The following is an 88,989-nucleotide window of genomic DNA, read 5'->3' as shown; positions in this document are numbered from 1 at the left end:
CCCGCCGCTGCTGCTCCAGCTCGTCCGCGTCCACCACGTCGGTGCGCACGCCCTGGTAGAGCGGGGAGAAGGAGACCGCGAGGGTGGCTTCGGCCATCCCGAACGCGCACACCATGCAGTCCTCCCGCAGCCCGAAGCGGGCACCGGCGCGCACGAACTGCTCCGCCGCCTCGGCGTCGATGGGTTCCGCCCCGTTGAGGGTGAAGCGGACGCTGGAGAGGTCGAAGGCACCGTCCTCGGCGCGGGCCATCCGGCGCCCGACCACCGCGTACGCGAAGTTCGGGGCGGCGGTGACCGTTCCCCGGTAGCGGCTCATCAGCTCCGGCCACAGCAGCGGGCGGGCCAGGAAGTCCGCCGGGGTCACCTTGACGGCCTCGATGCCGGCCATCATCGGAACGGTCAGGCAGCCCACCATCCCCATGTCGTGGAACAGCGGCAGCCAGGAGACCACCACGTCCCGCTCGGGGCGCAGTTCCGCTGCCGAAACCATCGCCTGGGCGTTGGCGTAGAGGTTGGCGTGCGAGATCCGCACCGCCTTGGGCTCGGCGGTGGATCCACTGGTCAACTGCAGCAGTGCCGTGGTGTCCTCGTCCACCGGCACCGGTTCGGCCAGCGGCTGGGCGTCCGCCGCGTCCAACCCGGCCAGCATCCGGTACCGCACCCCGTTCTCGGCGAGCACGTCGGCCAGCTGTTCGAACGGGGAGCCGAGCAGGACCAGGCGGGCGTCGATCATCCGCAGCACCCGCACGGTGTCCTCGGCCCACCGGCCCAGGTCGGTGCGCGGCGTGGGCTGGTGCAGCATGGTGACGCTGCCGCCGCCGAGCCACACCGCTTGCACGGCGGGGGCGATCAGCCCGGGATCGGCGGCGAGGATCGCCACGGCGGTCCCCGGGGTGAGGTCGTCCCCGAGCGCGCCGGCCATCCGCAACGCTTGGTCGTGCAGTTCTCCCCAAGTCCGCCGGAGCGGCTCGTCCGGTTCCCCGGTGACCAGCCCGCGGGCCCGCTCACCGGTGTTCCGCCGGGCGGACTCGACCAGTGTTTCCACGAAACGGCTCATGCCAGGCAGCTTATGGGCTTCCAGTCCTCGACCGCTGGCGACCGCCGGTCAGCCGAGCTGCTCGGCCAGTTCCAGCCAGCGCGCTTCCAGCTGTTCCTTCTCCCGCTCCAGCTCCCGCAGTTCGGCGTTGAGCTCCTGCAGCCGCTCCGGATCGGTGGCGGCTTCGGCCAGCTTCTCGTGCAGCTGCTCCTCCTTGCCGGCGAGCTTGTCCAGCTGCCGTTCGCAGCGGGACATCTCCTTGCGGGCGGCGTGCGCTTCCGCCCCGGACAGTCCCCCGCCCGATTCGGCGGCGGGCGCGGCCTGCTTGGTGCCACCGCCGGACTGCTCCGCCGCTAGCAGGGACTTCCGGCGCTCCAAGTACTCGTCGATGCCACCGGGCAGGTGGGTGAGCTTGCCGTCCCCGAACAGCGCGTAGACGCTGTCGCACACCCGCTCGATCAGGTACCGGTCGTGGCTGACCACGACGAGCGTGCCCGGCCAGTCGTCCAGCAGGTCCTCCAACTGCTGGAGGGTGTCGATGTCCAGGTCGTTGGTGGGCTCGTCGAGCAGCAGCACGTTCGGCTCCCCCATCAACAACCGGGCCAGCTGCAACCGGCGCCGCTCGCCGCCGGAGAGGTCGTCCACCACCGTCCACTGCCGACCTTTGCCGAACCCGAACCGCTCGGCCAGCTGGGAGGCCGACAGCTCGTGCTTGCCCAGCGTCATCCGCTTGGCGACGTTCTCCACGGCTTCCAGCACCCGCCAGTGGCCCGGCAGGTCGTGCAGCTCCTGGGTGAGGTGGGCCATCCGGACGGTCTTGCCCTCGATCCGCTTGCCGCCGTCGGGCTCGCGCTCCCCGGCCAGCAGGTTGAGCAGGGTGGTCTTGCCGGAGCCGTTGACCCCGACGAGCCCGATCCGATCCCCCGGGCCGATCCGCCAGGTGAGGTCGCTGAGCAGCTCCCGGCCGTCGACCCGCAGGTCGACGTCCTCCAGCTCCAGCACGGTCTTGCCCAGCCGGCGCTTGGCGAAGGTCACCAGCTCCACGGTGTCCCGCGGCGGCGGGACATCGGCGATCAGCGCTTCGGCCGCTTCCACGCGGAACCGCGGCTTGGAGGTGCGCGCCTTGGCGCCGCGCTGCAACCAGGCCAGCTCCTTGCGGGCCAGGTTCTGCCGCTTCTCCTCGGCCTGCTGGGCGAGCCTGGCCCGTTCCGCGCGGGCGTAGACCCAGTCGGCGTAGCCGCCCTCGTACTGCTCGACGCGGCCGTCCACCACTTCCCAGGTGCGGTTGCACACGGTGTCCAGGAACCAGCGGTCGTGCGTGACCACCACCAGCGCGCACTTGCGCTCCAGCAGGTGGTCGGCCAACCAGCGGACCCCCTCGACGTCGAGGTGGTTGGTCGGCTCGTCGAGCACCAGCAGGTCCAGGTCGCGCACCAGGGCCGCCGCCAGCGCCACCCGGCGCCGCTCCCCACCGGAGAAGTCCGCCACCGGGGTGTCCAGACCGAGCCGGGTCATGCCGAGCCCGTTGAGCACCGACCGGATCTTCGGGTTGGAGGCCCACTCGTGCTCGGCGCTGAACCCGTGCGGGTCGAGCACCGCGCTGCGCACCGTGGCGTCCTCGGGCAGCTCGGTGCGCTGCGTCACCACCGCCATCCGCAAGTCGCGGGCGTGGCTGACCCGACCGCTGTCGGGCGGCTCGATGCCGGAGAGCACCTCCAGGAGGGTGGTCTTGCCGCCGCCGTTGAGGCCGACCACCCCGATGCGGTCACCCGCGCCGACGCCCAGCGACACGCTGTCCAGCAGCGGGCGGACGCCGTAGTTCTTGTTCACCGCTTCCAGATTGACGAGATTGCTCATGAAGTGCTGTTCTCTGCTCCCGTACTGCGTGCCAGCTCCGATGACGCCTTCAGGCGTGCACCTGCGGCGGAGATGGCCGGGGAGAACTGTCCTCGGTGACGAACCGCGCCCCGGGCACCGGACCGTGGGCCACCCGCACCGAGCGGCACACCCCGGCACCGGACAGCTCCGCGGCCACCCGCACCGCGGAATCCGCGTCGGTGCACAGGAACGCGCAGGTGGGTCCGGATCCGGAGACGATCCCGGCGAGAGCGCCCGCCTGCACCCCGGCCCGCAGCGTGCGCCGCAACCCGGGCCGCAGGGACACCGCCGCGGCCTGCAGGTCGTTGCCCAGCAGCAGCGCGAGCTGGCGGGGATCGCCGGTGGCCAGCGCCTCCAGCAGTGGTTCCGCGTCCCCGACCCGGTTGGGCTGGGTTTCCCGGCGCAGCCGATCCAGTTCGGCGTACACGCCCGGGGTCTCCAGACCGCGCCGGTCCAGCGCGATCACCCAGTGGAAGGTGTGCCGGGACAGCACCGGGACGAGGCTCTCACCGCGCCCGGTCCCCAGAGCGGTGCCGCCCTGCAAGGCGAACGGGACGTCACTGCCGAGCTTGGCGGCCATCTCGCTCAGCTCGTTGCGGCCCAGCTCCAGCCGCCACAAGCTGTTGAGCGCCAGCAGCGTGCCGGCCGCGTCAGCGCTGCCGCCGGCCATGCCACCGGCCACCGGAATGCCTTTCTGGATGGACAGCCGCACCCCTGGTTCCTCGGGGTCCCGTCCGCTGTACTCGGCCAACAGCTGCACGGCCTTCCAGGCCAGGTTGCTGGGGCCGGTCGGCACCCAGTCAGCCCCTTCGCCGCGCACTTCGATGCCGGGCTCGTCCGAAGTGACCACCGTGACCTCGTCGACCAGGGACAGCGCTTGGAACACGGTGACCAGCTCGTGATAGCCGTCCGGGCGAACGTCACCTACCGACAGGTGCAAGTTGACTTTGGCCGGAACCCGGACAGTGATGGGCGTCGGAACCACGGAGAGCACTCTTAGAGCGTACGTGTCCTCGCCGCCCCCATGCTCCCTTCCCCGAAGATCGGCCCACGAACGCGTTCCGCAAGGTGAAAAGAAGGAGCGTCCGCACCACGTGGCGCGGACGCTCCGGGAACGCGTGATCCGCTCATGCGGCCGGAATCACAGCCACCCCGCCGTACTTCTGGTTGATGAAGTCCTTGACCTCCTGGGAGCGCAACAGCTCGCCCAGCTTCTGGACCCGCGGGTCGTCGGCCATCTGCGGGCTGCTCACCAGACCGTTGGTGTACGGGTTGTCGTCCGCGCTCTCCAGCACGAGCGGGTTGGTCAGCCCGGACTTGATCGCGTAGTTGCCGTTGACCACGGCGAGGTCGGCTTCCTGAACGGTCCTGGGCAGCTGGTCCGCGGCCAGCGTCTGGATCTTCAGGTCCTTCGGGTTCTCCGCGATGTCCCGGACGGTGGCGTTCTCCCCGACCCCCGGCTTGAGCTCGATCAGGCCGTTGCTCTCCAGCAGCTTCAACGAACGGGCCAGGTTGGAGGGGTCGTTGGGCACCGTGATCTTGGCCCCGTCGGGGAGCGAGTCCAGGTCCTGGTGCTTGTTCGAGTACACGCCGAGCGGCTCGAGGTGCACGTCGGCGACCCAGACGAACTCACCGCCGCGCTCGTTCTTGTACTTCTCCAAGAACGGCTTGTGCTGGAAGTAGTTGGCGTCCAGCTCCCCGTTGCGCAGCGCGTCGTTCGGCCGGTTGTAGTCGCTGAACTGCTCGATCTCGATGTCGATCCCGGCCTTCGGCGCGAGCTCCCTGTCCACGAACTCCAGGATCTCCGCGTGCGGAGTCGGGGACGCGCCGACCTTGATCGGGGCTTCCGGATCCTCGGCGGCCTCCGTGCCGCCCCCGCCGCAGGCGGTCAGCGCCAAACCCACGGCAGCGAACAAGCCAGCTATACGTAACCGCATCGAATTGGTCCTCACTTGGGGTAGGAGATGGCTTCGGCAGGCCCGGTCAGGGCGCAGCGAGCTAGGCCGCCGTGGTGCGGCGCCGGTCCACCAGCTTGGCGATCAGGTCGGTGATCACCTGCATGGCGAAGGCCAGCACACCGAGCACGACCACCGACCCGTACAGGATCCGGTCGTCGTAGCCCTGGTAGCCGTCCTGGATGGCCGTGGTGCCCAGGCCACCGCCGCCGATCGCGCCGGCCATCGCGGCATAGCCGATCAAGGCGACGGCGGTCACACCGACCGCGCCGACCAGCGCCGCCCGCGCTTCCCCGAGCAGCACTGTCCACACGATCCGCAACCGGCTGGCCCCTGTGGTGATGGCCGCTTCCACCACGGTGTAGCTCACCTCGCGCAGCGCGTTCTGGGTGAGCCGGGCGAAGAACGGCACCGCACCGATGGTGAGCGGCACGATCACCGCGGTGCTGCCGATGGACGTGCCGACCAGGAAACGGGTGAACGAGGCCAGCACCACCAGCAGCACCACGAACGGCACCGACCGCACCACGTCGACCACGACCCCGAGCACCCGGTACAGCACCGGCCTCGGGTTCAGGCCGACCGGTGAGGAGAGGTGCAGCAGGACGCCGAGCGGCAGCCCGCCGAGCACGGCGAGCAACGTCGACACGGCGACCATGTAGACGGTTTCCACCGTCGCCTCACCGAGCAGTTCGAAGACCTCCGGCCAGGGGGTCACGTCGTTCACGCAGCAGCTCCGTCAACACACACCGGAGCGCGACGCACGTGGGCGTCCCGCTCGATCATCCACTTCAAGGCGGCTTCGGAACGCTCGCCGGTCAGGCCGATCTTGAACTTGGCGACCGGCGTGTCCCCGAGCCTGGTCAGCCCGCCGCCCAGGATCGACAGCTCGACGCCGAACCGGCTGGAAGCTTCCGGCAGCAGCGCGCCGACCGCGGCGAAGCCGACCAGCACGACCTCGGCCACCACGTCGTGCTTGCCGCCGGTCGACTTGTACAGGTCGGCCTGGTCGGTCTCCGGCAGCAGCGCGGAGCTCACCCGGCTGCCCGGCTCGGCGACCAGGTCCAGCACCTTGCCGTTCTCCACGATCTGCCCGTCTTCCAGGACCGCGACGTCGTCGGCGATCCGGCGCACCACGGCCATGTCGTGCGTGACGATGAGCACCGTCACGCCGAGCTCGGACCGGGCGCGGTCGAGCACGGCCAGCACCGAGTCGGTGGTGGCCGGGTCCAACGCGGAAGTCGGCTCATCGGCCAGCAGCACCGACGGCTTGGCCGCCAGGGCTCGGGCGATGGCGATCCGCTGCCGCTGTCCGCCGGACAACTGGTCGGGGTACACCGAGGCCTTGCTGGTCAACCCGACCAGGTCGAGCAGCTCCGCGACCCGGCTGCGCCGTTGCGCGCCAGGAACTCCGGCCGCCTCCAGGGGCAGCGCGATGTTGCCCGCCGCGGTGCGCTGGCGCAGCAGCGAATCCCCCTGCGGCACAACGCCGATCTGCCTGCGCGCGGCGCGCAGGGCCTTCCCGCTCAGCGAGACGAGATCCACGCCATCAACCCGGATCGCGCCGCTGTCCGGCTTCTCCAGCAACGCGACGCAACGGGCCAAAGTGGACTTACCGGCTCCGCTGGGGCCGACCACGCCGCAAACGGCTCCGGCCGGCACCTCCATCGAAACCCCGTCCAGCGCCCGGACAGTCCCGTTGCCGGTCTGAAAACTCTTGACCAGATTCTCGACAGTGATCACGTTCGGCTCCACATCAGCTCGCGATGGCCTGTCGCAGCCGGCGCAGGCCAAAAAGGGCAGGACGGACAGAGATTCGAGTCACATCCGGCCACAACAAGCGGTGGTGGTGCGCCGCCCGTGATCAATCACTCGACGCTGTGTCAACAACAGGAGGCGGAATACCTGTTCAAACTCCGCAGAACGACTCAGCTCGACACGCGGGCTAGCGGACAGCGTTCGCAACACCACAACTCCATCGCTCCTGGCGTTAGCACCTGCCTGTTCCAGGTGGTTGCTGCGGCGTCATAGAGCCAGGTCTCTCGGCCGCTCGGGATGGATTTCCCGGATAGTAGACCCCACTGGCGGATTCCGGCGCAAGTTGATACTAGTCACTTTTCGGCAATGAAGCCGAAATCAATGCTCCTGGCCGAACCGCCTTGCAACAATCGGCCAATCGACGCAACGACTTTGCGCACCAGCAAGGGGAACGGGAAGCACGAGGACCGAGCGAGGGATTGAAGTGTGCTTTTCGCCTCACTCCTGAGCGGCTTGCGCGATCCGTGCGAAATCGTGCACCGTGAGTTGCTCCCCGCGGGTCGACGGAGCGATACCCGCCCGCTTCAGCAATTCCTCGGCGCGGGCCGCCGAACCCGCCCACCCCGACAACGCCGCCCGCAGCGTCTTGCGGCGCTGCGCGAAAGCCGCGTCGACGACGCGGAAAACCGCTTCCCGCGGCACCCGGGCCGGCGGATCGGTGCGGGTGAACGCCACGAGCCCCGAATCCACGTTGGGAACCGGCCAGAACACGCTGCGGGGCACCGGACCGGCCCGGCGGACATCGGCGAACCAAGCGGTCTTCACGCTGGGCACCCCGTAAACCCGGTTGCCGGGCTTGGCCGCCAACCGCTCCGCCACCTCCGACTGCACCATGACCAGCCCCCGCTGCAGCGACGGCAGCTCCGCCAGCAGGTGCAGCACCACCGGGACCGCCACGTTGTACGGCAAGTTGGCCACCAGCGCGGTAGGCGGCTGCGGGAAGTCCTCGGCACGCACCCGCAACGCGTCCTGCTCCAGCACCTGGAGCCGATCGGCGAGTCCGCCGGCGTGCTCCGAGACGGTCTTGGGCAACCGGCCGGCCAGCAACGGGTCGATCTCCACCGCGACGACCGACCGCACCTGCGGCAGCAGCCCGAGGGTCAACGAGCCGAGCCCCGGACCGACCTCCACGACCACGTCATCCGGCCCGACCTCGGCGGCCGCCACGATCCGCCGCACCGTGTTCGGGTCGTGCACGAAGTTCTGGCCGAGCTTCTTGGTCGGCCGCAGTCCGAGTTCCTCGGCCAGCCGACGCACATCGGCCGGACCGAGCAGCGTTGCCTGCTGGTCCACAGCCAAAAAAGTACCTGCGCTGCGGAAGCAGCAGGGCAGCCCCCCGTCGCTCCGGGGAGCTGCCCTCGCGATCTGCGCTGATCAGCTCAAGCCGAGCTGGGACGAGCAGGACGGCCAAGCCCCGTAGCCGCCGCGGTCGGCCCGGACCTTCTCGGCCACCGCGATCTGCTGCTCCCGGGTGGCCTGGTGCGGGTAGGCAGCGTACTGCGAGCCGCCGTAGGCGTCCCAGGTGGACTTGTCGAACTGCAGGCCACCGTAGTAGCCGTTGCCGGTGTTCGTCGCCCAGTTGCCGCCGGACTCGCAGGAAGCCAGCTTGTCCCACACCGCGCTGTTCGGCGGTTCCTTGCCACCGACGATGACGATCTTCGGCTCGGCCTCGCGGACGATCCGCTCGTCGATCACCTCGCGGCCGACCTCTTCGCCGTTGCGCTTGATGACGCGGGTGAACACGATCTTCTCGCCGGGCTTGCCCGGGTCCTTGACCCGTTCCTCGCCCTTGAACATCGTCTCGTCGACGATCTCCTTGACCGGCGGGTCGACCGACACGGTCACGTTGACGACCGTGGTGCTGTTGCGGGTGATCCGCACCTCGGTGCCGTCGGTGATCTTCTGGTCGCTGCCGGAGATCTCGTCGTCCGGCCCGAGGTGGAGCTCCTGCTCCTTGGCCAGCTCGTCGAGGGTGACCGCGGTGGTGGTCAGTTCCCGGGGAGGCTGATCGCCGTCGATGAGGGTGATGGTCTTGGCGGTCTTGACCGACAGCTCCATGCCCTCGACCGGCACGGTCATGTTGCGGTCGGCCGAGATCCAAGCGCCCTGGGCGTCCACGCCGAGCTGGCGCAGCGCCTGCTCGACGGTGACCGCGCGGACCCACTCCTCCCGCTGCTCGCCGTCCACGGTGAGCTTGAGCAGCCGGCCGCGTTCGAGGGTGATGGTGTCGCCGTGCCCGACCTTGGCGTCCAGCGACGGGCTGAGCGCGTCGTGCTTGCCGACCTGGATGCCCTCGTCCTCGAGCACCTCGCCGACGGTGGACTCGTAGGTGCTGACCGTGCGCTCGGTGCCGTCGATCTCGACGGTGACCGACTTGTCCATCGCCGCGGCAGCCCCGCCCGCACCGGTCATGGTGACCAGCACGCTGGCCACCGCGCCCTTGATGAACCGGCGCTTCCAGGAAGCGATCGCTTCGACGACTTCCGGGGGCGGGGTGTCCGAGCCGTCGGTCTCCGGCAGGCCCTCCGGAAGTTCCAGCGGCGGGAGAACGGTCGTTTCGGCGTTCAGCAGCCGGATGACCTCGTCGATGTCGATCTCGGCCGTGGCCAGCATGTCCTCGGCTTCAGCACCGAGGGCCTCGTAGACGTCTTCCGGCGTGATCTTCAGCGCGCCGGGGGGAAAGCTGGGGTGGTCGCTGGCCGGGTAGCCCTGCGTCTCCGGGCGGTCCAGCAGACCGACCGAGGTGCGGGCCTCCGTCTTCACCGGGGCGAACCAGTCCGTTGCCGCATCAAAGGAATCCGCCCAGTAGTCGTCGTTGCCGTAGGTACTGCCACTGGGCTCGCCGCGTCCGTTCACAGGGTCGTTACCTCCCGAAGGCGGAAGTCGCACCCGCGCGTGTGCGCGTCGAGGAAGCCGCGGAACTCCTCCATGTTTCGCAAACTCCCTCTCCGCACGCGGTTGCGTGACCTTCGTGCTTCGCTTGTGTATCCGACTCCCGTAGCCAAGCGCCGTCCAAACGGACCCGGAGCTGCCCGAGCCCGCTTCCCCGACGTACACCGGCGGCGACTAGCGGGTGTTACCCATGACTGGTTGTCATCGGTTACGGAGCCGAGACTTTAGCGTGATCTACCGATGCCAGCCAAGGACCCCCTCGACGGGGCCACGAGACCCCTTACCCACCTCCGAGGGAGGAATCGGGCACGCAGAGCGATCAACACCTCGGCAAATTAGTCCGTTCGGCGGTATCAACCCGGCAGCGTTACTTTTCCACGGCAGGAATTTTGGTGAGATATTGCACCGGGAAAATCGAATTCAGCGCACAACCGAAATGATGCGCATCACGAAAAACGGCGGCCGTGCACGTTGACACCCGGCGAATTCTCGCCGCCCGAACCCGTGCTCCTTCCGGGAAATCCGGAAATCCCCGCCGGGAAGAACGGCCCCGCGCGCCGAGCGGATTTCATGATCGGCAACCAGTTGATCACTTTACGTCACCGCGCCCGAGCGCGCGCAACCACCCCCGGCAGGGTGAAGGACGGAGCCCGGCCAGCACCGCCGGGCGATCGAGGGACTACTGCCCCAGCCCGTACACCCGCTCCGCGGTGGCGGTGGTGGCGGCGGCCAGCTCCGCCGGCTCCACGCCCCGCAACTCGGCCAGGTCCCGGATCGTGTAGTTGACGCAGTAGGGCTCGTTCGGACGCCCGCGGTACGGGTGGGGCGTCAGGAACGGCGCGTCCGTCTCCACCAGCATCTGCTCCACCGGGCAGATCCGGGCCGCCTCCCGCACCCCCTTGGCGTTGCGGAAGGTCGCGGTGCCGGAGAACGACAGGACGTAGCCGGCGTCCAGGCAGGCCCGGGCGAACTCGGCGTCACCGGAGAAGCAGTGGAAGATCACCGTCCCCGGGGCGCCCTCCTCCTCCAGGATGCGCAGCACGTCCTCGTGCGCGTCCCGGTCGTGGATCATCAGCGGCTTGCCGCACCGCTTCGCCAGGTCGATGTGCCAGCGGAACGCCTCCTGCTGCGGCTCCGGCGGTGAGAAGTCCCAGTAGTAGTCGAGCCCGGTCTCCCCGACCGCCACCACCCGGGGCTGGTCGGCCAGCTTCTCCAGCACGGCCCGCTCCGCGTCGCCGAAGTCCTTGGCGCGGGTGGGGTGCAGGGCGACCGCGGCGAACACCCGCTCGTCCCAGCTGGCCGCCTCCACCGCCCACTGCGCGGAAGCGATGTCGTCGGCAACGGTCACCAGCCGGCCGATCCCGGCGGCCTCGGCCCGGTCCGCCATCGCCCGCACGTCCTCCGCCGTGCGAGCACCGCACGCGTCCATGTGGGTGTGCGCGTCCACCGCGGAGGCGGTCAGCGCCTCCGGAACCGGCGGTAATTCCTTCTTCTTGTCGCCCTTGCCCATTCGCTCCCACCACGGTGCCGCGGCACGGCCCGGCCGGCCGCCCCCGGCGGGAACGGCCGGCCGAACAGCGCACTGCTCACGAGTTCTGGATCGGCGCCCACTCCGGGCCGGTCTCGGCCAGCTCGGGGTCGACCTTGGCGAACAGCGGCTTGGGCTTGTTCAGCGGTCGCCCCACCTCGATCTCGACCGATTCCCACTTGGCCTGCTCGGCCTCGTAGTCCCCCATCAGCACCGGGTACTGCACCGACTCGTCGTCCAGGTCGGTGACGTCCCGCAGCTCCGGCTGCGCGGCCCACACGCCGGTGCCGCCCAGCAGTTCGTGCACCTTCTGCGCGGAGTGCGGCAGGAACGGCGTGAGCAGCGTGTTGGCGTCGGAAACGACTTGCAGCGCGGTGTGCAGGACGGTGTCCCGGCGATCGGGGTCGTCCTTGAGCTTCCACGGCTGCTGGTCGGACAGGTACTTGTTGGCGGCGTCCACCACGCGCATGGCCTCCTGCACCGCCGCCTTGAAGCGGGACCGCTGCAGGTGCCCGCCCACCACGTCGAAGGCGTTGCGGGCCATCGCCTTGAGCTCTTCGTCGGCCTGCTGGACCGCCCGGGGGGCCGGGATCGCCCCGTTGTTCTTGGCCGCCATCGAGATGGAGCGGTTGACCAGGTTGCCCCACTCGTTGGCCAGCTCGAAGTTGATCCGCCGGACGAACTCCTCCCAGGTGAAGTCGGTGTCCTGGTTCTCCGGGCCGGCCACCGAGATGTAGTAGCGCAGGGTGTCCGGGCCGAACTCGCGCAGGAAGTCCCGCACGTAGATGACGGTGCCGCGGGAGGTGGAGAACTTCGAGCCGCTCATGGTGAGGAACTCGCTGGAGACGATCTCCCCCGGCAGGTTCAGCTCGCCGTACGGGCCGGGCTCACCGCCCTTGTCGCCCTGGCCGTTGTGCCCCATCAGCAGGGCCGGCCAGATCTGGGCGTGGAAGGTGATGTTGTCCTTGCCCATGAAGTAGTAGCCCTTGGCGTCCGGGTCGGTCCACCACTGCCGCCAGGCGTCCGGGTCGCCGCTCCGGCGGGCCCACTCGACGCTGGCGGAGAAGTACCCGATGACCGCGTCGAACCAGACGTAGAAGCGCTTCATCGGCTGGTCCCGCCAGCCCTCCAGCGGGATCGGCACGCCCCAGTCGAGGTCGCGGCTGATCGGCCGGGGCCGCATGTCGCTCACCAGGTTCTGGGCGAACTTCAGCACGTTCGGCCGCCAGTCGGTGCGGGTCGACAGCCACTTGCCCAGCGAGTCGGTGAACGCCGGCAGGTCCAGGAAGAGGTGCTCGGTCTCCACGAACTCGGGCTTCTCCCCGTTGATCCGGGAAACCGGGTTGATCAGCTCGGCCGGGTCCAGCTGGTTGCCGCAGTTGTCGCACTGGTCCCCGCGAGCACCGTCGTAGTCGCAGATCGGGCAGGTGCCCTCGATGTAGCGGTCCGGCAGCGTGCGCCCGGTGGACGGGCTGATCGCGCCGGTGGTGGTCTGCGGCAGGATGTAGCCGTTGCGGTGCAGCGCCAGGAACAGCTCCTGCACCACCTTGTAGTGGTTGCCGGTGGTGGTGCGGGTGAACAGGTCGTAGGACAGGCCGAGGCCGTGCAGGTCCTCGGCGATCATCCGGTTGTACTTGTCGGCGGTCTGCCGGGGGGTCTTCCCCTCCTTCTCCGCCTGCACCAGGATCGGGGTGCCGTGTTCGTCCGTACCGGACACCATGAGCACCTTGTTGCCCGCCATTCGCTGGTAACGCGAGAACACGTCCGACGGCACACCGAAACCGGACACGTGCCCGATGTGTCGCGGACCGTTGGCATAAGGCCAGGCCACAGCGGTCAACACAGAGGTACTCATGGTGTCCAGCCTACGGATTGCGCAGGCGCGACTTCGAGCGGGTCGCGCCCGACCGGCCGAGGCCCGGCGGAGTTCCCCGGACCGGGTGCCGGCTGCGGCCGGAGCACCTCCCGAGCGGCCCTAGTGTTGGAGAGGTGCAGCCGTTCACCCGCCCAGTCGAATGCGATGCGTCGCCGGCCGAGGTGCTGCGCCGGTTGGTGCGGCACACCCGTTCCCGCGGCCTCCCACCACCGGCCGCGCTGACCGGGGACTGGTTCGGCGGCGGCGCGGTGATCGCCCCCTCGGTCGAGATCACCGCCACCGCACCGCACCGGGCGCTGTCCCAGCTGGACGTCGGCGCCGGAACGGGCGCTCCCGGCCCGGTCGGCGGCGGTTGGATCGGCTTCCTCGGCTACGAGCTGACCGGCCCGGCGGCCGCTGCGCGGCGGGGCCGGATGCCGGCGGCGGCGTGGGGCTGGACCGACCGGGTGCTGCGCCAGGACCCGACCGGGCGGTGGTGGCTGGAATCGCTGCACCCGATCTCGCCGCGCTCCGCGGCCGAGCTGGCCGAGGCGATCAGCACCCCGGCCCCGCCGCCGGAGCCGCACCGGGCCGGCGGCATCCAGCGGCCCTCGGCCGACCGGCACCGCAAAGCGGTGCGGGCCTGCGTGGAAGCCATCGCGGCCGGGGAGATCTTCCAGGCCAACATCTGCACCCGGTTCGCCGTGCCGTTCCACGGCGAACCGGCCGACGTCTTCGCCGCCGGTGTCCAGCGGTTCACCCCGGCTCGCGCGGCTTTCCTCACCGGCGACTGGGGTGCGCTCGTCTCGCTGTCCCCGGAGCTCTTCCTGGCCCGGCACGGGGACGTGGTGACCTCCAGCCCGATCAAGGGCACCCTGCCGCGGCGCGGCCCGGCCGACGACGGCAACGCCGCCCGCCTGCGCTCCTCGGCGAAGGACGTCGCGGAGAACGTGATGATCGTGGACATGGCCCGCAACGACCTCGGCCGGGTGGCCCGCACCGGAACGGTCACCACGCCCGCGCTGCTCGACGTGCAGCCGCATCCGGGCGTGTGGCACCTGGTCTCCGACGTGCGCGCCGAGCTCCCGCCGGAGTTGCCCAACTCCGCTCTGCTGGAAGCCGCCTTCCCGCCGGCCTCGGTCACCGGGGCGCCCAAGCCCAGGGCCCTGGAGATCATCGCCGAGCTGGAAGAAGCACCGCGCGACGTCTACTGCGGAGCGATCGGGATGGTCTCCCCGATCGCCGGTCTCGAGCTGAACGTGGCCATCCGCACCCTCGAGCTCGCCGACGGGCAGATGCAGCTCGGGGTGGGCGGCGGCGTCACCGCCGATTCCGATCCGGAGCAGGAGTGGCAGGAGTGCCTGACCAAAGCCGCCCCCGTCCTCTCCCTGCTCGAGTAGCCCTACTCGCGGGCGGCCAGCACCGCCTCGTACAGCTCCTTCTTGCGGACCCCGAACATCCCGGCCACCTCGGCGACCGCGTCCTTGAGCCGCAGCCCCGCCGCCGTCCGCTGCTCCACCTGGTCCACCAGCTGGGCCGGGTCGTTGCGGACCGGTTCCGCGCCGGCCAGCACCACGGTCAGCTCACCGCGCACCCCGTCCGCGGCCCACTCCGCCAGCTCCCCCAGCGCGCCCCGGCGGATCTCCTCGTAGGTCTTGGTCAGCTCCCGGCACACCACCGCGCGCCGATCGGCGCCCAGCACCTGCACCGCATCGGCCAAGGTGTCCGCCAGCCGGTGCGGGGCCTCGAAGAACACGCAGGTGCGCTCCTCGGCGACCAGCCGTTCCAGCCAGCGCCGCCGCTCCCCGCTCTTGCGGGGCGGGAACCCCTCGAAGCAGAACCGGTCGGACGGCAGCCCGGACACCGCCAGCGCGGTGGTCACCGCCGAGGGCCCCGGCAAGCAGGTGACCGGCAGGCCCTCCGCCACGCACTCGGTGACCAACCGGTACCCCGGGTCGGAGACGCTGGGCATCCCCGCATCGGTCACCAGCAGCACGTCCTCCCCGGAGCGCAGCGCCTCCAGCAGCACCGGCGCTCGCGCCGCTTCCACCGCCTCGTAGTAGCTGACCACCCGTCCGCGCGGGGTGACCCCGAGCGCGGTGGCCAGCGCGCGCACCCGACGGGTGTCCTCGGCAGCGACCACGTCGGCGGACGCCAGCGCGTCGATCAACCGCTGTGAAGCGTCCCGCGCATCGCCGAGCGGAGTGGCGGCGAGCAGCAGCGTGCCCGATGAGTCCATAACCCCACAGCGTATTTGCGCCACGCGTCGGGGCGCGGCCCGCCCACCGGCCCCCGCACCTACGATCGTGGACTGTGAGCGTCCTGGTCCCCAACCGCGGCGGCAGCAACGGCCAGCTCGTCCCGTTCGGCAGCACTCCGCCGGTGACTCCGCCGGGCGAGAGCGATCCGCGCCCGCTGCTGGACGTCAACATGCCGGACGACCGCACCCGCGGCTGGTTGGTCACCATCGTGCTCACCCTGGTGGCCGGGGTGGTCCGCTTCTGGAACCTGGGGCACGCCACCGACGAGGGCACCCCGATCTTCGACGAGAAGCACTACGTGCCGCAGGCCTGGCAGATCCTGCGCAACGGCGGCTACGAGGACAACCCCGGCTACGAGCTGGTCGCCCACCCGCCCCTGGGCAAGCACCTGATCGCCATCGGCGAATGGCTGCTCGGCTACACCCCGTGGGGTTGGCGGCTGACCGCCGCGCTGGCCGGCACGCTGATGGTGCTGCTGATCATCCGGATCGCCCGGCGCATGACCCGCTCCACCTTGCTGGGCGCGCTGGCCGGGGTGCTGCTGATCTGCGACGGGCTCAGCCACGTGCAGGCCCGGGTCGGGATGCTCGACGTCTTCCAGGCGCTGTTCCTCCTCGCCGCGTTCGCCTGCCTGCTGGTGGACCGCGACCAGGTGCGGTCCCGGATGTGGCTGGTGTGCACCGAGGGACGGCTCTCCGACAGCAAGTGGGGGCCGCGGCTGGGGTTCCGCTGGTGGCGGTTCTCCGCCGGGGTGCTGCTGGGGCTGGCCTGTTCGGTGAAGTGGAACGGCATCTACTACGTGATGGCCTTCGGGCTGCTCAGCGTCATCTGGGACGCGCTGGCCCGGCGGGCCGCCGGGGTCCAGCAGCCGTGGCGGGCGTCCCTGGTGCGGGACACCGGGCCCGCCCTGTGGTCCCTGGTGGCGATTCCGCTGCTGGTGTACTTCGGCAGCTGGGCGGGCTGGTACGCCAGCGAGACCGCGACCGACCGGCACGCCGTGCTGGTGTCCGATGACGTGCCGTTCCCGTTCCTGCCGGACGGGCTGCGCTCGCTGCTCTTCTACCAGCTGAACGTGCTGGACTTCCACACCCACCTGGTGACGCCGGCGAACCCGCACCCGTGGGAGTCCAAGCCGTGGTCCTGGCCCATGGGCTTGCGGCCGATGCTCTACTACTACGAGACCGGCATGTTCGGCTGCGGTCGGGAGAACTGCGTGCAGGCGATCATGCTGATCGGCACCCCGGCCATGTGGTGGCTGGCCCTCCCGGTCACCGCCTGGGCGGTGTGGCGGGCCACCAGCCGGCTCGACTGGCGCTACGCGGCGGTGCTGGTCGGTTACGGCGCCGGGTACCTGCCGTGGTTCATCAACCTGGACCGGCAGATGTACTACTTCTACGCCACCCCGCTGGCACCGTTCCTGGTGCTCGGGCTGGTGCTGGTGCTCGGTGAAGTGCTGGGCGGCGCCCGAGCTCACCTCGAGCGCCGCCAAACCGGGTTGCTGGTGGTGTCGCTGTACGTGGGCCTGGTGGTGGCCAACTTCGCCTGGTTGTGGCCGATCCTCAACGGCGAACCGATCACCCAGGAGCACTGGCAGGCCGAGCTGTGGCTGCCGTCGTGGCGGTGAACCGGTCACGACCGCGGTTCCCAGCGGAACTTCCGGGCGGCCAGCACCGCCAGCACCGCGGTCCAACCGAGGAGGACCAGCAGCGCCGGCACGCCGCCCAGCCCCGGCTCGCCGCTCATCGACCGCTGCGCCAGGTCGCTGAACGCCGCACCGGGCAGCAGGAGCAGCCCCGGGAAGGACTGGCCGGTGAACTGCCACACGCCGCTGCCGAACAGCACCACGAACCCGGGCAGCGTGGTGATCTGGGCCTGCTCCCCGGTGGCGGTGAACACGCTGGTCACCGCCCCGGCCGCCACGCACAGCGCGCTGCCGGCCAGCATCGCCGCCAACAGCGGGAGCGGATCGCTCGGCAGCGGCGCGCCCAGCCAGAACGCGATCGCCAGCAGCGCCGCGGCCTGCGCCACCCCCAGCAGCACCACGGGCAGCAGCAGTCCGGTGAGGACCGTCGGGGCGGTCATCTCCCCGCTGCGCAGCCGCTTGAGGTAGCGGTCTTCCCGCCTGCTGGTCAACGTGGCCGTGGCGGTGAAGTAGATGGTGAACCCGAACACCGTCATCAGCTGCAGGCTGATGATGAGCGCCCAGAGCTGGGGGCTGCTCCCGTCCGGGAGCGCGAAGGCGTAGTAGGCCCCGAAGCCCACCGGGAAAGCCGTGCAGCACAGGGCGATGGTCTTGTTGCGCATCAGCAGTTTCCACTCGGCGCGGCTGAGCGCCAGGACCGCGGACGTCATCGGATGGCCTCCGGTTGCTTGACGGAATGGAAGACGTCTTCCAGCGAGGCGTGGTGGGCTCTCAGCTGGCGCAGCTGCACCTGGTTCTCCCGGGCCCACGCCAGCAGCAGCTCCAAGTCCCGCTGCAGTTGCGCGGTGCGCACCGTCACCTGCCGACCGGACACCGACACCGTCCCGCTCAGCGGCGGCAGCTGCGGTTCGGCGTCCGCGGTGAAGGAGATCTTGGCCCGTTCGCTGAGCAGCACGTCGCTCAGCGTTCCGGAAACGGCGATCCGTCCTTCGTGCATGATCGCCAACCGGTGCGCCAGGCTTTCCGCTTCTTCCAGGTAGTGCGTGGTCAGCAGGACCGTGGTGCCGCCGCGGAGCAGTTCCCGCACGACTTCCCACGTGGCTCGGCGGGATTCGGGGTCCAGGCCGGTGGTGGGCTCGTCGAGGAACAGCAGTTCCGGCTGCCCGAGGACGGCCAGGGCGAACTCCAGCCGCCGTCGTTCCCCACCGGACAGCTGGCGCACCCGCCGGTCCGCGCGGTCCTCCAGCCGGGTCGCCGCCAGCACGGCCGCGACGTCCCCTTTGCGGGTCTGCACCGACCTCCACAGGCGCAGGGTTTCCAGCACGGTGAGGTCGGCGGCGAAACCGCTGTCCTGGAGCATGATCCCGGTCCGCCGGCGCACCTCCGCGCGGTCGTGGAACGGGTCCAGCCCGAACACCCGGACCCGTCCTGCGCTGGGCTTCCGGTGCCCTTCGACGGTTTCCAGCGTGGTGGTCTTGCCAGCCCCGTTGGTGCCGAGCAGGGCGAACAGCTCCCCGCGGTGGACTTCGAAGTCGATTCCGCGCACGGCCTCGTAGGAGGCGTACTTGCAGCGCAACTCCGAAACGCTGATCACTGGTTCAGTCACGCCACCCAGCTTCGTCGCGGCGGGGCCGCCGCCGGTAGAGCTGCCTGTCAGCGATCTTCTCGCCATCTGTCAGCGCATTCGATGACAGATGTCATCTGTCCCCGGCGGGGCTGGGGATTTCCGCCGGCGCATCGGCGATGCTGGGGTGGTGAGTTCCGCTGAGGTCAGCTTCGACGCCCGCCGGATCGCCCGACTGCGCCGGTACACCTGGTGGTCCGTGGTTCCGACCATCCCGGTGTACTCGATCTTCCCGCTGTTCGACTTGGCGACCGCCGGCAGGCACTACAGCACGGCGGCGGTCGTGGTGCTGGGCGTGCTGCTGGCGGTCATCGTGGTCGAGGGCACCCGGTTCTGCACCGCTCTGATGCGCGGCCTCGGGCAGGCCCGGCACCACCCGTTGGAGCAGGCCGCCGTGTTCGCACTCTCGCTGGTGGCGCTCGGCATCGCGATCGGCCACCGCGCGGGTGGGGTGTTGTGGGCGGTGCTGCCGGGCGGCTTGGCGGGTGCGTACGTGAGCACCGCGCCGGACGAGCAGCGCTGGCCGGTGTCGATCGCGACCACCCTGGTGACCGCGCTGACCGCGGGGCTGCTGGTGCAGCCCGAGCACCCGGGGATGCGGGTGGTGGTCGGCTGCTACGCGGGCGGGTTCGTCGCCTTCACCGTCTTCCTGCTGGTGGTGGGTGCTTGGTTCTGGGACGTGGTGCTGGAGCTGGATCGGGCGCGCACCGTCAGCGCGGAGCTGGCCATCGCTCGCGAGCGGTTGCGGTTCGCCGCCGACCTGCACGACATCCAGGGGCACAACCTGCAGGCGATCGCGTTGAAAGCGGAACTGGCCGAGCGGCTCGCCGAGGTGGACGCCGCGGCGGCCAAAGCGCAAGCCGGTGAGGTGGCCGAGCTGGCCCGTGCCGCGTTGAAGGACACCCGCAACCTGGTGCAGGGCTATCGCCGCAGCAAGCTGACCGACGAATTGGCCAACGCGCGGGAGATCTTCGAATCGGCCGGCATATACACCACTGTGGACGGTGATGCGAGCCGGGTGCCACCGCCGCTGCAGAGCCTCTTCGGTTCGCTGCTGCGGGAGGGGACCACCAACATCCTCCGGCACAGCCGGGCGGACCGGGTCGAGGTGCGGGTCAACACCGCGGGCCCGCAGGTCAGCGTGACCTTGCGGAACAACGGGTCCGCCGGGGCGAGCGCCGGCGGCGGCTCCGGGCTGGCCGGTCTTCGGGAGCGCTTCGAAGCGATGGGAGGGTCCGTCCGCGCCGAACGCACCGGGGAGTGGTTCGAGCTGCACGGCCAGGTGGAAGTTGCGGAGGGAGCGGTGTGATCCGACTAGTGCTCGCCGACGACGAGGACCTCATCCGCGGCGCGCTCGCCACACTGCTGGACCTGGAGGAGGACCTCCAGGTCGTGGCCCAGTGCAGCAACGGGCGGGACGCGGTCCGGCAGGTCGAGCAGCAGCGCCCGGACATCGCGCTGTTCGACCTGGAAATGCCCGAGCTGGACGGCATCGAGGCGGCCCGCGAGGTCGGCGCCGGAACACCGGTCGTGCTGGTCACCCGGCACGCCCGCCCGGGGGTGCTGAAGCGCGCGCTGGCCGCCGGGGTGCGCGGCTTCGTCCCGAAGACCACTCCGGCGGCCAAGCTGGCGGTGATCCTGCGGGACATCCACACCGGCGGGCGCTACGTCGACCCGGAGATCGCCGCGGCCGCCCTGACCGGTGACGCCTGTCCGCTCACCGACCGGGAGCTGGAGCTGCTGCGGCACACCCTGCACGGGGGCACGATCGCCGCGATCGCCGCCGAGGTGCACCTGGCGCCGGGCACGGTCCGCAACTACCTCTCCTCCGCGATGGCCAAGTTGGGGGTCAGCACCCGCTACGAAGCTGCCCGCCGGGCCTGGGAGGAGGGCTGGATCTGACGCCGACCACATCCGGAGCGGACGCGGAATCGCGCGTTCCGCGGAACCCGGACGACCCAATGTCCTGTTAGGACTGACTGGCGCGAGGAACGGCTTCGCGCCGAGGTTCTCGCCGCTGGAGCACCGGCCCGGGAGCTCGGAGCGGCGCCGGGGATCACTCGGCGCCCAACGGCAGGTTCGCCTCGCCCAAGCGGGTTCCCGTGCGGGTGATCCAGTAGCGGCGCAGCACGTCCAGGACGACCGACACCTCCACCGCCCGGATGCCGGACAGGGCGGCCAGATCACCGCACAGGAAGTCGGCGAGGTGCTCCTCGTTGCGGAACACGCCCTGGTGGATCACCGTCGCGTTGCCGGCGACCATCGAGACGTAGCGGGCCGACGGATGCCGCCCGAGCGCACGCCCGACCGCCTCGGTCGAGCCGGGCTCGGTGGCCAGCGACAGCGTCGCCTCCAGGTGGAAGCCCAGCAGCGCGGGCTCCACCTCCACCCGCGGGCGGACGACCCGCCGCTCCAGGAGCCCGGTGATCAGCCGGTGCGCGGTGGACTGGCTGACGCCCAACGCCCGGGAGAGCTCGCTCGACGTCAGTCGTGCATCGGCGTGCAGCAGCCGGGCCGCTTCCTGCTCCTGCTCGGAAAGCGGTTGCGGGTCGTCGGATTCCTGGTATTCGATGCGGTGCGGCGCGAGGACCGAGCGCTGGTCGTCGTCGAGCCGGTCCAAGCGCCAGGCCTCCGCGCGGCCGAAGGGCTTGAGCACCAGGTCGGACTGCGTCGACACCACCCCCGGCACCGAGGGGATGCGGCGCGTCAGCAGGTCCTTGATCGCCTCGCGGCGCAGCGGCCGGACGGTGCAGTACACGTCCGCGCGGCCGGTGGTCATCGCGACGTACTGGGCTTCGGGGAACTCGGCCAGCCTGCGGGCGACGTCCTGCAACTGCCCGGGCTCGGTGGTGATCCAGACGTGCCGGGGGTGGTGCTCGGAGATCAACGACCAGTCCAGCGCCCCGATCACCCGCAGCACCCGCTCGGCGTGCAGCCGCTGCAGCCTGCGGCCCACCGTGCTGGGCGAGCTGCCCACCGCCTCGGCCAGCGTGTTGATCGGCGCGCGCGGCGCCTCCTGCAACGCGGCCACCAGATCCAGGTCCAGGTCGTCCAGCTCGATGCCACCATCCACGGGCAGTGATACTACACCCACGAAAAGCGTGGATATCGAATAGATACATCACATTAACGCCCAGTATTGACAAATCACGTCACGACCGTTTTGAATGCTCGCCAATCGGTCCAGGGCCGACCGATCCGACCCCGAGGAGCTCGGTTGACCAACACGGAGAACGCGCCGCCCACCCGGTCGATGGCACTGCTGCTGGGCTTCCTGCGCGGCGTCGAACGCTTCGGCAACAAACTGCCCCACCCGTTCTGGTTGTTCACGATCATGGCGGCGCTGGTGGTGGCGCTCAGCGCGGTGCTCAACGCGCTCGGCGTCTCCGCGGTGTCCCCAGTGGACGGCGAGACGATCCGGGTCAAGAGCCTGCTCACCTCCGAGGGCGTGTCCACCGTCGTCGGCGACGCGGTGGACAACTTCGCGCAGTTCCCGCCGCTGGCGCTGATCATCGTGGTGATGCTGGGCGTCTCGGTGGCCGAGCAGAGCGGTCTGCTCAACGCCATGCTGCGCGGCAGCGTCACCCGCGTGCCGGCGAAGTACCTGACGTTCGTCGTCGCGTTGACCGGCATCAGCGGCAGCGTCGCCTCCGACGCCGCCTACGTGGTGCTGATCCCGCTGGGCGCGCTGGTGTTCAAAGCGGTCGGCCGCAGCCCGATCCTGGGCCTGGTGGTCGCCTTCGGTTCGATCTCGGCCGGGTACAACGCCTCCCTGCTGCTCACCCCGACCGACGCGATCCTGGCCGGGCTGACCACCTCGGCGGCGCACTTCATCGACCCGAACTACGTGGTCACGCCGCTGGCCAACTACTTCTTCTCGATCTGCTCGGCGGTCGTCCTGGCCGTGGTGATCACGCTGGTCACCGAGTTCGTGCTCACCAAGCGCACCGAAGGCATGGCCGCCGACAGCGACGGCCCGGACGAGCAGCTGGGCGAGATGCGGTTGAGCCCGGCCGAGCAGCGCGGCCTGCGCAACGCCGGTCTCGCCCTGCTGGCCGTGGTGGCGCTGCTGGTGATCGCGCTCGTCCCGGCCGGTTCGCCGTTCCGCGGCGAAGACGGCGGCATCCTCGACTCACCGATCATCACCGGGATCGCGTACCTGCTCGGCGTGGTGTTCGCGCTGACCGGCGCGGTGTTCGGCCGCGCCACCGGCAGCCTGTCCCGCGCCCGCGAGATCCCCGGTGCGATGACCAAGGGCGTCGTCGACCTGGCGCCGGTGGTGGTGCTGTTCTTCGCCGCCTCCCAATTCCTGGCCTTCTTCAAGTGGACCCACATCGGGGAGATCCTGGCCATCCGCGGCGCGGCGCTGCTGCAGTCGGCGAACGTGCACCCGCTGGTGCTGTTCCTCGGCCTGATCGCGCTGGTCACCTGCATCAACCTGGTGATCACCAGTGGTTCGGCGCAGTGGGCGCTGGTCGGTCCGGTCGTGGTGCCGATGCTGATGCTGCTCGACGTGTCCCCCGAGACGACCCAGGCGGTCTACCGGATCGGGGACTCGGCGACCAACCTGATCAGCCCGATGAGCCCGTACTTCGCGATGGCGCTCGGAATGCTGCAACGCTACCGCAAGGACGCCGGCATCGGCACCCTGATGTCGCTGACCCTGCCGATCTCCTTCGCGGTGCTGATCAGCTGGACGTTGCTGTTCATGGCCTGGTGGGGGCTCGGCATCCCGCTCGGCCCCGGCGCTCCGGTGCGCTGACCGGCACCCCCACGACGCGCGCCTCGTGCGCGGAAGCAGTTCTGTGAATACCTGAGAGGTGACTCGTGACGACGAAGCTGGTGGCGCGGGCGGAGCAGGAGCTCCCCGAAGTGCTCGCGGACCTGCGCAGGTTGGTGGAGCACGAAACGCCCAGCAGCGACAAGCAAGCGCTGGACGCCGGATTGGACGACATCGAGCGGTGGCTCACCGAACGCCTCGGCCAACCGGCCGCCCGGCAGCGCCACGACAACGGCGAGCACGGCGACGTCCTCGACGTCACCTACTCCGGCACCGCCGGGGGAACGGTCCTGCTGCTGTGCCACTACGACACGGTGTGGCCGGTGGGCACGCTCGCGGAATGGCCCTTCACCGTCGAAGGCGACCGCATCACCGCTCCCGGCTGCCTGGACATGAAGCTCGGCATCGTGCACGGCGTGTGGGCGCTGCGCCTGCTGCGCGAGCTCGGCCTCCCGCACCCGTCGGTGCGGTTCCTGCTCAACGGGGACGAGGAGATCGGCAGCCTCGCATCCCGCCCGCACATCGAGCGGGCGTGCGCGGAGGCGACCGCCACGCTCGTGCTGGAGCCCAGCCGCGAGGGCAAGGTCAAGGTCCGCCGCAAGGGCCTGGGCCTGTTCGACCTGGCGGTGCACGGCGTCGAATCGCACGCGGGGCTCGACCCCGCGGCAGGCGCCAGCGCCATCCACGCCATCGCCGAGCTGATCCCGGCGATCACCGCGCTGGCAGCGCCGGAACGCGGCACCACGATCAACGTCGGGCGGATCACCGGCGGCACCGGCCGCAACGTGGTGGCCGGCCACGCGACCTGCGAGATCGACGTCCGCATCCAGGACCCGGCGGAGATGGACCGCATCGACGCCGGTTTCCGCGAGCTGTCGGTCGCCGACGAGCGCATCCGGGTGGAGCTCACCGGCAGCTGGAACCGACCGCCCATGAACCCCAACGAGCTGTCGGAGAAGCTGTTCGAGCACGCCAAGGCCGCCGCGCAGGAACACGGCCGGACCCTGGAAGGCACCTCGGTGGGCGGGGTGAGCGACGCGAACTTCGTGTCCGCGCTGGGCAAGCCGGTGCTCGACGGCCTCGGCGCGGTCGGGGCCGGGCCGCACTCCCGCGACGAGCACGTGGTCCCGAGCGAGTCGCCCGGCCAGATCGCCACCCTGGCCACGCTGATCAGCAACCTGCGCGACTTCTGAGCGCGCGGCGGCAGCGCCTGCCCGGCACCACCCGGGAAGGCGCTGCCGGCGCCGCTTCACCCCTTGATCGCGCCGCTGAGCTGGGCTCGGACGAGGTGGCGTTGGCTGATCAGGAAGACCACGGCCACCGGCAGGGTCGTCACCAGGGCGATGGTGAGCTTCAACGGCAGCTGCTGCCCCTCCCCCAGCGCGCCGCCGACGAGGCGCGCCAGGCCGACCGTCAGCGTTTCGTACCCGGGGCTGGAGGTGGCGACCAGGAAGTGCGTGAACTCGTTCCACGACGCCTGGAACGCGAGGATGCCCAGGGTGGTCATGGACGGGCGCACCATCGGCAGCACCACGCTCCACCAACGGCGCACGATGCCGGCACCGTCCACCTTGGCCGATTCCTCGACCTCCACGGGGACCTGCTCGAAGGCCTGCTTCATCAGGAAGATCCCCATGGCGTCGGCGAGCAGCGGGAGGATCATCCCGGCGTAGGAGTCGAACAGCGACAGCTCGCGCAGCACCAAGAACTTCGGGATCAGCAGCACCACCGGCGGCACCGCCATCACCATCAGCAGCCCGGTGAACACCACGCCGCGACCGCGCCAGCGCAAGCGGGCCAGCGCGTAGCCGGCCATCGAGTCGACCAGCAACCGCCCGGCCGTGACGCAGAGCGTCACCAGCAGCGAGTTTCCCAGCCACAGCGGCACGTTCACCGCGGGATCGGTGGCGATCCGCTCGTAGCTGCTGGTGTCGATCTGCTCCGGGACCAACGACAGCGGATGGGCCACCGCGTCGGCGTTGCTCTTGAACGACGTGGCGACCTGGATGAGGAACGGTCCCAAGTAGAGCACCGCACCCACGACCAGCACCAGGTACCCCAGCGCGGCGCCGACCAGCCGCGCGCGATTCGTGGTCACGAGTTCCTCCCATCCCGCAGCAGGATCCGCTGCAGCGTGGTGACTCCGACGATCAGCAGGAACAGCAGGAACGCGATCGCCGCGCCGACGCCGAAGGCCCCTTCGGCGAAGGACTGCTGGTAGGACAGGAACGCCGGGGTCAGCGTCGTCTTGGCCGGATCACCTTGGCTCATCACGTAGACCTGGTCGAACACCTGCCAGGTGCCGATCAACCCCAGGGTCGCCACCAGGAAGATCGTCGGCCGCAGCTGCGGCACCGTGACCTTCCAGAACCGCTGCCACCAGTTGGCGCCGTCGACCAGCGCGGCCTCGTGCACGTTGTCCGGCAGGTTCTGCAGCGCGGCCAGGAAGATGAGCATGTAGGTGCCCGACGTCGTCCACACGACCAGCGCGATGATCGTCATCATCGCCACCGACGGCCCGGACAGCCAGTCCCACAACGGCAATCCGCCGACGGTCGTCTCCTCGAGGAACCTCGGTGGACCGTCCACACCGAACAGCACCAGCGCCTCGTGCAGCACCCCGCGGGAGTCGGTGAACCAGTTCGGGCCCTGGATCCCGACGAACTCCAGCAGCGCGTTGACCGCTCCCGAACCGGAGAACAGGAACAGGAAGATCACCGAGATGGCCACCGAGCTGGTGATCGACGGGAAGTAGAACACCGATCGGAAGAACGCCCGCCCGCGGAGCGCGCGGTTGTTCACCACCACGGCCAGCAGCAGTGCCACCAGCGTCTGGCTGGGGACCACGAGCAGCACGAAGTACATCGTGTTGCGGACGCTGATCATGAAGTCGTGCCGGATCAGCCCGTCCTCGAACAGCAGCTCCCGGTAGTTGTCCAGGCCCACGAACGGGGCTCGACCGGTCAACGGGCTGTAGGTGCCGTTCCAGTCCAGCAGGCTGACGTACAGCGCGAGCCCCGCAGGCACGACCAGGAACAGCGCGATCAGCACGAGGGCCGGTGCGACGAACAACCAGCCCGCTCGGTTCTCCCGGCGCGCTTCGACGTTCACCGGGCGCCGCGGGGGTTTCGGATCGGCGGTGGGCGGCGCGGGCCGCAGGGTGGTGTCGACCATGGCCTTCAGCCCTTCAGCGTCTGTTCGGCGTTCCGCTGCACTTCCCGCAGGATCTTCGCGGGGTCGTCACCACTCGCCAGACCCAGCAGGCGGGAGTCGAAGTCCTTCTCCACCGAGTCCCAGCCCTTGGTGGTGACCTCGCCCTGGGCGTAGGCCGCTCCTGCGGCGAAGCCCTCCATCTCGGGCCTGCCCTCGGTCAACGCCGGGAGCGCCTCCTGGTTGGCGGGAATGACACCCACCTCGCGCGCCACCTGCTCCTGCTGCTCCCGCGCCATCAGGAAGTCGACCAGGTCCTGGGCCTGCTGCCGGTACGGGGTGCGCATCGGGATGCCCCAGCAGTTGGTGAACGACAGCGTCGCCTTGCCCGCCGGGCCCGCCGGCAGTTCCACCGCGCGCCAGCGCCGGTCCGGGTAGTCGGAGGCCAGCGCACCGCTGACCCAGGTGCCCTCGATCACCATCGCCGCGGTGCCCTCGCCCAGCGCCTCGCCGGCCCAACCTGCGTCCACTGCGGAGGAGAAGGCGGTGCTGCCGGACTGCAGCAGCGACTGGAGGTAGCGCAGCGCTCGGAGGTTCTGCGGGCTGTCGATGGTCGGCATGCCCTTCTCGTCGACGTGCCAGCCGCCCGCCTGCTTCATGAAGGCCCCGACGCGGTCGGCGCTGTCGTCCAGCACCAGGCCCTTGCGCTCGGGGGTGGTGAGCCGCTGGGCGACCTGGGCGAGCTGGTCCCAGTCCCGCGGGATGTCGGCGTCGGTGAGCCCAGCTTCCCGCCAGGCGTCGGTGTCGATCAGCAGCGCGAGGGTGGAGAAGTCCTTGGGCGCGCAGTACAGCTGGCCGTCCCGGGTGAAGATCTCCTCGAGGTTCGGGTAGAGCGCCGCGGCGTTGCGTAGCCCGTCACCGTAGGGGTGCAGCGAACCGTTCCCGGCGAAGCGCGCGAACGCTCCCGGTGCGAGGTAGAACAGGTCCGGTGGGGTGCCGCCGGCGAAGGCCTGGCCGAGCTGCTGGTCGAGTTCGGCGGCGCGCACGATCTCGACCTCGTTGCCGGTCCGCTCGGCCCACTCCCGCGTCTGCTCGTGCAGCACCCGGGCTTCGGCCGTGGTGCCGGACCCGACCAACAACCGCAGGGTGGCCGGCCCGGGCAACTGCTCGATTTCGCTGTCGTAGCCGCGTCCGCAGCCGGCGACGACCAGCGCGATGGCGAGCACCACCGCCCCGAGCCGCATCCGATGCTTCCTCATCCGTTCCGTCCTCCGTCGTCGTTGACGCTGCTGGCGCGCACCACCAGCTCCGGGCGGAGCAGTTCACCCCGGTCGTCCTCCGGGTTGTCGAGCAGCCGCACCACGCGCGCGGCGATCTCCTCGATCGGCTGGCGCAGGCTGGTCAGGCCGGGGCGGACCACCGCGGCGGTGGGGCTGTCGTCGAAACCGGTGAGCGCCACGTCGACTCCCGGCCGCAGGCCGCGTTCCTCGAGCGCCGCGTAGGCGCCCAGCGCGATCGCGTCGTTGGCGGCGACCAGCGCGGTGGGCGGGTCGTCGGAGTCGAGCAGGGCGGCGGCTGCCTCGCCCCGGTCGCGGTGCTCGTCGGTGGCCCGGGCGATCAGCCGGTCGTCGACGTGCGCGCCGTGCTCGGCGCAGGCCCGGCGCCAGCCCCGCTCGCGGTCGTCGCCGACCGGGTTGCCCTTCTGCAACCCGAGGAAGCCGATCCTGGTGTGCCCCTGCGCGACCAGGTGCTCGACGGCCTGCGCGGTTCCGCTGGCGCCGTCGACGTCGACCCACGGGCCGGGCTGCGGCTCCCCGGTCCAGATCCGACCGAAGGAGGCGAAGGGAACCCCCCTGTCGCGCAACCACGCGTGCCGGGGGTCGCCGACCGCGGTGTTGCTGAGCACGAACCCGTCCACCGCGCTGCGCGCCAGCAGGTCCTCGTAGACGGCGAGGCCTTCCTCCCCGTCGGGAGCGGTGAACAGCAGCAGGTGCCGGCCGGTGCGCTCCACCTCGGCGGTCAACGCGCGCAGGTAGCGGTCCATGAAGACGTTGATCGACCCGTCCTGGCGTTCGGCGACGCAGTAGCCGATGAGACCGCTGGAGCGGGTGCGCAGGGCGCGGGCCTTGCTGTCCGGCCGGTAGCCGAGTTCGTCGATCACCCGCTTGACCCGGCGCAACGTGTCGGGGTGCAGCTTCTCCGGCGCGTTGATCGCGTTCGAGACGGTCTGCCTCGACACACCAGCGCGTTCAGCGACCTGTTCCAGCGTCGTTGCCCGGGCCACCTGACTGCTCCTCCGCTGTGGACTGGATCCGCGAGGGGCGGACGTGCCACACTGCGCCCCTTGGATGTGAACGTTCAAATTTCGTTTGAACGTTCACATCGAGGGACAAGGTTGACCTCACCCCCCGACGTTGTCAAGAAACTCTCAGGAGATCCCATGCCCAACAGCCAGCAGCCCGCGCTCCACGAGTTGACGACGACGCTGTGCGCTCCGAACGTCGTGCTCAGCTCTCCGAGCGGCCGGATCACCTGCGGGGACGCGACCGGGGCGTACCGCCACGACCGGCGCAGCCTGGCGCACGCCGAGTTCGCCGTGCCCACCGCGGACCTGGTGGCGGTCGGCAGCTCCAGCGGCGCCGGGCAGGCGCGCTTCCAGGGCGTCGTCCGCGAGCACGGGGACACCACCCCGGACCCCGGGCTGCACTACGCGCACGACCGCGCGGTGACCGCGGATTCGGTGCGCGAGACCTGGACGCTGCACAACGCCTCCGAGAAGACCGCGCGGCTCACCGTGATCCTGCGCGCCGCCACCGACCTGGCCCGGATGGACCAGGTCAAGGCCGGTGAGGAGCCCGCGCTGGTGGATCCGTCGGCCTCCGAGCGGGCGGCGACCTGGGAGCAGGACGGCTGCTCGGTGCGGCTGGACCTCGGCGAGGCGGCCGAGGAGGTCTCCACTGCGGACGGTCTGGTCACCTGGGCCTGGCACGTCGAGCTGGGCAGCGGGCAGTCGCGCTCGTTCTCCTTCGAGGTCGTGCAGCACGAGGCCGACCGCCCCGGGTTCCTACCGGTGCGCCCGTCGCCCGCGATCCCGCTGCGCGCGCCGGGGGCGGCGGACTTCAGCGGGGACGCGGGGCGACTGCTGGAGCGGAGCCTGCAGGACTTGGACGGATTGCTGCTGTCGGACGACGGTTCGCCGGACACCGCGTTCCTGGCCGCGGGCAGCCCGTGGTTCTTCACCTTGTTCGGCCGGGATTCGCTGCTGGCCGCGCGGATGCTGCTGCCGCTGAGCACCGAGTTGGCCGCGGGGACGCTGCGGGTGCTCGCCGCCCGGCAGGGCACCCGGAACGAGCCGGAGACCGAGGAGCAGCCCGGCAAGATCCCGCACGAGCAACGGCGGGTGCCCATCGACATGGGCGGCGCTTCCCCGTTGCGACTGCCCCCGCTGTACTACGGCACGATCGACGCCACCCCGCTGTGGGTGTGCCTGCTGCACGACGCGTGGCGCGCCGGCATGGACGAGTCCGAAGTGGAAGCTCTGCTCCCGGCGTTGCGCGCGGCCCTGGATTGGATCCGCGGCCCGGGCGACGCCGACGGTGACGGTTTCCTGGAGTACCGCGGATCGAGCGGGTCCGGGCTGAGCAACCAGGGGTGGAAGGACTCCGGCGACGGGGTCCGCTGGTCCGACGGCACGATCGCGGAGCGCCCGCTGGCGCTGTGCGAGGTGCAGGGCTACGCCTACGAGGCGGCGATCTCCGGTGCCGCGGTCCTGGAGCACTTCGGCGAGGACGCCTCGCCCCTCCGCAAGTGGGCGGCGGAGCTGCGCGAGCGGTTCCGCACCTCCTTCTGGCTCGAGGACGAGCACGGCCGCTACCCCGCCATCGCGCTCGACGGCGCCAAGCGCCCGGTCAGCGGCCCGGCGTCGAACATGGCGCACCTGCTGGGAACCGGGTTGCTCGACCCGCACGAAGCCGAGCTCGTCGCCCACCAGCTGGGCGGTCCCGCGCTCAACAGCGGGTACGGGTTGCGGACGCTGTCGTCCCGGGTGGGCGGGTTCAACCCGTTCAGCTACCACTGCGGGAGCGTGTGGCCGCACGACACCGCGATCGCGGTGCTCGGCCTGGCCGCGGAAGGCTTCCACGAGCAGGCGCGGTCGCTGGCCGAGGGCCTAGTGCGGGCGAGCGTCGACTTCGACTACCGGCTGCCGGAGCTGTTCGCCGGAACCGACCGCGCCGCCGGCGACCCGGTCGCGGCCTACCCCGCGTCCTGCCGCCCGCAGGCCTGGGCCGCCGCCGGCGCCACGGCGGTGGTCGGGTACCTGCAAGGTTGGCGGTGAGCTGAGCGGCGCCGGAGCGCGCACCGGCCGCCGGGGTCCGCGGCTCCACTCCGGAAGCCGCTCCGGCGGCCAGCGCTCCGACCTGGGAGGGAGGTCCGACGTCGACTACGCGTCCAGCTCGGCGAGCGTCTTGCGCAGCGCCTGCACCGCCTCCCCGATCTCGGTGGCCTGCACGGTGAGCGGTGGCCGGAACCGCAGCGAGTCCGGGCCGGACGGCAGGAACAGGGTCCGGTGGCGTTCCCGGGCCACCGCGATGGCCTGGTCCCGGTGCTCGGGCCGGCGGAAGCTGATCGCCCCCATCAGACCGCGCGCGCGGGGGTGCTGGAGCAGTTCCGGGAAGTCGGCGACCAGGCTGTTGAGCTCGGCCAGCAGCAGTGCGCCCATGCGCCGGCTGTGCGCGAACAGGTTCTCGTTCTCGATGGTGCGCAGGATTCGGGTGGCCCGGACCATGTCCACCAGGTTGCCGCCCCAGGTGGAGCTGATCCGGCTGGCTTCGCGGAAGGCGTTGTCCGGGATCTCCAGCACCCGGCGGCCGCCCATGATGCCGCACACCTGCATGCGCTTGCCGAAGGCGACGAGGTCCGGCTGCAGCCCCAGCTCCTGGTAGGCCCAGGGGCAGCCGGCCAGGCCGCCGGTCTGCACCTCGTCGGCCACGGTGAGCACGTCGTGCTCCTGGCAGAGCTCCTGCACCGCCTGCAGGAATCGGGGACGCAGGTGCCGGTCGCCGCCTTCGCCCTGCACCGGTTCGTAGACGAAGCAGGCGATCTCCCGGCCGTAGCGGTGCAGCGCCGCGCGGGCCGCGTCGAGCGCCGCGGTTTCCTCCGGCAGCAGCCCGTCGACTTCCCAGCGCCGGCCGGGTTCGATGGCCGGGCTCGGAATGCGCGGCCAGTCGAACATCGGGTAGTCGCGGATCTTCACCGGGTCGGTGTTGGTCAGGGAGAGGGTGTAGCCGCTGCGGCCGTGGAAGGCGCGTTCCAGGTGGAGGACCCTGCTGCCGCGCACGGGGACACCCGCTCGCGCGTTCATCTTGGTCTTCCAGTCGAAGGCGACTTTGAGCGCGTTCTCCACGGCGAGCGCACCGCCGTCGATGAAGAACAGCAGCGGCAGCTGCGGGTCTCCCACCACGCGGCGGAAGGTTTCGGCGAACCTGGCTTGTTCGACGGTGGCGAAGTCCGGGTTGGACGGTTTGACGCGACTGGCGGCCAGCAGTGCCGCCTCGAACTCCGGATCCCGCAGCGCGGGGTGCCCGTGCCCGAGCGGGGCGGAGCTGAAGAACATGGTCATGTCCAGGTATTCGGTGCCGTCGCGCAGGTCGCGCAGCCGGCAGCCGTCCCCGGCGGTCAGGTCCACGACGATGTCCATCAGATCGCCGGTGACGCTCGCGCGCAGCGTTTCGACGGCGGTCGCAGCTTCGTCCGGCGCCGCGGTGGCCACGGGTTCGCGGATGCTCTCTCGCTGGGCGGTCATGTCCGTCCCTCCTGACGTGCCCCACACCACTCTGCAACAGATGCTTACCCGCAAATGGCCATATGATGCAAGTTTTCCCGTGAAATACCTTTGTTAGAGAAAAACTTTCTAATCCTCCGGGCGATGGTGAACACGTCACCACCCGATCCCCGCTCCCCGGCGCGGCCACCGGAGCCCGCAACGACGCTCATTCCGCTCAGCAGAAGTTGCAGCCGACGACCATTCGGCGCACCATGCGCAGTTACCCGGGAGCACGAAGCACAGCACAGGCCACTTCCAGCGGAATCGCCGCGGAAATGGAGCCCGAGATGAAGCGGCCGTACGAAGCACCGGTGCTGATCCGGCTGGGGATCATCCGACGACGCCCGACGAGACCGGACCGGAAGACCGGCCGGACGGGCAACCGGTGACCGGCAGGAGGCCCCCATGCGCATCCGGAAGAACGTGTCCATCACCGAAACCGACTTCGGCGCCGTCCTGCTGGACCAGCTCACCGGCGAGTACTGGCAGCTCAACACCACCGCGACCCTGGTGCTGAACACCCTGCTCGGCGGAAGCACCGAGGAAGAGGCCGTCGACGCCGTGCTCGCCGAGTACGACACGGACCGCGAACAGGCCACCCGCGATGTCCACGCGCTGCTGGAGCACCTCCGGCTCTCCGGCCTGGTCACCGCCTGACCAGCTGCCACGAGCCTCGAACAACGACCGGGTCCGCACCGGACGTCCAGCACGCGCTCGAGCCCCGCTCCGCAGCAGCGCCCGGCGCAGGACCGCCCACCCGGGTGATGCCGCTTCCCCTTCCGGGCTCGCCGTGGTGAGCTTCCAGCAACCCGCTCCACGACCCGATGCCCGCAGCTCCGGAGAAGGTGGCCGCATGAAGCAGAACGTCCACTTCATCACCTTCACCACCGCAGACCTCGACGCGGCCCGGCGGTTCTACCGCGACGCGCTCGGCTGGCGTCCGCTGGCCGACGTGCCCGACGAGATCCTCTTCTTCCAAGTCGCCCCCGGCGTCGTGCTGGGGCTCTTCCGGTCCGACAAGTTCAGCCGCGACCTGCCCGGGAGCACGGAACGGACCGGCGTCTCCGGCGTGACCCTTTCGCACAATGTGGACAGCCGCGAGGAGGTCCGGTCCGTCGTCGAGGCCATGGCGTCCGGCGGCGGGACCGTCCTGAAAGAGCCGCAGCCCGGGGAGTTCGGCGGTATCTTCCACGCCCACGTGCGCGACCCCAACGGCATCGTGTGGGAGATCGCGCACAACCCGGGCTGGCACGTCGACCAGGACGGCACGGTGCTCTTCAGCTGAGCGCCCCGAGCGCTCCGGTCCAAGCCGCCAGCACCACCGGCCAGGGGCGGCGTGATCGGTTTCCTCCCCACGCCCCCTGGGTAACCAGCTGCCGGAAACAAGTAGGTGCCGCTACCCGGAGCAGGATCGGGAGGAGCCATGAGCACGGATCGGCCGACGTTGAAAGCGGCCCTGCAAGACGCGGACTTCCCCGCGAGCAAGGAGCAGCTGATAGAGCAAGCGGAACAGGCCGGGGCCGATCAGGAAACCCTGCGGGCGCTGCGCTCCATCCCGCCTGCCGACTACGAGAACTACACCGAGGTGGCGCGTTCGGTGCCGTTCAGCAGGGCTTCCGAGGACGAGGAGAGCGACCCGGAGAAGGCCAAGCGCGCCCGCGCCGGCAAGGACAGGCTCGCCGAACACCAGACCGAAACCCCGGCGAACCCGATCGTCGAAGAGCTCGGTGAGAACCGCGGCAGCTGATCCCCGAGCACATCACCTCCCGGCACCGGTGGCACCCGTGAGCGCCACCGGTGCCACCACGCCCGGTCCGGAGGAGGTGACCGCGGTGCGCCGCCCCCGACCGGTCGCCCCGGCCGGCAGCAGCGGACCAGCAGCTCAGAAGATCGAGTAGGCGCCGTCCACGACGATCTCGTCACCGGTGTGGAAACCACCCACGCCCGAAGCGAGGTACACCGCCAGGGCCGCGAAGTCCTCCGGCTTGCCCCACCTGCGGTGCGGCATCCGGGGCAGCACCTTCTTCTCGAACGCCGGGTTGTGCAGCGCCGGCGAGGCCAGCGGGGTCTCCGTCCAACCGGCGACGATCGAGTGCGCCATGATGCCGTGGCGGGCCAGCTCCACCGCGCAGCCCTTGAGCATCGCGGTGAGCCCAGCTTTGCTCGCCGCGTAGGCCTGGTTGCGCGGCGCGCCGTGAATGGTCGACACGCTCGACGTGCCCACCAGCACTCCCCCACCGCCGCGTTCGACCATGTGCGCCGCGGCGGCCCGCAGCGTGAGGAAGGCCCCCTCCAGGTTGATCCGCGTGACCCGGCGGAACTCCTCCAGGCTCGTCTCGGTGAACGGCACGCCCGCCCCGCTGACCCCGGCGTTGGCGAAGCACGAGTCGACGCGGCCGAAGTGCTCGAGCACGGCGGCGAAGCTCTCCTGCACCGCGGTCTCGTCCCCGACATCGCACACCATCGAGCGCACCCGCCCACCGAACTCGCTCAGCTCGGCTGCCGCGGCCGCGTTGCGCTCCGCGTTGGTCCCCCAGATGCACACATCGGCCCCGGCCTGGGCCAATCCGCGGGCCATGCCGAGACCGATCCCGGAATTCCCGCCGGTGATCAGTGCAACGTGACCGGTCAAATCGAACATCGAGTTCGTCATGCCATTCCTCCGAAGTGGAGCATCCGGGTTCGTGCGGCCGCGGCAGCGTCGCGGAACGGGTGGACTGCTCAGGCGGTCCAGGCCAGGTCGAGGCCGGGGCCGGACCACTCGGTGGCGTAGAGCCGCCCTCGACCCGACGAGGTGATGTAGGCGGTGCGGGAATCGCTGCCGACGAAGCAGATGTTGGTGACGAGCGGATCGGGTTCGGAGACCGGGACCTGTCGGAGCAGCTCGCCGTCCGGGGAGAGCACGCTGATCGCCCCGGTGCCCAGGGTCGCCACGCACACGTTGCCCTCGCCGTCCACCGCCAGCGAGTCGAGCTGCTGGTATCCGGAGAACCCGTGCAGCAGCGTCGCCCCGCCCGGCGCCAGCGGGTCGTCCGAGAACTTCAACTCACCGGGGCCTTCAACGTCCCAGTACCAGACCCGGCCGGGTCCGGTCTCGGCCACGTAGAGCCGACTGCCGTCCGGGGAGAGCCCGATGCCGTTGGGCTGCACGAGCGGGTGCACGACCTCGGTGATCGACGACCCGTCCGCGCTGGCGTAGTACACCGCGCCGGTGTCCGAGTCCCGGTCCCGGGTCTTGCCGAGGTCGGTGAACCAGAACCCGCCGTGGACGTCGAACACGATGTCGTTGGGGCCGCGCAGCGGGCGGCCGTCGACCTCGGTGTAGAGGTCCGCCACGGTGGCGCCGCCGTCCGCGTCGAGGACGACCCGCTGGATCCGCCCGCCGATGTAGTCGTCGGGCTGCTTGCCGGGGAGGGTGAGCCCCTCGTGGTCGTGCCATTCGAAGCCCCCGTTGTTGCACACGTAGATCGCGCCGTCGGGGCCGACCGCCGCCCCGTTCGGCCCGCCGCCCAGCTCGGCGACGACGGAGACCTCCCCGTCCGGCGACACCCGGGTCAACGTGCCGCGGCGGATCTCGACCAGCAGCACGGAACCGTCGCGCATGGCGATGGGGCCTTCCGGGAACTGCAGGCCCGAGGCGACCAGGCGCATCTGCGGAGCGCCGGCGGAACCGAGTGCGGTGTCGGGCTCGGTGGTGACCATCGTTGACCGTCCTTTCCGGATCGTTGGTGGGCAGGGTCGTGTTCGGCACCGCATCGACCGGGCTCGGCCCGCTGGAGCGCTGCCAGCGCCGGTCACCCCGGCTGCGACAGGTAGCGCGGATTGGCGACGGCGAGCCGGTCGGTCACGGCGGCGCGGACCGCCGCGAGCAATGCGGGATCACCCGGGTCGAGTTTTCCTGACCGGATGGCGTCGGCGAACTCGGCCTGGTCGGCGACCCCGAAGTCGGCGAGGCGGCGGCGGTGCTCGCGCGCCTGCCGCGAACCGAACCGCAGCTCGCGCTCCACTCCGTCGAGCGCGTTGGCGGCCACCCGGGCCAGGAAGTTGATCCGCCCCTCGGTGGCGGGCATGACCTCTTCCCGCAGGAATTCCGCGACCGCCGCCAGCAGTTCCGGCGCGGTGGGCCGGCCGTGCAGGTCGGACCAGGGCGGCAGTTCCTCCACCGGCTCCGGGGGGTCTTCCGCCGGCAGCCCCAGGGCCAGCAGGACGTCGTGCTCCTGTTCGCACACCCGGCGCCCGATCGCGGCCAGCTCCACCGAGCGGGTCGCACCGCTGAGGTGCTGCTCGGCCATGCGGCGGCAGCCGAGCGCCCACCACGCGGTGCGCTGCACCTGCCACCAGTGCACCGCCTCCGGGTCCGGGCGGTGCCCGGCGACCTCGGCGTAGCCGTCGAGCAGTTCGTCGACGGTGCCGAAACCGCCGGCCGGCAGCTCCGACCCGAAGCGCCAGCACTTCACGCAGAGCCACCCCAGGTCCTCCCGCGGGTCCCCGCGGTGCACCAGCTCCCAGTCGAGGACCGCGCGCAAGCCCGTCTCGTCGACGACGAGGTTGCCGTTGCGGAAATCCCCGTGCACGACCGTCTCCGGAACCGGGTCCGGGCGGTGCTCGGCGAGCCAGCGCAGCGCGATCTCCACCGCGGGCAGCGGTTCGCCGAGCTCGTCGTAGGCGGCGCGCAGCTCGTCGAGCGGGTCCCCGCCGGGCAGGTCGGGGATGTCGGCGACCGGTATCGAGTGGATGCGGGCCAACGTCCGGCCCAGCTCGGCCGTCAACGTGCGACGGGCACCGGCGTAGCGCGCTTCGCGCAGCAGGCGCCGCGGGATCGTCTCGCCGTCGACGTGCTCGGTGATCAGGTAGGGAGAGCCGAGAACCGCGTCATCGGCACCGGCGTCGACCAGCGGTGGAACGGCCACCCCGACCCGGGCCGCGGCTTCGATGGCTGCTGCTTCCAGCGCCATTCCGCCCGGGCGCCCGGTTCCGGGCGGATCCCGCCGCAGCACCAGGCGCCGCGGTGGCCCGTCCGCCGGGACCGCCTCGAACGACCACGTCTCCCGGCTGGCGCCACCGGTCAACCGGGTCAGCCGGGAGATGTCGACCGGGGTGCCGAGCACGACGCCCAGCCGCTCGGCCAGCATCCGCGACAGGTCGGACGGTTCGTCAGCACCACCGCGCACCTGTTCCACCACAGCTGAAACCTCCTCGCCCCGTTCCCGAAGCAGCTGCTGCGCACCGAGCCTCACTCGGCCCGTCTGCTCCGGGGCCCGGTGAAGCCGAACAGGTACCCGGCCACCCTGCGCATCTGGATCTCCTCCGCGCCTTCGGTGATGCGGTAGCGGCGGTGGTGGCGGTAGATGTGCTCGAACGGCAGGTGCCGGGTGTAGCCGAGCCCGCCGTGGATCTGCATCGCCCGGTCGGCGGCGTCGCACACCAGCCGGTTGGCGCGGTAGTTGCACATCGAGACCTTGTCGCTGATCTCCTCGTGCGGAACCCGGTCGAGTTCCCACGCGGTCTTGCGCACCAGTCCGCGCACCATTTCCGCCTCGGTGTGCAGTTCCACCAGCGGCCACTGGACGGCCTGCCGCTTCGCCAGCGGTTGGCCGAAGGTCTTCCGCTGCCGTGCGTGCTCCACGCTGCGGTCGATGCAGTACTGCGCGGCACCCACCCCGGAGGCCGCCTGGCGGATGCGGTTCTCGTGCACGAAGGTCTGGGCGACGGCGAGCCCGCCGCCCTCTTCGCCGAGGATCGCCGAGTTGGGCACCCGCACGTCGCGGAGGGTGACTTCGGCGTGGTCGGTGGGCATGTTGAGGGTCCACCAGTGGAAGTCCACCGAGAAGCCGGGGGCGTCGGTGGGGACGATGAACGCGGTGATGCCCCGGGCGTCCCCGGGCTCGCCGGAGGTCCGCGCGAAGACCACGTCGTGGGTGGCCGAGTGCATTCCCGAGTTGAAGCGCTTGGCGCCGTTGATGATCCAGTCGTCGCCGCGGCGGACCGCGGTGGTCTCCAGCCAGGTGGCGTCGCTGCCGTGCTCGGGTTCGGTGAGGCCGAACCCCACCCGGCGGGTCAGGGTGAAGATCCCTTCCAGGAACTCGTCCTTCTGCTCCTGGGTGCCGTGCTCCAGGAGCATGTGCACGACGGGGAAGTTGCCCACCACGGAGGACTCGTTCTGCAGGTCGTTGTGCAGCCCCAGCCCCTTGTGGGCCAGGTGTTCGCGGATCACCGCCATGTCGAAGTTGGTCCCCCCGGAGCCGCCGACTTCCTTCGGCAGGCCGTAGCGCAGCCAACCCGCGGCGTCGGCCCGGCGGTACATCTCCGCCAGCAGTTCTTCCCATTCCGGCCGTGGCACGCCGCCGTTCTCGAAGTCCGTTCGCGCGTACTCCCTGCGGTGGTCGAAGAACCGTTGGTTGTCGTCCTGCTCCTGCAGGGGCTTGATCTCGCGTTCGATGAATCCGTCGAGTTCGGCCAGCAGTCGGGTCAGCTCCGCGGGGAGTTGGAAATCCACGCCAACCTCCTTAGCGATCGTGCGGATAGCATGGCACCGGCCGGGGTGTCTGGGAAGAGGAGAACGGCGGACGGGGAGAATTCCGCTGCAGAGCGAATTCCTGTCGCGGCGCTATAGGAAAGACCGATCAATTCCATTGTGAATTCGAATTCCTCCAGGTGCACCGCGCCGACCCGACGGCGCGCCCGGGCAAGCCGAACGCAGTCCACAGTGAACTTCAGAATTCCCGTCAATTCCTGAGGAACTCGACGGGAATCCCCTTTGGGGGTGCTCCAAGCGAGTGACAGCAGAAGACGCGGACCATTCGTCCCAGCCCCCGTCCGGACTATTGTGCGCGCACCCGGGCGCCCCTACCGTTGCAGCACATTCGTCAGGTCAACGTCTCCACCGAGCAACGAGGCCGCGAGGAGGCACCTTGACTCACGACCGCGAAATCACCGCTCTCACCGCCACCCGCCGAATGTCCCACGGTGCTCAACTCGCTCGCGCCGCTCGGCTCTTCCCCCGCAAAGTCGCGTTCCAGTGCGGCGACGATCAGCGCACCTACGCCGAACTCGACGAACGCGTGACGCGACTCGCCCGCGCCCTGGCCGCTCGCGGGGTGGCACGCGGCGACCGCGTCGCGGTGTTCATGCAGAACAGCCTGGAACTGGTGGAGGCGTACTTCGCGACCTGCCGGTTGGGAGCCATCGTGGTCCCGGTGAACTTCCGGCTCGTCGCCGGCGAAATCACCTACATCCTCAACGACGCCGAAGCCAAAGCCCTGGTCGTGGACCGCGAACTCGCCGACACCGCGGCCGCGGTGCGCCCCCGCGTCCCTAGCGTGACAACGGTGCTCGCCACCAACGTGGCGGAGCAGACCCCGGGGCTGGGGGCCGAGGCGTACGAAGCAGCCCTCGCCGCGGAAAGTCCGGAACCGCTGCTGATCGACGTCCCCGAATCCGATCCTGCGTTCATCATGTACACCTCGGGAACGACCGGTCGCCCCAAGGGAGCGGTGCTCACCCACCACAACCTGGTCATGAACACGCTCAACTGCGCGGTCACCCAGGGCATCCACGACCCCGAGGAGGTCTGGCTCTCCGGCTTGCCGCTGTTCCACATCGGTGGGCTCAACGGCATCCTCAGCTACCTGATGTTCGGCGGCCGCTCGATCATCATGCGCTCCGGGAACTTCGACGCCGCCGAAACCGTCGACACCATGGAACGGGAAGGCGTCACCGCCTGCTACTTCGTCCCCACCCAGTGGAAGGCGATCTGCGAAGTGCCCGGCATCGAGAACCGGAAGCTGTCGCTGCGCCGCATCTCGTGGGGAGCTTCGGTCGCCCCGCCCTCCGTGCTGCAGGCGATGGCCCGCACCTTCCCGAACGTGCCCAACTACAACATGTTCGGCCAGACCGAGATGAGCTCGGTGACGTGCGTGCTGCGCGGCGAGGACGCGATCCGCAAGATGGGCTCGGTCGGCACCCCGGTCGTCAACGTCGAAGCCCGCATCGTCGACGAAGAGCTCAACGACGTCCCGGTCGGCGAAGTGGGCGAGATCGTCTACCGGGGACCGACCGTGATGCGGGAGTACTGGCGCAATCCCGAGGCCACGGCCGAAGCCTTCGCGGGCGGCTGGTTCCACTCCGGTGACCTGTGCCGGATGGACGAGGACGGCTTCATCTACGTCGTCGACCGCAAGAAGGACATGATCGTCTCCGGTGGGGAGAACATCTACTGCGCCGAGGTCGAGGCCGCCATCGACTCCCACCCCAAGGTCGCCGAAGTCGCGGTCGTCGGGATCCCGCACGAGAAGTGGGTGGAGACCCCCTGCGCCGTCGTCGTGCCCACCGATCCCGCTGATCCACCGACGCTGGAGGAGGTCGTGGAGCACTGCCGCGCCCGGCTGGCCTCCTACAAGAAACCGACCTCGCTGGTGGTGGTCGACGAACTGCCCCGCAACGCCTCCGGCAAGGTGCAGAAGTTCAAACTCCGGGAATCCCTCCGCCAGCGGGGAGGGTGAGCACCGCGGTTGATCACCACCAGCGGAAACCCTATTGTTGCCGCGTGTCGCTGCTGTCCAGGCCTTTCGTCGCCGACTCGATCGCGCGTGCGCTCTCCGCGCTCAGCGGCCTGGCGCCACCGCCGCGCCGCCAGTTCGCCGACCTGGCGGTGAACACCACCGCGATCTCGGTGCCCACCCGGCACGGCGACGTCCCGTGCACGATCTACCGCGCACCGGGCACCACCGGCCGCACCCCGGTCTACGTCAACGTCCACGGTGGCGCGTTCATCATGCGCTACCCCGAGCAGGACGACCCGTGGTGCCGCTACCTCGCCACGCACGCCGGAGTCACCGTGGTCAACGTCGACTACGGCACGGCGCCCAAGTGCCGGTTCCCCGTTCCGGTCGAGCAGGTCTACGACGTGCTCACCTGGGCGGCAGCCGCGGAACGGGACTGGGACGGCGAGCGGCTGTGCGTCGGAGGGCAGAGCGCGGGCGGTTCGCTGACCGCGGCGGCAGCTCGCCTCGCCCTCGAGGAAGGCGGTCCGCGGATCGCGCTGCAGGTGCTGCACTACGCGGTGCTGGACCTGGCCACCCCGGCGAAGGACAAGCCCGTGCACGGCAAGACCTTCCTCCCGCTGTGGTTGAGCGAGATCGCCGACACCGCCTACCTGCGGGACCCGGCGCAGCGCCGGCACCGCCTGGTCTCCCCGGCCTGGGGCAGCAACGCCGACGGCATCGAAGGCATCGCGCCCGCGCTGGTCATCACCGCGGAACGGGACCGCCTGCGCAGCGAGGCCGCCACCTACGCCCGCAAGCTGGAGGAGGCGGGGTCGCTGGTCGAGTACCGCGAGGTGCCGGGTGTCGACCACGGCTACGACATCCTCGACGAGTCCGCCGAGGTGACCCGGCAGATGTACGAGTTCATCGCCGACCACGTCAAGCGGGCCACCGGAACGGCCTCGGCCGAGCGCGACCCCGCGGCGGAGTAGTGCGGCGTGCCGGAGGACGTGGAAGAACGGCTGCTCCCGGTGCTGGCCCACCTGGATCGGCAGGACCCGGGTGGGATCGTCGGGGTGCACCTGTTCGGCTCCGCGGCCACCTCGGGCTTGCGTCCCGACAGCGACGTCGACCTGCTCGTCCTCACCCGTCGCTCCTTGACCCGCGCTGAGCGCGCCGGGCTGGTGTCGCTGCTGCTCTCGGTCTCCGGGTGGCGCGGGCACGCGGAGCGGTTCCCGGAGGTCGCCGCTCGCCGCCCGATCGAGCTGACCGGTCTCGTGGTCGACGACGTGGTGCCGCTGCGCGAAGAGCCCCGGCGCGATTTCCAGTACGGCGAGTGGCTGCGCGCAGAACTCGTCGACGGGCACCTGCCGCTGCCCGTGCGGGACCCCGATGTGGTCACGCTGCTGGCCACCGCCCACTCCGCGCACCGCGTCCTGCGCGGGAGCCGGCTCGAAGAAGTCGTCCCACCCGTCCCGGAGCACCTGCTGCGCCGGGCACTCTTGGCTTCGCTTCCCGATGTCCTGGCGGGGCTCGAGGGGGACGAGCGGAACACCTTGCTGACGCTGGCGCGCACCCTCGTCACGCTCGACTCCGGTCGCATCGTCGCCAAGGACGAGGCCGCTGAGCTGATCGCGCCGACGCTCAGCGGGCCGGATCGCGCGCTGCTCCTGCGCGCCCGCGACGGGTACCGCGGCAGCACCACCGACGAGTGGGCTGACGCGGCGCGGGTCGCTTCCCTCGCGCACCGCTTGGCGGAGCGGTCCCGGCAGCGCGCCGGGGGCTGATCCCGTTCAGCGCGAGGCGCGGAGCTGGCGGCGCACGGCGGCGGTGGTGCGGTCGACGTCGCCGGTGGCGAGCAGGTCGAGGAGGGCGCCCCGCAGCAGGGCCAGCACCTGCGTGCGCTGCGCGAGCCCCTCCTGGCTGCGGCGCACGCGCTCGGGTTGGGCGGTGGCGAGCACGTCCAGCCAGTCCGCCACGGTCGCCCGCGCGAATCCCGCCCACACCCCTTCCGGCTCGACCAGGGATCGGGCGTACCCCTCGAGCCACAGCTTGAGCAGGGCGCGGTGCTCGTCGGCGGCCAGCCACGCCCACAGCCGCTCCGCGACCTCGACCAGCCGGTCGTCCGCGGAGCTCTCCGGGGGTTCGGCCCGGAGGTCGGCGAGCAGTTCGAGCTCGTCGGCCCGGGCGCGGGTCAGCAACGCCTGCACCAGCCCTTCTTTGCTGCCGAAGAGGTACAGCAGCACGCGCGGGCTGGAGCCGATCTCCTTGGCCAGCGGCCGCAGCGACAGGCCGGCCAGCCCGTGGGTGAGCGCGTACCGGTAGGCCGCTTCGAGCAGCTCGACTTTCCGCGCGGAGGGGGTTGCGGACGACTGGGGCACGGTCCCAGCATGGCATGAGTGAAACAGTCGTGTCAGTACGACTCGGCCCGCACACCGCACCGATCGGGGGACCACGATGACCAGCACGCGCAACGGAGAAGTCAGGGCCGACAGCGGAGAACTGGCGATCCGCCGGCTCGGGCAGCCCGGTGATCTGGGCTGGGTCGTCAAGGCGCACGGCGAGGTCTACGCGGACGAGTTCGGCTGGGACACCTCGTTCGAGGCGCTCGTGGCGAAGATCGTCGCCGACTACGCGAACGAGCACGACGAGAACCGCGAAGCCGCGTGGATCGCCGAGGTGGACGGCGAACGGGTGGGCTGCGTGTTCCTGGTCCGCGCCGACGACCAGCTGGCCAAGCTGCGCCTGCTGCTGGTGCACCCGCGCGGCCGTGGCCGCGGGCTCGGCAGCCGATTGGTCTCCACCTGCCTGGACTTCGCGCGGCAGGCCGGCTACCGCCGCATCACCTTGTGGACCAACGACGTCCTCACCTCGGCGCGGCGCATCTACGAAGCGCACGGGTTCGAACTGGTCGGCCAGGAGGAGCACCACAGCTTCGGCCACGACCTGGTGGGCCAGGACTGGGCGCGCGACCTGTAGGCACCGCTTCCGCGCGGGCCTCGAGGCCGTCTCCCGCAGCGGGAACGGCCTCGATCCGGGGAGTTGGCCTCGTTCCTCGCCGTCAGCCGCCCAACAGCAGGACGCCGCCGACGAGCAAGGCGATCACCTTGAGGCATTCGAGGACGACGTAGGCGTGGTGCCCGCGCGAGCGACCACCACTGGCCCCACCGGCCAGCACGGCTTTGGTCCGCCGGTTCAGCCAGGGGCGCACGCCGACCAGCTGCGCGAGCAGCGCGCCGCAGGCGACCAGCACCGCCACGAGAGCGGACGGCGGCGGTGCCGCGCCCACCACCGCGATGAGCAGCGCTGCGGCGAGAACGCCCTCGATGGCGTTGAGGGCGCGGAACACCAGGCGCCCGATGCCGAGTCCGATCTGCACCGTCACGCCGGGGGCGCGGAATTTGAGCGGGGCTTCCACGAAGGAGATCGCCAGCACCATTCCCAGCCAGACGAAGCTCACCGCGACCGCAACAGCCAGGGATCCAGTCATCATTGCTCCTCGGTGGTGCAGGAGGGGTCCGCACTTCGTTCGAAGCGATCAGCACGTCCCGCGCGAGCAGTCGGCGATCGCTGCCCGCCGCGGGTCATTCGGACCGCGCCGCCCTCGCGGGGGCCGGTTCCAGGACGAGCGCTTGCCGGCGTTGGTGGACGGTGAGGTAGCGCAGGCCGCCGGGGCCGGCCTTGAACGCGCGCTTGGACCGGCGCGGCAGCCACACCAGTGCTCCCGGCGCGAGTTCAACGGTGCCGAGTTCGGTGGTGAGCTGCCCGCTGCCCGCGAGGACGTGGACGAGGACGTCGACGTCCGGGCCGGTGTGCGCGTCGATACCCCCTCCGGCGGGGAGGGCGATGATGTTGGAGTCCAAGTCCCGGTCGCGGCATTGGAGCGTCCACACCGGACCGGTGGCGCCCGGATCTGCCGCTTCAGCGGCCGCGGTGTTGACCAGGACCCTGGGCAGCGGGGTGCTCGCGAGCTTGGTGATCCTGATCCGCCAGTCCCCGCGTTCGCGCTGGAGGTACTCCCACCGGTAGCTGCCGGGGTGGTCGGCCTCGAACTCGTCCCGCAGGTGCTTCGGATCGTGGTCGTTGATCAGCACGAAGGAACCACCTGCGGGCAGCTCGGCATAGGTGGCGAAGATCGCGGGGTGCTTGTCGGGCTTGCACAGCGGCCGGACGTCCAACTCCTGGAGCGGTTCCTCGCGGGCCTCGGTTGCTGCCATCTGTGCCTCACTCCTAGTTTTTACAATTCCTTTTTGTATAAACTCTAAGCCATGGCGTACGTGATCGGACAACCGTGCGTGGATGTGATGGATCGCGCATGCGTGGACGAGTGCCCGGTGGATTGCATCTACGAGGGCGCCCGATCGCTGTACATCCACCCGGACGAGTGCGTGGACTGCGGCGCGTGCGAACCGGTCTGCCCCGTGGAGGCGATCTACTACGAGGACGACCTCCCGGAGCACTTGGAGCCCTACCGGGAGGACAACGAGGCGTTCTTCACCCGAACACTGCCCGGCCGGGACGCACCACTGGGGTCCCCGGGAGGGGCGAGCAAGCTCGGCAGGATAGGCGTGGACACACCACTGGTCGCCAACCTGCCGCCGCAAGGAGGCTGAGATGCCGAGCCGGAAGAACCAGTCGCAGAGCTCCCCGGGGCGACGCGACGAGATCCTGCGGGTCCTGAAGGGATCGTCCCACCCGCTGTCCATCGCGGACATCGCCGACCAACTCGGCGTGCACCCGAACACCGTCCGGTTCCACTTGGACAGGCTGGTCGCGAACGGCCAGGTCGAGCGGGTCAGCCCGCAGCAACGGGTTCCGGGGCGACCGCCGCAGCTGTTCCGGGCGGTGGCAGGGATGGACCCCGCAGGACCGCGGCAGTACCGGATGCTGGCGGAGATCCTGGCCGGCACCCTCAACACCGCCGACTCCGAGCAGCGGAACCGCGCCGTCGAAGCCGGCCGCCGCTGGGGACACCAGCACTGCGCCTCGCCCGACACCGGTTCGGGCGCCCCGGACGACCCGATCGACAAGCTCGTCGCGCTGCTCGACGAAGTCGGTTTTGCCCCCGAACGGGAAGCCGAGCAGCAGCAGCCCGCTGGCGGAACAGCCCGGATCAACCTCCGGAATTGCCCGTTCCTCGAACTCGCCCAGGACCGGCCTCAGATCACCTGCCCGATCCACCTGGGCCTGATGCGAGGGGCGATGGAGGCGTGGGGCTCCCCGATCACGGTCGACCGCTTGGACGCGTTCGTCGAACCCGACAAGTGCGTTGTCCAACTGACCACGGCCAAGGCGGGGGGATGGAGGCGGCGGAGGAGAGCACGCGTTCGCACGCAGTGGACTTCCAGCTGCAGACCGCTGCTCCCCCGGCATCAAATCATCCAAAGTGGACGATTTCGGTGCGCTGACCCGCGGACGGGCCCGGGCACCGCTCGGACTCCGACCGGGTCCGCGGCGGCACCGGTCCACCTCCAGCCCCGTCCTTCCACCCGGGCGTGCTCGACATCGACCCGGCTGGCCCCAACAGGTTTCGAAGTCGAGGAACGACCAGTGGAGGTGTTCACCATGGAGCTGCGCCGCAGGGCAGAAGGCCTCGTCCGGAAGCCACCGGTACCCGACAGCCCCACCGTCACCGTCGTCTTCGGCGGCGACGAAGGCGGGCCGGACGTCGGACTGCTGCGAGTGCACGTGCCGGCGGGGTCCGGCATGCCAACGCACTCCCACAACGGGTCGGACGTCATCCTCACCCCCGTCACCGGCCGGATCCGCATCAGCGACGCCGCGGAATCCATCGACGTCCACCCGGGTGACTCCGCCCTCGTGCGCAAGGACGAAGAGGTCTCCCTGACCAACCCGGGTGACGCGGCGGCGGAAGTGCTCGTCGCAGTGGCCCCGACGAACTTCATCGCCGGCATCCGCCAGTGGCCCGAGCAGCCCTCGACTTGACGCCACCGCATCGATCGCGCTGCGCACGGTGCGCCACAGCTGGCCCGCGGGAGACCGGAGCGCTCCGCGACGAGCGCTCCCACCGCTGGAACGCCCCGCGCGCTGGCCGCACCTCGCTCAGCCACTACCTCCCCACCCCCTTCGGATGAGCGAATGCGCTGCGCGCAACCCGGTGCTCGCGGTGAACAGCGAGGCCGGCGGCGCGGACAAGGTGAACACCCGCAGGAACCGATCCCGCAGCACGGCGTCATTGGCGACCGCGCTGAAGAACGCGTCCGCGAGCGGCGCCAGAGCACGGACCGGCAGCGGGAGAGGTCCGGTCCGCCAGCCGAGTACCGCGCGATCCGCCACGGCGGCGAGGTTCCAGGCGTCCCGGATCGGCTTCGCGGCCGTGCGGAAGTACCGGCGCGCGAGGTCGTGCGTCCCATCGCGCAACGCGGTGGCGAGCGCATCGGCTTGCACCGCCGCGACGGTCATGCCTTGCCCGTAGGTCGGGTTCAAACTGCACACGCCGTCGCCGAGCACGAGCAGCCCTTCGGGGAACGCGCGCATCCGGTCGTACCGGCGCCAGCGGCTGGTCGGGAACGTCCGCGATTCCGGTGTGGACAGCGGCTGTCCGGATCGGAGCGCGTCCAGCACGTGCGCGGGCGCGAAATCGGCGACGAACTCGAGCATGCCGGCGAGGTCCGACGGAGGTTTGCACCCGCCGACGCCGAACACCGAGACGTCCCACATCTCGTTCTCGTGGCGGAACAGCGCCATGCCTTTCGGACGCAGCCGCGTGGCGCTGATGAGCACCATCTTCTCCCGCAACGCGTGCGGATCGATCCGCATCTGCAGGCTCGAGTAAGTGCCCCTGACCTTCACCTCGTCCTCCTCGGGGCGCGGGTGGCCGAGCTCCTCCAACCAGACGGGAGTGCGGGAGCCGCGCCCCAGCGCGTCGACGACGAGGTCGGCGTCGAGGTGCAGTGGCCCATCGGTCGACGTAGCCCGCACTCCCGTGACGCATCCGCCGGCGAACCGCAGCCCCTCCACCGCGCACCGGTCCCGGATGTCCACATTTGACATACGTGCCAGGCGCTCCCGCACGCCCTTCTCCAGCATCGGACGGCTGGGCACGTGGACTTCGGCCTCCGGTCCCGGTGCAGCACCAGCGAGGTGGTGCCCGACCGCTTCGAATCGGATCTCGTCCGGGTCCTCCCGGATCACGGGCACTCCGCACCGGCCGAACTCGGCGAGCAGCCCCGGGAAGAACCGCTCGATGAGCTCTCCGCCCTTCGGCAGCAGCGTGTGCCCGTGCGCGCTCTGCGGAACGCCGCGCCGCGGGCGAGCTTCGCCCGGCAGCGCATCCCGGTCCAGCACGGTCACCTTCGCGCAGTGATCCGCCAACACCCGGGCGGCGAGCAATCCGCCCATCCCGGCACCGAGGACGATCGCGTGATTTTCACGAGTCCGCATGACAGGCCCCCTCGCCCGCTCTGAACGACTTCGTTGCGCGAGGTTGCTTGTATAACAAAGTTATGTGACTCTTGTCACGTGAGCACGAAAGAGCGTTTGATCGAAGCCGGACTCCGGATGCTCGAAACGCGAGGACCCGAGTCGCTGAACGCCCGCAAGCTCGCCGCCGAGATCGGCACCTCGACGATGGCCGTGTACACGCATTTCGGCGGCATGGCCGGGCTCTACGAGGCGCTCGCGCGGCGGGCCTTCGTGCAGTTCGGCGAAACCCTGGCAGCGGTCGAGCACACCGACGACCCGGTTGCCGACCTCCTCGCGCTCGGCCTCGCCTACCGGGAGTTCGCCCTGGCCAGTCCCCAGCGGTACCGGTTGATGTTCGGCATGACCGCACCGGGCAGCGGCGCAGTCGTGGCGCAGGACCTGACGGTCGACGGCGAGCCGAGCGGGCTCGCCGAAGCCTCAGCGACATTCGACCAGCTCAAAGAAGCCGTGCAGCGCTCCCTCGACTCCGGGCGGATCCACGGCGACGACCCGGTCTCGATCGTGGGCCAGTTCTGGAGCATGATCCACGGCTTCGTCCTGCTGGAGATGTCGGGGTTCTTCGGGGCAGAAGGGCGAGGGGTCCTCGCGGTCCTCGCACCGCACGCGCAGAACCTCCTGCTCGGCCTCGGCGACGACCCCGTGGAAGCGGAGAAGTCGGTCCACGCGGTCGTCGAGCGGTTGGCCGAACGCGCGGCTCCACCCCCGCCACCGCCGCCGCCCACCGACGTCCGGCGCGGACGCCGACCGCACGCGAATCGCCGACGCGGTTGAATCCCGCACCCGGCCGGCGGCACCTGGGAGCATTCGGCTTCCGGCAGTGCGCTCGTCAGCTCCACGCGAATTCCCCGGACGCGTTCCCGATGAGACTGCGGAGGCAAACCCATGAGCGACGACGTCGATGTGATCATCGTCGGTGCGGGATCCGCCGGCTGCGTGCTGGCGAACCGCCTGTCAGCAGATCCGGGGCTGTCGGTGCTGCTCCTGGAAGCAGGGCCGCCCGACCGGAACCCGCTCCTGCACGTCCCGAAGGGCTTCGGCAAGCTGCTGGCCCATCGCGAATTGGCGTGGCACTTCCCGACCCGACCGGTGGGCTCGACGCAGCGCCCCGAGCAATGGGTGCGCGGGCGCGTGCTCGGCGGGTCCAGCGCGATCAACGGCATGGTCTACAACCGCGGCCACGCCGCCGACTACGACGAGCTGGTCCGGCTCGGCAACCCCGGCTGGGGGTGGTCGGAAATGCTGCCGATCTTCCGCGCGATGGAAGACCACGCGCTCGGCGCGTCCGACGCCCGCGGGAGCGGCGGGCCGCTCGCGGTGAGCGTCCCCGCCTCCGAGGACGGCCTGTGCGAGGACCTACTCCAGGCCGGTGTCGAGATCGGACTCGAACGCCGCGCCGACATCAACGACACCGATGGCGAGCGCATCGGTTGCTCACCCGCCACGATCCGCGGTGGCAGGCGGGTCAGCGCTGCCCGCGCATTCCTGCGCCCGGCCACCCGGCGACCGAACCTGCGCGTGGTCACCGGCGTCACGGCGGAAGCGCTGCTCTTCGACGGTGATCGGGTGGTCGGTGTCCGGGCCCGGTCAGGCAGCAGCGCGATCGAGTACCGCTGCACGCGCCAAGTCGTGGTGTCCGCGGGCAGCATCAACAGCCCGGCACTGCTGCAACGATCCGGGATCGGACCCGCGGACGAGCTGCGCCGTGCTGGGATCGATCCGCGGGTCGACCAACCCTCCGTGGGAGCGCACCTGCGCGAGCACCGGTACGTTCCACTGCAGTTCCGATTGGCCACCGACCTCGGGTACAACCGGCAACTGGCATCGCCGTCCGCCCAGGCCCGCACCGCGTTGCGCTACCTGTTCACCCGCAGAGGTCCGCTCGCCGGCCCCGCCTTCGACATCGTGGGCTTCCTGAAGACCCACGAGGACGCGCCGCGCCCGGACGCGCAGATCAACCTGGCGCCCTGGTCGGTGCGGTCGTTCGAAGCCGGCGGAGAAGCACGCGTCGAAGACTCCCCGGGAGTCCAGGGGATCGGCTACGTGCTCCGCCCGAAGAGCGAAGGCCGCCTGCTGGTCAACTCGGCGGACCCGGACGCCGCGCCCACCATCGACCCCGGTTTCCTCACCGCGGACCACGATCGGCGCGTCACCACCGCCGCGCTGGCCCGCTTGCGGGAGCTCTTCGCCCGCGAACCCGTTGCCCGGCACCTCGCCGGGGAAACGGTTCCGGGGCCCGCGGTGGAGAGCGAGGAGGAGGTGGTCGACGCGGCGCTGACCAAGGGCGGTTGTGGCTACCACGCCATCGGAACGTGCGCGATGGGGCCGAACCCGGACGACGTCGTCGACCCGCGGCTCCGGGTTCGCGGTGTGGACGGGCTGCGCGTGGTCGACTGCTCGGTCCTGCCCACGATGGTTTCCGGGAACCTCAACGGCCCCGCCATGGCGGTGGCTTGGCGCGCCGCCGAGCTGATCGCTGCAGACCTCTGAGTCCTCTCCGAACGCCTGCCCGCGGAGCCGCTCACCGCACCGGTCGGCCCGCCGTCGAGGCAGGCAGGTCATGACCGCTCCCCGCGGGTGTGACGGCTCGTGGGGAGCAGGAAACCGGCGACGACCAGCCACAGCAGCGAGCCGAACCGGCCGATCGGGATGAGGGGTTGCAGCGGCTCGAAGACCATGGCCAGGAAGCTCAGCTCCGCGAGCGCTGCGATGACCAGGCCGGTCCACGCGAGCCAGGACGGCAGCAACCGCAGGAGGAGACCCGGGACGGCGATACCGGCGACCAGGAGGCCGAGCCCGAGCACGTGCGCGAACCCACCGGTGGCGAAGCTCAGGTAGCTGAGGGCGTGCGTGAGCTCGGTTTGCGCGCTGACGACCGGTTGGCCCTGCGCCCAGGTGATCGTCGCGGACACGGCGAGCAGGACCGCTGCCGCGACACCGCCGAACAGCCCGATGGCGGGCCCGGGCACGCGGATGCCGAGGCGCTGCTGGCGCGCGTACACGGTCGCGGTGTAGATCCCGAGCGGGATCGATGAGCCCAACTGCAGCATCGCCGCCAGCCGGACGGCGAAGCCGTGTTCGGCGAAGAACCCGGCCACGGTGCTGGTCGAGCGCGACGGGCACACCCTCGGCGCGATCGCGGTGCGCGATGAGCTGCGCCCCGAAGCGGTCAAGGTCGTCGCGAACTTCCGCCGCGAGGGCTACCACGTCGCGATGCTTACCGGCGACAACACCCGTACCGCCGCCGCGTTGGCCGCCGAAGTCGGCATCGGCGCCGTGCATGCCGAGCTGCGCCCTGAAGACAAAGCCCGCCACGTCGAACAACTGCGATCGGAGCGGTCGACGGCGATGGTCGGTGACGGCGTCAACGACGCCCCCGCCCTGGCCACCGCGGACCTCGGCATCGCGATGGGCGCGATGGGCACCGACGTGGCCATCGAAACCGCCGACGTTGCCCTCATGGGTGAAGACCTGCGCCACCTGTCCCAAGCCCTGGCCCACGCACGCCGATCCCGACGCATCATGCTGCAAAACGTGGGGCTGTCGCTGGCAATCATCACCGTACTGATGCCGCTGGCCCTACTCGGTGTTCTCGGCCTGGCCGCAGTGGTCCTGGTCCACGAGGTCGCCGAGGTGTTCGTCATCGCCAACGGGGTTCGCGCTGGCCGCACGCGCACCCACACGTCAGCGCTGACCGCGCCAACTACAGCGACTCCCGCACAGCACCATGTGCCAGCCTAAACGTGCCTGGACACTTCACCCGCTCCTCAACTGGTAGTGGAGTCGATCGACGAATACGGAGACATGACATGGAGGTTGAGGTTCTCACCGTGCCGAATTGCCCGAATGCGGCGCCGATGGTCGCGCAGGTGCGACAGGCGCTCGACGCTGTCGGCTTACGTGACATCGAGGTGACGACTCGCGTGATCGTCGACCACGAGCAGGCCAAGCGGACCGCCTTCACAGGCTCCCCGACGATCTTGATCGACGGGCACGACCCGCTCGCTGAGCCCGGACGCTCCACTGGGCTGGCGTGCCGTGTTTACTAAACGGCGAACGGCCTGGCTGGTATCCCCGACCTCGAACGGCTGCAACAAGCACTGGATACCGCTCGCACTTGACCTTCGAGTCGACTTGAAGGTTTACCGTCGAGAGCGTGAGCACGATGCGGATCTCTCAGCTCGCCGAGCGCAGCGGCGTCCCGGCGACCACGCTGCGCTTCTACGAGGGCGCAGGGCTGCTGCCCGCCGAGCGGACCCCGGCTGGCTACCGCGTGTATGGCGAGGACGCCGTTGAACGCCTGGCGTTCATCGGCGCGGCCAAGCACCTTGGGTTGCCGTTGGAGGAGATCGGCGAACTGCTCAGCGTGTGGGAAACCGGCGCCTGCAGGGAGGTCAAGGCTGACCTACGGCCTCGGATTACTGCTCGCTTGGACGAAGCTCAACAGCGCGTCGCCGAGCTGATGGCCTTCACCGCCTCGCTGCACTCCGCACTGGACCACCTGGGCGCGCTGCCCGACCGCGACCAGCCATGCGATCCACACTGCGGGTTCCTCACTGCGCCCCGCCCCGCCGGGCCGACGGGCGGTGCGATCACCTTCAACCGGCGCGCTATCGAGCAGGAAACCGAGCGATGGCAGACCGCGCCCGTAGCCTGCTCGCTGACCGGGGACGATATGACCGCGCGCGCCGCCACCTGGCACGCGGCCTTGGACGGCGCCACGCGCACACCGCTCTCCGGTGGGCTCCGCGTGACGCTGCCCGCCGAGCGCATCGCGCGCATCGCCGACCTGGCCGTCTCCGAGCAGCGGTGCTGCCCCTTCTTCGACTTCCGCCTCCACCTCGACTGCCCTGACCTTCACCTAGAGGTCCGCGCGCCAGCCGAGGGGGCCGGCTTGCTGCACGACCTGTTCGGCCCAGCTACCTGATCGCCACGGCATCCCCACATACCCCACGTCGAGACCATTGCGCAGCGCTCAATCGCTGTGGCTGGCGGTGGGAACAGCGGGCTCCCAGGCAGCAAACCCAGACGCAGTCCAGACCCCGGTAGGACCGAACATGCCAGGAGAGAACGCAGTGTCGGAGCAAGCACACGGTCTAGTCGCCACGATGGAGCGGCACCAGGTCGCGGTCTACGTGGCGGCGATGGCGACGGGAGCCCTGGTGGGTTGGACCGTCCCAGCCGTCGGGCCGGGTCTGGAGCATGCGATCAACCCTGTGCTCGCGGCTCTGCTGTACGTGACGTTCCTGCAGGTTCCCGCCGCCAAATTGGGCCGCTCGCTGCGGGCAGGCCGGTTCCTGTCCGCCGCACTGGTGGTCAACTTCCTCGTCGTACCACTGGTCGTCGCCGTCATGTTCGTCTTCCTGCCACCGGACCAGGCCGTGCGCATGGGCGTGCTGCTGGTGCTACTCACCCCCTGCGTCGACTATGTGATCGTGTTCAGCTCCCTGGCCGGTGGCAGCAGCCAGCGGCTCCTGGCCGCCACCCCGCTGCTGCTGCTCGCGCAGATGCTGTTCCTGCCGGGATACCTCTATCTGTTCATGGGCTCGGAGTTGACCACGATCGTCGAACCCGGGCCGTTCATCGAGGCGTTCCTCGTGCTGATCGTTATCCCGCTAACGCTGGCCTGGCTCACCCAAACCTGGGCCGCCCGCCGCCGGGTCGGCCAGAAAGCCGCCGACGCGATGGGCACGGCGATGGTGCCACTCATGGCCGCGACTCTGCTGACCGTTGTCGCCTCCCAGGTGCCGAAGCTGGGCGGCAACCTTGGCGACGTAGCGCGCGTCGTGCCCTTCTACGTGCTCTTCCTGCTCCTCATGGCCTTCATCGGACTCGCCGTCACCCGCCTATTCCGCCTGAACAGACCTGACAGCCGGGCCATCGTGTTCACCGGCGCGACGCGCAACTCCCTGGTCGTCCTTCCGCTGGCCCTGGCGCTGCCGGACAGGCTCGCCATCGCCGCGGTCGTCGTGGTCACCCAGACCCTCGTCGAGGTCATAGGCATGGTGATCTACGTCAAAGCGATCCCCCTGCTCCTGCCCGCCCGCTAACGACCGACGTCATCCACGGCAGCGGAACCTCGTTCTTGTCGGGACAGCAAAGTGACAGCCGAATAGACGAATCGTGGCCCTGACCAGGCACGGATAAGGTCCTACCGGATCAGGGCCACGAGAGGTGGGAGGTCAGCGCGCGGCGGCGCCGACCTCGGCGGCGTATCCGCCGCCTGTGGCGATGAGTGCAGCGTTGGTCGCTTCGTGTTCGGCGAGCCAGCGTTCGGCGTCGATGGCCGCCGCGCAACCGGAGCCAGCCGCGGTGATGGCCTGGCGGTAGGTCTTGTCCACCAGATCCCCCGCTGCGAAGACGCCGGGGATTCCGGTGTGCGTGGTGGGCTGTTGCACGAGGACGTAGTTCTCGTCGTCGACGTCGAGTTGGTCGCGGACCAGTTCGCTGCGGGGGTCGTGTCCGATCGCGACGAACATGCCGCTGACCGGAAGCTCGGATTCGGCACCGGTGACGGTGTCCTGCAGCTTCAACCCGGTGACCGCGGTGTCGCCGACGACTTCGGTGACCACGGCGTTGGTGCGCCACTTGATCTTCTCGTTCGCGCGGGCGCGTTCCAGCATGATCTTGGAGGCACGGAACTCCTCGCGACGGTGGATGATCGTGACCGAGCGGGCAAAGCGGGTGAGGAAGGTCGCTTCCTCCATCGCCGAGTCCCCGCCGCCGACGACGGCGATGTCCTGGTCGCGGAAGAAGAACCCGTCGCAGGTGGCGCAGGAAGACACACCGCGCCCGAGCAGGCGTTCCTCGCCGGGCACTCCGACGTAGCGGGCGGCGGCGCCCATCGCGAGGACGATGGCCTTGGCCCGGTACTCGACGCCGTTGGCGAGGACCGTTTTCGTCTCGCCGCTGAGGTCGATCTTTTCGACGTCCTCGGTTCGTAGTTCGGCACCGAAGCGCTGGGCTTGGTTGCGCATCTGTTCCATGAGGTCGGGACCCATGATGCCGTCGCGGAAGCCGGGATAGTTCTCGACCTCGGTGGTGGTCATCAGCGCGCCACCGAACTGGGTGCCCTCGAACACGAGCGGTTCGAGTTCGGCCCGAGCGGCGTACACGGCGGCGGTGTATCCGGCGGGGCCGGAGCCGACGATGATCAGGTTGCGGATCTCGCTCGTCACCGCGCGGCCTCCGGTGCCAGTTCGGCGAGCAGGCTGGTGACGCGGCGGTCGATCTCGTCGCGGATGCCGCGGACTTCCTCGACCGACTTCCCGGCGGGGTCGTCGAGTTCCCAGTCGAGGTAGCGCTTGCCGGGGAAGACCGGGCAGGCATCCCCGCAGCCCATCGTGATCACAACGTCGGCGGCCTCGACCGCCTCGGTCGTCAGGGGCTTGGGGAACTCCTGGGACAGGTCGAGGTCGAGTTCGGCCATCGCGAGCACCACCGCCGGGTTGATCGTCTCGGCCGGGGCAGAGCCGGCGGAACGGACGGTGACCCGGCCTTGGGCGCGGTGGTGCAGCAGCGCGGCGGCCATCTGGGATCGGCCTGCATTGTGCACGCAGACGAACAGCACTTCGGGGGTCGAGGACACGAGGGCTCCTTGGTTCTTGGCGATCGAGGTGAGGCGTTCGCGGGCGAAACGCGTCGCGAGGGTCGCGAGGTGGGTGTGCACCCGGGCGGTGGCATTGAGCTGTGCGTAGGTCTCGTCCACGACCGCGCGGATCGTCTCCGGGCCGAAGATTCCGCGGAACTGGGGTTGCAGGTCGGCGGTGGCGCGGTCGAGGAGTTCGGTGACGTGGACATGGTCAGCCGCCTGGAGTTCGGTAGGGCGAGTCTTGGCTCGGGGCTTGCTTGGCTGGGGTCAGGTCTCCTATCGAGTGCTGTTGATGGGACGTCGCGCTCGGCTCAGGCGCAGGGGCGGCGGATGGCCTGGGCGTGGTGTGCCTGCGCGGTGAGGTTCGCGATGCCGACGGTGAGCAGGCTCAGCGCGTCCGGGCGCAGCCGGTAGTAGGTGTACCGCCCCCGCGGCTCGGCGGCGACGAAGCCAGCTTCGCGGAGAACGCGCAGGTGGTGGCTGATGGTGGATTGCCGTGCTCCGGTGTCGTCCACCAGGTGGCAGGTGCACATCTGCTCGCGGGCGAGCAGGCGCACGATCTCCGCGCGGAGCGGGTCCCCGAAGAGCTTCACCACAGCCTCGGCAAGGTCGGGTTGCGCCTCCACAGCCTGCCCGGGAGCCTCTTCTTCGCCAGCCCCAGCAACGGGTGACATCAACATAGTTCGATGAAAGCACCGGACGACGTGTCCCGTCAAGCAACGGATACGAGGGTTCACAATCGCTATGAGCTGCACTTTTATTCGATTTCCTGCATTGCACAGAAGCCCGAGAGGTCGTGGTCACATCAGCTTGGTTTGATTCATCAGCCTCGATCGATGTAGCGTCGGCTGGGTAGTACTCCCAGCGGGAAGGGGTCCGTGATGGCGTCTGTCGAGATTTATGACCCGGCGATGTGCTGTTCGACCGGGGTGTGTGGCCCATCGGTGGACCCGGCGTTGACGCAGTTCGCCGCTGACGTGGAGTGGCTGGGCTCCGCGGGCGTGGACGTCCATCGGTTCGGGCTGTCCTCCGAGCCCGGCAAGTTCGTGGAGAACGGCGAGGTCGGCGCGTTGCTGAAGGACAAGGGCGAAGAAGCCCTGCCTGCCGTGTTCGTCGACGGTGCACTGCGCACCTCCGGGCGGTATCCGACCCGGGTGGAACTGGCCGAGTGGACGGGTATGGCCACCGAGCGCCCTGGCCTGCCGGTGATCGAGCAGGCCGAGCCCGGCAGTGGTTGCTGCGGCGGCGGGGAGTGCTGAGCGTGGGCACGGTGCCCGCCGATCAGGTCCTCGGCGGTCTGCTCCGGGTGCGCACGCCGTTCGTGTTCTTCACCGGTAAGGGCGGCGTGGGCAAGACGTCGACGGCGTCGGCGACGGCGATCGGACTGGCCGATGCCGGGCGCAGCGTGCTGGTGGTCAGCACCGACCCCGCCTCCAACCTCGACGAGGTCCTGGAGACCACCGCGGGACGGGACCCGCGGCCGGTACCCGGGGTGACCGGGTTGTTCGTGATGAACCTCGATCCAAGCGAGGCGGCGGCCCAGTACCGGGAGAAGGTCCTCGGCCCGTACCGGGACAGCCTGCCCGCCTCGGCGGTGGAACAGATCGAAGAACAGCTCTCTGGCGCCTGCACGGTCGAGATCGCGGCATTCAACGAGTTCGTCGCGTTGCTGACCAACCCCGAGATCCGCGAGCGATTCGACCACGTGGTCTTCGACACCGCACCCACCGGACACACGCTGCGCCTGCTGAGCCTGCCCAGCGCGTGGTCGGACTTCCTGGCCACCAACCCCGGCGACGCTTCGTGTATCGGCCCGCTCGCGGAGATGGGCGCGCAGCAGCAGCGCTACACCGAGGCGATGCACGCCCTGGCCGACGCTGATCAGACCACGCTGGTCCTGGTGACCCGCCCCGACCAAGGGGCGCTCGCGGAGGCCGGGCGAGCGTCGGCCGAACTGCGGGAACTGGGCGTCGGCAACCAGCGGTTGATCGTCAACGGCGTGTTCACCGCCACCCGCGACGACCCTCTAGCGCAGGCGTGGCAGCAGCGCGCTCAGGACGCACTGGAGCAGATGCCCGAGTCGTTGGCAGAGGTCACCGAGATCGAGTCCGTGCCCTTGCTGCCGGAGCTGCCGCTGGGCGTGCGGAACCTACGCGCCATGCTCCGCCCCACACTGCCAGCGCAATCGGACTCAACAGCGGATGCCGCGTTGCCCGCCGGGGTAGCGACCCACGTGCGGGATCTGATCGACGAGGTCGCCGCCCACGGCCGCGGTCTGGTGATGGCACTCGGCAAGGGCGGCGTCGGCAAGACCACGGTCGCCTCCTCGGTCGCCGTGGGACTCGCTCGGCGGGGGCTTCCGGTCACGCTGACCACGACCGACCCGGCCGCGCACCTGGACGCCTCGCTGAGCGACGGTCTTGGTGACCTGGAGGTCACGCGCATCGACCCGGTGGCCGAGACGGCGGCGTATACCGAGGCGGTGCTCGCCGAGGCCGGCGCAAACCTGGATGAGCAGGGCCGGGCTTTGCTGGTGGAGGACCTACGGTCGCCGTGCACCGAGGAGATCGCCGTCTTCCACGCCTTCGCCCGCACCGTGGCCGCCGCCCAGGACCGGATCGTCGTGGTCGATACCGCCCCGACCGGGCACACGCTGTTGCTGCTGGATGCCTCGCGTAGCTACCAGCGCCAGTTGTCCCAGCAGTCCGGCCAGGCGCCACCGCCCGAGGCCGTGGAACTGCTCGATCGGCTGACTGACCCGGATTACACCCGTGTCGTGCTGGTGACCCTGCCGGAGGCAACCCCAGTGCATGAGGCCGCCGCGCTACAGGGGGATCTCGCTCGGGCGGGCATCAAGCCGTTCGCCTGGGTGGTCAACCAGAGCTTGGCCGCGGCCTCGCCGGTCGACCCGTTGCTGGTGGCCCGGGCCGCCTCCGAACGCCGCTATCTCGCCGAGGTCGCCACCGACCACGCCGAGCGCACCGCCGTGCTGCCGTGGCGCGCGACGACACCGGTCGGTGCCGAGCAACTGGCACTTCTCGCGAACGGCGAGCACTAACCCGACTGGTGGCCGGTAGCCGGCCGGCACCGATTCTGACTCACGCTCGACAGGAGAGACGACGACGCCATGACTGTGGCAGCCATTCTGATCTTCCTCGCCACGCTCACCTTGGTGATCTGGCAACCCAAGGGTCTGGGCATCGGCTGGAGCGCGCTCGGCGGCGCGGTGGTGGCCCTGGCGACCACGGTGGTGCACCTGTCCGACGTGCCCACCGTGGTCGGCATCGTCTGGAACGCCACGCTCGCCTTTGTTGCCGTGATCATCATTTCGCTGATCCTCGACGAGTGCGGCTTCTTCGAGTGGGCCGCCCTGCATGTGGCCCGGTGGGGACGCGGGCACGGGCGTGCATTGTTCGTGTTGATCGTGCTGCTCGGGGCCGCGATCGCCGCGGTGTTCGCCAACGACGGCGCCGCGCTGATCCTGACCCCGATCGTCATGCAGATCATGCTCGCGCTGCGGTTCTCCCCGAAGGCATCGCTGGGCTTCGTCATGGCCACCGGGTTCATCGCCGACACCGGCAGTCTGCCGCTGGTCGTGTCCAACCTGGTCAACATCGTCTCCGCCGACTTCTTCCACATCGACTTCGCCCGATTCGCCGCGGTCATGGTCCCGGTCGGCCTCGTCTCCGTGGCCGCCAGCCTGGGCGTGCTCCTGCTGTACTTCCGCCGCTCCATCCCCAAGACCTACGACGTCACCGCCCTGCGCCAGCCAGCCGAGGCCATCAGCGACCAACTGACCTTCCGCACCGGATGGATCGTGCTCGCACTGCTGCTGATCGGCTACTTCGGCGCCGACCCCATCGGCGTGCCGCTGTCGGTCGTGGCCGGAGCCGGCGCGCTGATCCTCATCGCGGTCGCCGCCCGCAAGCCCGCCTTCGCCTTTCCCCTGTCCGTGCGTCAGCCGCTACCCGCGACCGTGGGCGCAGGAGGCGCGGGGAACAGCGAGCAGCACCCTGTGGGCGATCCGCGCAACACCGCCGACGCGGGCGATCTCGCCGCAGCCCCGGCCACGCCCGACGACGCCCGTCCCACCGGGCCGCGCCGCATCCCGGTCGGCAAGGTCATCCGGGAAGCGCCCTGGCAGATCGTGCTGTTTTCCATCGGCATGTACCTGGTCGTCTACGGCCTGCGCAACCAGGGGCTCACCGGTGAGTTGGCCAAGCTGTTCGGGTTCTTCGCCGACCACGGTGTCCTCGCCGCCGCACTCGGCACCGGTGTCGTGGTGGCGGTGCTGTCGTCGATCATGAACAACATGCCCACGGTGCTCATCGCCGCGCTGGCCATCGGCGCCGTCGGGGCGACCGGGCTCACCCACGAGGCGATGGTCTACGCCAACGTCATCGGCTCCGATCTCGGCCCCAAGATCACCCCGATCGGCAGCCTGGCCACCCTGCTGTGGCTGCACGTGCTCGACCGCAAGGGAATGCACATCGGCTGGGGGCGCTACTTCCGCACCGGCATCGTCCTCACCATCCCCGTCCTGCTCGTCACACTCGCCGCACTGGCCGGGTGGCTCACCATCATCGGAACCTAAACCCGGAGTACCGGGCCGACACGGTCCTCACAGGAGCACGGAAGGAGAACCGTCATGCACTGCTTCGACTGCGCAGAGCACAACGTCGAACGGCCAGCCGTGGGGACCTGTATGGACTGCGGGGCGGGCGTGTGCGCCGAACACGCCCGCCCCGAACGACGCTCCGTCACCTGCCGTGTGGTCGGTCTGACCGTCGTGAACCAACCGGCGCGAGTGGCAGCTCGTATCCTGCGCTGCGCCTCCTGCATCCAGGTCCGCACCACCGTCGCAGCCTGCGAGAAACAGGACGGCCGGAACTGCTAACAACCCGTGCCGGCGTTCGACGCCACGTGCCGAAACGGAGGTAGGACATGGCCGAGGTAGCGGACGTGGTCGTGATCGGCGGAGGTCAAGCCGGTTTGGCCGCCGGCTACTTCCTGCGCCGAGCCCGCCTGAACTTCGCCATCCTGGACGCACAAGATCAGCCGGGAGGGGCGTGGCGACACGGCTGGGACTCGCTGCGGCTGTTCTCCCCGGCCGAGTACAGTCCGCTGCCCGGCTGGTGGATGCCCCGCCAAGACGGCGAAACCTTCCCCACCGCCGACCACGTCGTCGGCTACCTCCGCGACTACGAGCAGCGATACGAGTTGCCCGTGCACCGCCCCGTCCACGTGCGTGGCGTCCACGACGCGGGGGCGTGGCTGGCCGTCGACACCGACCACGGGACCTGGCGCACCTCGATCGTCATCAGCGCAACCGGCACCTGGGACACGCCGTACCTGCCCGTCTACCCGGGCAGTGACGAGTTCTCGGGAGAACAACTGCACACCGTCGCCTACCGCTCGCCGCAGCGGTTCCGCGGCCAGCGCGTGGTGGTCGTGGGAGGCGGCAATTCCGCAGCACAGATCCTGGCCGAGGTCTCCACGGTCGCCGACACGACCTGGGTCACCCAGCGTCCACCCCGGTTCATGCCCGATGACGTGGACGGCCGTGTCCTGTTCGACGTGGCCACCCGGCGCGAAGCCGCCCGCCGGGCCGGCACGGACAGCAACGGTGTCTCCGGACTCGGCGACATCGTGATGGTGCCCAGCGTGCGCGAGGCACGTGATCGCGGCGTGCTGCACGCCCTCCCGATGTTCGACTGCCTCACTCGCAACGGCGTGGCCTGGAACGATGGCACCGAACAGTCCTGTGACGTGATCATCTGGTGCACCGGGTTCCACCCCACCTTGCGCCATCTCGAACCGTTGGGATTGAGCTACGAGAATGGCGTGCCGAAAGCCGTAGGCACGCGGTCGGTCGACGAGTCGCGCCTGTACCTGCTGGGGTACGGGGACTGGACCGGTTTCGCTTCGGCCACCCTGATCGGAGCCGGCCGCGCCGCGAAGTCGACTGTCACCGAGATCGCCGATCGCCTGCACTCGCACAAAACGGCGGAGTGACGCTAGACCGGCCTCGCACAGCGTCAACCCAACAGATCCGATCTCCTGGACCGCGAGCTGTCTCCCAGCACCGGATGGACCTGGTTCTACTCGCAGCAAGCGTCGTGATGAGTGACCGCCAAGGATGCCCACCGCACCGTACACATGCGACGGACAATGGCGTCGACGCTGTGCTGGGATCGTTGGTGTGCCAAAGAGATGCGGTGGTGCCCGTCTTCGACGAAGTACAGCTCGCCCAGTTGGATCAGGCGTATGGGATTCCATCCCTGCCCGTCGCTATGGCTCCGGGCAAGCCGGTCGCGACGTGCCCGGATCTCCGGCGTCAACGGCCGGAAAGTGCGATCGAAGTCGTGCGGGCGTGCGACCGTTCCCGCGATTCTGGCGAGAGAAACCACATCTGGCTTGCTGTGCTTCTCGTTGCAGGCGGCGTCGGGATCGTGCCCGAAGACGGCGAGGGCGTCCGCGAGCACCAGCAGCCGAGGTTTCGCCCGCGGGCGAAACCTCGGCAAGGCCGCTGTGAGCGCACGAATCCAAGACATCGCCAGAGCCCCTTCCGAGATCGGTCACGTCAACACGCCCCCAGTCTGATCAGGTGCGGGTGCGGAGGAGTCGTGCGGTGACGTAGCGGGCGTCGCGGCCGACGCCGCGCAGGGTGGCGGAGGCGAAGCTGCGCTGCCATTCCAAGCCGACATAGCCCAGTCCCGGCACGGTGCTCGACAGCCCGTGCTTCTGGGGTGGAAGGCCGTCGTCGGTCAGCGCGCCGGTTCCGTCGAGATAGGACAGTTCGGGGTGGTAGCCGGTGGCCAGCAAAATCGTGTCGACGTGTTCGCGGTTGCCGTCCGGCCAGGTGATCTGGGAACCGTCGATGGCGGCGAACATCCGCCGCTGGTCCGGGTTGCCCGCGTCGATCGCCTGGCAGTAGCGGCCGTCGTCGTTGACCGGCATCGGCGGCGGGTTGCGCACCAGGTGTCCGATCGGCAGGTGGTCGAATCCGCTGGCCACGGACCAGAAGTGCACGTCCCGGCCCAGGATGCGTTGTGGTGCGAACTTGATCGGGTGCCGGGTGGCCAGCGTGACCTGGGCTTGCTTGGCGAGTTCGGCGCCGATCTGCACGGCCGAGTTCGCCGCTCCCACCACGACGATCCGCTGCCCGGCGAACCCGGCGGGTTCGCGGTAATCGGCGGCGTGCAGCACGGTACCGGTGAACGCATCCAGTCCCGGCAGGTTCGGCCGGTAGGGACGCCCGAACGCTCCGCTCGCGGCGATCACAACGGGTGCGGTCACCGTCTCACCGTTGTGCACCTCGACCACGAAACGCGGGCCGTCGCGGTGAACGCGTTCGACGCGGTGATCGGTGCGGATGTCGGCGTCGAGGTTCTTCGCGTAGCGGCGCAGGTAGTCGATGACCTCGTCGCGGTGCGGGTAGTGCCACGGGTCACCGGGGAAGGCCATGCCGGGCAGGGCGCTGTAGCGGGCCGGGGAGAACAGGGCGAGGCTGTCGTAGTACTTCGGCCACGACCCCACCGGTTCGGGACCAGCTTCCAGCAGCACCGGCGCACGGCCGGCCCGCCGGAGGGCGTGGGCGGCGGCCAGTCCGGACTGCCCACCGCCGATCACCAAGGCGTCGACATCGGTCACGAGACGTTCCTTCCACGAGTTGTGCTGAGGGAGAGCAAGGCGGCGGCAAGGGTGACCGCGCCCAGGACGAGGAAAGTGGTGGCGTAGCCGCCGAGCAGGCCGGCCAGCGCGGCTCCGGCGAACGGGGCCAGCGCCATCGTGATCGTCAACGGTGCGGACAGCAGGCCGCTGAGCTGCCCGTAGTACCGGGCTCCCCACCTGTCGGTCACGGCGGTGGCCTGCAGCAGTGTGAACACGCCGCGCGCCATGCCCGCGGCGATCGCGGCGACGATCAACGCGGCCACCGAGGTGAGCACCCCGAGCAGCGCCGTGGTCAGCGCCATCGCCACGAGGATCAGCGCGGTGCGCGTCCGCACGGTGGTGCGCCGGGCCAGCGTGGTGTAGCCGAGCCGTCCCAGCACCTGACCGGCGCCGCCGAGGCCCAACGCGACCGAGGCGGTACCGATGCCGATGCCGCGTTCGGCCAGCAACGGCACCAGGTTGATCACGACCGCGAAGGTGGCGAACGCAGCCACGCTCAACGCGACGGTCAACACGACGAACACCGGGCTCCGGGCGACCTGCCGCGGGTCAGCCTCCTCGTGTCGGGATTCGGCCACCGGGCGTTCCGGCCACGGCAGGGCGAGACCGAACCAGTGCCCGGGAATCGTGACCGCCGCGAGGATGCCGGCCAGCACGAGGTAGGTCGCCCGCCAGTCCAGAACGGCGGCGAGTGCGGCGGTCAGCGGGGCGAACACGGTGCTGGCCAGCCCCGCGGCCAAGGTCAGGATCGTCAGCGCGCGGACGCGGTCGGGTCCGTGCCACCGGGTCAGCGCGGCGAATGCCGGCGGATACAGCACCGCTCCCATCGCCACCCCAGCCAGCAGCCACGCGGAGAGGAACCACGCCAGGTTCTGCGCGGTGGCCACCGCCACGAGGGCGGGCACGGCCAGCGCCGAGCGAACGGCTGTTCTTCAACTGGTTCCTCAGCGGTACCGACAACCAGGACCACGCCGTAGTCGACGAGGAGTTCGCGCAAGCGCTCCACACCGGTTCCGGCCTGTGCGAAGCCCTCTGCGGGCACCTCGTTGTACCGCGGTCGCTCACTGTGCCGCCGGGGCCGCGCTGCACCCGATGCCTGCTCTTCGTGAGAGCCCGCGCCACCCTGTCCGACCCCGATTTTCGGATGGCGGACCGCCCCCGCCGCCGCCATCGCGCGCCGACTTTCCTTCGTCGGCTGTTCCGCCGCCCTGTCCGATCTGCCGCCTGCACGGCTGTCCCCCGGGCGGATCGGGCAGGACCAGACCGCGGCGGCCCCGCCGCTGAAACCCCTCCTCCCGGCGGGGCCGCCGCGCACCACCCCCGACCTCGGACTCCGCAACAGACGTCCTCCACCGCCGTAGGGCGCCTTAAGCACGGAACGGAGTAACGACATGGCGACCCCGACCTCCGCCGCAGCCCGATCCGACATCGATAAGCCCGACCTCGCCACCGAGGCGAACTACTTCTCCGAACGCATGGGCTGGCCCGTCAGCATCGATGTCACAAACCAGCGCCTTGTCGTGCGCACCGGAGATGTACTCGATGCGTTCCGCGTCCAGCGAGCCCTGGCTGAACCGGTGGCCCTCGAACTCTCGGCCAGCTTGATGGCCGGCCCCGTGATCAGGGACAACGACGATCGTTGGTGGACCTTCATCACCGACCCCTGCCAGCGCGCAAACGTGGAGCTTGCCCACGAACTGCGCGCGGCGCACGTGCACGCGGTCCCGCCCGGCGGAGAAGTCGTGATTCCTCCGGTCACCGCACCCACGTCGTGGTGGCAGCAGCCCCAACCTGGCCGGCCCTTGCCGCCGTGGTCAGCAGTCGTCGGCGTCGCCCGCAGGGTCATCAACCGCGGCAGGTGACCCCATTTCCGTGCGATCAACACCAATGCTGGGAGCCCCGATGTCTATGACGTTTGCCGACGTCAAGCCCGATACCCCGTGCCCCACCGTGCACGGCGGATTACTTCACTACCCCCGCACCACGGTGAGCGGGCAGCCGATCACCATGCCCTTCGGTGAGAAGCGGGCGTATGGAATCCAGCAGTACGTGATGCTCTCGCTGTGCGGGGGCGGGTACTTGGTCCCGCCACGAGATGGTGAAGCCAAGGATCAGCAGCGGGTCCACGCCGCCTGCAACGAGTTGCTCCGAGGTCAGCGAGCGGCGGTCGAAGACCGCTCCTGCGGCGATCCCGTCGAACTGTCCGGTTCCGGACGGCGGCCGTGAGCGCGGCGACGTGCACCGTGGGACGGCACAACCGGACCGGACCGGACGGTCGGCCCGTCATCGGGAACCACGCGGTGTTCGGCAACGGCGTTCCGAAGCACAGCTGCGACGAACCGCTGAACGGTCCGCGGACCGAACCACTCCGTTGGAGCGTCGGAGGGGCGCTGGAGGCGTCACCGGACCTGGTCGACACACGCCCGATGCCCGTAGTCAGGACTGCGGCGCCGCCCCGGAGTCCCTGGTTCACCCCCGGACAACGGCTCCGCTCGGGAAGCGGACTTCCCGACCAGGGGCCTGCGGTTGGCACGACCCCGATCGATCCCAGCAACCCCAATGCCCTCGGCCGATTCCTCACCGCCATGCGGCGCAAGTGGGGCGAGGACGGCCACAGCCTCGACGAGCAAGAAAGGAGGTGAAACACCGTTGCTGAACTGCAATTCCTGCGGCAATCCCAACCACCTTGCGGACGAGGATCACCCGCGCAAGGACGCTGGCCCGCAGAGGTATCGGTAGAGCCGAGCTAGCCGCGCATCCGGCCAGATGAAACAGGGCTGAGCACGGCTCTACCGAGGACCGCACGCGGTCCCACGACCAGTGTGCGCGACCGCGTGCGGTCCGCAAAGCCCCGCCCAGGCGGGTGTCGACGACCCGAGTACTCGATTCGAGACGCGAAGGGATCTCCGATGGCTTTCGCCGGACACGGACCCGGTTCTCGAACGCTGCCTTGCCCACGGGTACGGAAGCCGGGTTCAACGCCCGATCAGGACATCGTGAATATGGTCGTCGAGTTCGGCGAGGTGTGCCTCGGCTTGGGCTTGCCGCAGGACTTTCCGTGCGTGTCGCAGGCGTTGAGCAGGCACCCGGCCACCGGTAGTTGCGGCCAGGTCAACGGCCTCGTGGAGGAGGGTGACGCTGGCCGCTGGGTCTCCGAGCCGCAACCTCGCCAACGCGAGGTCCGTTCCGACGATCCCGCGCTGCACCGCGTCGCGTGGCTGGGTCAACGTGGCCAGCGACCTTTCCAGACGAGCATGTGCATGATCGGCGTCTCCGACGTAGAGCGCACAGAGCCCGTCGAAGCCGTCCAGCCGGTCAGCGTTGAAGCCCGAAGAGCGCTGATCGACGGCGAGCTGTTCGACCGTGGTCCAGGCACGTTCCAGCGCCGTCAGGGCGCGGTGGGCCTGGCCAGCACGGGCGCTGACTTCGGCGTGGATGGCGTGCGCGCGAGCGCGGAGTGCGTAGCTGTCACTGCGGTGCGCTTCGGTGACGGCGGCGCGAGCGATCTGTCCGGCTGCCTCCGGGTTGCCGGTGGCGTGCAACGTGACCATCGCGTGGCTGGTGAGTACGGCAGCGCGATGACGGCGGTTGGGAAGGCGACCGGCTGTCTCCCTGGCTTCCCGGTACAGCGATTCGGCTGCCTCGTCATCTCGGGTCTCGAAGGCCAGACGTGCGGCCAGGGCAAAGGCATCGGTCGCCAGGGCCAGCACGTCGTCGTGCTGCTCGGACCGGACCATCCGCTGGCAGGTGTCGACGACGGGCGCGAGTTGCAGTTGCAGGCGCACCAGCGGGGTCGAGCCGATCTGGCTGTTGATGCCGTTGACCTGGTCCGCGAGCTGACGAACCAACGCTTCGTCGGGCATCGACGCCTGGTCTCCGTCGACCCCACCGGAGGTGGTGGCGGTGCGGGTGACGGCTTCGACGAGGTGGCGGATGCGGTGCTCGGGCGAGCCGAAATGCCGCAGAGCATCGAGCAGGGCTGCGAAGTCCGATCCCGGTCCCAGCGCGAACGTCCCGCTGGCCGTCCGGGCGTACAGGTGCGCCAGCAGGTACTGGTAGCGCTCGCCAGGACTGGTCGAATCGGTGGGGCTTTCCCAACGGGCGACGGTGCGCTGGATGCTGGCGACCCGGCGATCGGTCAGCGACGTCACCGCGAGCTGGCCGGCGGTCTCCCGCAACGCCCGTGCGAGGTCTGCCCACGACCAGCCCCGGGATTCGCGCAGGTGGCGCAGCAAGTTCGATCCGGTGACGGGATCAACGCTGGTCATGCCCACCAGTACATCATCCGTGCGCGGTCACAGGGGCACGACCAGCCGGGGTTTTCCTTGATCGGCGGCGTAGGTGAGGGTGTACCAGGTCCCGCTGGCCGGATCGGTGCCGCGCGGGAAGCCGATCACGAACTCACTGCGGTCGACCATCCATCGGTTCCTCGCATGGTAGGCAGCCGTGCCCAGCTCGGGAGCCCTCAGTTCGACGACCTCGTCCAGCCGGCCTTGATGCTTCCAGCGGGCGATCGCTTCGGCAGCGGTCGTCGGTTGATCCGCCACCGTGCAGGGCACGACCACCGTGAGCCTGGCGCTGGTGTGCTCGGCCAACCACCCCAGCGTCGCGGTGTCGATCCCGGCCGCGCCCCCAATGTAGAAGCGGACCTCGTCGGTGGCGAACGGTCGCAGGTAGGCGTCGAACAGCTCGGCCAGTTCGGCGTCGCTGACCTCGCCGGTCGTTCTCGTTCCGGTGATCGTCACGGTTCGCGGCACGTCAGCCACGCCTCCTTGCGGTTGTCATCGAATGTCATCTGTCCCGAGCCCAGCCAACCACGGTCTGATCAGTCCGCTGGTTGCGGCGTGTCCCCCGACCGCGCCGCAACCAGCACCCAACCCACACACGACCGGATCGCCACGATGAACCTACCGACCTCGATTGCACGTCTCGCCCCCGACGACGAGTGGCTGACCACCGTGACCACGCTGCTGCGCGAGGTGGCCAACGACGGGTTCACCTTCCACCTGTGCGGGAAGCCCGAACCGGTCGTGCTCGTCGCGTCGTACTACTGGGACAGCTACGTCGACCTGTTGAAGATCACCGGCCCCGACCAAGTCACGGCGGTACGTGCGGTCCGGCGCGAGAACTTCAACGTCTTCCAGCCGCCGAGCGTGGTCTGGGCGTTCGGCAACGACGCAGAGCCAACACTGCGGGCTCTGCTGAATCTGCTTCACCCCGACCACCCCGATCACCCGGACCAGCCGTTCGCTACCCCGCAGGTCATGCTCGTGCCTGAAGACGTGCAGCGGCCTGTCCGGCTGAAGCCACCCGAACCAGGGAAGGTCGGTCAACGCGAACGCCGTCTACGGCTTGCGTTGAGCAATCACACGGCCACCGGTTCCGCGCGCCCCCAGCCGGAGGTCGAGGAGAACGTCCGGCCTACGCCGCTGCAGCCGGGACGTGCCGTATGACGCCGACACTGTCCGAGGTCTTGGCGACGGTCGCCTCCGCGATGCCTGATCCGTGGTCCACGAACCACGTGGACCTGTACGAACAGGATCTCGCCCACCACTTCGATGTGGCGGAAGCAGTCGCCGTCTCCAGCGGCACCGCCGCGCTGCACTGCGCGTTGGTCGCCCTCGACATCGCTGCTGGCGACGAGGTCTTGCTGCCAGCCGCGGCCCCGCTCAGCTCGATCGCGCCAGTGCTGTATGTGGGCGCTACTCCCGTCTTCGTCGACTCCGGCGCTCGCGGCGAAAGTCTCGACATCGACGACCTTGCCTCGAAGCTGAGCGATCGCACCCGCCTCGTGGTGCCAGTGCACTTGTGGGGACGAACCGGCGACGTGGTCCGTCTCGTCGAGTACGCACGAGCGCACGGCCTCCGCGTCGTCGAGGACGCCCGTGACGCGATCGGAACTCGATTCGATGACCAGCTTGCCGGCACATTCGGAGACCTGGGATGCATCTCAACCAATGACAAGCAGGTCCTCTGGTCCGGACAAGGCGGCTTCATCCTCACCCAGGACACGACGTTGGCCGAGCGGTGCCGAGCGGCACGCTGGCACTGGCAGACGCCTCCGCGAGAACAAGCTCCGTACGGCGAGCTGGGCTACAACTACGCACTCGCCGAGCCGCTGGCCGCTATTGCCCGAGCGAACCTTGCCCGTCTAGACGATGTGCTGGAACAGCGACGAAATCAGTACCACGCCTTGGCTTCGATGCTCGCCGAAGCACCGGGACTGCGCCCCATCGAGACGGCCCGGTTCGAGGAGTGGAACGCCTCGTCCGCGCTGTTCCGCATCGACCTGTCACGTCCCCGGAAGTTTTGTGCGCACCTCTCGGCGGCAGGAGTCGTCAACTGCGTCGGCAGCTACCGGATGGTTGCGGCGGATCAGCTCGGCCTACTCGGGAGGTACGTCACCGATCCGTGCCTGCGGGCGCGCACAGCGATCGATACGACCCTCGCCATTCCCCTTAGAGCGCGTCTCGTATGGGTGTGCCTCGGGACGCCGAGGTCCAGTCGATCGGTGGAGCGCTGGCCCCGATGAGTGCCCGAGAGCAGTCGGGGAGTCGAAGTCCCACTGATCGCCCACGCCGACACCCCCAGCCACCACAGCGCGCGTCATGGCGCGTGCCCGCGCCCGATCAAGCCCCCCCCCCGTGGTAAGGGCCGCGGGTGACCCGGCTGGGATGTGTCCGCTGCGTCGACGGTTGCCCAACCGGCCGACCAGCGCCCGCGACCTCCCGCTCGGCTGCGGGCTCGCGGGCTCGAAAGGTGCGCTCATGTGCCCCGACGAACCCCACGCCCACCACGCCTCGACCGATGAAGGCGAACACGGCCCCGGCAACATCGCCAAGTTGCCCGACCTCGACGACAGCGCCGGCGTTACGGTTCCGACCGAACCGCAGCCGCGGGGCAACGCCAACGCCTCAGCCAGGAAGACGCGGAGGCGAGGCAACGCCCGCCGGACCGGCCAGAACCTGGTCGTTCGCGGTGTTCGCCGCGATCCACCAGATATCCACAAGCTCGCGCAGGTGGTCGCCAGCCTCGCGGCCGAGATGTTGGAGGACGAGGTCGATGATGAGCAATCGGCACTGGCCGACACCGACGCATCGGACACCGCAACGACGGCTGACCACCGAAAACACCGTCGGGCGGCCTAGTTCCGGGCATTGCCCTTCAGCCGGCACCGACACCACACCGTTACCCACCACCCGTAAGGAGGTCTGACGATGCCGCACGCGCTGCCTCAACGACACACGAGCCGCCGGGCAACAACGAGTCCGACCAATCCGAAACCGATCGAGGGAGTAGGGGGCCTCAAAGAACACCGGACAGCACGAGGCTCCAGCACCGGGTTGCGCAGCGCTTGTTCGTCCGGCCGGTACCTCGGCCGCCGTGCCACGGGTGGGCTGGTTGGCCACAGCGCCGCTACCGACCAGTGAACCGTTGGACGAGATCCCTTTGCTCACACGGAATTACGAAGGACTGCCATGACCAGCGCATACGCTGACTCTTACGACGAGTTGCAGCAGGACGTCGCTGTTCCTGTCGAGCACCCCGCGGACGACGTGGAACCCGGCACGCGGGCGGTGATCTACCTACGCGTGTCCTCGGCCGGGCAGGTCAAGCGGGACTACGACCCCGAGGGCATCTCCATCCCGACCCAGCGGGAGGCGTGCCTGCGCAAGGCCAAGGACCTCGGCGTCACCGTCATCGACGAGTACGTCGAACCGGGCCGCACCGCCACGGAGATGACCAAGCGTGAGGCGTTCCAGCGGATGCTGGCACGGGTGCGCAGCCAGGGCGACGTCGACTACATCATCATCTATCAGCTCTCCCGTATGGCGCGGAACCGGTACGACGACGCTGTGGTCATGGCCGACCTGCGCAAACGCGGCGTCGCGCTCGTGTCCGCCACCGAGTCGATCGATGACTCGCCCGTCGGGCAGCTCATGCACGGCATCCTGGCTACCTTCAACGAGTACCAATCGCGCCAGTCCGGTGTGGACATTGCCTACAAGATGGGGCAGAAAGCCCGCAACGGCGGCACGATCGGCCGCGCACGGCTGGGATACCTCAACCACATCGACCACTCCGAAGGCCGCGTGATCCGCACCATCGTTGTCGACGACGAGCGGGCGCCTTTCGTCCAGCTCGCCTTTGAGCTGTACGACACCGGGGACTACACCCTCGACGAGCTGGCCGACGAACTCTACGACCGTGGCCTGCGCACCCGCCCTACCGCCAAGCACCCGGCGAAGAAGGTCTCGATCAACAAGCTCTCGCAGATGCTGCGGGACCGCTACTACCTCGGCTATGTGACCTACAAGGGCGAGGAAATCCGCGGCCGGCACGACCCGTTGATCGACGAAGACCTCTTCGATCGCGTTCAGGACCGGCTCAACTCCCGGACTGCGGCCAAGGAACGCCGCCGGGTGCACCACCACTACCTCAAGGGCTCGGTGTTCTGCGGTCGCTGCCGCCGCGCGGGGATCACCCAGCGGATGATCATCCAGCGCACCGTGAACCGGCACGGCACCGAATACCTGTACTTCTTCTGCCGCAACAAGCGCGACGGCACCTGCGAAGCACCCCACGTCCACGTGGACCTGGTCGAAGACGCCGTGGAACGGCACTACGCCAGCATCCGCTTCACCCCGGCGTTCATCGACGACGTCCGCTCCCAGGTCGACACCGTCATCCGCGAACAGGAGAAATCCGCACGACTGCTGCATAAGCAACTATCCGGTCAGCTCGCCGAACTCGACACCCAGGAGGAAAACTTGATCGACCTCGCAGCCGACGGCACCTTGCCGCAAACCAAGGTCAAAGCCAAGCTGCGCAACATCGAACGCCAGCGCAAGCACCTCACCAGCCGCCTGGACACCGCCAGCGCCGACCTCACCGACAGCGCCCGGCTCATCGAGGCCAGCCTCCAGCTCCTCGAAAACCCCCACGAGCTGTACCGGCGCTGCACCGAGCAGCAGCGCCGCCTGCTCAACCAGGCGATCTTCCACGGCCTCTACATCGAGGACGAGGAGATCACCCACGGCGATCTCCATGAACCCTTCGGGCAGCTCCACGCCCTCCAGCGCACGCGAACCGCCGGGCGCGACAGCGACAAGAGCGCACCGGCCATCCCGCAGCCCCGAAACAGCAAGAAGGCCACCCGCAAATCGGGTGGCCCATCCTCGCTATTCGGCGTTGAGATCCTGCTCCAAGACCTCAACGCAGGCAGGGGTTCTAATAACAACCCCAACGTGGAGCTGAGGGGAGTCGAACCCCTGACCTTCTCGATGCGAACGAGACGCGCTACCAACTGCGCTACAGCCCCTTGTTGAGTGCTGCCGTAAGCATAGCAAGCCGAGGATCAGCACTCGCAGCACCCCCCCACCTAGCGCGGTCGGCTACTCGCCGGCCACCCGCCGGTAGGACTCCCAGGTGTGCTCTTCCAGCTCGTCGAACATGGGGTCTTCGTCGTCGATCTCCAGCGGAACCGCGCACGGCATGGCCGGAGCGCGCCCCGCAGCGCGACGCACCGCGACGTCGTCCTGCGCGGCAACCGGCTCCCGCCGCTCCTCCGGCTCGTCCTCGTACTCGGGCTCGACGGGCTCCGGCCGCGGCCTGCGCTCCCCGTTCAGCCGGGCCAGCCGCCGGTTGCGGATGTCCTGCTCGATCTTGACCTGCCGCCGCAGGTACGTCAGATAACCGGCGAGGCTCAAGTCCACCGCGCCGTGCACCCACCACAGCGGCGACCACACCAGCGCGGCCAACGCCGCGGTGACCACCACCGCGATCAACATGGCCAGCACGATCCGCTGCCGGCGGATGTACTTGGCGTGCGCAGCGATGGCCGCGGCCTCCGGGTCGAAGCCGCCGCGCCCAGGCCGGTAGCGCCGACCAGCACGGGTATCAGCACTGTGCACCTGCCGGCGGGACTCGGAGTCGTGCTCGCCAGCCAGCTCGTGCTCCTCGATGGCGTCCTCCCGGTCCGCATCGGACATCGCGACCGCCCCCTCTCTCCTGGTTTTCGTGGCCCTCCCCCTCGCTTCGCCACCGCGCCGGACCACTCGAGCCGCCAACACCGTGTCAGCGGTCTTGGAGACCTCCTGCCGACGCCTGGCGAACATCGGGACTAAGACGGCCAGCCAAGCCGCTGCCAGCGCAGCGAAGATCAGTGAGCTCCCCATGCCTCGCCACCTCCCCCTTGGCCACAGGCAGCACACGAGCGCGCCAAAGCAACGCTAGCCACATCCGCCGCCGCTGTCTTGGAGCCACGCCGTAATCAATTGGTTCCGCTCCGAATAAAAATGAGCGATATTACTCCGAACGGATGCATCCTCCGGGGGCCATTCAGATCTCGCCGATGATCTTTACAGCAAAAAAGAATGATCTTCCGCCCGCCACCGCGCCACCGCAGACCCCGATCCAGGTGATCAAGCTCTCGCCGATCAAGGCCTCCGGGCCCGCCCGGATTTGACCAATTCCGACACCGCGCCGTGCGGGAGCTCCTCAGCGGTCAACCCGTACACGTAGTGGTCCCGCCAGTCGCCCTCCACATCGAGGTACCGGCGGAACAACCCCTCCCGGCGGAACCCGGTCTTCTCCAGCACCCGAACGCTCGCCGAGTTCTCCGGGCGCACCGTGGCCTCCAGCCGGTGCAGCCCCACCGGGCCGAAGCAGTGGTCCACGGTGAGCGCCACCGCCGCGGTGGCCACCCCACCTCCCGACAGCGCCTCGGTCACCCAATACCCCACCCAAGCCGATCGCAAGGCGCCGCGAACGATGTTGCCGACCGTCAGCTGCCCGGCGAACTCGCCGTCCACCAGCACCACGAACGGAACCGCGTGCCCGCGCCGCGCCATCCCGCGCAGCGCCGCCCACTGGGCCGGCCACGCCGTCACCGCGTTGCGCTCCTGCCAGCTGCCGACCGCCGTCGGCTCCCAGCGCTGCAGGTAAGCCCGATCCCGCAGCCGAGCGCGGCTCCACGCCCCACCGTCCCGCAGCCGGGGTGGCCGCAGCTCGACCCTGCCGCGGGCGGTGATCAGCGGGCCGAGCCGCGCCGGCCACCCCGGGTGGCGGCTGACGGAGAAGTCCTCGAGCTGCGCGGGGCACATCGGCGTATCACGATCGCTGCGACAGGAATCTGACCGGCACGTCTTCTCCGACGGGGATGTCCGTGATGTCTTCGTCGACCACGATGAGGCAGTTTGCCTCAACCAACGGGGCGAGCAAGTGCGATTCCGAATCTCCCAGCGGCTGCACCAGGAAGGTCTCGGTGTCCGGGTCGCGCAGCAGCTGGCCGCGCAGGAACCCCCGCCGCCCCTTGGTGGAGGAGATCGGGGACAGCGTGCTGGCCGTGACGGTGCGCCGGTGCGGGTTGGTCTTGCCCAGCGCGAACCTGATCAGCGGCCGGACGAAGACCTCGAAGACGACCAGGGCGCTCACGGGGCTGCTGGGCAGGATGAAGGTCGGGACCTGGTCCGGGCCCAGCCGACCGAACCCCTGCACCGACCCGGGGTGCATCGCCACCCGGGTGATCTCCAACCGCCCCAGCTCGGCCAGGGCGGCCCGGACCCGCTCGCCGGCGGCCCCGCCGGCACCGCCGGCGATCACCACGACCTCCGACAGCAGCAGGCGCCCCTCCACGACTTCCCGCAACCGGCGCGAATCCGTCGGCACGATCCCGACCCGGGTGACCTCGGCACCGGCTTCGCGGGCGGCGGCCGCCAGGGCGTAGGAGTTCACGTCGTAGGTCTGCCCGGTGCCCGGCCGCTCGTTGAGGTCGACCAGCTCCTCCCCGACCGAGATGATCGACACCCGCGGCCGCGGGTGCACCAGCACCTGGCTGCGGCCGATCGCGGCCAGCATGGCCAGCTGCGCGGGGCCGATCGGCATCCCCCGGTGCACCGCGACGTCCCCCGGCTGCACGTCCTCGCCGGCGCGCCGGACGAAAGCACCGGAAGGCACCGGCTGCCGAACGACCACCTTGCCGCTCTGCTCCTCGGTGTAGGCCACCGGCACCACCGCGTCGGCCAAGGTCGGTAACGGCGCGGACGCCTCCACGTGCACCGCCTGCGCCGGCTGCAGTCGACGGGCCTGGCGGGCTCCCGCCGGTGTTTCCCCCACCACCGGCAGCGCCACGGACTCCTGCGCTGCCGATTGCACGTCGACGCTGCGCACCGCGTAGCCGTCCACCGCGGCCTGGTCGAAGTCCGGCAACGCCCTGTCGGCGGTCACTTCTTCAGCGCACAGCAAACCCTGCGCTTCTGAGATCGCCACCCGCACCGGCACGGGGCGGACAGCGGCTGTCAGTACGCGCGCCAGCTGCTCGTCCACTGACTTCATGGCTGTTGACCTCTCCCGCGTGCCCGAGCCGGACCGGCTGGCGCGCGGCCTCAGTTCCTGCTCATCCGTTCGACGAGCCAGTCCCGCAATTCCGGCCCGTACTCGGGATCTTCCAACGCGAAGTCCACCGCAGCTTTGAGGAAACCACCAGGATTTCCCAAGTCGTGTCGCCCACCGCGGTGGACCACCACGTGCACTGGATGTCCCTCCGAGATCAACAACGCTACGGCATCGGTAAGTTGCAGCTCACCTCCGGCACCGGGTCCGATCCGCTTCAACGCGTCGAAGACCGCTCGATCCAGCAGATACCGGCCCACGGCCGCCAAAGTGGACGGCGCTTCCTCCGGGGCTGGCTTCTCCACCATCCCCCGCACCCGCTTCACATCCGCTTCCCCGGTGTCCTCCACGTCGAAGGACCCGTAAGCGGAGATCTGCTCCCGCGGCACGTCGAACGCGCACAGCACGGTGCCGCCGTGACGGGCGCGCACTTCGGACATTCGCTTGAGGACACCGCTGGGGAGCACCAGGTCGTCGGGCAGCAGCACCGCCACCGCGTCCTCGTCGTCGGCGAGCTGCGGTTCCGCGCAGCCCACCGCGTGCCCCAGGCCCAACGCCTCCTGCTGGACGGCGGTTTCCACCCCGATCAGAGCCGGCGCCCGGCGGACCTTCTCCAGCAAGGCGGCCTTGCCCCGCTTCTGCAGCGTTTCCTCCAACGCCGGGTCCGGCTGGAAGTACTTCGCTATGCCCTCCTTGCCCGGCGCGGTCACCACCACCAGGCGCTGCGCACCGGCTTCGGCCGCTTCGGCCGCCACCAGTTCGATCCCGGGAGTGTCCACGACCGGCAGCAGTTCCTTGGGCACCGCTTTGGTGGTCGGCAGGAACCGGGTGCCCAGGCCGGCGGCAGGCACTACGGCGGTCCGGAAAGCTGGAGACGTGCTTGTCGGGCTGCTCATAACCCCGGAGCCTAGCGGGCAACCCTACAGTGAGGCTGTGAGCTGGTTGGGAGAAACTTCCGAAGGGAAAGCCGAATGGCGCAGTGCTCTGCTGCAACGGCGCCGTGAGCTCGATGAAACCACACGTTCGGTCGAAAACGATGCGTTGATCTCGGCTCTGGTGGAGTGGGCTCGGGAACGCGCCATCCGCTCGGTGGGGGCCTACGTCCCGGTGAAGGGGGAGCCGGGGTCGACGAAGCTGCTGGACGGCCTGCAGGAGCAGGGGTGCCGGGTGCTGCTGCCGGTGGTCGCCTCGGACGACGCCCCGCTGGACTGGGCGGTCTACACCGGTCGCCAATCGCTGCAGCGGGCTCGGTTCGGCCTGCTGGAGCCGACCGGGGAGCGGCTCGGCCCCGAAGCGATCGCCCAGGCGCAGGCGCTGCTGGTGCCGGCGCTGGCGGTGGACCGCTCGGGGGTTCGCCTGGGACGCGGGGCCGGTTACTACGACCGCTCGCTGCCGCTGGCCGCACCGCAGGCGGTGTTGATCGGCGTGGTCCGGGACGACGAATTCGTCGAGGAACTCCCCGCGGAACCGCACGACGTGCGGATGACCGCGGTGGTGACCCCGAAGCTCGGGGTGCGGGCGCTGCCGGTGTGATGCACCCGTAATTGCGCTGGGCACGAACGTGACGCATTATCGTGTTAGCACTCAACCTGTGAGAGTGCCAATCCAGACACGAAGTCGGAGGTTCCGGTCGTGCCCACCTACCAGTACGCCTGTACCGAGTGCGACCACCGCTTCGAGGCGGTGCAGTCCTTCAGCGAAGACTCGTTGACCGAGTGCCCGGAGTGCCACGGCCGGCTCCGCAAGTTGTTCAACGCGGTGGGGATCGTGTTCAAGGGCAGCGGCTTCTACCGCACCGACAGCCGCGCGTCCTCCAGCAGCTCCTCGAGCTCCTCGTCCTCGTCCAGCTCTTCGTCGGAGACCTCGGCGAAGGCCTCCTGAGCCGGAGCACCACCGCGAAATCGCCGGGTCCCGCGGCACCGGCGATTTTCATTCCGGCAATTGTCCACAACCGGCGCAGCTGTCCACAGCAGCAGTCCCTGCTCCTGCCCTCCCGGTGGCATCGCCGCTTAGCGTCGGGTCCGCACTGAACCCGACCACGGCAGGAGGAACCGATGGCTGCCCATCGACACGGGGAAATCCGTCTCGACACCACGCTGCTGGAGCGGGTGCGAATCGCCCTGGCGGGGCAGGCGGCCAAGCTGTTGGTGCTGCGCCGGGTGCTCGCCGTGCTCTTGCTGCTGCTGGGCTGCGCGGCAGCGCTGTGGCCGCCGGGCGGCAGAGCTGAAGCACCGCCCCGGGGCGAACCTGCCGCCGAACGAGCTTCGGTGCTGCTGCGCCTGGCTGATCCGGCGACCGCGCGCATGCTGTTCCCCGGCGCCGCGGTGGACGTGCTCACCACCCCGGGGGCCGGTCGCGACAGCCCGGTGCTGGCGAGGAAAGCCCGCGTCGTCGAGATCGATCGAACCGACCCGGGCGAACCGGCGATCGTGGTGCGCCTGCCGGAGCAGCAAGCCGCCGAGGTCGCAGCCGCCGCGATGAGCGGCCGGTTGACGGTGACCTTGCGCTAGCCGGCCGCGGCAGCTTCACCGGGGATCGTGGTGCGGTGGCCGGTTCTCGCGGTACCAGCGCTCCATCTCCTGCTGGCCACCGGGGTCGGGCCGATCATCGGACGTGGTGTCCGGGAGCACGTCACCGAAGATCTCGGCGATGCTCGGCCGCTTCTTGCTCCGCTTCGAACCCGGCCTGTCCGGCCGCCCGTCCCGCACAGTCCTCCTCAGCTCGACCCACGTCTCCCACACCCGCTGGCCGCGGCGCGCGCCGCCACCGGCCTCGGATCAAGCGGGTTCTTCCAGCCCCGACAACTGCTCGATGACGTGCGCGACCAACGGCGTGAGGGTTGCCATCCCGTCCCGCACCGCGGCGCGGGAACCCGCCAGATTCACCACCAGCGTACTGCCGGAAACACCGACCAGGCCTCGGGAGACACCGGCCTCCACCGAGCCGGCGGCCAGCCCGGAAGCGCGCAGGGCCTCGGCGATCCCGGGAATCGGGCGGTCGAGGACACCGGCGGTGGCGTCCGGGGTGACGTCCCGCGGGGACACCCCGGTGCCGCCCACCGTGATCACCACGTCGACACCACCGATGACCGCGGTGTTCAGCGCGTTGCGGATGGCGACCGCCTCCCCGGCCACCGCGACCGTGCCGTCGACGATGAAACCCGCTTCCTCCAGCAGCTCGGTGACCAGCGGCCCCAAGGTGTCCTCGTGCTCCCCCTGGGCGACCCGGTCGTCCACCACGACCACCAGAGCCCGCCCGAGGGCCTGCGCGCTGCGTTCCATGGAAGTAACCGTAGTCCGAGGGTGAGGCCCGCTCAGGTCCGGCGAACCGGAGAACGGGATGACGGTGTTGCGGTCGTCGGACATTTCTCTCCAGGTGTGTTCTGCGGACGTGATCAGTTGGCTCACCATAATGAGCCACCGGTGGTGCCGGGCGACCAGCAATCGGCGGAAGAACCGAGCTGGTCAGCCCTTCTCCCCGGTCAGCGTCACGTCCACGGTTCGTTCCCCACCGTTGTTGACGACCACGAGCTTCACCCGGTCCCCCGGGGTGTGCGAGCGGACCGCGGCGATCAGCTCATCGGCGTCCTGGATGGCCCGGTCGCCCAACTTGGTGATCAGGTCCCCGCGGCGCACGCCGCCCTTCTCGGCAGCGCCGCCCGGCACCACGTCGACCACCAGGGCGCCCGGCCGGTTGGCGTCGGTGATCTGCACCCCGAGCGTGGTCTGGGTGGCCGAACCGGTTTGGATCAGTTCGTCGGCGATCCGCCGGGCCTGGTCGATCGGGATCGCGAAACCGAGGCCCACCGACCCCGCCTGCCCTTGGCTGTTGCCCGGGCTGTAGATCGCCGAGTTGATGCCGACGACCCGCCCGTCCATGTCCACCAGCGGGCCACCGGAGTTGCCCGGGTTGATCGCCGCGTCGGTCTGCAGCGCGTTCAGCACGCTGGACTGGGTTCCGGCCTCGCCCCCAGCCCGCACGGCGCGGTCCTTGGCGCTGATGATGCCGCTGGTCACCGTTCCGGACAGGCCGAACGGCGAACCGATCGCCACGACCGGCGCCCCCACGGGAAGGTCGTCGCTGCGCCCCAGCTCCGCCGGGGTCAGACCGGTGATGTCGGCCTTCACCACGGCCAGGTCGGAGTTCGGGTCGGTCCCCACGACCCGCACCGGGGCGGTGCGGTTGTCGCTGAAGGTCGCGGTGATCTCGCCGGTGCGCCCGCCCTCGACGACGTGGTTGTTGGTGAGGATGTAGCCGTCGTTGCTGAGCACGATGCCGGAGCCCTCCCCGGCTCCCTGCAGCGAGCGCACCTGCAACTGCACCACGCTGGGCAGCACCTTCTCGGCGACCCGCTGCACCGACCCCTCCGGGGCGGTGCTCGCGCTGCGGGCCGGAGCGGGCTCGTTCAGCGAGGTGGTGACGGTACCGCCGCCTCCCAGCTGGTAACCGACGAACCCACCGATCCCGCCTCCGAGCAGCCCGGCGACCAGCGCGAGCGCGCTGACTCCCGCGACCAGTTTGCCCCGGGACTGCTTGGGGGCCTGTTGCGGCTCGGCGAACGGCATGTTCGGCTGCTGCCCCAGCATTGACATCGGCTGCGTCACGTACTGCGGACCGAACTGCTGACCGGCTGCTGGCTGCTGCTCCGGGGTGGTGCTTCCCCCCGGTTGCGGTTGCGGCTCTTCCGGCTGCCCACCGGGCGGATCAGGACTCTTGTCGGTCATGTCTTCACTCTGCAACGGCTAGCTGAGAAGCGACTTAGAGACTGCTGTGTGCTTGCCAGTGACATTGCTCAAGGCTCAAGCATCGAGTCGTTGCAGTCGCTCGGCAATCTGCTCCGGGGTCACGTCGTTGATCCACACTGCCATACCCGATTCGGAGCCGGCCAAGTACTTCAGCTTGTCAGCGGTCCGCTTGATGGAGAACAGCTGCAGGTGCAGCCAGGAGAGGTCCCGGCCGACCCGCACGGGGGCTTGGTGCCACGCGGCGATGTACGGCAGCGGTTTGTCGTAGAGCCGGTCCAGCCGGCGCAGCACGTCCAAGTAGACCCGGGCGAAGTCGTCCCGCTCGGAGTCGGTGAGCGCGACGATGTCGGGCACCTGCCGGTGCGGGACGAGGTGCACCTCGACCGGCCAGCGCGCGGCTGCCGGAACGTAGGCGGTCCAGTGGTCGGAGTCCACGACCACTCGGCGCCCGTCCGCGCGTTCGGCGGCCAGCACGTCGCCGAGCACGTGCCGGCCGTGCTCGGCGCGGTACTTCTCCGCCGCCGCGAGCATGCGCTCGGTCCTCGGGGTGATGAACGGGTAGCCGTAGATCTGCCCGTGCGGGTGGTGCAGGGTGACCCCGATTTCCTCGCCCCGGTTCTCGAAGCAGAACACCTGCTCGATGGCGGGGTTGCGGCTCAGCTCCGCGGTCCGGTCCGCCCACGCGTCCACCACGAGTCGCGCTTGCTGCGGGGTGAGCTGGGCGAACGAGGAGTTGTGGTCGGAGGTGAAGCAGACGACCTCGCAACGTCCGCTGGCCGGGGCCTTCGGCACCATCGGCATTCCGTCCACCGTGGCCAGTTCCCCGGGGATTCCTTCGGCGAAGGAGGGGAACTGGTTCTCGAACACGGCCACTTCGTAGTCGGATTCCGGGATTTCCGTCGGCCGCCCCGGCGCAGAAGGACACAGTGGACACAGCTCGGCCGGCGGCTTGTAGGTGCGGGTCTGCCGGTGGGCGGCGATCGCCACCCACTCGCCGGTCAACGGGTCCCGACGCATCTCCGAAGCCGGCTGCTGGGCCGGCAGCTCCCGGGTGTCCTCGGCCTCCCGCACGACTTGCGGGTCGGAGTCGAAGTAGATGATCTCCCGGTTGTCCGCCAGCCGCCGAGCGGTGCGCTTAACCATCGTTCGCCTGCCCGCCTTCCTGGTCCACGGCATCGGTCTCCGCCAACACCACTTCGACGTGCTCGGACAGCTGCTGCCGCGCTTCCTCCGGCAGCCCGGTGTCCGTGATCAGCAGGTCGGCCTCCGAGAACTCCACGATGGTGGAGATGCCCACGGTCTCCCACTTGGAGCTGTCGGCGAGCACGATCAGCTGGTTGGCGGCGCGGGCCAGCGCCCGGCTGGTCTCGCTCTCGTTCAGGTTGGGGGTGGTGAACCCCGCCCGCGGCGCCATTCCGTGCACCCCCAGGAACACCAAGTCCAGGTGCAACGACCGCAGCGCCTGCACCGCGACCGGTCCCACCAGCGCGTCCGAGGGGGTTCGCACCCCACCGGTGAGCACCACGGTCCGGTCGCTGCGCCCGGGTCGCTGGAGGGCGTCGGCGACCCGCACCGAGTTGGTCACCACCGTCAGGTCCGCGATGTCGTCGAGGTGCCGGGCCAGGGTCCAGGTGGTGGTGCCCGCCGACAAGCCGATCGCGGTGCCGGGCCGGACCTGCTGGGCGGCCAGCCGGGCGATCGCTTCCTTCTCCGCCAGCTGTCTGACCGCGTTGGCCTCGAACCCCGGTTCGTCGGTGCTGCGGCGGAGACCGGAAGTCGCGCCTCCGTAGACCTTCTCCACCAAGCCCCGGCGAGCCAGCGCGTCCAGGTCCCGGCGGATCGTCATGTCCGACACGCCGAGCCGCTGCACGAGATCACTGACCTGCACCGCTCCGGTGCGCCGGACCTCTTCCAAGATCAACTCTTGTCGTTGCCGCGCGAGCATCCACCAGCCCCGTTCAGGGTCAGCAAACCCTACCTAGACCAAAACCAACAGAAAACAACACTACCTATCACGATATACCCGGACGAAGACCGCCTCCATCGAACAGAAATGCCACCCGATGTTCACTGATGTTTACTTTTCGGGTGGTTTTCCGGGGAGGTGCATGCGCAGCAGCGCCCCGCCCTCCGGGGCGTCACCGACCCACGCCGTCCCGCCGTGCCGCTCGGCCACCTGCTTGACGATCGCCAACCCCAGGCCCGAACCGGGCAGCGTCCGCGCATCCGAAGACCGGTAGAACCGCTCGAACACGTACGGCCGATCGGCCGGGGCGATCCCCGGACCGCTGTCCGCGACCTCCAACACCGCCGTCTTCCCGTCCGGCTCCGGGCGCACCTCCACCCGCACCGTGCCGCCCTCCGGACTCCACTTCGCGGCGTTGTCCAGCAAGTTCACCACCGCCCGCTCCAGCGCGGTGGCATCCCCCATCATCTCCCAGGGCTGCAGGCGGGGCACGAACTCCACCCCGGAAGCCCGCCGCCGGGCCCGCGCCAACGCCCGCTCCACCACGTCGATCAGATCCAGCGGCTGGTGCACCTCCTGCGGCGCGTCCTCCCGGGCCAGCTCCACCAGATCACCGACCAGCGCGGACAGCTCGTTGATCTGGGCCTGCACGTCGGCCAGCATCTCCTCCCGGTCCTCGTCCGAGAGCTTCGGCGCATCCGGCCGGGACGAAGCCACCAGCAGCTCCAAGTTCGTGCGCAGCGACGTCAACGGGGTGCGCAACTCGTGCCCGGCATCGGCCACCAACCGGCGCTGCCGCTCCTGCGACTCCGCCAACGCCTCCAACATCCGGTTGAAACTCGTGGTCAACCGCGCCAGCTCGTCGTCACCCGTCACCGGGATCGGCCGCAGATCCCCCGTGAGCGCCACCCGCTCGGTCGCCGCCGTGAGCCGCTGCACCGGCCGCAACCCCGCCCGGGCCACCGCAGTGCCCGCCGCCGCGGCCAGCAAGATCCCGGCACCACCCATCACCACCAGCACCAAGCTCAACTGCGCCAGCGTCTGCTGGGTGGACTCCAGCGACGTCGACATCACCAAAGCCGCGTCGTTCCCCGCCGGCACCGCCACCACCCGGCTGTTGGTGCCCTCGTCGGTGCGCAGCGAACGGACCAGCTGACCGCGCGCCACCGCCAACTCCTGGTAGCTCAACGGCGGCCGGTTCTCCCGGTAGGGGCCGATCACCGCGCCGTCGGCGAACACCACGCTGATCTTGAAATCAGCGGCCGCGTAGAACGCCACCGGCACCTGCTGCAGGTCCGGGGTCTGCACCAGCGGCCCCCGCGCGGCGTCCTCCGCCCGCTGCAGCAGGCTCTCGTCCAACTCCCGGTAGAGGCTGTCGTGCACGGTCACGAAAGCGGCCACCGACACCAGCGCGACCGCGCCGGCCACGCAGATCGCCGCCAACCAGGTGACCCGGTTGCGCAGGGACATCCGGTGGAACCGGCCGCCCCGGGTTTCCGCCTCGACAAGATCCGGTGGTGGTGGAGCAGGAACAGTCACGGTTGGGTCTCACGCAGCACGTAACCAACACCACGGACGGTGTGGATCAATCTCGGCTCCCCCTCCGCCTCGGTCTTGCGCCGCAAGTAACCGATGTAGACCTCCAGGGCGTTGCCCGAGGTGGGGAAGTCGTAACCCCACACGTCCTCCAGCAGGCGACTCCGGGTCAACACCTGCTTCGGGTGCGCCATCAGGACTTCCAGCAAAGCGAACTCGGTGCGCGTCAAGCTGATCGGCCGATCACCCCGCCGAACCTCCCGCGTGCTCGGGTCCAACTCCAGGTCGGCGAACTTCAACACCGCCGCCTCCGGCTCCCGGGACGCATCGGCCGGGCCGGTCCGGCGCAGCAGCGCCCGCAACCGGGCGAGCAACTCCTCCAGCGCGAACGGCTTCGGCAAGTAGTCGTCCGCACCCGCGTCCAACCCGGCCACCCGGTCCGAAACCGCGTCCCGGGCGGTGAGCACCAGGATCGGCAGGTCGTCCCCGACACTGCGCAGCCGGCGGGCCACCTCCAACCCGTCCACCCGGGGCATCATCACGTCCAGCACCATCAGGTCCGGTCGGTTCTGCGCCAGCATGTCCAGCGCCTGCTGACCGTCCGCGGCGAGGTCCACATGGTAGCCGTTGAACTGCAACGACCGGCGCAGCGATTCCCGCACGGCACGATCGTCGTCGACGACGAGGATGCGCATGAGCACAGTTTTACTCTCAGTGCTGAGAAGCAGCTGAGAACCCACCGCCCTCACCCGGACCAGTGACCAGAGTCTCTCCGGCCCAGACACCCCCGCCCAACACCCGACCAGCACCCGGCAGGATGGAAACACGATGACGATCTCCAAACGTGCTACCCAGTTGCCCGAATCCTCGCCGGCGGCGCAGCTGTACGAGGTGATCAACCGGCGGCGCGACGTGCGGTCGGAGTTCACCGGGGAACCGATCCCCGACGACGTGCTGCACCGCGTGCTCAGCGCCGCCCACTCCGCGCCCAGCGTCGGCCTCTCCCAACCCTGGGACTTCATCCTGGTGCGCGACGAGCGGACCAGGCGTTCCTTCCGCGAGCACGTGCAGGCCGAGCGCAGTGTCTTCGCCGCCCAACTGGAGGGCGAGAGAGCCGAGACGTTCTCCCGCATCAAAGTGGAGGGGATCCTCGAGTCCTCCCTCGGGATCGTCGTCACCTACGACCACCACCGCGGCGCGCCCCAAGTCCTCGGGCGGCACGCCATCGCCGACGCCGGGCTCTACTCGGTGTGCCTGGCCATCCAGAACCTGTGGCTGGCCGCCACCGCCGAAGGCCTCGGCGTGGGCTGGGTCAGCTTCTACCGGGAGGAGTTCCTCCGCCGCCTGCTGGGCATCCCGTCGGGCATCCGCCCCGTCGCGTGGCTGTGCGTGGGGCCGGTGCGCAACCTGGCGGACACCCCCGACCTGGAGCGGCACGGCTGGCGCAGCCGCATGCCCCTGGAGCAGGTCGTTCACCACGAAAAGTACAGAAGTGACTCCAGCCGGTAGTGTGGGCAGGGAACCCCGCACCCGGACGAGGTGGAGCAACGCTGCAAGCACCCGCACCCACCCTCAACCGAGGTTGGCATGCAACAGGATGACCTGTGGATGTCCAACCTCATGCCAGCGCAGGACCGCGAAGTCCGTGCGCTGTTGGACTCTGGTGACTCCGCCGCCGCGGAGATCGCCTTCGCCCGGATGACCGATGCGGGAGCGGGACTGGTCGGCCCCCAGTGGAACCGGAGCCTGGTGCTCGTGCAACGAGCGCTGATGGCCTGGCGGCTCGGCAAGATCCCGCTCGCGCTGGAACTGGCCGCCGAGGGCTGGACCGAACTCGACATCGACAACCCCCGGGGCGCGGCCGCCGCCCACGCCGTCGGCACCCTCGGCTACCTGTACGAGACCATCGGGCACCGGAAGCCCGCCGTGGAGCTGCTGACGCTCAGCACCCAGCTGGCCAGGGAGAGCGGCGATCCGCAAACCCTCGCCTACTGCCTCATCCGCGAAGCCAGCACCCGCATGTTCCACGTCTCCGCGGAACCCACCCCGAGGCACGACCAGCTGGAGCTGGTGGCGGCCCAGCTCGAGGAAGCCCAGACCTTCGCAAAACCGGGGCAGATCAAACGGACCGGCCAGGCCGCCCTGGCCCGGGTGCACGCCGCCCTCGGCCACCTGGACTCGGCGGAACAGCTCGCCGCGGAAGCCCTCGCCCAAGGGGAAGCCGCCAACGACTGGTTCACCTGTTCGGTGGCGCACTGGTCGCTGACCGTCCTGCACCGGCTTCGCCAGAACATGGAGACCGCCCGGCACCACGCGGCCGAGTCCGTCGACAAGGCGGAGAAGATCAACGAGGCCCTGCTGGTGGCCCGCTTCTCCAGGCTGCTCGCCACCATCTGCGCCGAGATGGGCGACCCCGTCGGTGAGGCCGCGGCCCTGCGCCGCACCCTCGCCGCCAACACGGCCACCATCAACCTCCTCCAGGAGGGGCTCGGCCAAGCGCTGGAGCAGCGGCGCGTCGCGGTGCAAGCCAGCCGCATGGTCGCCGCCGCCCACGAAGCCGCCCAGCGGGACGCGCTGACCGGCCTGCACAACCGCCTCGGGCTGGAGCGGAACGGGCCACCGCTGCTGGAGAACGCCACCGCCAACGGCCGCGTGCCGTGGCTGCTGCTGATCGACATCGACTACTTCAAGGAGATCAACGACCAGGCCGGCCACTCCACCGGGGACGTGGTGCTGCAGGAGATCGCCCACCTGCTGCGCCGGGAATGCCGCTCCGAGGACCTGCTGTGCCGGTGGGCCGGGGACGAGTTCATCGTGCTGATTGGCGAGAACAGCGGGGGCATCGGGAGCGCGGGGCCGATCGTGGCCCGCCGGATCCAGGACGCGGTGCGCTCGCACGACTGGCGCCTGGTCACCGGCCGCGACACCATCAACCCCACGGTGAGCATCGGCGTGGCCGCCGGACCGCCCGCCAGCGTGGAACGCCTGTTCCAGCGCGCCGACACCGCGCTGTACCGGGCGAAGGCCTACGGGCGCAACACCGTGGAAGTGGTGATCAGGGACTCCGACTAGCCGCCGGTGGCCGCTCGGGCCGGGAGGGGCGCGGCGATTAGAATCTTGTCCGCTGCCCGGCAGCAGCGGCCCTGCTGCCGGTGCACGGCGGCCAGCAGGTACCCTGCGAATGGGCGCAGATCAAGCCTCCGTAGCTCAGGGGATAGAGCACCGCTCTCCTAAAGCGGGTGTCGCAGGTTCGAATCCTGCCGGGGGCGCCACCTCTGCTCAGAGGAACGCAGAGCTCGCCACGAGGCTCGAGCTCGCGCGGCGCAGCTCGTGTCCTGCAGCGCGCATCCTGATCGCTTGCCAGTGCGGCGCACTCGTGGCGAGATCGACCGCCTCTCCCGTCGCGGCTTCGGACGACGGGCTGCCGGAGCAGCCCCGTCGGCGTTCAAGCCGCGGCACCTCCAGGGGACTTCTGATCGAGGCTGCAGCGGAGAAGACCCGCACCGCCTGTGCCCCTGCGACCACCCCTCGGCCACCGAGTTCACCGCCCTTGGCGGGGACCTCCGCACGGTGCCGAATGCGCTGCAGCAGCGGAGCTGAAGCACATCGACTCCCCCGCTCCACGAGCAGGGGCAATCCGCGACGAGCAGGACGAACGGCAGCAGCAGCTCGAACAACCCGGTGGATGGCGCTGCTCGCGGGTAGTTGGTGCAGCCGAACACGCGGTCTTCCACATTCACCCTGCGCTTGGGCGACCAGCTCGAACCGGTGGTTTCCCGACCACGCATCGCGAGCCCGTCACCCCCACGACTAGCCATCCCCTCGGGTCGAGCAAGTGAACACCACAGGGGTTCAAGCGTTCGGCACCGTTCCGATGAGCGGGTGCTGCCGCAGCACAGGGGAAGCCGGACTCCGCTGAAGAGCGCCAACGCCCGCCCGAATTCCTGCAGCAGGACGAGGGACCCGCGAGCTGGCGAACCGGATGGCTCGCTGCCGCAACGAGACGGACGAGGTGTTGTTCGCTCAGCGCAGGAACGATGCGCGCTTCGCCAGCGAGCACGACCACGGAGTTGCCGATCAGGACCAACACCACGCGCTGCGAGCGCCGCGGAGCCGATCACCACGCGCAGCCAGTTGCTCAGCGCGCCGTCCGACCACCAGGCCTCGGACCGCTTCAGCGCGGACATCGCACTCCCCCAGCAGGATGCTGTCCACATCGGAACACATGAGAGCTGCCGGAGCCGTGCCAGCCGATCACCGGTCGCGCAGCGCCATGATGCCCCTGCGCCCTGCTCCTCGAGATCGCGTTCGCCGGCAGTTCTCCAGAGGACGGGACGCAGGGGCGGAACAACGGTCGTGCATTTCAGCACGCGCGATTGCCGCACCACTCCGAGCTGCATCTCAGCCCGGAGTCTCAAGTATCGGACCAATGCTGGGCTTCAGCGGCGTTGGAGCGCCTTGACGACGAGTTGCCCGACGATGGCGTAGACGAGTGCGGCCAAGCCGTAGTTCAGGACGACGCCGAGCAGGGCGTCGTCGGGGGTGAAGACATCTCCCAAGCCCAGCACGAACACCTGGGCCGCGGTGTAGACGAAGGACGCGAATTCGTTGCCCTGGTTGGCACCGAAGACGACGAACAGGACGTGCAGGGCGAAGATCGCGATGACCACGCCGACGACGACGCGAACGATGTTGGCCACGGTGTCCGCGCCGTCGTCGTAGCGGCGATCGCGCGGCGGCTCGCCGTAGTACCCGTCCTGCTGCGGATAGCGACCGGGATTGTGCGACGGGTACGGGTTGTGGTCCTGGTGGGGGTGGTAACTCATGGCCGCGGATTGTGTCGACCATTCCAGGACGGGAACAAGCCCCGGAATAGCGAGAGAAACGCCACCACCCACCGGTGGAACATGAATCG

Annotated in this window: 84 protein-coding genes, 2 tRNA genes, 4 pseudogenes and 1 riboswitch; of the genes and pseudogenes, 39 read left to right on the top strand and 51 right to left on the bottom strand. The window is 69.7% G+C overall.

The features are described 5' to 3' along the window. The 11 genes from SREC43747_RS0104240 to metG form a co-directional block, all read right to left on the bottom strand. Positions 1-1,057: AMP-binding protein (locus SREC43747_RS0104240; RefSeq protein WP_037331311.1), on the bottom strand; the 1,057-nt coding region annotated here is incomplete at its 3' end. 48 nt (positions 1,058-1,105) lie between these two features. After that, positions 1,106-2,893 (bottom strand): ABC-F family ATP-binding cassette domain-containing protein, encoded by a 1,788-nt coding sequence (locus tag SREC43747_RS0104235; RefSeq protein WP_029719904.1) that lies wholly within the window; start codon positions 2,891-2,893, stop codon positions 1,106-1,108. A 49-nt stretch (positions 2,894-2,942) separates the two neighbouring features. After that, entirely contained in the window at positions 2,943-3,899 is a 957-nt protein-coding gene (locus SREC43747_RS0104230) for a 4-(cytidine 5'-diphospho)-2-C-methyl-D-erythritol kinase (RefSeq protein WP_201768627.1), read from the bottom strand. Between the two features lie 142 nt (positions 3,900-4,041). Next, the gene (locus SREC43747_RS0104225; protein WP_236623018.1) at positions 4,042-4,830 is read right to left on the bottom strand and encodes a MetQ/NlpA family ABC transporter substrate-binding protein; all 789 of its coding nucleotides are present in this window, start codon (positions 4,828-4,830) and stop codon (positions 4,042-4,044) included. An 82-nt stretch (positions 4,831-4,912) separates the two neighbouring features. Beyond that, positions 4,913-5,596 (bottom strand): methionine ABC transporter permease, encoded by a 684-nt coding sequence (locus tag SREC43747_RS0104220; RefSeq protein ID WP_029719901.1) that lies wholly within the window; start codon positions 5,594-5,596, stop codon positions 4,913-4,915. Next, a complete protein-coding gene (locus SREC43747_RS0104215) occupies positions 5,593-6,612 on the bottom strand; it encodes a methionine ABC transporter ATP-binding protein (RefSeq protein ID WP_029719900.1) in 1,020 nt (339 codons plus the stop codon). Before SREC43747_RS0104215 ends, SREC43747_RS0104220 begins: the two co-directional genes overlap by 4 nt. Positions 6,613-6,841: 229 nt before the next feature. After that, positions 6,842-6,931: riboswitch (SAM riboswitch) on the bottom strand. A 194-nt stretch (positions 6,932-7,125) separates the two neighbouring features. After that, positions 7,126-7,980 (bottom strand): 16S rRNA (adenine(1518)-N(6)/adenine(1519)-N(6))-dimethyltransferase RsmA, encoded by an 855-nt coding sequence (rsmA, locus tag SREC43747_RS0104210; RefSeq protein ID WP_029719899.1) that lies wholly within the window; start codon positions 7,978-7,980, stop codon positions 7,126-7,128. A gap of 81 nt (positions 7,981-8,061) precedes the next feature. Beyond that, a complete protein-coding gene (locus SREC43747_RS0104205) occupies positions 8,062-9,543 on the bottom strand; it encodes a resuscitation-promoting factor (protein WP_029719898.1) in 1,482 nt (493 codons plus the stop codon). Positions 9,544-10,025: 482 nt separating this feature from the next. Beyond that, on the bottom strand, positions 10,026-10,172 hold the full coding sequence (locus SREC43747_RS21250) for a hypothetical protein (protein WP_160173005.1): 147 nt from the start codon (positions 10,170-10,172) through the stop codon (positions 10,026-10,028). Between the two features lie 86 nt (positions 10,173-10,258). Then, positions 10,259-11,089: a TatD family hydrolase gene (locus tag SREC43747_RS0104195; RefSeq protein WP_029719897.1), complete on the bottom strand. Its 831-nt coding sequence runs from the start codon at positions 11,087-11,089 to the stop codon at positions 10,259-10,261. Positions 11,090-11,165: 76 nt separating this feature from the next. Then, complete coding sequence (gene metG, locus SREC43747_RS0104190; RefSeq protein WP_029719896.1) at positions 11,166-12,962, bottom strand: methionine--tRNA ligase; 1,797 nt, start codon at positions 12,960-12,962, stop codon at positions 11,166-11,168. A gap of 134 nt (positions 12,963-13,096) precedes the next feature. Between metG and SREC43747_RS0104185 the strand changes: the two genes are divergently transcribed. Next, positions 13,097-14,362, top strand: a complete 1,266-nt coding sequence (locus SREC43747_RS0104185; protein WP_029719895.1) for an aminodeoxychorismate synthase component I — start codon at positions 13,097-13,099, stop codon at positions 14,360-14,362. A 2-nt stretch (positions 14,363-14,364) separates the two neighbouring features. Here SREC43747_RS0104185 and rsmI read toward each other — a convergent pair whose 3' ends face one another. Continuing rightward, positions 14,365-15,201 carry a 16S rRNA (cytidine(1402)-2'-O)-methyltransferase gene (rsmI, locus tag SREC43747_RS0104180; RefSeq protein ID WP_029719894.1) on the bottom strand — a complete coding sequence of 279 codons (837 nt, stop codon included), beginning with the start codon at positions 15,199-15,201 and terminating at the stop codon, positions 14,365-14,367. Between the two features lie 74 nt (positions 15,202-15,275). On the opposite strand from rsmI, the gene SREC43747_RS0104175 reads away from it, so the two are divergent. Then, complete coding sequence (locus tag SREC43747_RS0104175) at positions 15,276-16,847, top strand: dolichyl-phosphate-mannose--protein mannosyltransferase (RefSeq protein ID WP_029719893.1); 1,572 nt, start codon at positions 15,276-15,278, stop codon at positions 16,845-16,847. Between the two features lie 5 nt (positions 16,848-16,852). Here SREC43747_RS0104175 and SREC43747_RS0104170 read toward each other — a convergent pair whose 3' ends face one another. Together SREC43747_RS0104170 and SREC43747_RS0104165 are read right to left on the bottom strand one after the other, a co-directional pair. Beyond that, positions 16,853-17,575 carry an ABC transporter permease gene (locus SREC43747_RS0104170; RefSeq protein ID WP_029719892.1) on the bottom strand — a complete coding sequence of 241 codons (723 nt, stop codon included), beginning with the start codon at positions 17,573-17,575 and terminating at the stop codon, positions 16,853-16,855. Beyond that, on the bottom strand, positions 17,572-18,471 hold the full coding sequence (locus tag SREC43747_RS0104165) for an ABC transporter ATP-binding protein (protein ID WP_029719891.1): 900 nt from the start codon (positions 18,469-18,471) through the stop codon (positions 17,572-17,574). The genes SREC43747_RS0104170 and SREC43747_RS0104165 overlap by 4 nt, the downstream gene beginning before the upstream one ends. Before the next feature lie 148 nt (positions 18,472-18,619). On the opposite strand from SREC43747_RS0104165, the gene SREC43747_RS0104160 reads away from it, so the two are divergent. Then, positions 18,620-19,798, top strand: a complete 1,179-nt coding sequence (locus SREC43747_RS0104160) for a sensor histidine kinase (protein WP_160173004.1) — start codon at positions 18,620-18,622, stop codon at positions 19,796-19,798. After that, positions 19,795-20,391: a response regulator transcription factor gene (locus tag SREC43747_RS0104155; protein WP_029719889.1), complete on the top strand. Its 597-nt coding sequence runs from the start codon at positions 19,795-19,797 to the stop codon at positions 20,389-20,391. Before SREC43747_RS0104160 ends, SREC43747_RS0104155 begins: the two co-directional genes overlap by 4 nt. A 154-nt stretch (positions 20,392-20,545) precedes the next feature. Here SREC43747_RS0104155 and SREC43747_RS0104150 read toward each other — a convergent pair whose 3' ends face one another. Beyond that, positions 20,546-21,583: an Lrp/AsnC family transcriptional regulator gene (locus SREC43747_RS0104150; protein WP_236623017.1), complete on the bottom strand. Its 1,038-nt coding sequence runs from the start codon at positions 21,581-21,583 to the stop codon at positions 20,546-20,548. Between the two features lie 159 nt (positions 21,584-21,742). Between SREC43747_RS0104150 and SREC43747_RS0104145 the strand changes: the two genes are divergently transcribed. Together SREC43747_RS0104145 and SREC43747_RS0104140 are read left to right on the top strand one after the other, a co-directional pair. Next, positions 21,743-23,251, top strand: a complete 1,509-nt coding sequence (locus SREC43747_RS0104145) for an AbgT family transporter (protein WP_051387676.1) — start codon at positions 21,743-21,745, stop codon at positions 23,249-23,251. Between the two features lie 65 nt (positions 23,252-23,316). Next, on the top strand, positions 23,317-24,462 hold the full coding sequence (locus tag SREC43747_RS0104140) for a M20 family metallopeptidase (RefSeq protein ID WP_037331307.1): 1,146 nt from the start codon (positions 23,317-23,319) through the stop codon (positions 24,460-24,462). A 56-nt stretch (positions 24,463-24,518) separates the two neighbouring features. On the opposite strand, the gene SREC43747_RS0104135 is transcribed toward SREC43747_RS0104140, so the two are convergent. From SREC43747_RS0104135 to SREC43747_RS0104120, 4 genes are read right to left on the bottom strand one after another with little or no spacing between them, the layout of a single operon-like run. Next, positions 24,519-25,367 carry a carbohydrate ABC transporter permease gene (locus tag SREC43747_RS0104135; protein ID WP_029719885.1) on the bottom strand — a complete coding sequence of 283 codons (849 nt, stop codon included), beginning with the start codon at positions 25,365-25,367 and terminating at the stop codon, positions 24,519-24,521. Then, the gene (locus tag SREC43747_RS0104130; protein ID WP_236623016.1) at positions 25,364-26,443 is read right to left on the bottom strand and encodes a carbohydrate ABC transporter permease; all 1,080 of its coding nucleotides are present in this window, start codon (positions 26,441-26,443) and stop codon (positions 25,364-25,366) included. The genes SREC43747_RS0104135 and SREC43747_RS0104130 overlap by 4 nt, the downstream gene beginning before the upstream one ends. A gap of 5 nt (positions 26,444-26,448) precedes the next feature. Beyond that, entirely contained in the window at positions 26,449-27,678 is a 1,230-nt protein-coding gene (locus tag SREC43747_RS0104125; RefSeq protein WP_029719883.1) for a sugar ABC transporter substrate-binding protein, read from the bottom strand. Then, positions 27,675-28,703, bottom strand: a complete 1,029-nt coding sequence (locus SREC43747_RS0104120) for a LacI family DNA-binding transcriptional regulator (protein WP_029719882.1) — start codon at positions 28,701-28,703, stop codon at positions 27,675-27,677. The genes SREC43747_RS0104125 and SREC43747_RS0104120 overlap by 4 nt, the downstream gene beginning before the upstream one ends. 156 nt (positions 28,704-28,859) lie before the next feature. On the opposite strand from SREC43747_RS0104120, the gene SREC43747_RS0104115 reads away from it, so the two are divergent. Then, positions 28,860-30,755 (top strand): glycogen debranching N-terminal domain-containing protein, encoded by a 1,896-nt coding sequence (locus SREC43747_RS0104115; RefSeq protein ID WP_051387674.1) that lies wholly within the window; start codon positions 28,860-28,862, stop codon positions 30,753-30,755. Positions 30,756-30,860: 105 nt separating this feature from the next. On the opposite strand, the gene lat is transcribed toward SREC43747_RS0104115, so the two are convergent. Next, positions 30,861-32,222: an L-lysine 6-transaminase gene (lat, locus tag SREC43747_RS0104110; RefSeq protein ID WP_029719880.1), complete on the bottom strand. Its 1,362-nt coding sequence runs from the start codon at positions 32,220-32,222 to the stop codon at positions 30,861-30,863. A 426-nt stretch (positions 32,223-32,648) separates the two neighbouring features. On the opposite strand from lat, the gene SREC43747_RS0104100 reads away from it, so the two are divergent. From SREC43747_RS0104100 to SREC43747_RS0104090, 3 genes are all read left to right on the top strand, one after another. Further along, positions 32,649-32,900, top strand: coding sequence for a lasso peptide biosynthesis PqqD family chaperone (locus SREC43747_RS0104100; protein ID WP_029719879.1), 252 nt, complete (start codon positions 32,649-32,651; stop codon positions 32,898-32,900). 196 nt (positions 32,901-33,096) lie between these two features. Then, a complete protein-coding gene (locus SREC43747_RS0104095) occupies positions 33,097-33,528 on the top strand; it encodes a VOC family protein (protein WP_029719878.1) in 432 nt (143 codons plus the stop codon). A 138-nt stretch (positions 33,529-33,666) separates the two neighbouring features. After that, positions 33,667-33,990: a DUF2795 domain-containing protein gene (locus SREC43747_RS0104090; RefSeq protein WP_029719877.1), complete on the top strand. Its 324-nt coding sequence runs from the start codon at positions 33,667-33,669 to the stop codon at positions 33,988-33,990. Positions 33,991-34,125: 135 nt separating this feature from the next. Here SREC43747_RS0104090 and SREC43747_RS0104080 read toward each other — a convergent pair whose 3' ends face one another. The 4 genes from SREC43747_RS0104080 to SREC43747_RS0104065 form a co-directional block, all read right to left on the bottom strand. After that, entirely contained in the window at positions 34,126-34,896 is a 771-nt protein-coding gene (locus SREC43747_RS0104080; RefSeq protein WP_029719876.1) for an SDR family NAD(P)-dependent oxidoreductase, read from the bottom strand. A 68-nt stretch (positions 34,897-34,964) separates the two neighbouring features. Next, on the bottom strand, positions 34,965-35,945 hold the full coding sequence (locus tag SREC43747_RS0104075; protein ID WP_236623015.1) for an SMP-30/gluconolactonase/LRE family protein: 981 nt from the start codon (positions 35,943-35,945) through the stop codon (positions 34,965-34,967). A 92-nt stretch (positions 35,946-36,037) separates the two neighbouring features. Beyond that, entirely contained in the window at positions 36,038-37,426 is a 1,389-nt protein-coding gene (locus SREC43747_RS0104070; protein ID WP_236623014.1) for a phosphotransferase family protein, read from the bottom strand. Between the two features lie 50 nt (positions 37,427-37,476). Beyond that, complete coding sequence (locus SREC43747_RS0104065; RefSeq protein ID WP_029719873.1) at positions 37,477-38,739, bottom strand: acyl-CoA dehydrogenase family protein; 1,263 nt, start codon at positions 38,737-38,739, stop codon at positions 37,477-37,479. A gap of 415 nt (positions 38,740-39,154) precedes the next feature. Between SREC43747_RS0104065 and SREC43747_RS0104060 the strand changes: the two genes are divergently transcribed. Genes SREC43747_RS0104060 through SREC43747_RS0104050 form a run of 3 tightly spaced genes read left to right on the top strand, consistent with a single transcriptional unit; the run spans position 39,155 to position 42,513 of the window. Then, the gene (locus tag SREC43747_RS0104060) at positions 39,155-40,744 is read left to right on the top strand and encodes a long-chain-fatty-acid--CoA ligase (RefSeq protein WP_236623013.1); all 1,590 of its coding nucleotides are present in this window, start codon (positions 39,155-39,157) and stop codon (positions 40,742-40,744) included. 44 nt (positions 40,745-40,788) lie between these two features. Further along, positions 40,789-41,718 (top strand): alpha/beta hydrolase, encoded by a 930-nt coding sequence (locus tag SREC43747_RS0104055; RefSeq protein WP_029719871.1) that lies wholly within the window; start codon positions 40,789-40,791, stop codon positions 41,716-41,718. A 6-nt stretch (positions 41,719-41,724) separates the two neighbouring features. After that, complete coding sequence (locus SREC43747_RS0104050) at positions 41,725-42,513, top strand: aminoglycoside adenylyltransferase domain-containing protein (protein WP_236623012.1); 789 nt, start codon at positions 41,725-41,727, stop codon at positions 42,511-42,513. Positions 42,514-42,519: 6 nt separating this feature from the next. Here the strand turns inward: SREC43747_RS0104050 and SREC43747_RS0104045 are convergent, their stop codons facing one another. Further along, entirely contained in the window at positions 42,520-43,107 is a 588-nt protein-coding gene (locus SREC43747_RS0104045; protein WP_029719869.1) for a TetR/AcrR family transcriptional regulator, read from the bottom strand. 76 nt (positions 43,108-43,183) lie between these two features. On the opposite strand from SREC43747_RS0104045, the gene SREC43747_RS0104040 reads away from it, so the two are divergent. Further along, positions 43,184-43,705, top strand: coding sequence for a GNAT family N-acetyltransferase (locus SREC43747_RS0104040; protein ID WP_051387672.1), 522 nt, complete (start codon positions 43,184-43,186; stop codon positions 43,703-43,705). An 82-nt stretch (positions 43,706-43,787) separates the two neighbouring features. Here SREC43747_RS0104040 and SREC43747_RS0104035 read toward each other — a convergent pair whose 3' ends face one another. Next, the gene (locus tag SREC43747_RS0104035; protein WP_201768621.1) at positions 43,788-44,216 is read right to left on the bottom strand and encodes a hypothetical protein; all 429 of its coding nucleotides are present in this window, start codon (positions 44,214-44,216) and stop codon (positions 43,788-43,790) included. Positions 44,217-44,310: 94 nt separating this feature from the next. Beyond that, positions 44,311-44,943, bottom strand: a complete 633-nt coding sequence (locus tag SREC43747_RS0104030; protein ID WP_029719865.1) for a DUF2249 domain-containing protein — start codon at positions 44,941-44,943, stop codon at positions 44,311-44,313. A 51-nt stretch (positions 44,944-44,994) separates the two neighbouring features. Between SREC43747_RS0104030 and fdxA the strand changes: the two genes are divergently transcribed. Then, entirely contained in the window at positions 44,995-45,339 is a 345-nt protein-coding gene (fdxA, locus tag SREC43747_RS0104025; RefSeq protein WP_029719864.1) for a ferredoxin, read from the top strand. 1 nt (position 45,340) lies between these two features. Further along, a complete protein-coding gene (locus SREC43747_RS20485; RefSeq protein ID WP_081722414.1) occupies positions 45,341-46,672 on the top strand; it encodes a cupin domain-containing protein in 1,332 nt (443 codons plus the stop codon). Positions 46,673-46,789: 117 nt separating this feature from the next. Here SREC43747_RS20485 and SREC43747_RS0104015 read toward each other — a convergent pair whose 3' ends face one another. After that, positions 46,790-48,130, bottom strand: a complete 1,341-nt coding sequence (locus tag SREC43747_RS0104015) for an FAD-dependent oxidoreductase (protein WP_029719862.1) — start codon at positions 48,128-48,130, stop codon at positions 46,790-46,792. Positions 48,131-48,208: 78 nt separating this feature from the next. On the opposite strand from SREC43747_RS0104015, the gene SREC43747_RS0104010 reads away from it, so the two are divergent. Beyond that, positions 48,209-48,943, top strand: a complete 735-nt coding sequence (locus tag SREC43747_RS0104010) for a TetR/AcrR family transcriptional regulator (RefSeq protein ID WP_236623011.1) — start codon at positions 48,209-48,211, stop codon at positions 48,941-48,943. Positions 48,944-49,054: 111 nt separating this feature from the next. Beyond that, the gene (locus tag SREC43747_RS0104005) at positions 49,055-50,659 is read left to right on the top strand and encodes a GMC family oxidoreductase (RefSeq protein ID WP_029719860.1); all 1,605 of its coding nucleotides are present in this window, start codon (positions 49,055-49,057) and stop codon (positions 50,657-50,659) included. Positions 50,660-50,727: 68 nt separating this feature from the next. On the opposite strand, the gene SREC43747_RS0104000 is transcribed toward SREC43747_RS0104005, so the two are convergent. After that, positions 50,728-51,267 (bottom strand): DUF4386 domain-containing protein, encoded by a 540-nt coding sequence (locus SREC43747_RS0104000; protein ID WP_201768620.1) that lies wholly within the window; start codon positions 51,265-51,267, stop codon positions 50,728-50,730. Between the two features lies 1 nt (position 51,268). Here SREC43747_RS0104000 and SREC43747_RS0103995 point away from each other — a divergent pair. From SREC43747_RS0103995 to SREC43747_RS0103980, 4 genes and pseudogenes are all read left to right on the top strand, one after another. Beyond that, positions 51,269-51,910, top strand: a pseudogene (locus SREC43747_RS0103995) (HAD-IC family P-type ATPase); the annotation flags it as partial. A gap of 68 nt (positions 51,911-51,978) precedes the next feature. Beyond that, entirely contained in the window at positions 51,979-52,218 is a 240-nt protein-coding gene (locus tag SREC43747_RS19585) for a hypothetical protein (protein WP_081722413.1), read from the top strand. 116 nt (positions 52,219-52,334) lie between these two features. Further along, positions 52,335-53,096 (top strand): MerR family transcriptional regulator, encoded by a 762-nt coding sequence (locus SREC43747_RS0103985; protein ID WP_029719857.1) that lies wholly within the window; start codon positions 52,335-52,337, stop codon positions 53,094-53,096. A gap of 181 nt (positions 53,097-53,277) precedes the next feature. Beyond that, positions 53,278-54,219 (top strand): arsenic resistance protein, encoded by a 942-nt coding sequence (locus SREC43747_RS0103980; RefSeq protein WP_029719856.1) that lies wholly within the window; start codon positions 53,278-53,280, stop codon positions 54,217-54,219. A gap of 132 nt (positions 54,220-54,351) precedes the next feature. Here SREC43747_RS0103980 and trxB read toward each other — a convergent pair whose 3' ends face one another. From trxB to SREC43747_RS0103965, 4 genes and pseudogenes are all read right to left on the bottom strand, one after another. Next, the gene (gene trxB / locus SREC43747_RS0103975; protein WP_029719855.1) at positions 54,352-55,347 is read right to left on the bottom strand and encodes a thioredoxin-disulfide reductase; all 996 of its coding nucleotides are present in this window, start codon (positions 55,345-55,347) and stop codon (positions 54,352-54,354) included. Further along, a complete protein-coding gene (locus tag SREC43747_RS19580; RefSeq protein WP_037331319.1) occupies positions 55,344-55,757 on the bottom strand; it encodes an arsenate reductase ArsC in 414 nt (137 codons plus the stop codon). Before SREC43747_RS19580 ends, trxB begins: the two co-directional genes overlap by 4 nt. A gap of 30 nt (positions 55,758-55,787) precedes the next feature. Next, positions 55,788-55,943: pseudogene (locus SREC43747_RS22265) on the bottom strand (three-helix bundle dimerization domain-containing protein); the annotation flags it as partial. Positions 55,944-56,071: 128 nt separating this feature from the next. Then, the gene (locus tag SREC43747_RS0103965; RefSeq protein WP_236623009.1) at positions 56,072-56,434 is read right to left on the bottom strand and encodes an ArsR/SmtB family transcription factor; all 363 of its coding nucleotides are present in this window, start codon (positions 56,432-56,434) and stop codon (positions 56,072-56,074) included. Positions 56,435-56,641: 207 nt separating this feature from the next. On the opposite strand from SREC43747_RS0103965, the gene arsD reads away from it, so the two are divergent. From arsD to SREC43747_RS0103945, 5 genes are all read left to right on the top strand, one after another. Then, positions 56,642-57,019 (top strand): arsenite efflux transporter metallochaperone ArsD, encoded by a 378-nt coding sequence (gene arsD, locus SREC43747_RS0103960; protein ID WP_029719852.1) that lies wholly within the window; start codon positions 56,642-56,644, stop codon positions 57,017-57,019. 2 nt (positions 57,020-57,021) lie between these two features. Next, complete coding sequence (gene arsA, locus SREC43747_RS0103955; protein WP_236623008.1) at positions 57,022-58,818, top strand: arsenical pump-driving ATPase; 1,797 nt, start codon at positions 57,022-57,024, stop codon at positions 58,816-58,818. 69 nt (positions 58,819-58,887) lie between these two features. Next, positions 58,888-60,354, top strand: a complete 1,467-nt coding sequence (locus SREC43747_RS0103950; RefSeq protein ID WP_029719850.1) for an arsenic transporter — start codon at positions 58,888-58,890, stop codon at positions 60,352-60,354. 54 nt (positions 60,355-60,408) lie between these two features. Further along, on the top strand, positions 60,409-60,657 hold the full coding sequence (locus tag SREC43747_RS20480; RefSeq protein WP_081722412.1) for a DUF2180 family protein: 249 nt from the start codon (positions 60,409-60,411) through the stop codon (positions 60,655-60,657). 47 nt (positions 60,658-60,704) lie between these two features. Next, positions 60,705-61,775 (top strand): ArsO family NAD(P)H-dependent flavin-containing monooxygenase, encoded by a 1,071-nt coding sequence (locus SREC43747_RS0103945; RefSeq protein ID WP_029719849.1) that lies wholly within the window; start codon positions 60,705-60,707, stop codon positions 61,773-61,775. 588 nt (positions 61,776-62,363) lie between these two features. Here the strand turns inward: SREC43747_RS0103945 and SREC43747_RS0103935 are convergent. Further along, positions 62,364-63,413: a flavin-containing monooxygenase gene (locus SREC43747_RS0103935; protein WP_029719847.1), complete on the bottom strand. Its 1,050-nt coding sequence runs from the start codon at positions 63,411-63,413 to the stop codon at positions 62,364-62,366. Beyond that, positions 63,410-64,351: pseudogene (locus SREC43747_RS0103930) on the bottom strand (MFS transporter); the annotation flags it as partial. The pseudogene SREC43747_RS0103930 and the gene SREC43747_RS0103935, both read right to left, overlap by 4 nt. A 474-nt stretch (positions 64,352-64,825) precedes the next feature. Between SREC43747_RS0103930 and SREC43747_RS0103925 the strand changes: the two are divergent. Together SREC43747_RS0103925 and SREC43747_RS0103920 are read left to right on the top strand one after the other, a co-directional pair. Continuing rightward, entirely contained in the window at positions 64,826-65,296 is a 471-nt protein-coding gene (locus SREC43747_RS0103925; protein ID WP_029719845.1) for a hypothetical protein, read from the top strand. A 40-nt stretch (positions 65,297-65,336) separates the two neighbouring features. Continuing rightward, a complete protein-coding gene (locus SREC43747_RS0103920; protein WP_152528308.1) occupies positions 65,337-65,660 on the top strand; it encodes a hypothetical protein in 324 nt (107 codons plus the stop codon). Positions 65,661-66,409: 749 nt separating this feature from the next. On the opposite strand, the gene SREC43747_RS0103915 is transcribed toward SREC43747_RS0103920, so the two are convergent. After that, on the bottom strand, positions 66,410-67,702 hold the full coding sequence (locus SREC43747_RS0103915) for an NsdA family TPR-like regulatory protein (RefSeq protein ID WP_029719843.1): 1,293 nt from the start codon (positions 67,700-67,702) through the stop codon (positions 66,410-66,412). 27 nt (positions 67,703-67,729) lie between these two features. Further along, positions 67,730-68,200: a hypothetical protein gene (locus tag SREC43747_RS0103910; protein ID WP_037331300.1), complete on the bottom strand. Its 471-nt coding sequence runs from the start codon at positions 68,198-68,200 to the stop codon at positions 67,730-67,732. Positions 68,201-68,278: 78 nt separating this feature from the next. Here SREC43747_RS0103910 and SREC43747_RS0103905 point away from each other — a divergent pair, with 78 nt between their 5' ends. From SREC43747_RS0103905 to SREC43747_RS21855, 4 genes and pseudogenes are all read left to right on the top strand, one after another. Continuing rightward, a complete protein-coding gene (locus SREC43747_RS0103905; protein WP_029719841.1) occupies positions 68,279-68,887 on the top strand; it encodes a hypothetical protein in 609 nt (202 codons plus the stop codon). Next, positions 68,884-69,966, top strand: coding sequence for a DegT/DnrJ/EryC1/StrS family aminotransferase (locus SREC43747_RS0103900; RefSeq protein WP_051387668.1), 1,083 nt, complete (start codon positions 68,884-68,886; stop codon positions 69,964-69,966). The genes SREC43747_RS0103905 and SREC43747_RS0103900 overlap by 4 nt, the downstream gene beginning before the upstream one ends. Positions 69,967-70,201: 235 nt before the next feature. Next, complete coding sequence (locus SREC43747_RS0103895; RefSeq protein ID WP_037331296.1) at positions 70,202-70,582, top strand: hypothetical protein; 381 nt, start codon at positions 70,202-70,204, stop codon at positions 70,580-70,582. 330 nt (positions 70,583-70,912) lie between these two features. Further along, a pseudogene (locus SREC43747_RS21855) lies at positions 70,913-71,998 on the top strand (recombinase family protein); the annotation flags it as partial. A 165-nt stretch (positions 71,999-72,163) separates the two neighbouring features. Here SREC43747_RS21855 and SREC43747_RS21850 read toward each other — a convergent pair. The 6 genes from SREC43747_RS21850 to SREC43747_RS0103860 all read right to left on the bottom strand — a co-directional run bounded on the left by SREC43747_RS21850 (position 72,164) and on the right by SREC43747_RS0103860 (position 76,723). Beyond that, complete coding sequence (locus SREC43747_RS21850; protein ID WP_029719837.1) at positions 72,164-72,505, bottom strand: hypothetical protein; 342 nt, start codon at positions 72,503-72,505, stop codon at positions 72,164-72,166. A 178-nt stretch (positions 72,506-72,683) separates the two neighbouring features. Continuing rightward, a tRNA-Ala gene (locus SREC43747_RS0103880) sits at positions 72,684-72,756 on the bottom strand. Positions 72,757-72,829: 73 nt separating this feature from the next. Further along, a complete protein-coding gene (gene sepX / locus SREC43747_RS0103875) occupies positions 72,830-73,612 on the bottom strand; it encodes a divisome protein SepX/GlpR (RefSeq protein WP_029719836.1) in 783 nt (260 codons plus the stop codon). Between the two features lie 261 nt (positions 73,613-73,873). After that, positions 73,874-74,539, bottom strand: coding sequence for a GNAT family N-acetyltransferase (locus SREC43747_RS0103870; RefSeq protein ID WP_029719835.1), 666 nt, complete (start codon positions 74,537-74,539; stop codon positions 73,874-73,876). A gap of 7 nt (positions 74,540-74,546) precedes the next feature. Continuing rightward, positions 74,547-75,770: a molybdotransferase-like divisome protein Glp gene (gene glp, locus SREC43747_RS0103865; protein ID WP_081722411.1), complete on the bottom strand. Its 1,224-nt coding sequence runs from the start codon at positions 75,768-75,770 to the stop codon at positions 74,547-74,549. Positions 75,771-75,820: 50 nt separating this feature from the next. Beyond that, positions 75,821-76,723 carry a UTP--glucose-1-phosphate uridylyltransferase gene (locus SREC43747_RS0103860; protein WP_029719833.1) on the bottom strand — a complete coding sequence of 301 codons (903 nt, stop codon included), beginning with the start codon at positions 76,721-76,723 and terminating at the stop codon, positions 75,821-75,823. On the opposite strand from SREC43747_RS0103860, the gene SREC43747_RS0103855 reads away from it, so the two are divergent. From SREC43747_RS0103855 to SREC43747_RS20175, 3 genes are all read left to right on the top strand, one after another. Next, complete coding sequence (locus SREC43747_RS0103855; protein ID WP_408005195.1) at positions 76,704-77,360, top strand: 5-formyltetrahydrofolate cyclo-ligase; 657 nt, start codon at positions 76,704-76,706, stop codon at positions 77,358-77,360. The genes SREC43747_RS0103860 and SREC43747_RS0103855 overlap by 20 nt on opposite strands. Positions 77,361-77,459: 99 nt before the next feature. Further along, positions 77,460-77,708 (top strand): FmdB family zinc ribbon protein, encoded by a 249-nt coding sequence (locus tag SREC43747_RS0103850; protein WP_029719831.1) that lies wholly within the window; start codon positions 77,460-77,462, stop codon positions 77,706-77,708. A 173-nt stretch (positions 77,709-77,881) separates the two neighbouring features. Then, the gene (locus tag SREC43747_RS20175) at positions 77,882-78,337 is read left to right on the top strand and encodes a hypothetical protein (RefSeq protein ID WP_051387667.1); all 456 of its coding nucleotides are present in this window, start codon (positions 77,882-77,884) and stop codon (positions 78,335-78,337) included. Positions 78,338-78,352: 15 nt separating this feature from the next. On the opposite strand, the gene SREC43747_RS0103840 is transcribed toward SREC43747_RS20175, so the two are convergent. The 7 genes from SREC43747_RS0103840 to SREC43747_RS0103810 all read right to left on the bottom strand — a co-directional run bounded on the left by SREC43747_RS0103840 (position 78,353) and on the right by SREC43747_RS0103810 (position 84,769). Further along, entirely contained in the window at positions 78,353-78,535 is a 183-nt protein-coding gene (locus SREC43747_RS0103840; RefSeq protein WP_029719829.1) for a GNAT family N-acetyltransferase, read from the bottom strand. A gap of 69 nt (positions 78,536-78,604) precedes the next feature. Further along, positions 78,605-79,108 carry a MogA/MoaB family molybdenum cofactor biosynthesis protein gene (locus SREC43747_RS0103835; protein WP_152528306.1) on the bottom strand — a complete coding sequence of 168 codons (504 nt, stop codon included), beginning with the start codon at positions 79,106-79,108 and terminating at the stop codon, positions 78,605-78,607. 183 nt (positions 79,109-79,291) lie between these two features. Further along, entirely contained in the window at positions 79,292-80,551 is a 1,260-nt protein-coding gene (locus SREC43747_RS0103830) for a trypsin-like peptidase domain-containing protein (protein ID WP_081722410.1), read from the bottom strand. A gap of 75 nt (positions 80,552-80,626) precedes the next feature. Continuing rightward, on the bottom strand, positions 80,627-81,715 hold the full coding sequence (gene galT / locus SREC43747_RS0103825; RefSeq protein WP_029719826.1) for a galactose-1-phosphate uridylyltransferase: 1,089 nt from the start codon (positions 81,713-81,715) through the stop codon (positions 80,627-80,629). After that, positions 81,708-82,517 (bottom strand): DeoR/GlpR family DNA-binding transcription regulator, encoded by an 810-nt coding sequence (locus tag SREC43747_RS0103820; protein WP_029719825.1) that lies wholly within the window; start codon positions 82,515-82,517, stop codon positions 81,708-81,710. Before SREC43747_RS0103820 ends, galT begins: the two co-directional genes overlap by 8 nt. A 132-nt stretch (positions 82,518-82,649) precedes the next feature. Then, positions 82,650-84,077: a sensor histidine kinase gene (locus SREC43747_RS0103815; RefSeq protein WP_029719824.1), complete on the bottom strand. Its 1,428-nt coding sequence runs from the start codon at positions 84,075-84,077 to the stop codon at positions 82,650-82,652. Further along, positions 84,074-84,769 carry a response regulator transcription factor gene (locus SREC43747_RS0103810; RefSeq protein WP_029719823.1) on the bottom strand — a complete coding sequence of 232 codons (696 nt, stop codon included), beginning with the start codon at positions 84,767-84,769 and terminating at the stop codon, positions 84,074-84,076. The genes SREC43747_RS0103815 and SREC43747_RS0103810 overlap by 4 nt, the downstream gene beginning before the upstream one ends. A 133-nt stretch (positions 84,770-84,902) precedes the next feature. Between SREC43747_RS0103810 and bluB the strand changes: the two genes are divergently transcribed. From bluB to SREC43747_RS0103795, 3 genes are all read left to right on the top strand, one after another. Then, entirely contained in the window at positions 84,903-85,583 is a 681-nt protein-coding gene (bluB, locus tag SREC43747_RS0103805; protein ID WP_029719822.1) for a 5,6-dimethylbenzimidazole synthase, read from the top strand. Positions 85,584-85,661: 78 nt separating this feature from the next. Then, the gene (locus SREC43747_RS0103800) at positions 85,662-87,146 is read left to right on the top strand and encodes a GGDEF domain-containing protein (protein WP_029719821.1); all 1,485 of its coding nucleotides are present in this window, start codon (positions 85,662-85,664) and stop codon (positions 87,144-87,146) included. A 124-nt stretch (positions 87,147-87,270) separates the two neighbouring features. Then, positions 87,271-87,346 (top strand) — tRNA-Arg (locus SREC43747_RS0103795). A 1,167-nt stretch (positions 87,347-88,513) separates the two neighbouring features. Here SREC43747_RS0103795 and SREC43747_RS0103790 read toward each other — a convergent pair. Beyond that, positions 88,514-88,900 carry a hypothetical protein gene (locus SREC43747_RS0103790; protein WP_236623007.1) on the bottom strand — a complete coding sequence of 129 codons (387 nt, stop codon included), beginning with the start codon at positions 88,898-88,900 and terminating at the stop codon, positions 88,514-88,516. Positions 88,901-88,989 lie beyond the last annotated feature (89 nt).

This window comes from Saccharopolyspora rectivirgula DSM 43747, from assembly GCF_000497205.1.
GTDB lineage: Bacteria > Actinomycetota > Actinomycetes > Mycobacteriales > Pseudonocardiaceae > Saccharopolyspora > Saccharopolyspora rectivirgula.
This window is presented reverse-complemented; position numbering and strand designations above follow the sequence as displayed.

Excerpts from the sequence above, each read along its gene's own strand:
- sepX (WP_029719836.1), bottom strand. The coding sequence starts at position 73,612 with ATGGGGAGCTCACTGATCTTCGCTGCGCTGGCAGCGGCTTGGCTGGCC.
- SREC43747_RS0104235 (WP_029719904.1), bottom strand. The coding sequence starts at position 2,893 with ATGAGCAATCTCGTCAATCTGGAAGCGGTGAACAAGAACTACGGCGTC.
- SREC43747_RS0103870 (WP_029719835.1), bottom strand. The coding sequence starts at position 74,539 with ATGTGCCCCGCGCAGCTCGAGGACTTCTCCGTCAGCCGCCACCCGGGG.
- SREC43747_RS0103950 (WP_029719850.1), top strand. The coding sequence starts at position 58,888 with ATGACTGTGGCAGCCATTCTGATCTTCCTCGCCACGCTCACCTTGGTG.
- bluB (WP_029719822.1), top strand. The coding sequence starts at position 84,903 with ATGACGATCTCCAAACGTGCTACCCAGTTGCCCGAATCCTCGCCGGCG.
- SREC43747_RS0104080 (WP_029719876.1), bottom strand. The coding sequence starts at position 34,896 with ATGACGAACTCGATGTTCGATTTGACCGGTCACGTTGCACTGATCACC.
- SREC43747_RS0103985 (WP_029719857.1), top strand. The coding sequence starts at position 52,335 with ATGCGGATCTCTCAGCTCGCCGAGCGCAGCGGCGTCCCGGCGACCACG.
- galT (WP_029719826.1), bottom strand. The coding sequence starts at position 81,715 with ATGGTTAAGCGCACCGCTCGGCGGCTGGCGGACAACCGGGAGATCATC.
- SREC43747_RS0103965 (WP_236623009.1), bottom strand. The coding sequence starts at position 56,434 with ATGTCACCCGTTGCTGGGGCTGGCGAAGAAGAGGCTCCCGGGCAGGCT.
- SREC43747_RS0103820 (WP_029719825.1), bottom strand. The coding sequence starts at position 82,517 with ATGCTCGCGCGGCAACGACAAGAGTTGATCTTGGAAGAGGTCCGGCGC.
- glp (WP_081722411.1), bottom strand. The coding sequence starts at position 75,770 with ATGAAGTCAGTGGACGAGCAGCTGGCGCGCGTACTGACAGCCGCTGTC.
- SREC43747_RS0104095 (WP_029719878.1), top strand. The coding sequence starts at position 33,097 with ATGAAGCAGAACGTCCACTTCATCACCTTCACCACCGCAGACCTCGAC.
- SREC43747_RS0103790 (WP_236623007.1), bottom strand. The coding sequence starts at position 88,900 with ATGAGTTACCACCCCCACCAGGACCACAACCCGTACCCGTCGCACAAT.
- lat (WP_029719880.1), bottom strand. The coding sequence starts at position 32,222 with ATGACCGCCCAGCGAGAGAGCATCCGCGAACCCGTGGCCACCGCGGCG.
- SREC43747_RS0104145 (WP_051387676.1), top strand. The coding sequence starts at position 21,743 with ATGGCACTGCTGCTGGGCTTCCTGCGCGGCGTCGAACGCTTCGGCAAC.
- SREC43747_RS0103900 (WP_051387668.1), top strand. The coding sequence starts at position 68,884 with ATGACGCCGACACTGTCCGAGGTCTTGGCGACGGTCGCCTCCGCGATG.
- SREC43747_RS20485 (WP_081722414.1), top strand. The coding sequence starts at position 45,341 with ATGCCGAGCCGGAAGAACCAGTCGCAGAGCTCCCCGGGGCGACGCGAC.
- metG (WP_029719896.1), bottom strand. The coding sequence starts at position 12,962 with ATGAGTACCTCTGTGTTGACCGCTGTGGCCTGGCCTTATGCCAACGGT.
- SREC43747_RS0104075 (WP_236623015.1), bottom strand. The coding sequence starts at position 35,945 with ATGGTCACCACCGAGCCCGACACCGCACTCGGTTCCGCCGGCGCTCCG.
- SREC43747_RS0103925 (WP_029719845.1), top strand. The coding sequence starts at position 64,826 with ATGGCGACCCCGACCTCCGCCGCAGCCCGATCCGACATCGATAAGCCC.
- rsmI (WP_029719894.1), bottom strand. The coding sequence starts at position 15,201 with ATGGACTCATCGGGCACGCTGCTGCTCGCCGCCACTCCGCTCGGCGAT.
- SREC43747_RS19585 (WP_081722413.1), top strand. The coding sequence starts at position 51,979 with ATGGAGGTTGAGGTTCTCACCGTGCCGAATTGCCCGAATGCGGCGCCG.
- SREC43747_RS0104030 (WP_029719865.1), bottom strand. The coding sequence starts at position 44,943 with ATGGCAGCAACCGAGGCCCGCGAGGAACCGCTCCAGGAGTTGGACGTC.
- SREC43747_RS0104015 (WP_029719862.1), bottom strand. The coding sequence starts at position 48,130 with ATGCGGACTCGTGAAAATCACGCGATCGTCCTCGGTGCCGGGATGGGC.
- fdxA (WP_029719864.1), top strand. The coding sequence starts at position 44,995 with ATGGCGTACGTGATCGGACAACCGTGCGTGGATGTGATGGATCGCGCA.
- SREC43747_RS0104115 (WP_051387674.1), top strand. The coding sequence starts at position 28,860 with ATGCCCAACAGCCAGCAGCCCGCGCTCCACGAGTTGACGACGACGCTG.
- SREC43747_RS0103800 (WP_029719821.1), top strand. The coding sequence starts at position 85,662 with ATGCAACAGGATGACCTGTGGATGTCCAACCTCATGCCAGCGCAGGAC.
- SREC43747_RS0103835 (WP_152528306.1), bottom strand. The coding sequence starts at position 79,108 with ATGGAACGCAGCGCGCAGGCCCTCGGGCGGGCTCTGGTGGTCGTGGTG.
- SREC43747_RS0104195 (WP_029719897.1), bottom strand. The coding sequence starts at position 11,089 with ATGGGCAAGGGCGACAAGAAGAAGGAATTACCGCCGGTTCCGGAGGCG.
- SREC43747_RS0103810 (WP_029719823.1), bottom strand. The coding sequence starts at position 84,769 with ATGCGCATCCTCGTCGTCGACGACGATCGTGCCGTGCGGGAATCGCTG.
- SREC43747_RS0103860 (WP_029719833.1), bottom strand. The coding sequence starts at position 76,723 with ATGAGCAGCCCGACAAGCACGTCTCCAGCTTTCCGGACCGCCGTAGTG.
- SREC43747_RS0104130 (WP_236623016.1), bottom strand. The coding sequence starts at position 26,443 with ATGGTCGACACCACCCTGCGGCCCGCGCCGCCCACCGCCGATCCGAAA.
- SREC43747_RS0104125 (WP_029719883.1), bottom strand. The coding sequence starts at position 27,678 with ATGAGGAAGCATCGGATGCGGCTCGGGGCGGTGGTGCTCGCCATCGCG.
- SREC43747_RS0103920 (WP_152528308.1), top strand. The coding sequence starts at position 65,337 with ATGTCTATGACGTTTGCCGACGTCAAGCCCGATACCCCGTGCCCCACC.
- SREC43747_RS0103915 (WP_029719843.1), bottom strand. The coding sequence starts at position 67,702 with ATGACCAGCGTTGATCCCGTCACCGGATCGAACTTGCTGCGCCACCTG.
- SREC43747_RS0103980 (WP_029719856.1), top strand. The coding sequence starts at position 53,278 with ATGGAGCGGCACCAGGTCGCGGTCTACGTGGCGGCGATGGCGACGGGA.
- SREC43747_RS20175 (WP_051387667.1), top strand. The coding sequence starts at position 77,882 with ATGGCTGCCCATCGACACGGGGAAATCCGTCTCGACACCACGCTGCTG.
- SREC43747_RS0104005 (WP_029719860.1), top strand. The coding sequence starts at position 49,055 with ATGAGCGACGACGTCGATGTGATCATCGTCGGTGCGGGATCCGCCGGC.
- SREC43747_RS0103830 (WP_081722410.1), bottom strand. The coding sequence starts at position 80,551 with ATGACCGACAAGAGTCCTGATCCGCCCGGTGGGCAGCCGGAAGAGCCG.
- SREC43747_RS0104100 (WP_029719879.1), top strand. The coding sequence starts at position 32,649 with ATGCGCATCCGGAAGAACGTGTCCATCACCGAAACCGACTTCGGCGCC.
- SREC43747_RS0104040 (WP_051387672.1), top strand. The coding sequence starts at position 43,184 with ATGACCAGCACGCGCAACGGAGAAGTCAGGGCCGACAGCGGAGAACTG.
- SREC43747_RS0103945 (WP_029719849.1), top strand. The coding sequence starts at position 60,705 with ATGGCCGAGGTAGCGGACGTGGTCGTGATCGGCGGAGGTCAAGCCGGT.
- arsD (WP_029719852.1), top strand. The coding sequence starts at position 56,642 with ATGGCGTCTGTCGAGATTTATGACCCGGCGATGTGCTGTTCGACCGGG.
- SREC43747_RS0104090 (WP_029719877.1), top strand. The coding sequence starts at position 33,667 with ATGAGCACGGATCGGCCGACGTTGAAAGCGGCCCTGCAAGACGCGGAC.
- SREC43747_RS0104170 (WP_029719892.1), bottom strand. The coding sequence starts at position 17,575 with ATGACGTCCGCGGTCCTGGCGCTCAGCCGCGCCGAGTGGAAACTGCTG.
- SREC43747_RS20480 (WP_081722412.1), top strand. The coding sequence starts at position 60,409 with ATGCACTGCTTCGACTGCGCAGAGCACAACGTCGAACGGCCAGCCGTG.
- SREC43747_RS0103895 (WP_037331296.1), top strand. The coding sequence starts at position 70,202 with ATGTGCCCCGACGAACCCCACGCCCACCACGCCTCGACCGATGAAGGC.
- SREC43747_RS0104035 (WP_201768621.1), bottom strand. The coding sequence starts at position 44,216 with ATGACTGGATCCCTGGCTGTTGCGGTCGCGGTGAGCTTCGTCTGGCTG.